This window comes from Xanthomonas arboricola pv. guizotiae (genome assembly GCF_002940205.1).
GTDB classification, from domain to species: domain Bacteria; phylum Pseudomonadota; class Gammaproteobacteria; order Xanthomonadales; family Xanthomonadaceae; genus Xanthomonas; species Xanthomonas arboricola_C.
Genome location: NZ_MDSK01000013.1, coordinates 1 through 113941 on the forward strand (window position 1 = coordinate 1; position 113941 = coordinate 113941).

The following is a 113941-nucleotide window of genomic DNA, read 5'->3' on the forward strand; positions in this document are numbered from 1 at the left end:
CCAAAGCGCACTAGGGATCTCGTTGCGACGTGTCATGCCGGCAATGTTGTCGCCGACTCAACAGAATTCAAGGGTTTTGTTAGCCGCTCTTAGGATCGGCAGCGGCGTAGCTGACAAAGGGCTGGACGCTACCGAATCTGTGCCCGACCAACGCATACCACGCTTCGGCATCGATTTCCCTGTTGACCTTGTCCGCGCGTCGGGTCACGTACTCACCCTGCACCAGCCAGTCATTGCGATTGACGATGGCGCCGACGCCGCTGAACGTAAACGTGTCGCCATAGATTCCGAGAGGTGCGATATCGAAGTCTCCGTTAAGGCGCCCGGCGCGCAGTGTGAGCCAGTCGTTTTCCCATACGGCATTGAAACCAAGAACGTTCCTCTGTTTGCCCTCGACTGGCCCGAAGCCGATATCGACCGTGAAGATGTTGCTGCCGGTGAGCCCGGTCAGCTTGATCGTTCCGTCCGCCAGATCGTGGGTAAAGGTCACATCGCCGCCACGCAGTTGATCCACCACCGCAGACGCGTAGACCTCGTTGGGTGCATGTACCCATGGATTGGCATAGCCCACATTGCGCGTGTCGGAGATGGCGAAGGTCGGTGTGGCAATGCGCCCGGCGCGGATCGCCAGCCTGGGCAGTGGTTCGACCTTGACGAACAGCCACTCCACCTGGGTGGCGCCGTAAAGTGAACTGCGCCGTTTGGTCAGTGTTTGCACCGTCGCCGAGAGCCAGCTGTTGGCGCGCCCGATCAGTTGCACGCCAAGATTCGAATCAGTACCGAGGTCGAACGAGTCTGTCGCCCCGTTGAACTGCGATTCGCGAATGTAGCTGGCATCGTCGGTGTCGGTGCGCAGCGCCGCGAGCGTGCCGAAACCACTGAGCGTGAAATGTTCGCCGATTTCGGTTGCAGCCAGCGCTTGCGTCGAAGATAACGAAATGGCGGCGAACAGCAGCGAGCGGACGAGGCGGTGACGAATCATCATTGTTCTCTCCTAGGCGGCGGAACGAGATGCACCGCCAGACATAGGAAGTAACGACGCAAATTTAGAAAAATTTAATCATTGTTGATGCGAGCGCAGAATATTCACCTACGAACCCTGGGTAAAAACCCGACACCTAAGGAACCTCTGAACAACTCTTGGCGTTGCGAGCGAACTTGGGATTTCGCTTGATCACGACAATCTCCGTTGCTGAAAATCAATCACTTACGCGTGATGGCTCCAACCTCAGGCGTCGATCAGAAGTCTATCGAGGAGTTGTTCAGAGCTTTCCTAAACGGGCGCTGACGTCATTTGGGCGTGGATTGCATCGAGGATCATTACCGAATCGTCTGCTATTGCATTGCAGCATCAAGCGCAGCAAATCCGCCGCTTGCAGGGAACATCAGAACAAGCAGGCGCGACTGCTATGGATGCCTTGTAATGTTCCCGCCAACGCAGTTGATGCAATGCAATATGTGCTGGATCGCGACTAGGCCGATGCGCCGACGGCGGACTAAATCCAGCGCACGAGGTGTGGCTGTGCGCGCTTGCCTGTGGCTACTCGACCGCATACCAGAAATCCACCCAGCGCCAGTGATCGAACTCTGGCGTGTCGGTGTGGTCGAGCTTGAGATGGGATTCGTGGCCGGTGAACTGCAAGCAGTCAATGGCGCGCGTGCGGTGACAGCAAGTGAAAGCCTCTACACTGTGCTGCCATCGTTTACGGGAGTGTCCATGCACGCTGTGGACCAGCTGGCCCTGCGAGACCTCGATGCCGCCCATCACCTGCACCCGTTCACCGACCACGCGGCATTGGCGCAGAAGGGCACGCGCATCCTGACCCGCGGCGAGGGCGTGTACGTCTGGGACGCGCAGGGCAACAAGTTGCTGGATGCATTCGGCGGCTTGTGGTGCGTGAATGTCGGCTACGGGCGCAAGGAGCTGGCACAGGCGGCGGCGCGCCAGATGGAACAGCTGGCGTACTACAACAGCTTCTTCCACTGCACCACCGAGCCCACCATCCATCTGGCCGCCAAGCTGGCGGAGTTGACGCCGGGCGATCTGAACCATGCGTTCTTCGCCAACTCCGGGTCGGAGGCCAACGACACCATCCTGCGGCTGGTGCGGCATTTCTGGGCGGTGCAGGGGCAGCCGGAAAAACGCATCTTCATCGGCCGTCATGACGGCTATCACGGCACCACCATGGCCGGTGCCAGCCTGGGCGGCATGCGCGGCATGCACAGGCAGGGCGGCCTGCCGATTCCGGATATCCACCACATCGCGCCGCCGTATCATTTCGGCGACGGCGGGCAGATGGACCCGGAGGAGTACGGGCTGCTGGCGGCGCGTCGGCTCGAAGACAGGATCCTGCAGCTCGGGCCGCAGCAGGTGGCGGCGTTTATCGGTGAACCGATCATGGGCGCGATCGGGGTGTACATTCCGCCGCGCAGCTACTGGCCGGAAATCGAACGTATCTGCCGGCGCTACGACGTGCTGCTGGTGGCCGACGAGGTGATCTGCGGGTTCGGGCGTACCGGTGCCTGGTTCGGTGCGGAGTATTTCGGCTTCCAGCCCGACGTGATGACGCTGGCCAAGGGCATCACCTCCGGCTATATCCCGTTGGCGGCGGCGATGTTCAACGATCGCGTGGCCGGCGTACTCAAGGCGCAGGGTGGCGAGCTGGCGCACGGCGGCACCTATGCGGGGCATCCGGTCTGCGCGGCGGTGGCGCTGGAGAACCTGCGCCTGCTGCAGGACGAAGGCATCGTGGACACCGCGCGTACCCGGATCGCACCGTACCTGGCGCAACGCTGGGCCGAGCTGGGCGAGCACCGGCTGGTCGGCGAGGCGCGTATCGCTGGCCTGGTCGGGGCGCTGGAACTGGTGCCGGACAAACGCCGGCGTGGGGTCTATTTTCCCGAACGCGGCCGGGTCGGTGCGCTGTGCCGCGATTTCGCGCTGCGGCGCGGGCTGATCCTGCGTGCCACCTACGATGCAATGCTGCTGTCGCCGCCGTTGATCATCACCCGCGAGCAGGTCGATGAGCTGTTCGACAAGGCCTGGGCGGCGCTGGACGATACTGCGCAGGCGCTGGGCATCGGTGTGGTCTAGGCCTGCCGGCCGGCGCACATCAAGCGTTGCCGGCCGCACCGGCCTGCGGGTGCGCACGGTCGGGTTCCGCCACGCCGCGCTGTGCAAACACAACCACCCTGGGTAGGCTGGCCCTTCGACCGGCCGCCTCGCGGCCCGCCCTGATCGTGCTGCCCTGGAGACCCGCATGACGCCGCGACTGCTCGCCCTGATGCTGTCCACCACCTTGCTGGCCGCCTGCGGTGGCAGCAATGCACCCGGCGGTGCCGAGGCGCAGGCCAAGGTGCTCAATGTCTACAACTATTCGGACTACATCGCCGAAGACACCATTCCCGCGTTCGAGAAGAGCACCGGCATCAAGGTCACCTACGACGTGTTCGACAGCGACGAGATGGTGGAAACCAAGCTGCTCGCCGGCGGCAGCGATTACGACGTGGTGGTGCCCACGCTCAATTTCTTCGGCCGGCAGATCCAGGCCGGCGTGTTCCTGCCGCTGGACAAGGGCAAGATCCCCAATCTGGCCAATCTGGACCCGGACATCATGCGGCGCATTGCCGCGCAGGACCCGGGCAACGCCTATGGCGTGCCGTACATGATCGGCACCACCGGCATCGGCTACAACGTCGACAAGCTCAAGGCGATCTTCGGTAACACCGAGGTCGCCAACAGCTGGGATCTGGTGTTCAAGCCGGAGAATCTGTCCAAGCTCAAGGACTGCGGCGTGACCATCCTGGACACGCCCTCGGACCTGATTCCGATCGCGCTCAATTATCTCGGGCTGGATCCGCACAGCAACACGCCGGCCGAGATCGAACAGGCCGCCGCGCTGATCAAGACGATTCGCCCGTATGTGCAGAACTTCCACTCCAGCCAATATGTGACTTCGTTGGCCAATGGAAACACCTGCCTGGCGGTGGGCTGGTCGGGCGACATCATCCAGGCGCGCGACCGTGCGGTGGAAGCCGGCAACGGCATCAAGGTGGCCTATGCGATCCCCAAGGAAGGCGCGCCGCAGTGGTTCGACATGCTGGCCATTCCCAAGGATGCCAAGCACCCCGACAACGCCTACGCCTTCATCAATTATCTGTTGAAGCCGGAGGTGGCCGCGGCCAACAGCAACTTCATCCACTACGCCAATCCGGTGCGCACCGCCACGCCGCTGGTGGACGCGGCGATCCGTAACGACCCCACCATCTACCCGCCGCCGGAAGTGACCGCCAGGATGTTCACCTATGCGATCAACCCGCCGGACGTGGACCGGCTGTACACGCGGCTGTGGACCGAGATCAAGACCGGCCGTTGAGCACAGCGGGCCTGCGAAGAACATAGCGGGCCTGCGCGAGCGGCTGAGTCGCCGTGCCCGGTCTCGCAAGGCAGCGCCATCCGACAGCACGGACAGATTGCGCAGGGCAGTCCATCGCGTAGGGCTGCCCTAATGACGTGCCCATCAGTCCGGGCGGCGGCTGACCGGTTCATCACGCAATCTGTACCGGGCAGTTCAAACAATTGTATGGTCGCGCCGCTTCGCCGGAGCCGCTGATGCTGCCGCCGCACGGCACGCTTCGCCCATCACACAGGACGCATTCTTTGAGCAACCACGACCACCAGTCCAATGACAGCCAGGCGTCGGCCACGGATGCGCAGGGCGCCGGCGCGCGCGACGAGCAGGAGCCGCCCAAGCCCTCGCCGTTGAAGAATCCCAAGGTCAAGTGGACGCTGATCGTGGTCGGGGTGCTGGTGGTGCTGCTGCTGGTGATCTGGCTGGCCTATTACCTGATCAAGGGCCGCTACATGCAGGACACCAATAATGCCTACCTGCAGGCCGACTCGGTGGCCGTGGCGCCGCGGGTCAGTGGCTACGTGACCAAGGTGATGGTGGGCGACAACCAGATCGTGGACGCCGGCCAGCCGCTGCTGCAGATCGACGACCGCACCTACCAGGCGACCCTGCAGCAGGCCGAAGCCGCGATCGCCGCGCGCCAGGCCGATATCGCCGCGGCCACCGCCAATGTGTCCGGGCAGGAGTCGGCGCTGGTGCAGGCGCGCAGCCAGGTCACCTCGGCAGCGGCAAGCCTGGCTTTCGCACAGGCCGAAGTGAAGCGCTTCGCCCCGCTGGCCGCCTCCGGCGCCGACACCCACGAACACCAGGAAAGCCTGCAGCACGAACTGCAACGCGCGCGCGCGCAGTACCAGGCCGCGCAGGCGCAGGCCAAGGGGGCGCAGAGCCAGATCCTGGCCAGCAACGCGCAGCTGGAACAGGCCCAGGCCGGCCTCAAGCAGGCCAGCGCCGATGCCGACCAGGCCCGCGTGGCGGTGGAAGACACCTTGTTGACCAGCCGCATCCACGGCCGCGTCGGCGACAAGACCGTGCAGGTCGGCCAGTTCCTCGGGGCCGGCACCCGCACCATGACCATCGTGCCGCAGGAATCGCTGTACCTGATCGCCAATTTCAAGGAAACCCAGGTCGGCCTGATGCGCCCCGGCCAGCCGGCCGAGATCGAGGTCGATGCCTTGTCGGGCGTCAAGCTGCATGGCAAGGTCGAGAGCCTGTCGCCGGGTACCGGCTCGCAGTTCGCGCTGTTGCCGCCGGAAAATGCCACCGGCAACTTCACCAAGGTGGTGCAGCGCGTGCCGGTGCGCATCCGCGTGCTGGCCGGCGACGAGGCGCGCAAGGTGCTGGTGCCGGGCATGTCGGTCGAGGTCACCGTGGACACGCGCTCGGCCAAGGACGCCAAGCAACGGGCCGAGGAGGAATCCGATCGCGTGCAGGCGCAGGAGCGCGCGCGATGACTGCAACGGCGGCCACCGGCCCGCGTGCCGGCGGCAGCGCGCAACGCGAGAAGGCCGAGCCGGGCGCCTGGCTGGCGGTGCTGGCCGGCACCATCGGCTCGTTCATGGCGACGCTGGACATCTCCATCGTCAACGCGGCGCTGCCCACCATCCAGGGCGAGGTCGGCGCCAGCGGCACCGAAGGCACCTGGATCTCCACCGCGTATCTGGTTGCCGAGATCATCATGATCCCGCTGACCGGCTGGTTCGTGCGCACGCTGGGCCTGCGCAACTTCCTGCTGATCTGCGCACTGATGTTCACCGCGTTTTCGGTGGTGTGCGGGCTGTCGACCTCGTTGACGATGATGATCATCGGCCGCGTGGGGCAGGGCCTGGCCGGTGGCGCGCTGATTCCGACCGCGCTGACCATCGTCGCCACCCGGCTGCCGCCGAGTCAGCAAACCATGGGCACCGCCCTGTTCGGCATGACCGTGATCATGGGCCCGGTGATCGGCCCGCTGCTGGGCGGCTGGCTCACCGAGAACGTCAGCTGGCACTACGCCTTCTTCATCAACGTGCCGATCTGCGTCGGCCTGGTGGCCTTGCTGCTGCTTGGCCTCAAGCATGAGAAAGGCGACTGGGCCGGCCTGCTCAATGCCGACTGGCTGGGCATCTACGGCCTGACCGCCGGCCTGGGCGGGCTCACCGTGGTGCTGGAAGAAGGCCAGCGCGAGCGCTGGTTCGAATCCAGCGAGATCAACGCGCTGAGCGTGATCGCGCTGAGCGGATTCGCTGCACTGGTCGTGGGCCAGTTCCGCAAGCGGCCGCCGGTGATCCACCTGTCGCTGCTGCTGCACCGCAGTTTCGGCGCGGTATTCGTCATGATCATGGCGGTGGGCATGATCCTGTTCGGCGTCATGTACATGATCCCGCAATTCCTGGCGGTGATCTCCGGCTACAACACCGAGCAGGCCGGCTACGTGCTGCTGCTGTCGGGCCTGCCGACCGTGCTGCTGATGCCGATGATGCCCAAGCTGCTGGAGGTGGTGGACGTGCGCATCCTGGTGATCGCCGGGCTGATCTGCTTTGCCGCGGCCTGCTTCGCCAATCTGTCGCTGACCGCCGACACCGTGGGCATGCATTTTGTCGCCGGCCAGTTGTTGCAGGGTTGCGGCCTGGCGCTGGCGATGATGTCGTTGAACCAGGCGGCCATCTCCTCGGTGCCGCCCGAACTGGCCGGCGATGCGTCGGGCCTGTTCAACGCCGGCCGCAACCTGGGCGGCTCGGTCGGGCTTGCGCTGATCTCCACCTTCCAGGAGCGCCGCATGACCTTCCATACCGAAACCATCGGCAGCGCGATCACCGCCAATTCCTCGCGCGCGCAGGATTTTCTCTCCGGACTGACCGCGCAGATGCAGGGCAGCGCCGGCGGCGAGGCGGCCATCCGCTCGCTCGCGCAGCTGGCGCGCCTGGTGCAGCAGCAGGCCCTGGTGATGACCTATAGCGATCTGTTCTGGATCTTCGGCGTGATCGTGGTCTGCACGATTCCGCTGGCTTTTTTGCTCAAGCCGTTACCCAAGGGGGCGCACCTTGCAATGCACTGATTCCATGCGCCTGATCCGCATGCCCCTGGCTGCGCCGTTGAGCGTGGTTTTGCTCGGCGGCTGCATGCTCGGCCCCAACTACACCAAGCCCCCGGCAGTGGCCGATACGGCGGTGCAGGCGCCGGCCCTGCATCGCGCCGCTGGCGCCGAGGTGGTCGCTGCCGCGCCGTTGAATCATTGGTGGGAGCAGCTGCAGGACCCGACCCTCACCCAGCTGGTCACCCAGGCCCTGGCCGACAGTCCCAACCTGCGTGCGGCGCAGGCGCGGCTGCGCGCCAACCGCGCACTGGCCAGCCAGCGCCGTGCCGAGCGCCTGCCCAAGCTCAATGCCAGCGCGGTGTATGCGTATGCCGAGCCGCCGCAGACCATCGTCGATACGCTGGGCGGCTTGCAGAACGGCCAGAACGGCCAGCCACCGGCTCAGGGCAGCGAGGCGCTGGATCTGGAAAAGACCCAGATCTACAGCGCCGGTTTCGACGCCAGCTGGGAGCTGGATGTCTTCGGCCGCCGCCGTCGCGCCGCCGAAGGCGCGCTGGCACAGGCGCAGGCCTCAGAAGCCGAGCTGGCCGATGCGCAGGTGCAGCTGGCAGCCGAAGTGGGGCAGGTGTACCTCAACTACCGCGGCTTGCAGGCGCGGCTGGCGATCGCCGATGCGAACCTGGACAAGATCGGGCAGACCCTGCGCCTGACCCAGCAGCGCCGCGAGCGTGGCGCTGCTTCGGACCTGCAGGTCGAACAGATCGCCACGCAGGTGCAGCAGCAACAGGCGCAGCGCCTGCCGCTGGACATGCAATCGCAGGAAGCGCTGGACCAGCTGGCGCTGATGGTGGGGCGCGAGCCCGGCGCGCTGGATGCGCAGTTGAGCGCGCCGCAGCCGTTGCCGATGCTGCCCGCGCAGGTGCGCGTGGACGATGCCGGCGCCTTGATCCGTCGCCGCCCCGATGTGCGCAAGGCCGAGCGCGAACTGGCTGCCTCCAGCGCGCAGATCGGCGAGGCATTGAACGGATATTTTCCGCAGGTGAGCCTGCTGGGCGGCCTGAGCTGGGTGGCCGGCTCGCCCAGCGATTTCAATTCCGACGCCTTGACCACGCTGGCGGTGCCGATGCTGCGCTGGTCGATCTTCGACTTCGGCCGCACCAGGGCACAGGTGGAGCAGGCGCGTGCCGGCAATGCCGGCCGCGCGGCGGCGTACCAGGGCGCGGTGCTGGCTGCGTTGCAGGATGCCAATTCGGCATTGGCGCGCTTCGGCTCGGCGCGCAAGCAGCTGGTAGTGGCACGGCAGGCCGAAGCCTCGGCCACGCGTTCGGCCGGGCTGATGCAGCAACGTCGCGATGCCGGTGCCACCTCGTCGATCGATCTGCTCGACGTGCAGCGCCAGCAGCTGTCCGCGCAGGATGCCGCCGCACAGGCACAGGTGCAGTTGCTGGTGAACTACGTCGCGCTGCAGAAGAGCCTGGGTCTGGGCTGGAGCGCGCCGGTGCCGGAGCCACGCTGATCGATACCTGTCGCGGCGGGTGTCGGCGCTCCGGTCGCGCTAGGGTGGCGCTCTGGCGCACACGCTGCGCTGCTGCGTCACCCGCGCCGGCAGGTGGTCACCAGATGTAGCAGTTAGTCTTCAGCCCGCTGCAGACGAGACGCAAAGCGACGAGCGCTGATGTCGCACCAAGCACTGGCGGCGCCGGCGCCCTGAGGCGCACAGTCGTTGCCGGGTCACGTTTCGCAATCGAGAGGATTCATGGCAGTCACCGAGGCCGCAGCGGCGCCGCTTTCCCCTGGCGACAATGCCTATCTGAGCATCAACGGGGTCCGCAAGGAATTCGATGGCGTCGTCGCAGTCGACGAGGTCAGCCTGCAGATCCGCAAGGGCGAGATCTTCGCGCTGCTGGGCGGCTCGGGCAGCGGCAAGTCCACCCTGCTGCGCTGCCTGGCCGGTTTCGAGCGGCCGACCAAAGGCTGCATCGTGCTGGATGGCCAGCCGATCGACGGGTTGCCGCCGTACCAGCGCCCGATCAACATGATGTTCCAGTCGTATGCGTTGTTCCCGCATATGAGCGTGGAGCAGAACATCGCCTTTGGGCTGAAGCAGGAAGCCCTGTCCAAGCCGGCGATCGCGGCGCGCGTGGGCGAGATGCTGGAGCTGGTGCAGCTTGGCAGCCTGGCCAGGCGCAAGCCGCATCAACTGTCCGGCGGGCAGCAGCAACGCGTGGCGTTGGCGCGCTCGCTGGCCAAGCGGCCCAAGCTGTTGCTGCTGGACGAACCGATGGGCGCGCTGGACAAGAAGCTGCGCGCGCAGATGCAGCTGGAGCTGGTCAACATCATCGAGACCTCCGGCGTCACCTGCGTCATGGTCACCCATGATCAGGAAGAGGCCATGAGCATGGCCACCCGCATCGCGTTGATGGACCAGGGCTGGATCCAGCAGGTCGGCACCCCGGACGAAATCTACGAACAACCGGCCAACCGGTTCGCCGCCGACTTCATCGGCTCGGTCAATCTGATCGACGCGGTGATCGTCGAGGACAAACCCGACTACGTCGGCCTGAAGGCGTCGGCCTTCGACGCCAATATCCGGATCGGCCACGGCATCACCGGTTTCGAAGGGCAGGCGGTGGCGTTCGCGCTGCGCCCGGAAAAACTCCTCATCGGCAAGGACGAACCGGCCCAGGCCTGCAACAAGGCGCAGGGCGTGATCGAGGACATCGCCTATTTCGGCAGCCATTCGGTCTATCACGTGCGCCTGCCCGGCGGTTCCAAGCTGATGGCCAACTTCGCCAACCGTCAGCGCTGGGCCAGCGAAGCGCTGACCTGGGGCGACACCGTCTGGCTGAGCTGGGGCGAGGACGACGGCGTGGTACTCACCGCATGAGGCGCCTGATCCGCGCATTGCCGGGCGCGCGCTGGGGCGTGATCGCCGCACCGTATCTGTGGCTGCTGGTGTTCTTCGCGGTCCCGTTCCTGATCGTGCTGAAGATCTCCTTCGCCGAGCGCGCCACCGCGATGCCGCCGTACACGCCGCTGTTCGCCGTTGCGGCCGATGGGGCGGTGAGTCTCAAGCTGCAGTTGGGCAATTACCTGCTCATGCTGCGCGACAGCCAATACGTCGCGGCATATGCGAGTTCGATCAGGATCGCCGCGCTGTCGACCGTGTTTGCGCTGTTGATCGGCTACCCGATGGCCTATGTGATCGCGCGTCTGCCGCTGGCCACGCGCAATGTGGCGATGATGCTGGTGGTGCTGCCGTCGTGGACCTCGTTCCTGATCCGCGTGTACGCCTGGATCGGCATCCTCGACGGCAACGGCCTGCTCAATCAGGCGCTGCTGGGGCTGGGGGTGATCCGCCAGCCCTTGCAGTTGCTGTACACGCCGCTCGCCGCCTACATCGGCATCGTGTACTGCTATCTGCCGTTCATGGTGCTGCCGGTGTACGCCAATCTGGTCAAGCACGACCAGCGATTGCTCGAAGCCGCCTACGATCTCGGCGCGCGGCCGTGGCAGGCGTTCGTGCGCATCACCTTGCCGCTGTCGCGCAACGGGATCGTGGCCGGCTGCATGCTGGTGATGATTCCGGCGGTGGGCGAATTCGTGATTCCGGAAATGCTGGGCGGGCCGGACACCTTGATGATCGGCCGCGTGCTGTGGGGCGAGTTCTTCAATAATCGCGACTGGCCGGTGGCCGCTGCAGTGGCCACGGTGATGTTGCTGCTGTTGCTGGTGCCGATCGTGCTGTTCCACCGTTATCAGCAGCGAGAGCTGGAAGGGCGGCTGACATGATGCGCGCCTCGCGCGGTGGTCGCGTGCTGGGTGGCAGTGTCCTCGCGCTGGGCTTCGGCTTTCTGTATCTGCCGATCCTGTTGCTGATGGTCTACTCGTTCAACGCCTCGCGCCTGGCGATGGTGTGGGGCGGCTTTTCCACGCGCTGGTATGGCGAATTGCTGCGCGATCGCCAGTTGCTGGAGGCCGCCTGGGTCAGTCTGCAAGTCGCGTTCTGGACCGCCTGTGCATCGACGGTGCTGGGGACGATGGCGGCGCTGGCGATGGTGCGCATGCGGCGTTTTCCCGGCAAGACCCTGTTCGGTGCATTGATCACCGCACCGCTGGTGATGCCGGAAGTGATCATCGGTCTGTCGATCCTGCTGTTGCTGGTCTCGATGGGCGGTGTACTCGGGATCGCACCGCGCGGCGCGGTGGCGATCTGGGCGGCGCATGTCACCTTCACCGTCTCGTTCGTGACGGTGGTGATTTCCTCGCGCCTGCAGGAACTGGATCGCTCGCTGGAAGAGGCGGCGATGGATCTGGGCGCGACACCGCTGAAGGTGTTCTTGCTGATCACCTTGCCGATCATCGCTCCGGCATTGGTATCGGGCTGGCTGCTCGCATTCACGCTGTCGCTGGACGACGTGGTGATCGCCAGCTTCCTGGCCGGGCCCAGTTCGACCACCTTGCCGATCAAGGTGTTTGCGTCGGTGCGGCTGGGCATCAGCCCCAAGATCAACGCACTGGCCACGCTGATGGTGCTGGCGGTGTCGATCGCCGCGGTGATCGGCTGGTGGCTGCTGGCGCGCAGCGAAAAACGCCGCCAGCGCGATGCGCAACTGGCGCTGCAAGCTGCTTCCTGAGCAGGCACCAACGCGGGTGTGGCGAATGCACCGCAACAAGCGGCGGCCAGACGGCTGCGAACCACGAAGCCACCGACGCCTACGACGGTGCGCGCGCGATCAGCACGCGGCGGGTTCCTGCGGCGGCTACCCGACGCCGGGCACGACAGCTGGTTCGGTTGCTGTTACCCGGCAGGAGGCGTGTACCCGCTGTCCCAGGACTGCGGCTTGCGCAGGTCGCACCGATACTCGGCACCGGTCTCATCGCCCTGTCGCTCGGCCTTGTCTGGGAGCGTTATTCCGTCTGCCAGCGGGCCGCTAGCCGTGCGATGGAGCTGCGGCATTGCGTCGCGGCTCGGGTAAACACAGCGTTGCAGCGATTTGCTGCGGTTGTGACACGGTTGCAACTTGCCGGCGACTAGCATGGCGGGCCTGTAACCGGAGACCGTCATGTCCTACGACACCGTCAACCCGGCCAATGGCCAGGTCGAACATACCCAGCACACCCTGGACGCCGCCGCCATCGAGGCGCGTCTGGCTGCTTCCGCCAAGGCATTTCCGCAGTGGGCGGCGCTGCCGCTGGCCGAGCGCGGCGCACTGCTGCGCCGCGTCGGCGAAGAGCTGACCCGGCGGCGCGACGACCTGCAGCGCATCATGACCGCCGAGATGGGCAAGCTGCGCCACGAGGCGCTGGCCGAGGTGGACAAGTGCGCGCAGGGCTGCGCCTATTACGCCGAACATGCGGCCGACTACCTGGCACCGCGCGATATCCCGACCGAGGCGCGGTCCAGCTATGTGCGCTACGAGCCGCTGGGCTGCGTGTTTGCGGTGATGCCGTGGAATTTTCCGTTGTGGCAGGTGTTCCGGTTCCTCGCCCCGGGTCTGATGGCCGGCAATGTCGCGCTGCTCAAGCACGCCAGCAATGTGCCGCGCTGCGCCGATGCGATGAAGGAGGTGCTGGATGCCGCCGGTATTCCGCCCGGCGTGTTCGACGTGCTGCATATCGACAACGACCAGGCCGCAGAGGTGTTGCGTGACCAGCGCATTGCCGCGGTGACGCTGACCGGCAGCGAACGCGCGGGACGTTCGCTGGCGGCAAATGCGGGCGATCAGCTGAAGAAGTGCGTGATGGAGCTCGGCGGCAGCGACGCGTTCGTGGTGCTGGAAGACGCCGACCTGGAGCACACCGTCGCCTCCGCCGTGCAGTCGCGGTTCGACAACAGCGGGCAGACCTGCATCGCCGCCAAACGCTTCATCGTGGTGGACGCCATCGCTGATCGCTTCATCGAACGCTTCGTTGCCGCCGCCTCCCGGCGCGTGCTCGGCGATCCGCAGCGGGAGGGCACCACGCTGGCGCCGATGGCCCGCGCGGATCTACGCGACGAGCTGCACAAGCAGGTGCAACGCAGCGTGGAAAAGGGCGCCAAGCTGCTGCTGGGCGGCGAACCGGTGCCCGGTTCGCATGCAGGCTATCCGGCCACCATCCTCGATCATGTCGCCCCGGGCATGCCGGCCTACGAGGAGGAGTTTTTCGGCCCGGTCGCATCGGTGATTCGGGTGCGGGATGAAGCCGAGGCGGTACGCGTGGCCAACGACACCAGCTTTGGCCTGGGCGGCAGCGTGTGGACCTCCGATGCCAAGCGCGGCGAGCGCGTCGCGCAGCAATTGCAGTGCGGCGCGGCGTTCGTCAATGCGGTCGTCAAGAGCGACCTGCGGCTACCGTTCGGCGGCATCAAGCGCTCGGGCTTCGGCCGCGAGCTGGCCGAGCACGGCATCCACGAGTTCATGAACATCAAGACGATCTATGTGGCTTGAGTGCGGGGATTGGGGATTGGGGATTCGCAAAAGCAGTCCGCTTCCTTCTCCCCCCGGGAGAAGGTGCCCGAAGGGCGGATGAGGGTAGGTGCAGCACGCGAGCAGAAGTCACTCGTCCAGCTCCAACCAATCCCCAATCCCGGGCCGCAGAGCGGCCTAAAGCCACCGCGCGCGCTTGAACAGGCGATACAGCACCAGGCACGAGGCGACCACGCCGGCTACCAGCAGCGGGTAGGCATAAGGTTTGTCCAGTTCGGGCATGTGGGTGAAGTTCATGCCGTACCAGCTGGTGATCAGGGTCGGCGCGGCCAGCAGCGCGGCCCAGGCGCCCAGGCGTTTGACGGTTTCGCCCTGGGCCAGGGTCACCATCGACAGGTTGACGCTCAACGCGGTGCCCAGCATTTCGCGCAAGGTGTCGATGGCGTCGTTGATGCGTACGGCATGGTCGAGCACGTCGCGCAGGTAGATGCCGACCTCGTCGTGGATCAGCGAGCCGGGGTTGCGCTTGAGGTGCGAGAGCACGTCCTGCAATGGCGCCACGACCAAGCGCATCTTGTTGAGTTCGCGCTTGAGCTCGTACAGGCGCACCACGGTTTCGCGCTTGTAGTTGTCGGCGAAGATGTCCTTTTCCAGGCCTTCCAGCGTGTCGCGGAACTCGTCCATGATCGGCAGGTAGTTGTCGACCACGAAATCCAGCACGCCATACAGGCAGTACGAGGCGCCCATGCGCAGCATCGCCGGTTCGCGTTCGACCCGGTGGCGTACCGGCGCGTAGGACAGCGATGCGCCATGGCGCACCGTCAACAGAAAGCGCGCGCCCAGAAACGCGTGCGTCTCGCCATAGCGAATGCGTTCGTTGACCAGTTGTGCGGTGTTGACCACCACGAACAAGGAGTTGCCGTAGCTCTCGGCCTTGGGACGTTGGTGCGCCTTGAGCGCATCCTCGATGGCCAGATCGTGCAGGCCGAACTCATCCTGCAGTTTGTGCAGCACCGATTCCTGCGGCTCGTACAGGCCGACCCAGACGAAGCCATCCGGCCGCTGCAGCACGTCGCTGATCTGCTCCAGGCTGACGTCGTGGCGCTCGCCCTGGCCGTCGTAGTAGGCGCAGGTGATGACGCAGGAGGGGTTGTCCGGGTGGCGGCCGTGGTGGTTCATGGGCGCATCCTGGATCAGCGCGTGCGGACGGACAAGTCACGCCGCCGCAACGCGATGGCGAGCGCGGCATGGATCGGCAACAGCAGCAGCACCCACTGCAGGTTGTCCTGCGCCTGGAACGACAGCCAGTGGATCAGCAGCGCCAGCAGTGCCGCGGCGGCGACCACCCAGCGCAGCACATCGAACCAGCGCCCGGGCCGGCGCCCGCGCAGCACGGCGATGCCGCCGATCAACAGCAGCACGCACAGCGGGTTGACCAGCAACAGGTTGCGATTGGCCCAGGCCGACTGATGCGCGGTGAAGCCCCACAGATATACCAGCAAGCCGCCGCCGATCGCGCACAGCAGCCAGTACGGCAGGGCCAGGGCGGCCAGCACGCGTTGCCGGCGACCGAGTGCCAGCACGCCGGCAGCGACGATCAGCCCGGTCAGCAGCCATGGCCACCAGTGGCGCTGCTGTTCGGCCGGCTCCGGTGCGATGCGATGCGGCAGCAGGACCTGGGTGGACTGCACCAACGGGCGGCCGGCGCCGTTGTGCACCTGGGTCAGGCTGTCGGCCAGGCGCATCGGCACGAAGGCTTCTTCCCAGCGCGACAGCGGGCGGTCCGCATACGGCCCCAGGCCCAGGTCGAAGCCCAGCCACATCCACGGGGCAGGCGAGGCCAGACGCACCGCTTCGCTGCGGAAGGTGTTGCCGCGCGAGCGCCCGGCCAGTTGCGATTTCAACGCGCCACCCATCGCCCGGTCCAGTGTGTCGCGGACCATGGTGGCGCAGTTGGCCACGAAGTAATCGTAGTGGTAGCGCGCGTTCTCGGGCTGGCTGCGGATTGCCAGCCCGTCAGCCAGCGCGCGCGCCTGGTCCGGCGGCAGGTCCAACCACTGGATGCTGACGCCGCGGCCGACCGCACGGTACTGCTGCAGGTCTTCTTCCAGCGGCAACGCGACCAGGTAATACATCATCTCGCCGCGCGCAAAGCGCGGGACGAAATCCGGCTCGCCGGGGTCGAAGAAACCAAAGTTGTACGAGGTGGCCTGCCCGCTGACGGGATCGACCACCACGATGGCATCGTGGCCGAAGCGCTCGAAGAACACCTCGCCCGGCTGCATGGTGACCACGCCGACCCGCGGTGCCGGCACATTGGGCTGGGCAGGCGCCTGCCCGGTGGCCTGGGCCACGGCGGCAGGTGCCACCAACAACGCCAGCAACAGCAGCAGGCACGCCGCCGCCCAGCGCCGGATGCTGCCGCGGGCTGGCGCTGCAGCAGTCACGCGGTACCAACGGTTCAAGCGTCGTCCTGCGGGTCTGGCGGCAGAATGGTCACGTGGAAGGCGTGCACGCGCCGCGCATCGGCCTTGGCCACGCGGAAGGCAAAGCGCCCGAGTGTCAGCTCTTCGCCGGTTTCCGGCAGGTGGCCGATCGCATCGGTGACCAGGCCGCCGACGGTGTCGTACTCGTCGTCGGGGAAGTCGGCACCAAAGCGTTCGTTGAAGTCTTCGATCGGCGTCAGCGCATCGACCACATAGCGGCCGTCGGCCTGGATCGCGATCAACGAATTCTCTTCCTCGGCATCGTCGTGCTCGTCGTCGATCTGGCCGACGATCTGCTCCAGCACGTCTTCGATGGTGACCAGCCCGGCGACGCCGCCATACTCGTCCACCACGATCGCCATGTGGTTGCGCGACAGCCGGAATTCCTTGAGCAGCACGTTGAGCTTCTTGGACTCGGGGATCAGCACCGCCGGGCGCAGCAGTTCGCGCACGTTGCCGGGGCCGTTGTCGGCGACCACGCCGCGCAACAAGTCCTTGGCCAGCAGGATGCCGAGCACTTCGTCCTTGTTCTCGCCGTGCACCGGGAAGCGCGAATGGCCCGATTCCACCACCTGCTTCATCAGGTCGATGAAGCGCGCCTCCACCGGCAGCGAGACCATCTGCGAGCGCGAGATCATCACGTCGCCCACGGTGAGCTCGGACACGGAGATTGCGCCTTCCATCATGCGCAACGTGTCTGCAGCGATGAGACCGTCCTGTTCGGCGGTCCGCAGCAGCGCGACCAGTTCGTCGCGGGTATGGGGTTCGCCAGAGAAGGCAGCGCTCAGGCGCTCGAGCCAGCTACGGCGTTTTTCGGGTGTTTCTTGGGATTGGCTACTGTCGTCTTCGGACATCGTGACGTGGGACGGCACCCGGCACACCAGGCGATAGCCGCCAGTCTAACAGGAAGCGGCTAAGGCGCTGTGGACGGGGCGGGCGCCGGCGCTGCGCCTCAGGGCAGGTCCAGGCTGTAGCCGCAGCCGACCACGGTCTTGCCCGGATGCGACGTCACGTTGGAGACGCTGAGCACGATCGATTCGATCATCGCCTCGCCGGTCTTGGGGTTGGTGGTGTCTTCGCTGACCAGCTCGCGGCCGTACATGACCTTGTCGGCGTTATCCACGCCCAGTTCCAGGTTCAGCTGCCTGGCCAGCGGGCGCGGGTCGGGCAGGTCCAGCAGCGCCATGACGCTGGCCCCGGAGAACGCGATGTGGGTGGTGCTGTGGCCGAACACGCTGATCGGCGTGTTGAGCGTGTACTCGGTCATGAACAGGTTGGCCTGGTCCAGCGGCGTCCAGCCCAGCGCCACCGCCTTGAGCGGGTCGGCCAGCACCGGCGCCAGCGCGTTGAAGTCGCCGATGCGCTGGCGGCATTCGATCAGGGCCGGCAGGTCGGGGCGTGCCGGCGCGGTCTGCGCCCAGGCATTGGCGCAGGCCAGCAACAGCAGCACGCCCGCGATGCAGGCCCGCATCAGCGCTCTCCCGCGTAGGGGTCGTCGATGCCGAGATCGGCCAGGATCTCGCGTTCGAGTTGCTCCATCGCATCGGCTTCCTTGTCGTCTTCGTGGTCCCAGCCGAGCAGGTGCAGCGTGCCGTGCACGGTCAGATGGGCGTAATGCGCGGCCAGCGACTTGCCTTGTTCGGCCGCCTCGCGCGCCACCACCGGCGCGCAGATCACCAGATCGCCGAGCAGCGGCATCTTGACGCCCTTGGGCAGGCCGTCGGGCAGCTCGGCCGGGAAGCTCAGCACATTGGTGGCGTAATCCTTGCCGCGGTAATGATGGTTGAGCGAGCAGCCTTCCTTCTCGTCGACAATCCGCACCGCCAGGTCGGCCTCGCGGATGCGTCCATTCAACGCAGCGGCCACCCACTTGCGAAAGCTCACCGCCGACGGCAGGCCGGCGCGCGGCAGCGCGTAACTGACAGCGACGTCGAGGCGGACAGGTCCACGGGTCATGGCGAGAGTTTCCTGGGCAGAGGGTCAGCGCGTGCAGGTGATCGGCAGCACCGGCGCAGGCCAGTTGGCCATGCGGGAGCGCGAACTGCCGATCGGGCCGCGCCCGCAGCCGCGATTGTAGTCCTGCGCCTTCAAGCTTGAAACGACGCCGGGCTATTCACGCAGCCAGGCCGCCCAGGATCGGGATGGCCGGCGGCGGCGTGGCAGCGAGCGACGCCATGGCGACGAAGACGCCTGCCGGCATCAGGCTGACCGGGCGCCGACTCACTCAGGCTGTTGCTTGGCGGCAGCGTCCTGCTGATCGCGCTTTTCATATGCAGTGACGATGCGCTGCACCAGCGGGTGGCGCACCACGTCGCGTGCTTCGAAGAAGGTGAAGCTGGCGCCGTCCACCTCGCGCAGCACCTCGATCGCGTCGCGCAGGCCGGACTTGACGTGCTTGGGCAGGTCGATCTGGGTCAGGTCGCCGGTGACCACCGCGGTGGAGCCGAAGCCCAGCCGGGTCAGGAACATCTTCATCTGCTCGATGGTGGTGTTCTGCGCTTCGTCCAGGATCACGTAGGCATCGTTGAGCGTGCGGCCGCGCATATAGGCCAGCGGCGCGATCTCGATGACGTTCTTTTCCAGCAGCTTGACCACTTTTTCCACGCCCAGCATTTCGTAGAGCGCGTCGTAGAGCGGGCGCAGGTACGGGTCCACCTTCTGGCTGAGATCGCCAGGCAAAAAGCCCAGCTTCTCGCCGGCTTCCACCGCCGGGCGCACCAGGATCAGGCGCTGTACGCGCGATTCGTTCAAGGCTTCCACCGCGCTGGCCACCGCCAGGAAGGTCTTGCCGGTACCGGCCGGGCCGATGCCGAAATTGATGTCGTGCGTGGCGATCGCGTGCAGGTACTTGGCCTGGTTGGCGCCGCGGCCACGCACGGTGCCGCGTTTGACCTTGATCGCCACGTCCTGGGCCACGTAGGAACGATCGACCACCTGCTCGACGTTGGCATCGTTCAGGCGCAGGTGGATGGCGTGGTTGTCGAAGGTGGTGGAGGCGGCTTCCGCGTACAGGGCGGTCAGCAGCGTCTGCGCGGCGGTGATCGCCGGCTCCGGGCCGGTGACGCGGAAGACGTTGCCGCGGTTGGCGATCTCCACGCCCAGCTTGAGTTCGATCTGGCGCAGGTGCGCGTCGAACGGGCCGGCCAGGTTGGCCAGGCGCTCGGTGTCGTCGGGTTCCAGGGTGAAGTCGCGGTGTGCAGGTGAGTTCATGGTCGGATCGGACCGCGCACGCATGCGCTGGTCGGTTGGGCGGCAGACGAGGGTAGCGCGCAGCGTGTGATCCCACCAACACGCCCGGCTGCCGCACGCGCGTGGTGCTGACCGGTTCCCGTCGGTGTGCGCGGGTTTTCCACAACCGCTGTGGAGTCACGCATCACTAACCTGTGGATAAAAATGGTGACGCTTACTCGCACAAGGTCCGGCAGGGACGTGGTGAAAAAATCACCACTGCGACGGCGGTTGTCCACAAGCGGTGTGGATCGAATCCGGCAAAGCCTGTGGGTAAGTGCTCGCATGCCTTATGCCGCAAGGTGTTGCAGAAAAGTGGTGAAATTTTGATCACTCGCCTTGCGCGCTGTGTGTGGAGCGGAGTTGATGTCGTTGCTGTGCGCGATCACGACCATGCCCGCTCTGTGCGAGCGATCGACGCCGCTGTTGTCGGCCTGCAGACCGGGCACGGCTTAGTCGCGCGCAGACGCTCGAGCGCCACCCGGCGAATGCGGGGCAACGAGAAAGCAAGTCGCGTGTCTACAAAAGATCGAGGTGCGACGCATGACGCGCATAACCTCAACGGCAGTGCCAGCGTGTTCCATGCACGCAGGCAGCTACACAAAGCAACGCAACAACAATCGCAGGCAGACGCAGCATCGCGTGCCTGGCCGCAGCACTACGGAAGTAGTGACCAACCAACGCCGACCTTCTACTCAGCACGACGCGATGCATGCCGTGGCGCCACGCGCCCCGGCACCTATGCGGCATCAGCTTGCGCTGTCGTCCACCTGGACAAGACCACGCAGCGAATTGCTCATCGCCTCGGTGATCAACACGTCGACGAACTGCCCGATCAGGCGCGGATTGCCGGGGAAATTCACCGGGCGCATGTTCTCGCTCTTGCCGGTCAATTCGTTCGGATCGCGCCGCGACGGGCCTTCCACCAGCACCCGTTGCACGCTGCCGACCATGGACTGCGAAATGCGCGTGGCGTGCGCGTTGATCTGCGCCTGCAAACGCGCGAGCCGTGCCTGTTTGACGGCTTCCGGGGTGTCGTCCTGCAGGTCCGATGCCGGCGTGCCGGGACGACGCGAATACACGAACGAAAAGCTCTGATCGAAGCCCACGTCCTCGATCAGTTTCATGGTCTTCTCGAAGTCGGCCTCGGTCTCGCCGGGAAAACCGACGATGAAGTCCGAGCTGATCGAGATATCCGGACGCACCGCGCGCAGCTTGCGGATCTTGGACTTGAATTCCAGCGCGGTGTAGCCACGCTTCATCGCCGACAGGATGCGGTCGCTGCCGGCCTGCACCGGCAGATGCAGATAATTGGCCAGCTGCGGCACGTCGCGGTACGCATCCACCAGCGAATCGGAAAACTCCAACGGATGCGAGGTGGTAAAGCGGATCCGGCCGATGCCCTCGATCTGCGCAATGGTGCGGATCAACAGGCCCAGATCGGCGTAGTGCGCCGCGTCGCCGGCATCGGCGCCGTACGCACCGCGATACGCATTGACGTTCTGGCCGAGCAGGTTGATCTCGCGCACGCCTTGCGCTGCCAATTGCGCCACTTCCACCAGCACGTCTTCGAACGGCCGGCTGACTTCTTCGCCGCGGGTGTAGGGCACCACGCAGAACGAGCAGTATTTGGAGCAGCCTTCCATGATCGACACGAACGCCGACGGGCCCTCGGCACGCGGCTCGGGCAGGCGGTCGAACTTCTCGATCTCCGGAAAGCTGATGTCCACCTGCGACTTGCCCGATTCACGCCGCGCGCGGATCAGCTCCGGCAGGCGATGCAGGGTCTGCGGGCCGAACACCAGATCCACATAGGGCGCGCGCTTGACGATGGCGTCGCCTTCCTGCGACGCCACGCAGCCGCCGACGCCGATGATCACCGGCTTGCCGCCGGCCTTCAGCGCCTTCCAGCGCCCCAACTGGCTGAACACCTTTTCCTGTGCCTTTTCGCGGATGGAGCAGGTGTTGACCAGCACCACATCGGCTTCTTCCGGGTTGTCGGTCAGCTCCAGGCCTTCGGAGGCGGCGAGCACGTCGGCCATCTTGGCCGAGTCGTACTCGTTCATCTGGCACCCGTGGGTCTTGATGTAGAGCTTGCCGCGCACCACGGCAGACGCCGACGGGCGGGCCAGCGGCAGCGGCAACAGGGCGGGTGCGTCCACGGCGGTGGCCACAGACAGGTCGGAAACGGATGTCCCGGGCATGGCGCTTATTCCAGGCGGGTAGAAGATAGCCGCGCAGTTTACCCGCTTGCGCCAGCCGCGTCCGCCCTGGCGGGGTTGTCGACCGCATCGGCACGCGCTACCGCTTGGCGCGCGGCCATCCGGGCCATATAGGCGCGGGTTGGGGCGGGCGGGTCGAGCAGGCCGAATCCCACCATCCACGCCAGCGCGCTGCCCCAGAGCACATCGGCTGCGCTGCAGCGCCCGCCCAGCAAGTAATCGCCCTGTGCCAGCTGCGCATAGAGCACCGCCAGCACGGTGTCGGCATTGGCGTAAGGCGAGAGCGCGCGTGACGGGGCCTCGCGCTTGAGCGCAAGATCCATGATCGCCGGCTCGAAGGCCGAGCCGTAGAACGCCAGCCAGCGCAGGTAGGCGCCACGGTCGGCATCGCCCGGCGCCGGCGATAGCCCGGCTTCCGGATACAGTTCGGCCAGATACTGGTAGATGGCGCTCTGTTCGGTGACCACGCTGGTGCCATGAACAATGGTCGGGACCTTGCCCATCGGGTTGATCGCAAGGAATTCAGGGCTGCGCTGCTGCCCCTGTCTCAGATTGATGTGGTGAAGGGTGTAGCTGGCGCCCAGTTCTTCCAGCAGCACCAACACCCCACGCGAACGTGAGCGGGGATTGTGGAAAAGGGTGATGTGGCGGTCGTCGGACATTGCGGTCTCCAGGGTGTCTGCAGCGCGGCGGTAGCGAGGCGGTGGGTCATTCCTGTGACGATCTTACGCAGTGCTTGCGGACAGTTTATGTCCGCAATACGGTGGTGGGATGGCCTCCACCGCTGCCCGTCTGTTGCGTCTGCTCTCCCTGCTCCAAGGCGGCCGGAGCTGGTCCGGTGTGGCGCTGGCCGGGCAGCTGGACATCCATCCGCGCAGTCTGCGGCGCGATATCGAGCGCCTGCGCGAACTGGGTTACCCGGTACACGCGGCGCCTGGCAGCGGTGGCGGTTACCGATTAGGGCAGGGCGCGACTGCCTTGCCGTTGCTGTTCGAAGAAGATGAAGCGCTGACTGTGGCGATCGCCTTGCGTGCCGCCGCGCCCGACCGTGCGCGGCATGGACGACGCGGCCGCACGTGTGCTGGCCAAGTTGGACCCGCTGCTGCCGCGACGCAGCGGACAGCGCGCCAGTGCCGCGCATGCCGCCATGGTCAGCATGCCTGCTGCCGAGGCGGAACCGCTGGTCGATGCGGCCTTGCTCGCACAGTTGACCAGCGCCTGCCGCGACCGGGTCACGCTGCGGCTGGACTATCGCCGCCACTCCGGTGCACCGATCACGCGCTGCGTCGAGCCGGCCCTGCTGGTGAATTACGGGCGGCGCTGGTATCTGCTGGCCTGGGATTGCGAGCGCCAGGACTGGCGCACCTTGCGCGCCGACCGCATCGACCGCATCGACCGGGCCGAGACGACCGGCGCGCAATTCGCCGCCCGCGCATTGCCGGAGGAGCCGCTGCAACTGCTGCGCAAGGCGATCGGCGAGTCGCCGTTCCCGTGCCGGGCCCGGGTACGCCTGCACGGCACGCTGGAGTCACTCGCCGCGCGCATCCCGCCCTGGCTGGGTGCGCTGGAAGCCGACGGGCCGGCGCATTGCTGGCTGGGCCTGGGTGCGCCGAGCATGCCGGCGCTGGCGGCCAACCTGCTGCTGCTCGATCTGCCGTTCGATGCGATCTCCCCGGATGCCGTGCGCTTGCCCCTGGCCCAGGCGCTGAACGCGTTGCGGACGCGGCTGGAGCCGCTGCCCGGATAACCGCGGCGGCCACTTGGCAAGCCCCGGCCAAGCTGGGACACTCCGCCGCATGAAGGGGATGTCAAGATTGCTGGGGCTGTTACTCGTCACGTTGCCGGCAGCGCCGGCCAGCGCCGGCACCTTGTACAAGTGTGTCGGCGGCGACGGGATCACCAGCTACCTGAGCAAGCGCCAGAGTGGCGCCACCTGCAGCGTCATCAGCAGCTATACCCCGGAGCGATCCGCGCGCCGCACGCCACCGGCCATGGCTCGCCCGGCGCAAGGCATGGTCGCCGGCCCGGCGCGCGCCAGTACCTCGATCGACAGTGGCGCGCCGGCCACGATCATCAGTCAGCCGGTTGGCCAGGCGCCACCTCGCGCTGCCGAGGTCGCCTCGGCGGTGACGCCGCGCGCGCTGCCGATGTCGGAAACCTCGCTCGTGCAGGCGCCCGCCGCCGCGGTGCTCAATCCGCGCCGGGTGGTCAGCGGGCAGGTCTATTCGTATATGAAGGACGGCGTGCGTCACTACACCAGTGCGCGCCCGCGTCAGGTCGCCAGCATCGAAGGCCTGCGCACCATCCATTACAGCTTCATCGAGACCTGTTATGCCTGTGCGGCCAAGCCGGGCGTCAATTTCGGCGCGATCCGGCTCAACACCAATGCCTACCAGCAGGAAATCACCGCGGCCGCGCGCGAGTTCGGGGTCGAGGAAGCGATCGTGCGCGCGATCATCCACGCCGAGTCGGCCTACAACCCGCTGGCACTGAGTCGGGCCGGCGCGCAGGGGCTGATGCAGTTGATGCCCGGCACCGCGCGCCGCTTCGGCGTCAGCGATGCCTATGATGCAACGCAAAATATTCGCGGTGGCGTGCACTATCTTTCGTGGTTGCTGAAGCGCTTCAATGGCGATCTCACGCTCGCCGCTGCCGGCTACAACGCGGGCGAGGGCGCGGTGGATCGCTACGGTGGCGTGCCGCCTTACAGCGAGACCCAGCGCTACGTCCAACGCGTCGGGGTGCTGGCCGGGCGCTATCGCGGGCAGACCACGGCGGCCCACTGAGCCGGGTGCTTTGCACGCATTTGCGTGCACTGCGGCCTGCTTTGACAGTCGCCAGCCGAGACGGGCGTCATGCGGCCACCAGGCCGCGCAGGCCGCCATCGCACCGGCGCGATAGTGCAGCCAACGCGCAGCATGTCTGCAACTGGCGCGGTGTTTTTTGTCAGCACTGGGTCACAGCTGTCGGCCTTGTGCAGGGCTGGCGCGTGATGCGGTCGACGCGTGCCCGCATCCAGTGTTTGCACTGCGCCAGTCCGACTGCGTACATTGCGTTGTCTGTGCATTAAGCGTTCCGCTACACTGCGGGCGATTCATCGCGGCTGGACCCCCCGCCAGCCGTTGGCAGCCTCACGCTACCTAATCAAGATCGGAGAGCCGGATGGCCAACGATGGGGTTAACGCACCTGCTGATGTCGGGCGTCGTCGGTTTTTGACCGCGACAACGGCCGTGGTCGGTGCGGTCGGAGCAGGATTCGTCGCAGTTCCGTTCGTGAAGTCGTGGAATCCCAGCGCACGCGCCAAGTTGGCCGGTGCCCCGGTGACCGCCGACATCAGCGCCTTGCAGGAAGGGCAACGGCTGGTTCTGGAATGGCGCGGTCAGCCGATCTGGATCGTCAAGCGCTCCAAGGCAATGCTCGACGCACTGCCATCGCTGGATGACCGGCTCAAGGATCCCAAGTCCGAGAACAAGGACCAGCAGCCGGACTACGTACTGAAGAACCCCGAGTACCGCTCGATCAAGTCCGATATTTCGGTGCTGGTCGGGCTGTGCACGCATCTGGGTTGCTCGCCGGAGATGGTCGCCGAGATTCGCCCCGAGCCCTACGACCCGCAGTGGAAGGGCGGCTACTTCTGCCCCTGCCACAAGTCGCGCTTCGACATGTCCGGCCGCGTCTTCGACGGCGTGCCGGCACCGATCAATCTGCTGGTGCCCCCACACCACTATGTGGACGACAACACCCTGGTGATCGGCGTCGATCCCGACGCTGCCGGGACGTCGGCCAACAGCACAGGGGCTGCCTGATGAGCAATATCCTGGTCCGTACCGCCAACGGTGTGTTCGATTGGGTCAACGAACGCGCGCCCGGGCTGATGCCCATGTACCGCAAGCACGTCAGCGAGTACTACGCGCCGAAGAACTTCAACCTGTGGTACTACTTCGGCTCGCTGGCCATCGTGGTGCTGGTCAACCAGATCGTCACCGGCATCTTCCTGACGATGCACTACAAGACCAGCGCGGCCGATGCGTTCGCCTCGATTGAATACATCATGCGCGACGTGGAGTGGGGCTGGCTGATCCGCTACATGCACAGCACCGGCGCCTCGCTGTTCTTCATCGTGGTGTATCTGCACATGTTCCGCGGGCTGATGTACGGCAGCTACCAGAAGCCGCGCGAGCTGGTGTGGATTCTCGGCATGCTGATCTACCTGGTGCTGATGGCCGAAGCCTTCATGGGCTACGTGCTGCCGTGGGGACAGATGTCGTTCTGGGGCGCGAAGGTGATCATCTCGCTGTTCGGCGCCATCCCGGTGATCGGCAACGGGCTGACCGAATGGATCATGGGCGACTATCTGCCCGGCGATGCCACGCTCAACCGCTTCTTCGCGCTGCACGTGATCGCACTGCCATTGGTGCTGTTGCTGCTGATCGTGCTGCACATCGGCGCGCTGCACGAAGTGGGCTCCAACAATCCCGACGGCGTGGAGATCAAGAAGGGGCCGAAGGGCAACCGCTGGGACGCGCACAAGCCGGCCGACGGCATCCCGTTCCATCCGTATTACACGGTCAAGGATCTGGTCGGGGTCGGCTTTTTGCTGCTGATCGCGGCCTTCATCATCTTCTTCGCGCCGGCGTTCGGCGGTTTGTTCCTGGAGCACGACAACTTCACCGAGGCCAATCGCCTGGTGACCCCGGAGCACATCAAGCCGGTCTGGTACTACACGCCGTACTACGCGATGTTGCGGGTGGTCCCCAACAAGCTCGGCGGCGTGCTGGTGATGTTCTCGGCCATCGCGATCCTGTTCCTGGTGCCATGGCTGGATCGGGCCAAGGTGCGCTCGATCCGCTACCGCGGCTGGATCTCCAGGGGCGCGCTCGGCGTGCTGGTGGTGTGCTTCGTGTGGCTGGGCGTGATCGGCTCCGGTCCTGGCACCGACGCGCACGAAACCTATGTCGGGCGCGTGCTGACCTTCCTGTATTTCGCCTTCTTCATCACCATGCCGGTGTGGACGCGGCTGGACAAGACCAAGCCGGTGCCGGAGCGGGTGACCACCCATGACTAATTCCAACGTGAGGTCATGGAGGTCGCGCGTGGTCGCCCTGCTGTGCGGGCTGACCCTGGCCGCAGGGGCGCTGGCAGCCGAAGGCGGAAAGGTGCAGCAGGCCGGCAACGACCTGAGCGACCGCGCCTCGCTGCAGCGTGGCGCGCAGTTGTTCATGAACTACTGCTCCGGCTGCCACTCGCTGAAGTACCTGCGCTATTCGCGCATGGCCAGCGATCTGGGACTGAGCGAAGAAGAGGTCATGACCAACCTCAACTTCACCGGCGCCAAGATCGGCGAACACATCGAAGGCACCATGCCGCACGATGCGGCGACCAAATGGTTCGGCAAGGCGCCGCCGGATCTGACCTTGATCGCCCGCGTGCGTGGCACCGACTGGGTCTATACCTACCTCAAGTCGTTCTACCTGGATCAGACCCGCCCGCTGGGCTGGAACAACCAGCTGTTTCCGAACGCTTCCATGCCCAACCCGCTGTGGGAGCTGCAGGGCCTGCAGCAGGCGCAGTTCGGTCCGCCCGACAAGGCGACCGGCGACAAGCCGGTGCAGGCGCTCAAACTCGCTCAGCCAGGGCGACAGACGCCGGTCGAGTTCGATCAGACCGTGCGCGATATCGCCAACTTCCTCGAATACGCCGGCGAACCGGCGGCCTTGAAGCGGCAGAGCATGGGCGTGTGGGTGATCCTGTTCCTGGCCTTGCTCACCTTCATGGCCTACCTGTTGAAGAAGGAATACTGGAAGGACGTGCATTGACCGATCTGCAGGCCGGTCATCGGCTGCGGAGCGCATCGGCCATGCATGCGCAAACAATGCAATGGCTGCAGCACAACCACCGCTGAGCCCCTCTTCCCGCGGGAGAGGGATCGCGGTGAGCGTCGGCAAGCAATCAACGCGTCGGTTGACGACCACTCACCTCTGCCGCATCCGGTGTCGTGCACCGGCAGTCGCGCCGTCGCCATGCGCGCACGTGACCGGCAGCTGCATCTCGGCGCAACAAGCGGCCTGTCCGGGCATTAATCGGCCCTATCACTCTTGGCTTTTGCGTGACGTGATTGCACACTCGAAGGACCGTGGTGACGGTCGGCGTTGGGCCGGCCGCGCCGATGCGGCCGGCGGATTCCGGTCGTCGGAGAGCCTTGAATGGCGACGAGTGTGCGTATGCGGAATACCTTGACTTTGTTTTCGTCCAACGACGACGTGTTGTGCCACCGGGTCCGTCTGGTCCTGGCGGCGAAAGGGGTGACCTACGATCTGGTGCCGGTCGACCCGCAAAATCCCCCTGAAGATCTGATCGATCTCAATCCCTACCATTCGGTCCCGACCCTGGTCGAACGCGACCTGGTGCTATACGCGGCCTCGGTGGTCAGCGAATACCTGGACGAGCGCTACCCGCATCCGCCGTTGATGCCGGTCGATCCGCTCTCGCGCGCGCGTCTGCGTCTGGCGATGCTGCGGATCGAGCACGACTGGGTGCCGCAGGTGCAGGCCATCCAGCTCGGCAACAAGACCCAGGCCGAGGCCGGCCGCAAGCGCCTGAAGGAACTGCTCACCGCGTCGGTGCCGCTGTTCAAGGCCAGCAAGTTCTTCCTCAATCCGGAAATGAGTCTGGCCGATTGCGCGATGGCGCCGATCATCTGGCGACTGGACGCGTTGGAGATCGGCCTGCCCAAGGATGGCAAGGCGATCGAGGACTACGGCAACCGGATCTTCCGCAATCCCGGCTTCATCCGCAGCCTGACCGATCAGGAAAAGAAACTGCGCGACCTGCCGGGCTGATGCGACGGCTGTATGCCAACAGACCGACGCCCCAACGCGCAGCCGCCGCTGCGGGCCGTGTGCGGGTAAAATGACGTCATGAGCGAAGATTTCCCCCGCATGACCAGCCATCGCCCGTACCTGCTGCGGGCCTTGGTCGACTGGATCAACGACAACGGCATGACCCCGCACGTGCTGGTGGACGCAGGGCTGCCTGGCGTGCAGGTGCCTGCCAGTGCCGTCAAGGACGGCCGTGTGGTGCTGAACATCGCCGAGCGCGCGGTGGTCGGGCTGCAGGTCGACAACGAAAGCGTGCAGTTCACCGCGCGCTTTGGCGGCGTCAGTTATCCGGTGATGGTGCCGATGGCCGCGGTCCTGGCGGTGTATGCGCGCGAGACCGGGCAGGGCATGGCCTTGCCGGACGATATTCCCGGCACCAGTACCGAGCCGCCGGATCCGGGTGCACCGCCGCCAAGCGCGCCCACGCCGGACGAGCCGCCGAGCGCGGGCAAGCGTCCGCATCTGCGCGTGGTCAAGTAAGCACGAGCGGGCGCGCACCGCGCTTCCGTGCGTTGTTGCGGCATGGGCGTGCCGCGTGCATCGCCCGTGTATTTTCCACCCGTACACGCCGCTGCATGTGTGCATCGGCGTTGCGGATAGGCGGCAGCAACGCTGATCTTCGGTCGTACGGCGCTGCATGCAGGCCAGGTGCCTGCACACGCCTACATCGATGCAATTGCGCTCAGTTCAGGCGCTGATGGTCCGGGCTCAACGGCGTCGCCGTGGCCACCTGCGGTCCGGTGAAGGCAATCAACTGATCGCCACGCAGCACCAGGCGGCCGCTATGACGGTCGATGCCATCGTAGGAGTACTCGAACCGGAACGTCCGCTCGAAGCCCAGCCAGCCATTGGGCTTGCGGCAGATGCGGAGATTGGTGGAATGCACGCTCTGGTCCAGCCATTGCACATCGGCGGCGCGGCAGGCATTGCGGCCGAGGATATCGGCACGTTCGGCCGCCGCGCGCGAGGAGTTCCAGAACGCGTACAGCGCGGCGCCGGCAATCATGAAGAGAATAAGGCTGGGCATGGCGTCAATGTGCCATGGCCTGCGCCCGATCGACAATCGTCGCGCCGGGCCGCAGCGTTGCGCTGATGGCTGATGGCTGGTGACCCGATGCGCCGGCCGGCATCTGCCGCTCGTGCAGGCAGCCCTTCGCTGCACCAGCAACGGCTGTCGTCACGTCGCGCGAGTGCTCGGCATCGCGCCCGGTCGAACTGGAGTTGACGGGAAGGTTGCAGCAGGTCGAGTCGGCGCACCGGACGCGTCAGTCTGGTCGCTGTGCGGTCAGGCCGACAGCCGTTTTAACCATTCACCGCCATTCCTGCGCTCGGCTTGTATCGGGCGCAGCGCAACCCCATCCATTGGACTCCGCCCCGTTGAATCCACACGCCGCTGTCCCTGGCCTGGCCTGGCCTGGCGTCGCGGCCTGCGGCATCGCCTATGCATCCTGTCCTGCAGCAGTTCCATCCTGTCGTGGCTGCGTGGTTCGCGCAGACCTTCGCTGCGCCCACGCCGGCGCAGATTGCCGCGTGGCCGGCGATCCAGGCCGGGCGCCACACGCTGGTGGCCGCGCCGACCGGCTCGGGCAAGACGCTGACCGCGTTCTTCGCGGCCATCGATGCGTTGATCCGCGACGGCCTGGCCGACGGCGGTGCGCTGCCGGACGAAACCCGCGTGGTCTACGTGTCGCCGCTGAAGGCGCTGTCCAACGACATCCACCTCAATCTGGATGCGCCGTTGCAGGGCATCCGCACGGCGCTGGTCGCGAGCGGTCTGCCGGACGTGGCGGTGCGCACGGCGGTGCGTACCGGCGACACCCCGCAACGCGAGCGCGCACAGGCGCGCCGCACGCCGCCGCATATCCTGGTGACCACGCCGGAGTCGCTGTATGTGCTGCTGGGCTCGGCCTCCGGGCGCACTGCGCTGCGGCATGTGCGCACCGTCATCGTCGATGAGATCCATGCGGTGGCGGCGGACAAGCGCGGTAGTCACTTGGCGCTGACCCTGGAGCGATTGCAGCGGCTGGCCGAGCGCCCGGTCACGCGCGTCGGGCTGTCGGCCACGCAGAAGCCAATCGAGACCGTGGCGCAGTTCCTGGTCGGGGCGGGCGATGCCGGCCAGCCGCCGCAGTGCGAGATCGTCGATATCGGCTACACCCGCAGGCGTGATCTGGCCCTGGCCCTGCCGCCGACGCCGTTGAGCGTGGTGATGTCCAACGATCAGTGGCTGCAGGTGTATGCCGATGTCGCCACGCTCGCGCAGCAGCATCGCACCACGCTGGTGTTCGTCAACACGCGGCGCATGGCCGAGCGCGCTGCGCGCCATCTTGGCGACCTGCTCGGCAAGCAGCGCGTCGCCGCGCACCACGGCAGCCTGTCGCGCGAAACGCGGCTGCTGGCGGAGCAGCGACTCAAGGCCGGTGACCTCACCGTGCTGGTGGCCACCGCATCGCTGGAACTGGGCCTGGATATCGGCGATGTGGACCTGGTCTGCCAGCTCGGTTCGCCGCGCTCGATCGCCACCTTCCTGCAGCGTGCCGGACGCTCCGGGCATGCGGTCGGCGGCACGCCGAAGGCACGCCTGTTTCCGCAGACCCGCGACGAGCTGGTCGAATGCGCTGCGCTGCTGGACAGCGTGCGCCGCGGTGAGCTGGACGCCTTGCGCATTCCGCTGGCGCCCATCGATGTGCTTGCACAACAGATCGTGGCCGAGGCCGCCTGCGAGGACTGGGACGAAGATGCGCTGTTCGCCTTGGTGCGTCGCGCCTGGCCGTTCGCGCAGCTGAGTCGCGCGAGCTTCGATGACGTGGTGCGCATGTTGTGCGACGGCTTCAGCACACGGCTCGGGCCGCGTGCAGGCTACCTGCATCGCGATGCGGTGCATCGGCGCCTGCATGCGCGCCGCGGCGCCCGCATGACCGCGCTGACCTCCGGCGGCACCATCCCCGAAACCGGCGACTACAGCGTGGTGCTGGAGCCGCAGGCCGAAAAGATCGGCACGGTGAACGAGGATTTCGCGGTCGAGAGTCTTACCGGCGATGTGTTCCAGCTCGGCAATGCCAGCTATCGCATCCTGCGCGTGGATGCGGGGCGCGTACGGGTGGAAGACGCCAAGGGCGCGCCGCCGAATATCCCGTTCTGGCTGGGCGAGGCGCCCGGCCGCAGCGACGAATTGTCGGCGGCGGTATCGCGTTTGCGCGGCGAGATCGCGCTGCGGCTGCAGAGTCCGCCACATCAGGCGGCCTGCGACTGGCTGCACACCGCACTGGATCTTTCGGTGGAAGCGGCACGCCAGCTGGTCGACTATCTCGCCCATGCCTGCACCGCGCTGGGCGCGATGCCGACCCAGCAGTGCCTGGTGATGGAGCGCTTCTTCGATGCCAGCGGCGGCACCCAGCTGGTGATCCACTCGCCGTACGGCAGCCGCATCAATCGTGCCTGGGGGCTGGCGTTGCGCAAGCGCTTCTGCCGCACCTTCAACTTCGAACTGCAGGCCGCCGCGACCGAGGATGCGATCGTGTTGTCGCTGTCCACCAGCCATAGTTTTGCCCTGGAGGAGGTGGCGCGCTACCTGCATTCGTCATCGGCCGAGCATGTGTTGATCCAGGCCTTGCTGGATGCGCCGCTGTTCGGCGTGCGCTGGCGCTGGAATGCGACCAATGCGATGGCGCTGCCGCGCTTTGCCGGTGGCAACAAGGTCGCGCCGCAACTGCAACGGATGAAGTCGGAGGATCTGCTGGCGACCGTGTTCCCCGATCAGGTCGCCTGCGCGGAGAATCTGGTCGGCGAGCGCGAGGTGCCGGATCATCCGTTGGTGGCGCAGACACTGGAAGACTGCCTGCATCAGTCCATGGACAGCGAGGGCTGGTTGCAGGTGCTGCGCGCGCTGGAGTCTGGGGCGATCACGTTGGTGGCGCGCGATCTGGCGGCACCGTCGCCGCTGGCGGCCGAAGCCTTGACTGCGCGGCCGTACGCATTCCTGGACGATGCACCGCTGGAAGAACGCCGCACCCAGGCCGTGCAAAGCCGTCGCTACACCCCGCAGAGCAGCGACGACCTGGGGCAGCTCGATCCCGAGGCGATCGCCTCGGTGCGCGAACAGGCCTGGCCGCAACCGCGCGATGCCGAAGAAATGCACGAAGCATTGGTCGGGCTCGGCGTGCTTCCGCTCGATGAAGCGGGCGATGCGCACTGGCAGGCCTGGCTGGCTGCACTCGCGGGCGATGGGCGTGCCAGCTGTCTGGCGTTCGACGGTGCGCCCGCGCTATGGATCAGTGCAGAGCGCATCGACTGGTTTGCGCCGCTGTATCCGCACGCCGTTGCGCTACCGCCGCTACAGGCGCCGGCAGATTGCCGGGTTGCCGACTGGCAGCGCGACTGGGCCGTGCGCGAACTGCTGCGCGGCCGCCTGTCTGCGGTCGGCCCGGCGCAGGTGCCGGCCTTGGCCGGCGCCTTGCGTTTGCCCGAGTCCGAGATCGTGCTTGCCCTGGCCGCCCTGCAGCGCGAGGGCTATGTCATGGCCGGCCATTTCAACGCGCAGGCGCAGGCGGAAGAATGGTGCGAACGCCATCTGCTGGCGCGCATCCATCGCTATACCCTGGGACGGTTGCGCCGCGAGATCGAGCCGGTGGCGCAAAGCGATTACGCGCGGTTCCTGTTCGAGTGGCAGCACCTCGACGGTGCCAGCCGGGTGGCGGGGCCGGATGCACTGGCCGGCGTGGTCGGGCAGCTGGAAGGCTTCGAGGCGCCCGCAGTGCTGTGGGAGAGCGAGCTGCTGCCGGCACGCGTGCGCGACTATCAACCGGCCTGGCTGGACGAGCTGTGCACCGCCGGGCGCACCGTGTGGGCGCGGCTGCGGCCCGGTGGTGGCCGCAGCGGTGCCGCGTTGCGCAGCACGCCGATCCTGTTGCTGCCGCGTCGCGAGGCGCAGCGCTGGAGCGGCCTGGCACGCGATGCCGACGATGCGCCACTGGGCTCGCGCGCGCAACGGGTGGCGGAGGTGCTGCAGCAGCAGGGCGCCTTGTTCTTCGACGAGATTGCCGATGCGGCCCGCCTGATGAGCACCGAGCTGGAAGATGCCCTGAGCGAACTGGTGATGCGCGGGCGTGCGCATTGCGACAGCTATGCCGGGCTGCGCGCGCTGCTGGTGCCGGCCTCCAAGCGTCCCTCGGCGCTGTCGCGCCACCGGCGCCGCGCCAGCGCGCTGGGCATTCGCGATGCCGGCCGCTGGGCGCCGGTACGCGCGCTGCCGGAGCTGCCGCTGGCCGAAGCCGGCGAGCGCCACCAGGACATGCTCGAACATGTGGCGCATACCTTGTTGCGGCGCTACGGCGTGGTCTGCTGGCGGCTGCTGGAGCGCGAGGCGGCGTGGTTGCCGCCGTGGCGCGAGTTGCTGCGCATGTATCAGCGGCTGGAAGCGCGTGGCGAGATCCGTGGCGGGCGTTTCATCGCCGGGCTGTCCGGTGAGCAGTTCGCGTTGCCGGATGCGATCGCGGCACTGCGCCGCGTGCGTGCGCAGGCCTTGCCGCAACAGTGGGTGTGTGTCAGTGCGAGTGACCCGAGCAATCTGTTGGGCAGTGTCCTGCCGGGCGAGCGCGTGGCGCGCGTGCCGGGCAATCGCGTGGCGTATCTGGATGGCCTGCCGATGGCGGTGTGGGTGGCAGATCGCTTCCAGCCGCTGCAGGACTTGAGCGACGAACAGGCCGGACAGGCCCTGCGCCTGCTGCAGCGTGGGCCGGGCGCCGCCGCGCAGACGCCGATGGAGCAATGGCTGGCTCAGTCGCCCGGCAGCACCGCGCGTGCGCCGGTCGCGCGCGGCAGCGGACGCGACAGATAGGGAGTGTCCGGCACTACCCAGCGCCACCGCGCATCCACCGCCTTGCGGATGCCGATGCGCGGCGTCGCCGGCGCTGCGGAGGGTGGCGGCAGGCCGTCGTCCTCGATCCACAGGCGTGCGCCGGGGTCGGTCCGGTCCAGCCCGTTTGTCCGTCGCGCTCACCCCGAATGCCTGGGCCAGGCGGCCAGGGCCGGTGGTCAAGCTCTTGAGTGCAGCGGCGTTGCGCGCGGCCTGCATGGCGGCGATCCCGGCCAGCGGTTCGAGCGCGCGGATCAGCACCGCGTGCCCGGGCGCACCACCGCACACCGCGTTGATCGCCCAGTGCATGCCGTAGATGAGACACATACAGATGCCCCGGTGCGCCGAACATCACCTGCGTGCGCGGGGTCATGCCGCGAAACGAATGCGCGGCCGGATCTTCGCTGCCGCAATACGCCTCGACCTCGGTGATGCGGCCGCGGCGTCCGTCCGCGCTGACCACTACCTTGTTGAGCAAGCGCGGCGCGACCTGGCGGGCATCGTGCGCATAGAAGCTGCGTGGAAGTGCGTGTGACGACATGCGCCAAGCCTAACCGCGCAGTCGAGATGTCCCTGCGGACTGTCCCGGACATGGCAGGGACCAGGGGTAGGGATTTTCCGAATGCGGGGCCGTGCTAGCGCATGACCGGTCACAAAAGCGCATATCCGATGGTGTGAATACGCGGTTAAGCGCCGTTTGCGTCTCAAGCGCGTTTTGGCCTCGCCGATAGCCATTAGCGATTGGTTAGACAAGCCGCAGGTCAGCGAGCGGCACCCGCACCAGGCCACCGGGCGACCCTGCCACGCAGGTCGCGCATGCACCATCTTCGAGAGAACTCCCCAATGTTAGGCAACTTCAGAATCGGAACCAGGCTGATCGTGGCGTTCCTGATCGTCTCGGCGATCGGCGCATGCATCGGGTGGGTGGGTTATTCCAACTCCGGTCGGATCAGCGACCTGTCGACCTCGCTTTACGAGCGCGAGTTGCTCGGCTTGTCGAACGTCAAGGAAGCCAACATCAACCTGATCTACGCCGGCCGCGCACGTGCCAACCTGTTGCTGGCCAGCAGCGTCGAAGAGCGCCAGTCGCATGTGCAGAACATCGACAAGTACACCGCCAAGGTGGTCGATTACATGACGCGTGCGCGTTCCAGTTTCCAGACCGAAGAAGGCAGGAACAAGCTGGCGCAGTTCGACCGCGCCTGGCAGAAATACCTGGAAGAGCGCGGCCGTTTCATCGACGCCGCCAACCGCGAAGCCTTGCGCGACGCCAACCCGGAACTGGCCGAGCTGTCGCGTGCGGTGCGTGCCAGCTCGGATGAAGTCGATACCTTGATGACGGATCTGAGCGGCCTGCGCGAGCGCAGCGCCGCCTCGGCCAATGCCGAAGCCGGCAGCATCCACGCGCGCAGCTCCAAGTTGCTGATGGCCATCATCTGCGGTGGCGTGCTGCTCGGCGCGATTCTCGGGGTGGTGATCAGCCGCAGCGTCACCGGCCCGATCCGCCGCGCGGTGACGGTGGCCAACGGCCTGTCCGAAGGCGATCTGAGTATGCGCATCGACGTGCATGGCCGCGACGAAACCGCGCAGCTGCTCGAAGCGATGCGCACGATGGTGCAGAAGCTCTCGCAGGTGGTCGGCGAGGTCAACACCAGTGCCGAAACCCTGGCCAGCGCGTCGGAGGAAGTCAGCGCCACCGCACAATCATTGTCGCAGGCTGCCAGCGAACAGGCCGCCGGTGTGGAGGAAACCAGCGCCTCGCTGGAGCAGATGACCGCATCGATCAGCCAGAACACCGAAAACGCCCGCATCACCGATGGCATGGCCACTCAGGCCGCGAAGGAGACCATCGAAGGCGGCGAAGCGGTAGTCGCCACCACCCAGGCGATGAAGCAGATCGCGCAGAAGATCGGCATCATCGACGACATCGCGTATCAGACCAATCTGCTCGCGCTCAATGCCGCGATCGAAGCGGCGCGCGCCGGCGAACATGGCAAGGGCTTTGCCGTGGTGGCCGCCGAGGTGCGCAAGCTGGCCGAACGCAGCCAGGTGGCCGCGCAGGAGATCGGCGAGGTGGCCAGTTCCAGCGTCGAACTGGCCGATCGCGCCGGCCGTCTGCTCGACACCATCGTGCCCAGCATCAAGCGCACCTCGGACCTGGTGCAGGAGATTTCCGCGGCCTCCGAAGAGCAATCCTCCGGCGTCAGCCAGATCAATTCGGCGGTGGTGCAGCTGAGCCAGACCACCCAGCAGAACGCCAGTGCGTCGGAAGAACTGGCCGCTACTGCCGAGGAAATGAGCGCGCAGGCCGAGCAGCTGCAGCAGAGCATGGCGTTCTTCCGCCTGGGCGGGCAGGGACCGGCGACCACGCCGCCCAAGCGCGGCAAGGTGGCGGCCGCACGCCCGGCACGTGCACCCGGCGCGCGCGGCTGGCGCAGCACCGCAGCGCCGGCCTATGCGATGTCCGAGGGCCCGGACGAAGGCCAGTTCGCCCGCTTCTGAGAGACCGATCGATGACTGCACAGACTCCCGATGTGATGCCTGGCGACGCCGATGCGGCGGCCCAGTACCTGACCTTCCAGCTGGATGGCGAAACCTTCGCCATCAGCATTCTTGGCATTCGCGAAATCATCCAGTACCGCGCACCCACGCCGGTGCCGTCGATGCCGGCCTGCGTGCGCGGGGTGATCAACCTGCGCGGCGCGGTGGTGCCGGTGGTGGATCTGCAGTCGCGGCTGGGACGTGCCGACAGCGCGATCGGCAAGCGCAGCTGCATCGTGATCCTGGCCACCGAACAGGCGCAGGGACCGCAGGTGATCGGGGTGCTGGTCGATGCGGTCAACGCGGTGATCGAACTGGCCGATCAGGACATCGAAGCGGCGCCATCGTTCGGCACGCATATCCGCCGCGACCTGCTGCGCGGCATGGGCAAGGTGGGCGAGCGCTTCGTGGTGCTGCTGGAGATGGAGCAGGTGCTGCAAGTGGACGAAATCGCCGGCAATACCGATGCGCTGGCAGCCTGAGGCTGGCCAAGCGCAGCTGACGATACGACTGCCGCCTGGCAGCTGATCGCTACACGCGTTAGCCACGCAAGACAGGCACGCTGGCGGGTGTGTGTGCACTGCGGTCGTAAGTGGAAAGACTGCAGCCGTACACAGGCATCGATCTAGCGATTCAAGGTTGCGCAGTCGTGTCAATCAGCGCCCTGCTGGCCTACCTCGCCGAGCCCACGCGCGGTCTGCCGCTCAGTCCTGCCGATGCCAGCCATTGAAGCGCTGCACGCGGTTGCGTCCATTGCCGATCGCGCCCTGCAGGGCGTGCCGCGCGCGCGCCAGCAAGGCATTGCTGTCGAGCGAGGCACCGGCTGCCACCTCGACCAGCCCTGCGCTGATCGTCAGTGCGCCGGCTGGCCAGCTGGCCGCTTCGATCGCCTTGCGCACAGCCTCGATCAGCTCCATTGCCTTGGTTGCCGCGGTTTCCGGCAAGGCGACACAGAGATGATCACGGTTCAGGCGCGCCACCGTGGCGGCATCCGGCAACTGCGCTTCGATCACCCTGGCAGCCTGGATCAGCGTTGCATCCGCTGCCGCGGCGCCCGCCTGCAATCTCAGCCGTTTGAAGCCATCCAGCTCGATCAGCGCCAGCGCGAACGATGGCGTCGCAGCGACGGGCGAGCCCTGTTCGACTGTCTGCAGCGCATGCTCCAGACCGGCGCGGTTCCACACGCCGGTGAGCTCGTCGCGCAGCACGTCCAGCTCGACCAGCTTGGCCGCACGCCGCAGTTCGATGGTGTCGACGACCTGCCGTGCCAGCGCCTGCAGCGCGTCGCGCTCGGCGGCCGACAGGCGCCTGGGGGTGCGATCCAGCACGCACAGCGTGCCCAGCGCGATCCCGTCGGAGGTCAGCAGCGGGGCGCCGGCGTAGAAGCGGATCTGCGGCTCGCCGGTCACCAGCGCATTGCCCACGAAGCGCGCATCCTGGTGGGTGTCGCCAACCTCCATCACCTGATCGGGTTCGAGGATCGCGTGCGCACAGAACGACAGTTCGCGCGGGGTTTCGCGTGGCGCCATGCCCAGTTTCGATTTGAACCACTGGCGCTGCGTGTCGATCAGCGAAATCAGGGCCATCGGCGTCCCGCAGACCTCGGCCGCGCTCGAGGTGAAGGCGTCGTAGACCGGCTCCGGTGCAGTGTCCAGCAGCTGGTAGTCCTGCAATGCGGCCAGACGTTCGTCTTCGTTCGCCGGCAGCTGCGCTGCAACGGCGGCGTTGCGCGGCAGCAGCGTCGCGTGGAAGAGGTGCAACGCGGACGCGTCAGGAATCTGCATGGATAGACCACCGGAACAAGGCGCCGTCAGGCAATGGATGTACGTGCGGCGAAGCCGTGTCTCAGCCCATCGCACGCGTTGGTTGGCGCGGACCTCATCCACCCCAGCGGATGACGCCCTTCGCCGATCTTGCCACATCGGGCAGGGCAGGGCAGCGACAGCTAACGCGCTGCAGAGCCGCCCTGCCTGGCGCCTCATTCGCCCTGGCCGTCGTTGCCCTGGGGGCGGCGGGTCTGTTCGTCATGGATCTGCATGTCCTTCTGCCCAGAGCGCTGCTTGGCGACCTCGTCCTGTTTACGACCCTGCTGGCTCTCCGAGACACCGTGCGGATCGTCGGCGGCCTGGTCGGGCTGGCTCTGCTTGTTGCTCATGGCGTGCGTCCGGCGTGATGATGAAACGGACGTTAGCGCGCGCGATGTGATCCTGGCGACATGGCCGCGCCGGGGCCTGGCATTGCACCAAGCCGACGCGCTGCCGGTGCAGGAGCTCAAAACGCAAAAGCCCCGGAAACATGACGTTTCCGAGGCCTTTACGATTGAAGCAATGGTGGAGCGGAAGGGGATCGAACCCTCGACCTTCGCGATGCGAACGCGACGCTCTCCCAGCTGAGCTACCGCCCCACGTGCCTGGATTCTAACCACATGTCGCGTAATTCGCCAAGCAGTCCGGGGGCCTGGATCGCCGCCCGCAGGCGCGATCCTGCGGCAATCACTCGCGCACCAGCGGGAACTTGAGGTCCGGGTTCTTGGCCTTCCATTCCTTGTACGACACCGAGCCTTCCCAGGCGGCGAAGGCCTTGGGCGTGCGGCCGCGGCCGGACCAGGTCTCGCCGGTGTGCGGCAGTTCGTACTTCGGCTTGACTTCGCTGCGGCCGCTCTTGACCACTTCCTTGCGTGCAGGGGCGGTGCCCAGGTAAGCGGCAATATCGTTGCGCTGCTTGGTGTTGAAGTGGCCGGCAAACTGCTCAAGCAGCGAGACGATGGTGGCATGCGCAGAGGACGCTTCGCTCGCGCGCTCGGTCTTTTCCTGTTCTTCCAGCTTCTGCAGTTCGTCCAGCAGCTTGGCTTTGGCTTGCGCGATGGAATCCAGTTTGGAGGTGGTATTGCTCACAGAGGTATGGCCTCGGAATAAGGGGTGGAGACGTTGCCCAATGGGCGCGCGTCATTATGGCATGTGGCCCGGGGGCGGCCGTTGTGCGTGCGGGTGCCTGCACATGGCGTGGCCAGGCCTTTCACAGGACTGATCACGCGTTTGCAGTGTCCTGGCGAGGCCGGCGAGCCTGCCTGCGCAGGCGGCGACCCCGACCATAACGATACAGCAGCAGGCCAGGCGGGATGACACCCGCATGCAGTCTTGGCCAGTTGCTGACTGCATCAGGGCCAAGCATGTCCCGATGGACTGCGCCAGTTTCGACGGCGCGCTGTGCAGGGGCGGATGCGGCGACCGACGAGGATGCTGCCCGAATGGCTGGTCAGCCGCATCGCCGGCGATGTGCGGATGCAGCCGGCGAGCGGCCCTCTGCGGCTTGCCCGCGTCGCCACGACCGCGTGCGGGCGTGGCCTGGCGACCACTGCATCACGTCACTGCGCCGTGGCGTCTTCCAGCAACGGCGTCAGCTGCGCCTCCAGCGCGTCGCGGCGCCATTGCCCCAGCGGTGTGGGCCAGCTGCGTTGCTCGATCAGGGTTTCCAGATGCCGGCGCGAGGCCAGGATGCCGTCGGGCAATCCCAGCTCGCGGCTGCGCTGGGCCACCGCATCCTGCAGGCGCTTGAGCACGGCCTTGTTGCCGTCGGTGGCGGCCTGCGCCAGCGGCGCTTGGTCCTCGTCGGGCAGCGGCGTGTTGAGCGCTTCCCACACTGCGGCGGCAAGCTTGCGCGGCGCCTTGGGAAACTTGTCGAACTGGCGCAGCAAGGCGTCCGGATCGGCGGGCGGAAAGCGTGCCAGCTGGCTGGCCAGTTCGTTATCCAGGATCCAGCTGCGCGGGCGATCGCTCTGGCGCGCCTGCAGGTCGCGCCAGCGCAACAGGCGCAACAGGCGGCGCTGCGCCGCAGGCTCCAGGAACTGCGCAGTGCGCAGGCTCACATGCGGCCAGCGCTCGCCATCGTCGTGTTCCACCGTGGCGAGCAGGCGCTCGGCATCTTCGGACAGCCAGTCCAGGCGGTTCTGTTCGGTGAGACGGCGGGTGAGTTTGTCGTGGATCGCGAACAGGTAGCGCACGTCGTCGGCGGCGTATTCCAGCTGCGACGGCGATAGCGGGCGACGCATCCAGTCCGAACGCGTCTCGCCCTTGCTCAGCAAGGTGCCGGTCATTTCCTGCACCAGTTTCTGGTAGCCCATGCCGCCGCCAACACCTGCAAGTGCCGCGGCAATCTGGGTGTCGAACAGCGGCCGCGGCAACACACCGCAGGCGCATTTGAAGGTGACCAGATCTTCGCTGGCGCTATGCATCACCTTGACGATGTCGGTGGCGGTCAACCATTCCCTGAGCGCCTCGTTCATGCCCGGGATCAGCGGGTCGATCAGCAGGATCTCCTCGCCGATGGCCATCTGCACCAGCGCCAGTTGCGGCCAGTAGGTGCGTTCGCGAATGAATTCGGTATCCAGGCCAATGCGGGACGGACGCGATGCCTGCAGGCGTTCGCTCAGCTCGGAGGGGTGGGTGATCCAATGGGGCACGTGATTTCCGTCGACAGCAAGGGTTTGCGCAGAACGCGCAGAATAGCCTAACGTCGCGATCGCCTGTCGTGCGGCAGAGCACTGGAAGGAGCAGGTGGTGGGTGAGTGCGGTAACCGGATCGCAGCGTGGGCATTGGTTGCGCTGAGCGTGTGCGCCTGTTCGCGGACACCGACGCCAGCGCCTGCCGCTGCGCCGCAACCCGCTGCCGCCGCCGCGGTGCCGAGCAAGCCGAATGTGTCCATCGGTGGCGAAGAATCCGCCGAAACCGTGGCGCAATGGCAGCCGCCGCCAGTGGACCTGGGCGATGAGCCGCTGGCGCAGGTGCGCAAGCGCGCCGACCAGGCATTGAAGGACGACCGGCTCTATCGTGACGCCGACGATGCGATTCCGCTGTATCTGGCCATCCAGCAACGCGCCGACGGCAAGGACGCGGCCAGCCGGCGCGGGCTGGAGCAGGCGCGGCGCCGGTTGATCGAGCGCGGCCAGGCGCTGATCGCGCAGACCGACCGTCAGGACAGCGCGCTGGAACAGGCGCGTGAACTGGCCATCGTGGCGCTGGCGCTCGCTCCGCAGGACCCGACGGTGCGCGCACTGCAACGCGCAGTGGAAACCGCGCAGCGGGTGTTGGGCTTCAACCGTGCCGGCGAGGAGGATCTGCGTAGCGGCCGCCTGGGCGAGGACGGCAATGGGGCGCTGGTGAACTTTCGTGATGCGGCGCAGCTGGATCCGGACAATCCGCGCACGCGTCAGGGGCTGGCTGCGGTGGAAAGCGGCCTGCTGGCACGCGCCGAGCAGGCGGCCGAGGCGAGCGACTTCATCGGCGCACGCTACTGGTTGCAGATGGCCGGGCAGGTGCGTGAGCGCGCACCGACCATTGCCGATGCACGTGCGCGCATCGAGCGCATGCGTCGTGCCCAGATCGCCGCCCTGCACGACGCCGGCCTGCACGATCTCACCTCGCCCCGCGGCCTCAAGGCGGCTGGCGAAACACTGGCCGAGGTGCTGCGCATCGCCGACCCGGGCGATGCGGTGGCCGGCGACCTGCGCCGCCGCTTGGAGCTGGCCACCCATTACGGCAGCTTTCGCCCCGGGCAGGTGTTCACCGACGGGCTCAAGGTCGGCGGGCGCGGTCCGCAGATGATCGTGGTGCCGCATGGCGCGTTCCAGATGGGCGCCGGCGATGCCGAGCCCGGCGCCTCCGACAACGAGCGCCCGGCGCATTACGTGCGTTTCGCGCGTGGGTTTGCGTTGTCGATCACCGAAGTGACGGTGGCCGAATTCCGCCAGTTCGTCGAGGCGACCGGCGCGCGCCCGCGTGCCACCCGGCGCGGGCATTCGGTGGTGTACGACGAGCGCAGCGGCAACTTCATCCGTCGCAGCGGGGTGGATTGGCAATCCGACTACAACGGCGCGCAGGCCGCGCCCAACAGCCCGGTGATGCACGTCAGCATCCGCGACGCCGAAGCCTATGCGAGCTGGCTGTCGGAACAGACCGGCCGCCATTACCACGTGCCCAGCGAGGCCGAGTTCGAATACGCGGTGCGCGCCGGCACCACCGGGCGCTATCCCTGGGGCAATGCCGGATCGCCGCCGCTGGATGCCGGCAACTTCACCGGTGGCAACGATGTCTCGCGCAGTGGCAGGCACTGGAACAACGGCTTTGTCGGCTACGGCGACGGTTTCTGGGGACCGGCGCCGGTCGGCAGCTTTCGCGCCAATGCCTGGGGGCTGCACGACATGGGCGGCAACCTGAGCGAATGGGTGGCCGACTGCTGGCATGCCAGCTACCGACGCGCGCCGGCCGACGGTGCCGCCTGGTTCAACCCCGGCTGTCGGCAGCGCATGATCCGCGGCGGCAGCTGGGCCAACTCGCCGCAGCAGACGCGTGCGGCCTGGCGGCAGTCGCAGGATTCGGACAGCACCAGCGCGCGGATCGGCTTCCGCCTGGCGCGCGGCATCTAGGGGCGGCTGCACGTCCGTGCGCATGCGCGATGTGCACCCGCACGCAGAACGATCGCCGATCGGCATGCTGTCCGGGTGGCAGGCCCACTTTAGAAGTGCCCCTCGTTGCGATGACCCGGATAGCTTCAGGCCCGGTGTCGCCGCAAGCCCGGGCCGTGCAGGCTTAACCGCAGCGAACGCTGCCGTGATCGCGGTGGAACCGGTCGCCGTGGTCATGGTCCAAGCGCCAGCGCTTGCGAGGATTGTGGTGATGGGCTGGGGAATCAAGGTGTTTCGTTGGGTCATCGCGGCACTGCTGATCGGTGGCAGTGGCTACGCCGTGGCGCGTCATCTGCAGGACGGCAATACCGCCGGGCATTACCGCTCGGTGGAGGTGCTGCGTCCGGAAGGCACGCCGAAGGCCATGGTGGTGCTGTTGCCCGACAGCGGCCATGCGCAGGACGGCCAGCGGCTCGCCGAGATGTTGAGCAACGACGGCGCGCTGGTCGCGGTGGTCGATACCGCCAGCTATCGCGAACGGGTGCGCGCGCATCACACAGCCTGCAGCTCCCTGGCCGACGATGCCGAACGATTGGGCAAGAAGTTGCTGCGCGCCGAGCATGTCGACGCGTTCCTGCCGCCGGTGCTGGTGGGGCAGGGCGATGGCGCGGTGCTGGCGCGGCAGGCACTGGCTTCGGCCGCGCCCGACGTGCTGGGCGGTGCGGTCGTCGCCGATGGCGGCGCCAGCGATGGCGGCCTGGCCTGCTCGCGCGGCGTGCCCGATGCCAATCAAGGTTTCCTCGACGACCTGGTCGACGCGGCCAGCCCCCTGCAGATCGCGGCCGCCACCCGGGGCCATTTCCTGACGGCGCAGGCGCAGGGCGTGGGCGATCTGCCGCTGGTCGAACTGCACGCGCCCGGTAGCGACCGCATGGTGGTCATGCTGTCCGGCGACGGCGGCTGGCGCGAACTGGACAAGGGCATTGCCGCGCAATTGCAGCAGCGAGGCGTGTCGGTGGTGGGCTGGAACAGCCTGCGCTACTTCTGGGCCAGCCGCACGCCGCAGCAGGTCGGGGCAGACCTGGATCGGGTGATCGCGACCTATCAGCAGCGTTGGCATATCCACCACGTCGCGCTGGTGGGCTACTCGTTCGGCGCCGATGTGCTGCCGTTTGCCTATCCCGAGCTGTCGCCCCGGCAGCGCGCATCGGTGCAGTTTGTCAGCCTGCTCGGGCTTGCCCATCAGGCCGATTTCAAGGTGCGCGTCGGTGGCTGGCTGGGCTGGCACAACGATGCCGAGCGCGATGTGGAACCGGCGATCCAGTCGCTGGATGCGCATCGCCTGCAATGCATCTACGGCGATCAGGAAAAGGACACGCTGTGTCCGGAATTGCGCGCGCGTGGCGTGCAGGTGGTGGCGCGTCCGGGCGGGCATCACTTCGACCACGATCCGGTGGTGCTGGCCGGGCTGCTGCTGCAGGGCTGGCGGCAGGCGGCGCAGACACCCACTCATGGTCAGAGAGCCGTTGATGCCCTCTGATCTGCACGCGGAACGGTCTGCGGCGGGTTGAAGGGTTGATCCAGGCTTGATTCGCCTGGGTGACGCGGGTGGCGCCGCATCGGCGCGCCCTTTGTGCCAATCCACGGCGCTGCTCGGGCGACCGCCCTGCAGCTCGTCGTTATCGCGACAAAGCGATGCGTGCGCGCTTGCTGGTCGCCCGCGGCAACCACGCAGCACGCGCGGTTACCGTCGTCAGTCGTCGTTGCCCGGCTCCACCCGCACCTGGATGCTGCCATCGGCCAGCTGCGCACGCAGGCGCTCGCCGGCGCCGACCTCGGCGGCGCTGCGCACCACGCTGCCATCGGCGGGGCGGGTCACGATGGCATAGCCACGCGCGACGGTGGCGAGCGGGCTGACCGCTTCCAGCGAGCGTGCCAGGCTGCGCAACCGCAGTTGATCGTGCTGCAGGCGCCGCTGCATCGCTGCCTGCGGATGCAGTGCACGCAGGCGTTGCTGCAGCGTGGCCAGATCGCGTTGCGGGTTGTGCGCGTGCAGGCGCGCCTGCGTCCGTTGCAGGCCTGCCTGCAGACGCTCCAGCACCTGGGTCATGCGCGTGCGCAGCTGGCGGCCGGCGTCCTGCTGCCGGCGTTGCAGCAATTGCAGTCGCGCCTGCGGGCTGTGCGCACGCAGGCGCAGGGCGAGCCGGTCGGCGCGCTGCATCGCGTTGCCCAGCGCGTGCTGCTGCACCTGGGCCATGCGGGCATGCGCACGCCGTACGCGCGCGACCAGCTCGCGCTGATCGGGCACCAGCAGTTCGGCCGCCACCGAGGGTGTGGGCGCGCGCACGTCGGCCACGAAATCGCTGAGGCTGAAGTCGGTCTCGTGCCCGACCGCCGACACCACCGGCGTCTGCGCGGCGGCAATCGCGCGGGCCAGGCGTTCGTCGTTGAAGGCCCACAGGTCTTCCAGCGAGCCACCGCCGCGGGTGATCAGAATGACGTCGTAGCGCCCGGAGGCATCGGCGCGCTGCAGCAACGCGGTGATCTGCGCCGCAGCGCTGTCGCCCTGCACCAGCGAGGGCAGCAGGTCCACTTCCAGCAACGGAAAGCGGCGCGCCAGGACGCTGAGTACGTCGCGCACCGCCGCACCGCTGGGCGAGGTGATCACTGCCAGCCGCCGCACATGCGCCGGCAACGGCTGCTTGCGCTCGGCATCGAACAGGCCCTCGGCGGCCAGGCGCGCACGCAGTTCGTCGAAGGCCCGGCGCAGGGCGCCTTCGCCGGCCTCTTCCATATGGTCGAGTACCAGCTGGTAGTCGCCGCGCGCTTCGTACAGGGTGAGACGTCCGCGCGCGAGCACGCGCAGCCCTTCGCGTGGCTGGAACTTCAGCCAGCTGCTCTTGGGCTTGAACATCGCGCAGCGGATCTGCGCGCGCGCGTCCTTGAGCGTGAAGTACAGATGGCCCGAGGACGGGCGCGTGACGCTGCTCAGCTCTGCCTCCACCCAGACCAGCGGGAAACTGCCTTCCAGCAGGTCGCGTGCCAGCGTGTTGAGCTGGCTGGGGGTGAGGATCTGTTCGTTGCGGTCGGCCATCGCCGCATTATCCCGCAGCGGCGATGCGCATGCGTGAGCGCATCGGGCGGGAACTCACAAACCGTGTTGCGCCAGCGCCCAGCCCACGTGTTCGCGTACCAGCTCCGAGGCGTCGTGGCGGCGCGCTTGCAGTGCCGCCAATACCTCCGGCGTGCCGGGCGCATTGCCCAGGCCGACCGCGATGTTGCGCAGCCACCGTTGATGGCCGCTGCGACGGATCGGGCTGCCTTCGGTGCGGCGCAGGAACTCGTCTTCGTCCCAGGCGAACAGCTGCGGCAGCGTCGCCACATCCAGCTCGTTGCGGGCGCGGAAATCGGCTTCGTCGCTGCGCTGGGCGAACTTGTTCCAGGGGCAGACCAGCTGGCAGTCGTCGCAACCGAAGATGCGGTTGCCGATCGGCTTGCGCATCTGCTCGGGAATCGCGCCCTCGTGTTCGATGGTGAGATAGGCGATGCAGCGGCGCGCATCCAGCCGGTACGGGGCGATGATGGCCTGGGTCGGGCAGACGTCGATGCAGCGTGTGCAGGTGCCGCAATGCGCGGTGGCCGGGGTGTCGATGGGCAAGGGCAGGTCGAGGTAGATCTCGCCCAGGAAGAACCACGAGCCGCCATTGCGGTCGATCAGGCAGGTGTGTTTGCCGATCCAGCCCAGCCCGGCATTGCGCGCCAGTGCGCGCTCCAGCACCGGTGCCGAATCCACGAACACCCGATAGCCGAACGCGCCGACTTCGCCCTGGATACGCTCGGCCAGTTTCTGCAGCCGGTTGCGCATCAGCTTGTGGTAGTCGCGCCCCAGCGCGTAGCGTGCCACGTAGGCGCGTGTGCCGTCGTGCAAGGTGTTCCAGGCCTCAGTGTCGTCCTTGCGGCCGTAGTCCATGCCGACCGACAGCACGCGCAAGGTGCCCGGCACCAGCTCCTGCGGGCGCGAACGCTTGTCGCCGTGCTGGGCCATCCAGTGCATGGTTCCGTACAGGCCTTCTTCCAGCCAGCTGCGCAGATGCACCTCGTCTTCGCCAAGCTCGATGCCGGTGATGCCGCAGCGTTGGAAGCCGGCCTCGCGCGCGAGCGCGCGGATGCGCGCGGCGGCATCGGTGGGGTCGGGGCGGGCGAGGACGGCAGACATGGCGACAAGTATAGAATTCCCGGCATGTACGCACCGCTCGATCTTTACGACACCGCCGCCGCGCGCAGGCTGGACACGCAGGCCACCACGCTGCTCGGCGGCGACGGCTACATCTTGATGCAGCGCGCCGGACAGGCCGCCTGGCAGCATCTGCTGGAACGCTGGCCGCAGGCGCGCCGCATCGTGGTGGTCTGCGGCACCGGCAACAACGGCGGCGATGGCTATGTGCTGGCACGCCTGGCGCAGCGGGCCGGGCGCCGGGTGCAGGTGGTGCATCTTGCCGGGCACGGCCCGGCATCGCCGCTGGCGCAACGCGCCTGTACCGACTATCTGGGCGTGGGCGGTGCGATCGAGCTGTTTCCCTCGCCGCTGGCGCAGTCCGATGTGATCGTCGATGCGCTGTTCGGCATCGGCCTCAACCGCGCGCCCGACGCCGAGACCACCGCCTTGATCGACGCCATCAACGCCGCCGGTGTGCCGGTGCTTGCGCTGGATGTGTCCAGCGGCATCGATGCCGATCATGGCGTGGCCTTTGGTGCCGCGGTGCGCGCGCAGGCCACCTTGCAGTTCATCGTGCCGCACCTGGGGCTCTATACCGGTGATGCGCTGGAGCATGCCGGCACGCGCGCAACCGCGTCGCTGGACGTGCCGGAGGCTGCATTTGACGGCCTGGCGCCGGCCGCGCACAGCTGGGACATCGACGCCCTGGCCGCGCAGTTGCGCCCGCGGCGACGCAATACGCACAAGGGCGAGTCCGGCCGCGTGCTGTGCGTCGGCGGCAACCTCGGCAGCGGCGGCGCGATCATGCTCGCCGCCGAAGCGGCCCTACGCAGCGGGGCAGGGCTGGTGCAGGTCGCCACCCGCGCCGAGCACGTCGCGCCGCTGCTGGCGCGCTGCCCGGAAGCGATGGTGCGCGCGGTGCAGGTCGACGACGACATCGCCGCGTTGGCTGACGCCGCCGACGTGGTCGCGCTGGGTCCGGGCCTGGGGCAGGACGCCTGGGCGCAGCAGTTGTGGCGCGCGGTGCTGGCCTCGGACAGCGCGGTCGTCATCGATGCCGACGGCCTGAATCTGCTGGCCGCCAACCCGGTGCCGGCGCGCGGCCCGCGCGTGTTGACCCCGCATCCCGGCGAAGCCGGACGTCTGCTGGGGATGTCGACCAGGCGGGTTCAGCAGGATCGGCTGACTGCCGCAGATGCATTGGCCAAACGTTTCGATGCAGTGGTGGTGCTCAAGGGCGCCGGCAGCGTGATCGCCGCGCCGCACGCGGTGCCGCGCATCATCGATGCCGGCAATCCGGGCATGGCGGTCGGCGGCATGGGCGACCTGCTGACCGGCGTGATCGCAGCCTTGCTGGCCCAGGGCTGGTCGCCCTTCGATGCCGCCAGCCTGGGCGCCTTGTTGCATGCCTGTGCCGGCGATGCGGCTGCGCGCGCGGGCGAGCGCGGCCTGCTGCCGACCGATCTACTGCCCGAACTGCGCCGCCTCGCCAATGCCGGATCCGTTGCATGAGCCAGCTCAACGCACACCTGGTCGATGCGCAGGCCACCGACACCCTGGGGCAGGCCCTGGCCGCGGTGCGGCCCGCCCGCGCGATGGTGCAACTGCACGGCGATCTCGGCGCAGGCAAGTCCACGCTGGCGCGCGCCTTGCTGCGCGCGCTCGGCGTCACCGGGCCGATTCGCAGCCCCACCTACACGCTGGTCGAGCGCTATCCGCTCGGCACTGGCGACGAGGCCTGGCACCTGGATCTGTACCGCATCGGGCAGGCCGGGGAACTGGATTTTCTCGGGCTCGACGAAGGCAGCGCCAGCCTGTGGCTGGTCGAATGGCCGGAACGCGGTGCAGGTGCATTGCCGCCGGTGGATCTGGATGTGGAGCTGGCGGTAGAGGGCGAGGGACGCAGCGTGACGCTGCTGGGCCGCAGCGAAAGCGGGCGCGACTGGCTGGCGCGGCTGTCGGACGTGCCTCAGTTGCGGCCCCTTTATGCCAGCTCACAGGAAGAATGAACGCCAGGTTGTGGATTATTAAGGGAAATCACCTTGCAATTCACGCGTTTGGGTGATTGAATCCAGCGCCATGACACCGGGGTTCCGCCAGTTCTGTGTTTCCGCCCTGACCGCCAGCCTCAGTCTGGCGGTTTTTGCTGCGTGGGCCGGCGAAATCAAGGGCGTCGGCGTCAGCACCGGTGCCACCGGCACGCGTGCGGAGATCCAGCTCGCCGGCAGCGGCGGATTCAGGACGCTGTCGCTGGCCAACCCCAATCGGCTGGTGGTGGACTTCCCCGATTCCTCGGGCGTGCGTGGCCTCAGGCTGCCGCCGGCTGCGGGCCTGGTGACGTCGGTGCGTACCGGTCAACCGGTGCCGGGCACCTTCCGGGTGGTGTTCGAGCTGGCAACGCCGGTGACGCCGTTGAAGCCGCAGATGCAGACACTGGGCAGCGCATCGACCCTGGTGATCGAGTGGCCGGGCGATCCGCCGGCCGCAGGCACCGCAGTCACCACCGCAGCACCTGCCGCGCTGCCGCCGCCGCGCCCGGCCAATGCACAGTCCGAAGCCGCCCGCGCGACCGCTGCGTTGGCGGCGTCCGCGCAGCGTGCAGCGGTGGTGCCGCCTGCTCCGGCGCCCGCACCGTACGTGCCTGCCTCGGCCATGCCCAGCGTGACTCCGGCACCGGTACCGACCACGGTCGCCACCGGCGTGCCGGCACCGCGTCCAGGCACCGCCACGACCGCGGTGACGACCAGCACGGCCGCGTCAGTAAGCACTGCCGGCACCCCGAACCGCGTCACCGTCTCCACCGGCGGTGCCTTGCCAGCCTCGTCGCTGTCAGGCAACGCCGCATCGCCGGCGGCCATCTTGAATGGCGGCAACGCGCCGCTGGGTGCTGCATCCGCCAATGCCATCGCCGCCACGCCGAATGCGGCTGCCGGCAGCGTCGACTCGGCGGACAGCGACGACCTGCCGCCGCGTCCGGTGCTGCCCAGCGAGGCCTCGCGGATCAAGATGGCACCGGGCATGCGGCCGCTGATCGTGGCCATCGATCCGGGACACGGCGGCCAGGATCCCGGCGCCATGGGCCCCACCGGCAAGCGCGAAAAAGACGTCACCCTGGCGGTCGGCCGCGAGCTGGCGCGCCAGATCAATGCCACTCCCGGCATGAAGGCCTACCTGACGCGCGATACCGACGTGTTCATTCCGCTGCCGATGCGCGCGCAGAAGGCCCGCGCCGCCAAGGCCGACATCTTCATCTCCATCCACGCCGACGCTGCCGAGAACCGCAGTGCAACCGGCTCCTCGGTCTATGTGCTGTCGACCAAGGGCGCCTCCTCGCAGCGTGCGCGCTGGCTGGCCGACAAGGAAAATGCCGCCGACCTGGTCGGCGGCGTGCGTCTGCAGCAGACTGAAAGCACGCTGGCCAATGTGTTGCTGGATCTGGCGCAGAGCGGCCACATGAAGGCCTCCGAAGATGCGGCAGGGCATGTGCTCGGCGGCCTCAAGCGGATCGGCAACAACCACAAGCCGCAGCTGGAGCGGGCCAACTTCGCGGTGCTGCGCACCTCCGACATGCCGGCGATGCTGGTGGAAACCGCCTTCATTTCCAATCCGGACGAAGAGCGCCGGCTGATCGATCCGGCCTACCAGCGCAAGATCGCCTCGGCCGTGCTGGATGGCATCGATACCTTCTTCACCCGCCAGCCGCCGCCGGGCACGCTGTTTGCCGCACGCGCGCAGGCCGAAGCCGATGCCGGTGTCGGCACCGTGGCCGGCGGCAGCCGCTGAGCCGCTCGGCTATCATTCCGCACTGATTCCTTGATGACGGCGCCTGTGCGCCGCCGGATTGCCGTGCCGACGTCTGCCTTGCCTGTTACACCCTCGATACGCTCCGCAGTCTGCGTCCAGCGCGAGCGCCTGTGCTGATGGCGATCCGTCAGCTCCCCGAGATCCTGATCAACCAGATCGCCGCCGGCGAAGTCGTCGAGCGGCCTGCGTCGGTGGTCAAGGAACTGGTCGAAAATGCGCTCGATGCCGGTGCCACCCGCGTGGATATCGAGCTGGAAGAGGGCGGCGTGCGGCTGATCCGCATCCGCGACAACGGCGGCGGCATCACCCCCGACGAACTGCCGCTGGCGGTGTCGCGGCATGCCACCAGCAAGATCGCATCGCTGGACGATCTGGAGACCGTGGCCACGCTCGGATTCCGCGGCGAAGCCCTGCCGTCGATCGCCTCGGTCAGCCGTTTCACCCTGATCTCGCGCCGCCACGATGCCGAACATGGCTCCGCACTGGAGATCGATGGCGGGCGCCTGGGCGAAGTGGTGCCACGTGCGCATGCGCCCGGCACCACGGTCGAGGTGCGCGAGCTGTTCTTCAACGTGCCGGCGCGGCGCAAGTTCCTGCGTGCCGAGCGCACCGAGCTGGGGCATATCGAAGAATGGCTGCGCTCGTTGGCGCTGGCGCGGCCGGATGTGGAATTGCGGGTTTCGCACAACGGCAAACCGTCGCGTCGCTACAGGCCGGGCGATCTGTATTCGGATGCGCGGCTGGGCGAAACCCTGGGCGAGGATTTCGCACGACAGGCCTTGCGCGTCGATCACAGTGGCGCCGGCCTGCGGCTGCATGGCTGGGTCGCGCAGCCGCATTACTCGCGCGCCAGTACCGACCAGCAGTATCTCTACGTCAATGGCCGCTCGGTGCGCGATCGCAGCGTCGCGCACGCGGTCAAGATGGCGTATGGCGATGTGCTGTTCCATGGTCGCCAGCCGGCCTACGTGCTGTTCCTGGAACTGGATCCGGCGCGCGTGGACGTCAACGTGCATCCGGCCAAGCACGAGGTGCGTTTCCGTGAGGCGCGGCTGATCCACGACTTCGTCTACCGCACCTTGCAGGACGCGCTGGCGCAGACGCGCGCCGGCGCCATGCCCAACCGCCTCGGCACGGACGGCGCCAGCGACACGGTTGCGGCGCCGGGCGGCATGCTCGATCGTCCAAACTACGGTGCCGGAAACGGCAGTGGCGGCGGTGCCGGCTACGGTCAGTGGACACCATCGCAGACCCCCCTGGGCCTGCGCGTGGACGAGGCGCGTGCGGCCTACAGCGCGCTGTATGCGCCGCCGCCCAGTGGCGCGCAGCAGCCGTCCGCAGGCTTGCCGGAGGGCGCGGGGATGGGCTTGCCGGCGACGGCCGCGGACAGCGGCGTGCCGCCGCTGGGGTATGCGGTCGCGCAGTTGCACGGCATCTACATCCTGGCCGAGAACGCCGAAGGCCTGATCGTGGTGGACATGCACGCCGCGCACGAACGCATCGGCTACGAGCGGCTCAAGAACGCGCACGACAGCATCGGCCTGCATGCACAACCGCTGCTGGTGCCGATGACGCTGGCGGTGGGCGAGCGCGAGGCCGACACCGCCGAGCGCGAAGCCGACACGCTGGCCAGCCTGGGCTTCGAGATCACCCGCGCCGGCCCGCAGTCGCTGCATGTGCGCAGCATTCCCGCGCTGCTTGCCAATGCCGAACCGGAGGCGCTGTTGCGCGATGTGCTCGGCGATCTGCGCGAGCATGGCCAGAGCCGGCGCATCGCCAGTGCACGCGACGAACTGCTCTCCACGATGGCGTGCCATGGCGCGGTGCGCGCGAACCGGCGCCTGACCGTGCCGGAAATGAACGCACTGCTGCGCGATATGGAAATCACCGAGCGCTCGGGCCAATGCAACCATGGCCGACCGACCTGGGCACGGTTTACCCTGGGCGAAATCGATCGCTGGTTCCTGAGGGGGCGCTGATGGCTGTATTGCACAAGGGGAACCGCTGGCTGCTCGGCATGCTGGTGTGTGCGGCGCTGGCCGGCTGCGGCAAGGATGCAGCGCCACCGGCAGCGCCGGCCGCACTCGACAAGGCCTTTCTGGCCGACAACGCGGCCTGGCGCGAGGCGCGCCTGACCGAGTTGCGCGCGCCCGATGGCTGGACCAGCCTGGTCGGCCTGCACTGGCTGTCGCTGAAGGCGCATTACATCGGCAGCAGCGCCGACAGCGGCATCAGGCTGGCGGTCGGGCCACCCAAGATGGGCATGGTCGCGACCGAGGCCGATACGGTCTGGTTCGTCCCCGAGCGCGGCGCAGCATTGACCGTCGACGGCAAGCCGCTGACCGGCAGGATCCGCTTCCAGTCCGATCGCGACCCGCAGCCGACCTTCATCCATTTCGATGGCGGCAAGGGCGTGTTGAGCCTGATCCATCGCGGCGACCGCAATGCGCTGCGGGTCAAGCATGCCGACGCGCCATCGCGCAGCCACTTCGCCGGGCTGGACTACTGGCCGGTCGATCCGTCCTGGCGCATCAGCGCGCGCTATGTGCCCAACGATGTCGGCAAGACCATCCCGATCGTGGACATCGTCGGCATCAGCAGCGAACAGCCCAACGCCGGGGCAATCACCTTCGAGCGCGATGGCAAGGCGTATCGGCTGGAGACCATCGGCGAACCCGGGCGGCCGATGTTCGTGGTGTTCGCCGACCGCACCAGCGGGCACGGCAGCTATCCGGCCGGACGCTTTCTGGACCTGGACGTGCCCGACGCCTCCGGGCATGTGGTCGTCGATTTCAATCGTGCCTACAACCCGCCGTGCGCGTTCACTCCGTTTGCGACCTGTCCGCTGCCGCCGCCGGAAAACCGCATCGACCTGGCGGTGTCGGCCGGCGAGAAGACCTACAAGGTGCCGCACTGACGTGGAGACCAACGTGGTGAAGGCCAGCATGCGCGCCCGGCTGGCGGCCTGGAGCAGCAGTGCGGTGATCGCTCTGGCGCTATGGAGCGGGGCGGTCGCACCGGCCTGGGCGCGCGCCGGCAGCGAGGCGCCGGCCGGTCCGCCGGTGCCGCTGTTGTGGAAGGTCGATGGCAAGGGCGGCACGCTGTATCTGCTGGGTTCGTTCCATGTGCTCAAGCCCAGCGATTACCCGTTGTCGCCGGATGTGATGCAGGCCTTCGCCAAGGCCGACCGGCTGGTGTTCGAACTGCCGCCCTCCGATGCGCAGTCGCCCGAACTGGCCGGCCGCATGCTGCAGGCGGCGCGGCGCAGCGACGGGCGTCGCCTGCAGGACGCACTGGATCCGAAGACCTGGCAGGCGCTGACCACCTACGCCCGCAAACACGGGATGGCGGTGGACAGCCTGCAGTCCCTGGAGCCCTGGTTCGTGGCGCTGACGATCAGCCTGGCGGAGATGAGCCGGCAAGGCATGGACCCGAATGCCGGTCTGGACCATTACCTGATGGCGCAGGCACAGGCCGGCGGCAAACCGGCCGATGGGCTGGAGCGTGCCGAAGAACAGATTGCCTTGCTCGATGGCATGTCGCCTACCGAACAGCATCAGTTGCTGGAGGAATCGCTGGACGATGCCGGCGCCAACGATCAGCTGCGTCAGCTGCACGCGGCCTGGCGCAGTGGCGATGTGCGTACCCTGTCCACGCAGATGGCCGAAGAAATGCGGCAGCACTACCCGGCGCTGTACCAGCACATCAATGTCGAGCGCAATGCGCGCTGGGTGCCGCGGCTGGAGCAGCGGCTCGGCAAGGGCGGCGGGACCACGCTGGTGGTGGTCGGTGCGCTGCACCTGCTGGGAAGCGATGGCGTGGTGGAGCGTCTGCGCGCGCGTGGCTATCGCGTGCAGCGGATCTGCTCGGCCTGCGCGGGGCAGGCCGGCCGCTGATCGGCGGCGCCGTGGAGCGTGGCACGGCTCCCGGCGCCGCGCCTGCCTTACCCGCGGTTGCGGGCCTTGCCGGCGCTACCGGCAGTGCCATGCGTGCCGGTGCCCATCGGGCCGCTGCCCATGCCGCTGGCGCCCGGCGGGGTTGGCGGCGTACCTGGGCCGCCCGGACGGCCGAAGCCGGCGCCGAAGTTGCGCTGGAACTCCTGCCACAACTCCAGGTTGCGCTCGGTCAGCTGGTTCATCATCGCCCACGGGGTCTGCCCGAGCAGGTTGCCCATCTGCTGGCGGAACTGCTGCTGCTGGTCCAGGAACACCTGCATGCTGCGCTCCAGGTAGTTGCCCATGAAGCCCTGCAGCGAGTCGCCGTAGAAACGGATGATCTGACTCAGCAACTGGGTGGAGAGCATCGGCTCGCCGTCCTGCTCGCGGTCGGCAATGATCTGCAGCAAGACTGCGCGGCTGAGGTCTTCGCCGCTCTTGGCGTCGCGTACCTCGAATTCTTCGCCATCGATGATGAGCTGGCGCACGTCCTCGATGGTGATGTAGCTAGAAATTTCCGTGTCGTAGAGACGGCGGTTGGGATACTTCTTGATGATGCGAAGTCCGGCCATGGAACGTTCACTCACACTGATAGTGCGCGCAGGATGGCGCACCGCAACAGCCCTTGCAACCGCCACAAGGCCTTATTTTCTTAAGTAGACACCTAAAAAATGCTGCGCAGCATGATTTTCAAGGGTTTTTATGCTGCATCGCAAAGTTGCAGCAAACCTTACCAGCCCATGTGGTGGCCGCCGTTGATGTCCAGATTGGAGCCGGTGATCCAGGCGGCCTCTTCCGCGACCAGGAATGCCACCGCATAGGCAATTTCCTCCGGCCGGCCGAGGCGGCCGGTGGGGATGTCGGCCACGATCTTGGCGCGTACCTCTTCCGGGACTGCCATCACCATGTCGGTGGCCACATACCCCGGCGACACGGTATTGACGGTGACCCCGAACGCAGCATTTTCCCGCGCCAGCGAGATGGTGAAGCCGTGCATGCCGGCCTTGGCGGCCGCGTAATTGGCCTGCCCGTACTGGCCCTTCAGGCCATTGATCGAGCTGATCTGGATCACCCGTCCCCAGCCGCGCTGGCGCATGCCTTCGATCACCGGGCGGGTGACGTTGAACACCGAGTTGAGATTGGTGTTGATGACGTCATGCCATTGTTCGGCGGTCATGCGATGGAAGGTGGTATCGCGGGTGATGCCGGCGTTGTTGACCAGTATTTCGATCGGCCCCAGCGCAGCCTGCACATCCTCGACCAGGCTGCGCGCATGTTCGGAGGACGCCACATCGCCGCGGAACAGGGCGATGTCGTAGCCCTGGGTCTGCATGCGCTGCTGCCACGCCTGGGCCTTTTCGGCGTTGCGGAAGTTGCTGGCCACCCGGTGGCCCTGGTCGGCCAGGCGCTTGCAGATGGCGGTGCCGATACCGCCGGTGCCGCCGGTGACCAATACGACGCGAGATGTCATGACGACTCCAATGGACAGATTAAGACCGCGCGTGGGCAGGGCATGGGCGCGCTGCCTGGCCCGACGCCGGTGCCGGGGCGCAATTCTAGTCACGCCGGGGCTGCGATGCGCGTCCGTTGGCGTCCAGATGCAGGTGCCGGGGCAACCGCTGTGGCGAAAAATGCTGCACCGCATGCTGCAGCAAGGTGTCCAGCGCCGCCCGGCGCGGCAAGGCCGCCGGCTGCTGTCCCAGCACGGCCCAGGCGGCGCGCAGGGCCGGTTGCGGATCGGCATCGTCCAGCGCGGGCGCAGCATGCGACTTGGACAGCTTGCGGCCGGCGTGGTCGAGGATCAGCGGCAGGTGCAGATAGCGCGGTTGCGGCAGGCCCAGCGCGCGCTGCAGCAGCAACTGGCGCGGGGTGGAGTCCAGCAGGTCGGCACCGCGCACGACATCGGTGATGGCCTGCGCGGCATCGTCGACCACCACCGCCAGCTGGTAGGCCCAGTAGCCATCGGCGCGGCGCAGCACCACGTCGCCGACCTCGGCATGCACGTCCTGCACCACGTGGCCCTGCAGCGCGTCGTCGAAGCCGACCGGCGGCTGTGGCGGCACCCGCAGGCGCACCGCGCGGCGGGCGCCCAGCGGCGCCACGCAGGCGTGGTGGATGCCGCCCATGCCGGCAAGCTCGGCCCGGCTGCAGCTGCATTCGAACGCCAGCCCGGTCTCCAGCAAGGTGGCGACGGCAGCGTCGTAGTGCGCGTGGCGCCCGGATTGGTATAGCACCGGCAGGTCCGAGCGCAGGCCGAAGGCGGCCAGCGTGCGCAGCTGGCGCGCGGCGGCGCCGGGTTCGGCACGTGGCGGATCGATGTCCTCGATGCGCACGCACCACTGCCCGCCGGCGTGCCGTGCCAGCAGCCAGCTGCCGAACGCCGCCAGCAGGGAGCCGAAGTGCAACGGGCCGGTCGGGGAGGGTGCGAAGCGGCCGCGGTAGGGGAAATCTGGCATGATCGGCTGAATCGTCGGTCAGGTGATCGCTTGATTTCAAGCGCCGACGGCCGCAGATCCGCTGCAGTTCATCCTGCTCGCGTGGAGTCGTCGCATCATGTTCAACCGCATTTTCCTGTTCCTGCTGACCAACCTTGCGGTATTGATGCTGGCCGGCGTCGTGATGTCGGTGCTTGGCGTCAATCCTGCGCAGATGAGCGGCCTGCTGGTGATGGCGGCCGTGTTCGGGTTCGGCGGCGCGTTCATCTCGTTGCTGCTGTCCAAGTTCATGGCCAAGCGCAGTACCGGTGCGCAGGTGATCAGCGAGCCGCGCACGCCGACCGAACGCTGGCTGCTGGCGACGGTGCGGCGCCAGGCCGAGGCGGCCGGCATCGGCATGCCGGAAGTGGCGGTCTACGACGGCCCGGAAATCAATGCCTTCGCCACCGGCGCCAACCGCAACAACGCGCTGGTGGCGGTGTCCACCGGGCTGCTGCAGCACATGAGCCAGGACGAGGCCGAGGCGGTGCTGGGCCATGAAATCGCGCATGTCGCCAATGGCGACATGGTCACCATGGCCTTGCTGCAGGGCGTGCTCAATACCTTCGTGATCGTGCTGGCGCGCGTGGTCGGCGGCGTCATCGACAGCGCCATGTCGGGCAATCGCGACGGTGGCCGCGGCTTTGCCTACTACATCATCGTGTTCGTGCTGGAGATGGTGTTCGGCCTGTTCGCGACGATGATCGCGATGTGGTTCTCGCGTCGCCGCGAATTCCGCGCCGATGCCGGTGGTGCGCAACTGGCGGGCCGCGGCAAGATGATCGCGGCATTGGAGCGCCTGTCGCTCAACCATGGCCAGAACAGCTTGCCTTCGCAGATACAGGCCTTCGGCATTTCCGGCGGCGGCGGCGATGGGTTGCGCCGGTTGTTCCTGAGCCATCCGCCACTGGCCGAGCGTATCGCTGCGCTGCGCGCCGCCAACGGTACGGCGATGTAAGGCGGTAGTGCCAACCGATGCGTGACCCAACAGAAAACCCGCGTCCTGCGGGTTTTTTATTGGGCGGAGCGTGGCGGCAGTGACGCCGTATGACGGCAGGTCTCAGCCGAACTCGTAGTTCATCAATGGCCCGGTCGGGGCGACGAAATCGCCTTGCACATAGTCCACCCCGGCGCTGAAGAAGGTGCTCATGGACTGCGCATCGGCCACGAACTCGGCCACGGTGAGGATGCCGGCCGGCTGCGCGCGCGAGGTGATCTCGCGGATCTTTTCCTGGCTTTCGCGCGCCGAGGCCACCTCGCCGGTGATGCCGCGATCGAGCTTGAGGAAGGCCGGCTGGAAATGCGCCAGCAGCTGGAACGAATCCAGGCCCGAGCCGAACTGTTCCAGCCCGACCTTGCAACCCATCGTCGACACCGCCGCCAGGAACTGCTGGGCATTGCGCAGATGCGTGAATACCTTCGATTCCGGCGTCTGCAGCCACAGCCGTTCGCCCGGCACGCCGTACACGGCCAGCTGCTCGCGGATGATGTCGATCATCTGCGGATCGGAGAACGAGTTGGGTCCGATGCGGACCAGCAGGTGCGTCCTGTGTCCTGCACGTTGCCGCTCGCCGAGCTGGCGGATCGCGCGTGCCACCACCCAGCGGTCGATCTCGGTGATCAGGTCGTGTTCTTCGGCGATCGCCATGAAGGCGTTCGGCGACATCATCTCGCCGTTGCGCTCCAGCCGCAGGAAGGCCTGGTACAGCTCCAGCGGCTCGCCCTGCAGGTTGAGCACCGGCTGGTAATGCAGCACGAAACCGTCGCCGACCAGCGCCTCGCGCAGTTGCTGCACCCAGCGCTCGATGCGTTCCTCTTCAGCCCGGTCGGCTGCTGCCGGGTCGTAGATGCTGACCGCGTTGCCGCCGAGCTCGGCGGTGGTGCGCACCGCCTCGGTGCTGCGGCTGAGCACCTGACCGATGCTGGCGATCTTCTCGCCGATCTGCACCCCGCCGATGCTCACCGTCACCGTGGCCGAGCGCGCGCCGACGCTGAAGACATGCTGCGCAAAGGCATCGCGTATCAGCTCCGCCAGTGCATGCGTGCGCGCGTAATTGCCGTCCATCAGCAACGCGAAACTGTGCTCGCCGAAACGCGCGGCGACCACGCTGTCATCGCTCACGCTGGCCACATGCGCGGCCAGTGCGGCGATCAGCGCGTCGGCCGAATCCAGGCCGATCTCGGGCAGCAGGCGCGCGTAGTGGTCGGGCTCGATCAACAGGAAGCCGGACTGGCCTTCGCTGCGGCCGGCGCGCGCCACCGCCTGTTCCAGCGCCACCATGAAGGTGGGGCGGTTGAGCAGGCCGGTGACCTGGTCGCGCTGGCGCAGGTCCTCGACCTCGCGCGCCAGCTCCGGGTCGAACTCCTCGCGACGGCGGAACACCACCTGGATGCACGGCTCGCCTTCGTAGGTCGCGGTGGCAAATTCCATCGTTGCCGGGAAGGTGTCGCCTTCCAGCCGGCGCGCGTCGAGCTTGTACTGCGCCGGCGGCGGCTCGCCCTTGGACATGGCCTTGAGCAGCTGCTTGAAATCGTCGACGTACTGGGCTGCGATCATGTCCAGCAGCGACACGCCCTCGACATCGTCGAACGACTCGAAGCCGAACATGTCCAGATACGCCTCGTTGGCGCGGATGTGCATGCCCTCGTGCACGTAGGCGATCGGGTCGCGCGAGGAGGCGATCAGGGCGTCGCAGCGCCGCTCGGTTTCGCGCATCTGCGCCTCGATGCGGCGCAGGCCGCGGCGTGCCTGCAGGTCGGCCCATTCCGAGCGCACCAGCGCCAGCAGGTGTTCGGGGCGATGACGCAGCACGATGGCGCGAATGCCATGCGCCGCGGCCTCGACCAGCGCGTTTTCCTCGATCCGCTCGGCCAGCAGGATGATCGGAATATCCTTGCCGCTGCCGGCGATCTGCTGCTGCAACGCGCTCATCGGGATCTGCAGCGCCTGCCCGTGCAGGGCCAGGTCGATCTGCCCCGACAGCATGCTGGCGAGCTCTTCCGGTGTCTGCGGCCGCGACGGACGCACCGCGATGCCGCCGTTGCGCAGCGCGCTCACGATCGCCTCCGCGCTTTCGACACTGTCGTCGACGATCATCAGGCGGAGGGTGAGATCTTTGCCTTTTTGCATGCGCGTTTCCCTAGCGACGGGCTTTAATACACGAAGGAACTCGGCTGCGTCCATGTCTGTGGACAAGGCCGCATCCGGGGTGAGACTCAGGCCACGTTTCCATGTGTCGAAGCCGCGCTCAGGCGGCGCTTCCGGCGGCATGGCCGGATGCCCATGCCCACTGAAAGTTGTAGCCGCCCAACCAGCCGGTCACATCCAGCACCTCGCCGACGAAGTACAGGCCGGCGACCAGGCGCGACTCCATGCTCGCACTGGAGACCTGGTTGGTATCGACACCTCCCAGGGTTACTTCAGCGGTGCGATAGCCTTCGGTTCCACTGGCGATCAGCGGGAAGGCGGCCAGCAGGTCCGCTGCGGCCTGCAGCTGCGGTGGGTCGTGCTGGCGGACCGGCTTGTCCGGCAGCCACACTTCGCACAGGCGCTGGGCGAACCGCCGCGGCAGCACGTCGGCCAGCACGTTGCGCAGCTCGGTGGCGCCATGCCGATGTTTTTGGTCGCGCAGCCAGGCCGCGGCATCCTGGCCGGGCAGCAGGTCCAGGCGCAGGTCGTCGCCGGGCTGCCAATACGAGGAAATCTGCAGGATGGCCGGGCCGCTGACGCCGCGGTGGGTGAGCAGCATGAAATTGCGGAAGCTGGCCCCGTTGCACTGCGCCTGGACCGGTAGCGCCAGCCCGGACAGGTCCTGCAGCCGTTCCTGGTGCTTGCCGCTCAGGGTCAGCGGCACCAACCCGGCGCGCGTCGGCACCAGCGTGTGGCCGAACTGCTGGGCCAGCGTGTAGCCGAAGCCGCTGGCGCCCATGCTCGGAATCGACAGCCCGCCGGTCGCCACGATCAGCGACTGCGCCTGCACGCGTCCCTGGCTGGTCTCCACGCTGAAGCCGTCGCTGCCGCGCTGCACCGATTGCACCTTGCAGTCGGTGCGCACCTGCACGCCCGCCGCGTCGCACTCGTCCAGCAGCATGCGCACGATCTGCTTGGACGAGATGTCGCAGAACAACTGGCCCAGCTCTTTCTCGTGATAGGCGATGCCGTGGCGCTCGACCATCTCCACGAAATCCAGCGGGCTGTAGCGGGCGAGGGCGGACTTGCAGAAGTGGCGGTTGGCCGAAATGAAATTGCCAGGCGTGGTGCCGGTATTGGTGAAGTTGCAGCGGCCGCCACCGGACATCAGGATCTTCTTGCCGACCTTGTTGGCATGGTCGATCACCAGCACCTGGCGGCCGCGCCGGCCCGCAGTGAAGGCGCTCATCAGCCCGGCCGCGCCGGCACCGATGACCAGGACGTCGCAACGCATGCTCATTCGGCAGGAGCTTGCCGCACCGTCGGGGTCAGGGTGACGCTGCCGTGGTCGGCCAGCATCTGCACTTCGCCATCCTGGATGATCACGTCAAAGCGCATGCCGCGCTGGATCAGTGCGCCCAGTGCCTCGGTGGCCTGCGAGTCGAGTTCGATCACGCGCAGATTACGGTGGCGGCCCATGGCGTTGGCGTGTTTCTTCCACCAGGTTTCGGTGGCCTGGCCGCCGTAGCCGATCACCACCACCTCGCGCGAGCGGTTGCAGGCCTTGCGCACCCGGCTTTCGTCCGGCCGGCCGAGGTCGATCCACAGGTCCGGGTCGCCGGTGTAGTCGCGCCGCCACAGGTCCGGTTCGTCCTCGTTGCTGAGGCCGCGGCCGAATTCCAGGCGGTCGTCGGCGAACAGCGCGAATGCCAGCAGCCGCACCATCAGGCGCTCGTCGGTTTCGGAGGGGTGCTGGGCCAGGGTCAACGAATGGTTGGCGTAGTAGCCACGGTCCATGTCGCTGATCTGGAGTTCCGCCCTGCGGACGGTGGCGGTGAGGGCCATCAGGATGCCGGTTGCAAAGGGCGCTTATGATACGCCCCCGTTGCAATCCCGGCGTATTGCGGCCAGCGCCGCGCCATCTCGGCCAGCCAGCGGCCCAACTGGGCGGCACCTGCAGCGCACGCACGTGGGCCAGGCGAGGGGGGGCAGGAAATGGTTGGCCACCAGCGTCAGCGCGGTGCCGGTACGCGCGGCGGCGCGGAACAGGATGTCGCCGATGACTGCGGGGGGCAAGGCATCGGCATCGAGGCGGATCTGCGGGCGGGACGGCAGGGGATGCGTATTCATGTGCTGAAATCGAGAGGGAAAGGGCCTGACAGGCGGTCGGACCCGGCCTGACAGTAAAAATTTTGACGCAGGGTGTCGCTTTTTGCTGGGAACACGAGTACTGTGCACGCACTGTGTTTGCAAGGGTCACCGTGAATCGTGGCCTGATGCAGCCGGATCGTTACAGATCTCGCTTCATCGTTCCGCTTTACCAACGCCTGCAACTCAGTCTCAGCTCCGGCTTTTCGGACGCTGCGATTTATCCATCTATAGTTCAGGAGTTTGTAAATGTCAGATCAACGTCAGACCGGTACCGTGAAGTGGTTCAACGATGCCAAGGGCTTCGGCTTCATCACCCCGGAAAGCGGCCCGGACCTGTTCGTGCACTTCCGTGCCATCCAGGGCACCGGCTTCAAGTCGCTGCAGGAAGGCCAGAAGGTGACCTTCGTCGCCGTGCAGGGCCAGAAGGGCATGCAGGCTGACCAGGTGCAGGCGGTCTAATCCGTCTGCAACCGTAAGGTTGCCAAAAACGCCGGTCGCGCAAGCGACCGGCGTTTTTCATTGGGCGTGATTGGATCAGTGCAGCAGGCAGCGTTGGGCGGCTCGACCCGCTCAGGTGAGCGCAGCGACGACATGCCAATCGGTAGCATGTGCGCTTTCCGCGTGCAGCCACTTCCATGATCACTGTCCACCACCTCAACAATTCCCGTTCCCAGCGCGTGCTGTGGCTGCTGGAGGAACTGGCGCTGCCGTACCGGATCGTGCGGCATGAGCGCGATCCCAAGACCATGCTGGCGCCGGCGGCGTTGCGTGCCATCCATCCGCTCGGCAAGTCGCCGGTGGTTGTCGACGGCGAGCTGACCGTGGCCGAGTCCGGCGCGATCCTGGAGTTTCTGACCGAACGCTACGACACCGAATGCGCGCTGTCGCCGCCGCCGCGTCCGCTGGAGTCGCCGGAGCGCCTGAAGTTCCGTTACTGGATGCATTACGCCGAAGGCTCGGCAATGCCGCCGTTGCTGATGACGCTGATCTTCGGGCGGATTCGCAGTGCGCCGATGCCGTTCTTCGCCAAGCCGATCGCACGCGCAATCGTGGACAAGGCCATGTCCGGCTTCGTCGGTCCGCAGCTCAAACTGCACCTGGACTGGATGGAGCAGTCGCTGCAGGCCAGCGAATGGTTTGCCGGTGAGCGTTTCACCGCGGCCGACATCCAGATGAGCTTCCCGGTGCAGGCCGCCGCGGCCCGTGGTGGCGGGTTTGAAAATTACCCGCGTTTGCGTGCGTTCCTGGAGCGGATCGAAGCGCGCCCGGCATATCAGGCGGCGCTGAAAAAAGGTGGCCCGTTCGAGCTGATGGGGCGCAAGTCTTCAGAGTGATGCTGGCGGTCGTGGCTTGGCGAGTCGTAATGCTGCGGCAGGCAGAGATCACTTTGCTTGCCGCCATTCGTCTGGGTTTGCGACTTCCCGATTCCCACGTCCCAATCCCGCGCGCAACCACCTGCGCGGCGACGTCCAGACATCAGGGCGCGCGACACTGCCGCAGGAACTGCAAGGTGTCGTGCATCACCTGCGAGTCCTTGCGGAGTGACAGCACCAAGCGCATATGGCCCATTCCTGGATAAAAAATGCTGTGCGCCTGGCCCCCCACCTGTTGTTCGGCGGCCGCTAGAACGGTGCTGTTACGCGGTTCCACCACGTGGTCGGCATCGCCGTGCAGCAGCAACATCGGCGGCTCGTCCCCATCCACATGACGAATGGGTTGCGAGGCTTCCTGTTCGGCAGATGAGGTCCCGAAGACCTGGATCAACTCAGGGTCGGTCATCGGCGAGAAGTCGTAAGGGCCTGCGAGGCCGACGAAACCGCAGAGTTGGCGTGGCTGCATGCCCTGTGCCTGCAGCCATCGGCGATCGGTGGCGAGCAGTCCGGCGATGTGCGCACCGGCGGAGTGGCCCATCACCGCCAGGCGGGCAGGGTCTCCGCCGTAGATGCGTGCATGCTGATGGCTCCAGGCGGTGGCCTGTGCGGCATCGGTCATGAAGCCGTCCAGCCGGACCTGCGGGTACTTTCGATAGTCGGCCACCATCACAACCATGCCCTCGCGGGCCAGCGAGCGGCCGAGCCAGCGATAGTTGGCGCGGGCGCCACGCTTCCAGGTGCCGCCGTAGAAGAACACCACCACCGGCGCATCGACGGCGCCGCGCGGTTGGTAGACGTCCAGCGCCAGGCCGTGTTCCGGGTCGAAGACCTCGTTGCGGTGTTCGATGACGCCAGTGCGGCTGGATGCGGCGTTGATGCCGCCGAAGAACACGCTGCTGCAGGCGCTCAGGCTTAACGAGCCAAGTAGCAGAAGGGCAGGGCGAAACCAACGAGAAGTGTGCAAACGCATGGGTAAGGTCGCTGTAAGAACGGAGAGGAATAAATCTGGGACTGTGATGTGCGGGTGCGGCTGAATCCTGCAGTTGAGCGTGTCGCGAATACGGATACGAGGCAGGTAGCAAATAGGATGCGCGGTTCACCCATGCGAAGTTCACCCGCTCTGGCCTAGGCTTGTCGCCATGACAGATATTCAGTTCGACAACCGCCTGCGTCAGCAGTTGCCTGGTGATCCGGAAGAAGGGCCGCGTCGCCGGGATGTGGTCGCTGCCTGGTCGTCGGTGTCGCCAACGCCGGTCGCAGCGCCAAGGCTGCTGGCCTATTCCGCCGAGATGGCGCAACGACTCGGGCTGGACGAGGCCGAGATGACCAGTGCGCGCTTTGCCGAGGTGTTCGCCGGCAATGCGCTGTACCCGGGCATGCAGCCGTGGGCGGTCAATTATGGCGGGCACCAGTTCGGGCACTGGGCCGGCCAGTTGGGCGACGGCCGCGCAATCTCGCTGGGCGAGGCGATCGGAGTCGATGGCGGTCGTTACGAGCTGCAGCTCAAGGGCGCCGGCCCGACGCCTTATTCGTGCGGTGCCGATGGTCGTGCGGTGTTGCGCTCGTCGATCCGCGAATTCCTGTGCAGCGAAGCGATGCACCACCTGGGCGTGCCGACCACGCGCGCGCTGAGCCTGGTCACCACCGGCGATGCGGTGGTGCGCGACATGTTCTACGACGGCCGGCCGCAGCGCGAGCCGGGCGCGATCGTGTGCCGGGTGGCGCCGTCGTTCATCCGCTTCGGCAACTTCGAGTTGCCCAGTGCGCGCGGCGATCTGGCGCTGCTGCGGCACTGGGTGGACTTCACCATCGCACGCGATTTCCCGCAGCTGGAAGGTGCGGGCGAGCCGTTGTACGCGGCCTGGTTCGCGCAGGTCTGCGAGCGCACCGCGGTGATGGTGGCGCACTGGATGCGGGTGGGCTTCGTGCATGGGGTGATGAATACTGACAACATGTCGATCCTGGGCCTGACCATCGATTACGGCCCCTACGGCTGGGTCGACGACTACGACCCGGACTGGACGCCGAACACCACCGATGCGCAGGGTCGGCGCTATCGCTTCGGCACCCAACCCCAGGTCGCCTATTGGAACCTGGGGCGCCTGGCACAGGCGCTGGCGCCGCTGTTCGCCGACCAGGCGCAGTTGCAGCAGGGGCTGGACCGCTTCCGCAATACCTACCTGGCCTGCGACCGCCGCGACACTGCCGCCAAGTTGGGTCTGGCCGACTGTCGCGACGAGGATCTGCAGCTGATCGATGCGCTGCGCGCGCTGATGCACAACGCGGAAATGGACATGACGCTGACCTTCCGCGGCCTGATCGCATTCGCGCCGGAGCATCCCGATCCTGATCTGCTGCGTGAGGCGTTCTACGACCCGGACAAGCGCCTTGCGCATGCCGCGCAGCTGCAGGAGTGGCTGCAGCGCTACGCCGAGCGGCTGCAGCAGGACACGCTGTCGCCGGAGGCGCGGCGCGAACGCATGCGCCTGGCCAACCCGCGCTACGTGCTGCGCAACTATCTGGCGCAGCAGGCGATCGATCTGGCCGAGCAGGGCGATCCGTCCGGCGTGCAGGAGTTGCTGGAGGTCATGCGTCGCCCGTACGACGACCAGCCGGGCCGCGAGGCGTTCGCTGCGCGGCGGCCGGACTGGGCGCGTGACCGCGCCGGCTGCTCGATGCTGTCCTGCAGTTCCTGACGCGCTCAGATGCAGGTATGTCGTAAACGCGGCGCCACACGCCCGCGCAGCCTAGAATAGGGTGGTCCCCACCGGCCTAGACGCCACCACCACCATGACTGACTGCACCCGCTGCGCCGGCACCCATTCTTCCGGACCCAACCAATGGTCCGAACGGATCCGCGACATCGCCGATTTTCCCAAGCCGGGCATCGTCTTCAAGGACATCACGCCGCTGCTGTCCGATGGCCCGGACTTCGCCTCGGCGCTGGACGAGATGGCGCAGCCCTGGCGCACCACGCCGCTGGATGCGGTGCTTGGCATCGAGGCGCGCGGTTTCATCCTGGGGTCGGCGCTGGCGCGCGAACTGCGCACCGGGTTCGTGCCGGTGCGCAAGCCCGGCAAACTGCCCGGGCGTACGCTGGTCCAGGAATATGCGCTGGAATACGGCAGCGATCGCATCGAAATGCACGAGGACGCGTTGCCACGCGGCGCGCGCGTGTTGATCGTCGACGACGTGCTTGCCACTGGCGGTACGCTGCGCGCGGCCCTGGGTCTGGCCGCACAGCTGGAGCTGGAAGTGGTCGGCGCGGCGGTGCTGGTCGAACTGCTGGCGCTGCAGGGCCGTGAGAAGTGGGCCAACGACGTGCCCTTGCTGGCCACGTTGAGCTACTGATCCAGGCGTGTTGCCGATCGAGCAGCTCGCCGATCAGCCTTTCTAGAAACAGGGATGCGCCTAGAAACAGGGATGCGCAAGCGCGCGCATCCTTTGGAGCGTGCGGCAGGCGCTATCGCCGCCGCCCGATCGGTTGCTCGGCAGGGTCGCTGCCGCGTGTCGCTTACAGCTTGCTGACCCGGAACCGGCGTCCCTTGATCTTGCCCGCATGCAGATGCGCCAGCGCCTTGGCGACCTGCGCGCGGGCGATGGCGACATAGGAGCGGGTGGGGTAGATCGCGATCTTGCCGATCGCCGCGCCCGACAGTCCGGCTTCGCCGGTCAGTGCGCCGAGAATGTCGCCGGCACGCAGCTTGTCGGTCTTGCCGCCGTCGATGCGCAGCGTGGTCATGGCCGCCTGCGGCAGCTGCGCCGGGCGGGCAGTGGCCAGGGGCGCGCGCGACCACTTCAGCGGCTGGCCCTGTTCGGCTTCCAGCGCCTGCGCGCGGCCGCTCTCGCGCGCGGCCACCAGGCTGAGCGCCAATCCACGCTTGCCGGCGCGCGCGGTGCGGCCGATGCGGTGGCGGTAGGTTTCGGTATCGGTGGGCAGCTCGTAGTTGACCACGGCCGAGAGGTCTTCCACGTCCAGCCCGCGTGCGGCCACATCGCTGGCCACCAGCACGTTGCAGCTGCGGTTGACGAAACGCACCAATACTTCGTCGCGGTCGCGCTGTTCCATGTCGCCGTGCAGCGCGAGCGCGGAGAAGCCGAACTCCTGCAGCGAGCCGGCCACCTCGTCCACTTCCTTGCGGGTATTGCAGAACACCACGCTGGATTCGGGATTGAAGCGCAGCAGCAGGCCGGCGACCGCCTTCTGCCGGTAGCTCGGATCGACCTCGAAGAATTGCTGGTCGATTTCCGGCGCGTTGTCGGCGCCCTCGACGGTGATTTCGACCGGGTCCTTGAGGATCTCGCGCGCCAGCGTGCGGATGGTGTCGGGGAAGGTGGCCGAGAACAGCAGGCTCTGGCGGTGCTTGTCGCAGCGGCTGGCGATCTCGCGGATGGGTTCCTCGAAGCCCATGTCGAGCATGCGGTCGGCCTCGTCCAGCACCAGCGTGCGCACCCCGCCCAGATGCAGGGCGCGCTTGCGGGCCAGTTCCTGGATGCGGCCGGGCGTGCCGACCACCACTTGCGGGTCGTGCGCTTCCAGCGAGGCCAGCTGCGGGCCGAGCGGCATGCCGCCGGTCAGCACCACCAGCTTCATGTTGGGGATGCCGGTGGCCAGTTTGCGCAGCTGCTTGCCGACCTGGTCGGCCAGTTCGCGGGTGGGGCACAGCACCAGCGCCTGCGCGCGGGTCAGCGCCGGGTCGAGCTTCTGCAGCAGGCCCAGCCCGAAGGCGGCGGTCTTGCCGCTGCCGGTCGGCGCCTGGGCGATGACGTCCAGCCCCTGCAGGATCGGCGGCAGGCTCTGTGCCTGGATGGGAGTGAGGACGGTGTAGCCAAGGGCGTCGATACCGGGGGCCAGGGCCGGCGACAGCGGCAGCGCGGAGAATTCGTTCATGGCGCATTTTAGCGGGAATCGGGAGTGGGGAATCGGGAATCGGGAATCGCAACGGCGAGGGCGTTTCCCATTCCCGATTCACCATTCCCGATTCCCGTACAATTGGCCCATGCCTTTAATCACTCTGCAAAGCGTCGACTACAGTGTCGGCGGCCCCTTGTTGCTGGAAAAAACCGACCTCACGATCGAGCCGGGCGAGCGTATCGCCCTGATCGGCCGCAACGGCGCCGGCAAATCGACCTTGATGAAACTGATTGCCGGCGAGCTCAAGCCCGACGACGGTGAAGTGCGCGTGCAACAGGGCGTGCGCATCGCGCGGCTGGAGCAGGAAGTGCCGCAGGGCACCGGCGGCAGCGTGTTCGATGTGGTGGCCGACGGCCTGGGCGAGCTGGGTCATTGGCTGGCCGAGTTCCATCAGCTCAGCCATGCCGAGGTGTTCGATGCCGACGCGTTCGGCAAGGTGCAGGCCAAGATCGATGCGGCCGACGGCTGGGCGCTGGATCAGCGCGTCAGCGAGACGCTGACCAAGCTGGAACTGGACGGCGATGCGGAGTTTGCGCGGTTGTCCGGCGGCATGAAGCGGCGCGTGCTGCTGGCGCGCTCGCTGGTGTCCTCGCCGGATGTGCTGCTGCTGGACGAGCCGACCAACCACCTGGACATCGAAGCCATCGACTGGCTGGAAACCTTTCTGAAAGGCTGGAACGGCAGCGTGCTGTTCGTCACCCATGACCGGCGCTTCCTGCGTGCGTTGGCCACTCGCATCGTCGAGATCGATCGTGGTCAGGTCACCAGCTGGCCGGGCGACTGGGCCAATTACGAGCGGCGCCGCGAAGAGCGGCTCAATGCGCAGGCGCAGGAAAACGCGCGCTTCGACAAGCTGCTGGCGCAGGAAGAAATCTGGATTCGTCAGGGTATCAAGGCGCGGCGTACCCGCGACGAAGGCCGCGTACGGCGTCTGGAATCGATGCGCAACGAGCGCGTGCAGCGCCGCGACCTGACCGGCAACGTGCGCATGGAAGTCTCGCAGGGCGAGTCCTCCGGCAAGAAGGTGATCGAGGCCAAGGAAGTCGGTTTCGCATTCGGCGCGCGCACGATGGTCAAGGATTTTTCGACCATCATCCAGCGCGGCGACCGCATCGGGCTGATCGGCCCCAACGGCAGCGGCAAGACCACCTTGCTGAAGTTGCTGCTGGGCGATCTGCAGGCGCAGCAGGGCGAGATCCGCATCGGCACCAATCTGCAGATCGCCTACTTCGACCAGTACCGTTCCACGCTGCGCGAGGACTGGAGCGCGATCGAGAACGTGGCCGAAGGCCGCGACTTCATCGAGATCAACGGCAAGCGCAAGCATGTGCATGCGTATCTGCAGGACTTTTTGTTCACCCCCGAGCGCGCACGTGCGCCGATCACCCGGCTGTCCGGCGGCGAGCGCAATCGGCTGCTGCTGGCCCGCCTGTTCGCGCAGCCGTCCAACCTGCTGGTGATGGACGAACCGACCAACGATCTGGACGTGGAAACGCTGGAGCTGCTGGAAGAGCTGCTGGGCGAGTACACCGGCACCTTGTTGCTGGTCAGCCATGACCGCGACTTCCTCGACAACGTGGTGACCTCCACCCTGGTGATGGAGGGCGAGGGCCTGATCGGCGATTACGTCGGCGGGTACAGCGATTCGCTGCGTCAGCGTCGCACCCCGGCGCCTAACGCGATGGCGGTCGCCAAGGCATCGGCGACGGCGGCGGCAACCACGCCGGTGGCGGCTGCGCTGCCGGCCGATGCCGCGCCCAAGCGCAAGCTCAGCTACAAGGACGCGCGTGAGCTGGAGCAATTGCCGGCCTTGATCGAAACCCTGGAGCAGCAGGTCGCGGCATTGACCGAGGCGATGAACGACCCGGCCTTCTACCAGCGCGACAGTGCGGCGATGGCCGCGCATACGGCCGCATTGGGCGATGCGCAGGCTCGGCTGGATGCGGCGTTCGCGCGCTGGAGCGAACTGGATAGTTGATGGTCGGGCCGGCGCGCGACTGCGGGCCGGCCTTGTGGATGTTTGGCGCACACAGCTTGCAAGCTCGCACCACATGTTCACTGCGCGGTGGCAGCCGTGGGGGCAGCGCGTCGCGTAAAACGCGCGATGGATACGCACCGGGGTAATCACCGATCATCCGCGCGCTGTGTCTGATGACCGTGCTGTGTACTAGCGGTCGTGCAGTGCGTCTCGCAGGCAGCGCCTAGTCGCAGGCGCTCGCAGGCGCCACGAATGCCGCAAACGTGAGCCCGCGCGCGGCCCAGGCGGTAGCCGCTTCGTCGAGGATGTCCAGCAAGGTGTCGCGGTCGTTCGGCGCAGTGCGGGCCAGCGCATCGGCGCCGTCGATCAGCAGCGCATAGCCATGCGCCGCCGGCAGCCATGCCAGATCGCGCAAGGCATCGGAGAGCGCGTCCCAGTTGCGGCCGAAGCCAGCCGGGAAGTCCAGCTGGGTGGCCAGGCGCATCAGCAGCCTGTGCTTGTCGTCGCAGCTGGCCAGGTCCACGCGCAGGATGTGCAGGCCGGCATCGCGTGCGAGCGCGGCCATGGTGTCCAGATCGTCGGTCTCGGCTTGGTAGATGCCCGATTGCTGTGGATCCGACAGATCCAGTGCGAAGTCGCCTGCGCTCATGGCGCCTGCTCCGGGGCCGGACCCTGGAACGATCTGAAACTCTGGTAATGATCGTCGCTGTAATACCACGCCTGCGGCGGCGTACCGCCGGTGACGATGCGGCGCGCGCCGCGATCGGGGCTGCCCGGGGTTTCCACGGTGTATTCGTGGTAGTAGCCGCGCGGACGCTCGGGCAGTCGCTGCTCACGATTGCCGAACACGCTGCCGTCCTGCGGATGCGGGAATGGCCCGCCGCGCTGGATCAGCACGATCGTGGCCATTGCCTCGGTCGGCAGAAACCCCGGCAACGCTGGCTGCTGCGGTGAGCGTTCTACCGGTGCTGCGGCGGCGATCGGCGCGCTGAGCTGCGGCGCGAAGTGCGGCTTGGGTGTCTGCATCGCGCGCATGCCCCATAACCCGGCGACGAGCAGCACGATGGCGACGATCAGCAGAGCGGGCTTGCGCATGACGGTTCCGGAAACAGGGTGTGGAGATGGCAGAGCAAGTATGCCGCTGCGCGACTGTGTCGACTTTGAACGCGCCGGACGGCGGGGCGGTTCACGCCCAAGTAACCGGGGCATGGTGCAAGGTGTGCAGCGAACACGACGCGGCATGCGATGGGATGAAGTTTCCCTGCCAATACCCTTGGTAAGCGCCGCCGCCGTCCTTACCATCTACCCCGCAACGCCCGGTCTTCGCCGGGCGGCAAGTCCAGGAGACACGCATGGCCTACACCCTCCCGCAGTTGCCCTACGCCTACGACGCGCTGGAACCGAACATCGATGCGCAGACGATGGAAATCCATCACACCAAGCATCACCAGACCTATATCAACAACGTCAACGCGGCGCTGGAAGGGACCGAGTACGCCGACCTGCCGGTGGAAGAGCTGGTGTCCAAGCTGAAGAGCCTGCCGGAAAACCTGCAGGGCCCGGTGCGCAACAACGGTGGTGGCCACGCCAACCATTCGCTGTTCTGGACCGTGCTGTCGCCCAATGGCGGCGGTGAGCCCAAGGGCGAGTTCGCCAAGGCGATCGACAAGGACATCGGTGGTTTCGAGAAGTTCAAGGAAGCCTTCACCAAGGCCGCCGTCAGCCGTTTCGGCTCGGGCTGGGCCTGGTTGAGCGTGACCCCGGACAAGAAGCTGGTGGTGGAAAGCACCGCCAACCAGGACAGCCCGCTGTTCGAAGGCAACACCCCGATCCTGGGTCTGGACGTGTGGGAGCACGCGTACTACTTGAAGTACCAGAACCGTCGCCCGGAATACATCGGCGCGTTCTACAACGCGGTGAACTGGGAAGAGGTCGAGCGCCGCTACCGCGCCGCGATCGCCTGACGTCCTGCATCAGCGCTAGGTTCCGCGTAGCGCTGTTGTAGGAGCGACCCTGGTCGCGAGAGGCCTTGCCGGGAAAGCCCGTCGCGCTCGGGCGCGCTCCTACGGTGTGCGGCGCGGATTGGTTTTGCATCGAACTGGAACGCACAAGGCCGGGGGCGATCCCGGCCTTATGCATTGGCCGCGCGCCGTTGTAGGAGCGACCCTGGTCGCGAGAGGCTTTACCGGGAAAGCCCCGTCGCGCTCGGGCGCGCTCCTACGGTGTGCGGTGCCGATTGGTTTGGCGTCGAGCTGGAACACACAAGGCCGGGAGCAACCCCGGCCTTGTGTGTTTGCTGCGCGCCGTTGTAGGAGCGACCCTGGTCGCGAGAGGCTTTACCGGGAAAGCCCCTCGCGCTCGGGCGCGCTCCTACGGTGTGCGGGCGTCGAGCAGAACTTGGGGGCCGGCAGCGATCAGAATTTGGCGTCGAATTCGCGGGCGTAGCCGGTGTTGACGATGACCTTCTGCAGCGCGTCGCTGATCTTGATGTTGCCGGCCACGATCTGCTGTGTTTCCGGGCCCATGTTGTCCATGCGCGGCGGGGTGGCACCCTTGTAGTCGCAGACGCGGCCACCGGCTTCGCGCACCAGCAGCACGCCGGCCGCGATATCCCAGGCTTTGACGCCGGCCTCGAAATACGCATCGGCGCGGCCGCAGGCCACATAGGCCAGGTCCAGCGCGGCAGAACCGGTACGACGCACATCCTCTGCCTGCACCAGCAACGCATCGACGCACTTCAGCTGCGCACTGGTGCGTGCGCGCTCGCGCGGCGGGAAGCCGGTGTGGACCATCGCGCCTTCCAGGTCCTTGCGCTCGGCGATGCGGATGCGGCGGTCGTTGAGCACCGCGCCGGCGCCGCGGCTGGCAGTGAACAGCTCGTTGCGCAGCGGGTCGAAGATCACCGCGTCGGTGGGCTCGCCGTTTTCCACCAGCGCGATCGACACGCAGTAATGCGGGAAGCCGCGCAGATAGTTGCTGGTGCCGTCCAGCGGGTCGATGACCCAGGTATAGCGGCCACTCTTGCCACCTTGCACGCCGCCTTCTTCGCCGAACACGGCGTACTCGGGGTAGCCGCGCTTGAGTTCCTTGATGATGACCTTCTCGGCATCGGCATCGACTTCGCTGGCGTAGTCCATGCGGCCTTTCTGCACCACGTTGAGCGCGTCGAGCTTGTTGATACCGCGCAACAGCACGTTGCCGGCGAGGCGGGCGGCTTTGACCATGACGGTGACGGCGGGTTTCTGCATGGTTAAAGCTCCCGTGAAGGCAGAATCGAAAATGGCGAAGGTAAAAGAGCGGTCCGGCACCAAAGCCGGCCGCGCAGTTTACCATCTACTGCCGAATCGCTCCCCAATCTCCGTTCATGTCCGTCAGCCAGCGCATCCGTTTCGTTCTTGTCGGCACCCAGCACACAGGCAACATCGGCGCCGCCGCGCGCGCGATGAAGACGATGGGCGTGTCGCGCCTGGTGCTGGTGGCGCCGGAGCGTGCGCTGGACGAAGATGCCTATCGGCGTTCGGCCGGTGCCGAGGACGTGCTCGGCGAGGCGCCGATCTTCGCCACCCTGGCCGAGGCGGTGGCCGATTGCACCCTGGTGATCGGCTGCACCGCGCGTGCGCGCCGGGTCGCGCTGGAAGAGCTGCCGCCGGACGCGGGCGCGCGCCGTGCCTGGGCCAAGGCCGGCGAACCGGCCGAGGTGGCGATCGTGTTCGGCCGCGAGCGCACCGGCCTGACCAACGACGAGCTGCAGCTCTGCCATGCGGCGCTGCATATCCCGTCCGACCCGGCGTTCAGCTCGCTCAACCTGGCGGCGGCGGTACAAGTCGTGGCGTACGAGGTGCGGCTGGCGCAGCTGGCGGCCGGCGAAGCGGAGGCTGCGCCCGCCGCGGCGGCCGGCGCGCTGCGCGAGGGCCCGGCCAGCCATGCCCAACTGGAAGGCCTGTTCGGCCAGTTGGGCCAGACCCTGGACGAGATCGACTTCCACAAGGGGCGCGCGCCGGAATCGGCGATGCGCAAGCTGCGGCGGCTGCTGTTGCGCGCGGACATGAGCGAGCAGGAAGTGCGTCTGCTGCGCGGCATTCTGTCCGACGCGCAGCGCATGGCCATGCTGGCAAAGCGCGACGGAAACTGACGTCTGTCACATCTCGAAAGATTCGGCTAGGCTGTCGGCGGCTCTAGGGGAGTGTCCGTTTTGCGCGGTCTACGATGGTGTCTGATTGCCTGCGGGCTGTTGGCCGGGGCAGGCTTGGCCGCGACGGCGACAGCGGCGCCTTCCCCGGTATTGGTGCTTGGACGGATCAGCGACGATCCCGCCACCCATTACGCGCAACTCAAGCCCCTGCTGGACTACGTGGTGCCGCGCATGCGCGGGGTCGGTATCCGCCGTGGCGAAATCCTGATGGCGCCGGATGCGCGGCAGATGGCCAGTTACCTGCGGCGCGGCCGCGTCGACTGGGTCAGCGAAACCACCGGTGCGGCAATGCTGCTGGAACAGCGCGGCAGTGCGCACCCGCTGGTGATGACCGAGCGCGCCGGCTTGCGCGAGTTCCATACGGTGTTCTTCGTCCGCCGCGACAGCCCGATCCAGTCGCTCAAGCAGTTGCGCGGGCACACCCTGGCGTTGCAGAACGCCTCCTCCACCAGCGGCTATCTGCTGCCGATGCTGGAACTGGTGCGCAACGGCATCGCCTGCGATGTGCTGCTGTCGCCGGACGACAGCCAGATACCGGGCTCGGTGGGTTACCTGATGGTCGGATCGAAGCTGAATATCTCCGCCTTCGTGCATCAGCACCTGATCGATGCGGGTGCCTTCAGCAATGCCGACTGGGACGACGAACGCCACCTGCCGCAGGTGTTCAAGCGCGACTTCCGTATCGTCCATCGCAGTGCGCCGGTGCCGCGCGCGGTGGAGATGGTGCGCACCGGCATGGATCCGGCGGTGGAACGGCGGCTGCGCGTGGTGCTGCTGCAGGCGGCCTCCGATCCCAAGGCCGGGCAGGCCCTGAAGCGCTTCTTCGGCACCACCGCCTTCCACCCGCTGGATGCTGCCAGCCGCCGCCGCCTGGATGCGCTCAGCGCCGGCTTGCAACGCGTCAGGGATCAAGTGGAATGACTCAGGTGCGCTTCGGGTTGCAGGCACGCTTTCTGTTGGTGATGGCGCTGACGCTGCTGCTGGTCGGTGCGATCCTGGCGTCGCTGCTGCAGCGCCAGAGCGCGATGCAGCGCGAGGTGCGCGGGCTCAGCGCGCAGATCCTGCACGAGCTGTTCGATCACAGCCTGCGCACGCGTGGCGAGACCCTGGCCACCGAACTGGCGAACGGCCTGGCCAATCCGCTGTACTACTCCGACCTGGGCACGGTGGGTGCGCTGGTGCGCAACGCCTCGCGGCAGCAGGTGGTGAGCTACGTGCTGGTGTTCGATCGACGCGGCCGGCTGGTGCACGACGGCTCGCCGGATCTGCAGCATTACGGCCAGGCCATGACCGACCCGCTCGCGGCCAGGGCGGTGGCCGCGCGCGCCATGCTGTTGCAGTCCTCGCCGGAAGTATTGGACGTGACGATGCCGATCAAGATCGGCGACCAGCGCATCGGCGGGGTGCGGGTGGGCATGTCGCGCGAGCGGGTGCGCAAGGTCGAATCCGGTGCCAACCTGACCCTGGTGCAGAACCTCAACGCGATCGGCAAGCGCGATCTGGGCTGGCTGCTGGTGCTGTTGGCCGCGCTGGTGGCGCTGGGGGTGCTGTTGGCCATCTACGTGCAGCGCACGCTGGTGGCGCCGGTGCGGTTGCTGGCGGCGGCCGCGCGCCAGATCGAGCGTGGCGACTATGCGGTGCAGCTGCCGCCGCATCCGCGCAACGACGAGATCGGCGAGTTGATTTCCGCCTTCGGCCGCATGAGCGAGAGCATCGCCCGGCACGATCGCGAGGTGCGCCACATGGCCTACACCGACGCGCTGACCGGGCTGACCAACCGGCTGGGGTTCCGCGAGGGCCTGGACCATCTGCTCAACACCGCCCGCAGCACCGACAGCAAGCTGGCGCTGCTGTTCGCCGATATCGACGACTTCAAGCGCGTCAACGACACGCTGGGCCACGAGGCCGGCGACGAGGCGCTACTGCAGTTCGCCAGCCGCATCAGCCGCGCGGTCGGTGCGTTGGGCGGCGACGATGCGATCCTGGCGCGCTTTGGCGGCGACGAGTTCGTGATCCTGCTGCAGAGCGGCGATGTCGGCCTGCTTGCCGCCCAGTTGGCGGACCGGCTGGTGCACGAATTGAGCCGGCCCTTGAACGTGCAGGGCCGGGAAGTGTTCCTGGGCACCTCGATCGGCATCACGCTGTTCCCGGACGATGCCAGCAACGCCACCGCGTTGCTGAAGAACGGCGACATCGCGATGTACCAGGCCAAGGTCGCCGGCAAGAACTGCCATCGCTTCTACAGCCGCGCCGCCGATCATGCGGTGGAGCGGCGCGTGCACATGGAGCACGAGCTGCGCGGGGCCTGGGATCGCGATGAACTGCGGCTGGTCTATCAGCCGATCTACCGCACCAGCGACCGGGTGCTGGTGGGGGTGGAAGTGCTGCTGCGCTGGCAGCACCCGGCGCTGGGCACGATTGCGCCGTCCACCTTTATCGACATCGCCGAGCAGAGCGGCCTGATCGAAGTGATCGGCCCCAAGGTGCTGCGCGCGGCCTGCCTGGAGGCGGCGCAATGGCCGGTGGTGGGCGAAGGCTTGTTCATCTCGGTCAACGTCTCGCCGCGTCAGCTGCGCAGTGGCGACCTGATCGACACCGTGGCAGAGTGCCTGGCCGAGTCCGGCCTGCCGGCTGCGCGGCTGCACCTGGAGCTGACCGAAACGGCGGTGATCGGCGACGAAATGATGGCCGCCAGCCTGCTCGATCAATTGCATCGCACCGGCGTGAAGGTGTGGCTGGACGACTTCGGCACCGGATTCTCCGGTTTGAGCCATCTGCGCCAGGTGCCGGTGGACGGGGTCAAGATCGACAAGAGTTTCATCGCCGACCTGCAGCGCGACCCGGACGATCTGGCGCTGACCACGGCCATCATCGGCATGGCGCATTCGCTGGGCATCACGGTGGTGGCCGAGGGCATCGAGCAGGAAGCCCAGTTCAACCTGCTGCGCGAGCGCGGCTGCGACCTGGGCCAGGGCTACTGGTTCAGCCGCCCGCTGAGCCCGGCCGACATGGTCAAGCTGATCGCCGCGGGCTGATCAGCGTAGGAGCGCACCCGGGCGCGACGAAGCATGACCGGTAACGCCCGTCGCGCCCGGGTGCGCTGCTACGATCCGATGTGTTCGAGCTGGTGGTTACAGCGGCCGTTTGCCGGTGTCGCCGGGAATTTCGCGCACCAGGCGCGGCACCAGGTAGCCGGACAGGCGCGTGGCCAGCTCGGTGTGCAGCGCGCGCGCGCGCGCATCGTCGACTTCGAAATGCGCCACGCCGGCGACCCGGTCGAGCTGGTGCAGATAATACGGCAGCACGCCGGCGGCGAAGCTGCGTTCGCTCAGGGCCGCCAGCGCGTCCACGCTGTCGTTGACGCCGCGCAGCAGCACGGCCTGGTTGAGCAACTGCGCGCCGGCCTCGCGCAGGGCGCGCATGGTGGTGTCCACCGCGGTATCGAATTCGTTGGCGTGGTTGGCATGCACCACCAAGGCCACCTGCCACGGCAGGCTGCGCAGCCAGGCCAGCAGTGGCGCATCCACGCGCTCGGGCAGCACGATCGGCAGGCGGCTGTGGATGCGCAGGCGTTTGAGATGCGGGATGGCCGCCAGCGCGTCGGTGAGTTCGGCCAGCTTGGGCGTGACCAGCGAGAGCGGGTCGCCGCCGGAGAGCAGCACTTCGTCGATGCCGGGGTCGGCTGCGATCGTGGCGACCGCGTCGCGCCATCCGTCGCGCGCGGCGGTTTCCTCGGCATACGGGAAGTGGCGGCGGAAGCAGTAGCGGCAGTGCACCGCGCAGCTGCCGGTGGCGATCAGCAGCGCGCGGCCGCGGTATTTCTGGATCACCCCGGCGGCGGTCCTGGCGGCGCCATCGCCGACCGCATCCAGGCCGAAGCCGGGCACCGGCCGCATTTCATCGTCCAGCGGCAGCACCTGGCGCAGCAGCGGGTCGTGCAGGTCGCCACGGCGCATGCGCGCCACGAATGCCTGCGGCACCCGCAGCGGGAACTGCGCGGCGGCGGCATCGCTGATGCCGGCCGCCTGCGCGTCCAGGCCCAGCAGCGCCAGCAGCGCGCGCGGGTCGCGCACGGCGTCGCGCCACTGCTGCTGCCAGCGCGGCGGTTGCAGGGTGGGAGGCGGAGATGGCTGCAAGGCGAGGGGGGCTGCGGGTATCATGTGCGGTCACAAAACCAATGCCCGCCAGTTGCGGCGGGCGCCCCATTCTAATCCGACCTGCCACGGCCTGTGGCGGGTCGTGGTCTTATCGAGGAGCTGCACCATGGCCACTGTTGGCATGAACGACGTCAAGAACGGCATGAAGATCCTGGTCAACAACGAGCCGGCGGTCATCACCGAGACCGAATACGTCAAGCCGGGCAAGGGCCAGGCCTTCACCCGCATGAAGTACCGCTTCATCAAGTCCGGCCGCGTGGTCGAAATGACCATGAAGGCGACCGACGATGTGGAAGTGGCCGACGTGGTCGATACCGACATGCGCTACCTGTACAGCGATGGCGAGTACTGGCACTTCATGGACCCGGAAACCTTCGAGCAGGTGCAGACCGACAAGGCCGGCATGGGCGGCGCCGACAAGTGGCTGAAGGGTGAGGAAGACTGCATCGTGACGCTGTGGAACGGTACGCCGATCTGGGTGCAGCCGCCGAACTTCGTCGAGCTGAAGATCACCGAGACCGATCCGGGCGTGCGCGGCGATACCTCCGGCGGCGGCGGCAAGCCGGCGACGCTGGAAACCGGCGCGGTGGTGCGCGTGCCGCTGTTCGTCAACCAGGACGAAATCATCAAGGTCGACACCCGCTCGGGCGAATACTCGGCGCGCGTCAAGTAAGACGATGCGTCCGGGACACTGGCCTGATCGAGCGGGACGCGGTGCCAGTGTCGTGTTGGGGCTGTGGGGTGCGCTCGTGGCGTGCCCGGCCTTTGCGCAATCGGCTGCCGCAACCTGCGACGCCGATGACGTGGCCGCCGTTGCGGCCATTGCAACGTCCGGCGTCGTGGGCGGCGCTGCCGCCACGGTGCCGGTCGACCGCTTGGTGGCCCAGAGCTGCAAGCCGTGGCCGAACGATGCGGCGATCCGGCTGGCGGCAATCGCATTTGCTGGGGACGCGGAAACCGTGCCTGGCGAGCGCGACCTCGAGTTGCGCGTGGCCATGCTCGATGCCGCCAGCGGCGAGCTGCTGGCGTTCTACACGCAGGCAATGGGCGAGGACGCCGCCTTCGAACTGGCTGCCGACAGCCTGCGCCTGGACACCGCGCGCTACGACCTGGTCAAGGGCGTGCGTGCGATCGGCGTGGTGGTGCGCAGCGCTGCGCGCGGGCCCAGCTGCCCGGATTTTTACAGCAACCAGGCATTGACCCTGCTGGTGCGCGAGGGGCGCAGCCTGCGCCCGGTGCTGCAACGCGATCTCTATGCGTGGCAACGTGTGAAAGGCGAGCCGTGCAGTCCGGGCAGGGGCGATGTGATCACCGAAGTGGCCAATCTGAGCGTGAGCATGGCGCCGCAGGTACATGCCGGCTATGCGGACATCGTGCTGACAGCCAACGTGTCTACCGTGGAGCGCGCCGCCGGCAGCGACACCGATACCGAACGCAGCCGTCGCGCGCGCCAGGTGCTGCGCTACGACGGCCAGCGCTATGTGCCTGTGGCCGGTGGCGATCCCCGCTGGCCGTTCGACAACTAACCTCTTATGGATCCGCTCATGACCAATGCCCCTCCCGAAGTCTGCGACCTGTTGATCGAAGCCGGTTACGTCGTGCCGATCGAGCCGCATGCGCTGGTGCTCGACGATCACGCGGTGGCGGTGCACAACGGCGTCATCGTGGCGATCCTGCCGACCGCCGAGGCGCGCCTGCGGTTTGCGCCGACGCAGACCGTGTCGCGGCCGGAGGCGGCCCTGATCCCGGGCCTGGTCAATGCGCATACGCATAACCCGATGACGCTGCTGCGCGGCGTTGCCGACGATCTGCCGCTGATGGTATGGCTGCAGCAGCACATCTGGCCGGTGGAAGCGGCGGTGATCGGGCCGGAATTCGTCGCCGATGGCACCACGCTGGCGATCGCCGAAATGCTGCGTGGCGGTACCACCTGCGTCAACGAGAACTACTTCTTCGCCGATGTGCAGGCGGCCGTGTACAAGCAGCACGGGTTCCGTGCGCTGGTCGGCGCGGTGATCATCGATTTCCCCACCGCCTGGGCATCGTCGGACGACGAGTACTTCGCACGGGCCGGCGAGCTGCACGACCAGTGGCGCGACGATCCGCTGATCAGCACCGCCTTCGCGCCGCATGCGCCGTACACGGTCAACGACGCCAACTTCGAACGCGTGCGCATGCTGGCCGACCAGCTGGATCTGCCGGTGCATCTGCACACCCACGAAACCGCGCAGGAAGTGGCCGATTCGGTCGCCCAGTACGGGCAGCGCCCGCTGGCGCGGCTGGACCGCCTTGGGCTGGTCAACGACCGCCTGATCGCCGTGCACATGACCCAGCTCACCGAGGCGGAAATCCACCTGTGCGCCGAGCGCGGCGTCAGCGTGGTGCATTGCCCGGAGTCCAACCTCAAGCTCGCTTCGGGCTTTTGCCCGGCCTGCGCGCTGCAACGTGCAGGCGTGAACCTGGCGATCGGCACCGACGGCTGCGCTAGCAACAACGACCTGGACATGTTCAGCGAGAACCGCACGGCGGCGATCCTGGCCAAGGCCGTCGCCAACGATGCCACCGCGCTGGACGCGGCCACCACGCTGCGCGCGGCCACGCTGGGCGGCGCGCGTGCGTTGGGCTTCGGCGACAGGATCGGCTCGATCGAAATCGGCAAGCAGGCCGATCTGGTCTGTGTGGATCTGTCCGCACTGGAGACCCAGCCGCTGCATCATGTGCTGTCGCAACTGATCTACGCCGCCGGCCGTCACCAGGTCACCGATGTGTGGATCGCCGGCAAGCCCAAGCTGGTGCAGCGCGAGCTCATCGACATGGATACCGCTGCCCTGGTCGCCAATGCGCGGCAGTGGCGCGAGCGCATCCGCACCGTCCGCGCCTGAGCGCGCGCCACCCCATCACGGAGCCCCGCATGAATCCGAATCCCCAACCCAATTCCAGCAATTTCCATCAGAGCGAGCTGGACAAGTTCGCGGCGCTGGCCAACCGCTGGTGGGATGCCGACGGCCCGCAGAAGCCGCTGCATGCGCTCAATCCGGTGCGTCTGGACTATGTCTCCGCACGGCTGGGCCTGGCCGGCGCGCGTGTACTCGATGTCGGCTGCGGCGGCGGTCTGCTCAGCGAGTCGATGGCGCGTCTGGGTGCGCAGGTCACGGCGATCGACCTGGCGCCGGAGCTGGTCAAGGTGGCGCGCCTGCACAGCCTGGAATCGGGCGTGCAGGTGGAGTACCGCGTGCAGTCGGTGGAAGACCTGGCCGCCGAACAGCCGGGCAGCTTCGATGCGGTGACCTGCATGGAAATGCTTGAGCACGTGCCGGACCCGACCGCGATCATCCGCGCCTGCGCCAGCCTGCTCAAGCCGGGCGGCAAGCTGTTTTTGTCCACGCTCAACCGCACCCCGGCCGCGTTCGCACTGGCGGTGGTCGGCGCCGAGTACATCGCGCGTCTGCTTCCCATGGGCACGCATCACTACAAGGATTTCATCAAGCCGGCAGAGCTTGCGGCGTGGTTGCGCAGTGCCGGACTGCAGCTGGAAGACGTCAGCGGCATGGTGTACGAGCCGTGGCGCAATCGTGCGCGCCTGTCGTCGCGGACCGAGGTCAATTACCTGGCGTATGCGGTGAAGCCGTGACGAGTGGGGATTGGGCAGTGGAGATTCGGGATTCGCAACAGCAAGTGCGTGTTTGATGTCGGCCGAATCGCAATTTACCGATGACCGCAGGCAAGCGCAGAGCAGCGGGGCGGCGATGAAGTTTCCGCGTGCGGTGTTGTTCGATCTGGATGGCACCTTGCTCGATAGCGCGCCGGACATGCTGGCGACCGTCAACGCGATGCTGGATGCGCGTGGGCGTGCGCCGATGGCGTTGGCGCAGTTGCGTCCGGTGGTGTCCAAGGGCGCGCGCGCGATGCTGGCGGTGGCGTTTGCCGAACGCGATGCGCTCGAGCGCGATGCCTTGGTGCCGGAATTCCTGCGTCGTTACGAAGCCTTGATCGGCACGCAGTCGCAGCTGTTCGATGGTGTCGAAGAACTGCTGCTGCGACTGGAGCGTGCCGGTTGCATCTGGGGCGTGGTCACCAACAAGCCCGACTATCTGGCCCGGCTGATCCTGCCGCAACTGTGCTGGGAGCAACGCTGCGCGGTGCTGATCGGCGGCGATACGCTGGCCGAGCGCAAGCCGCATCCGCTGCCCTTGCTGACCGCGGCCGAGCGCATCGGGGTTGCGCCGGCGCAGTGCGTCTACGTCGGCGACGACGAGCGCGACATCCTGGCCGCGCGCGCGGCGGCGATGCCGTCGGTGGCGGTGTTGTGGGGCTATCGCCTGCACGACGACGAGCCGTCGCGTTGGCATGCCGATGTCCTCGTCGCGCAGCCGCAGGCATTGTGGGATGCCGCGGCGTGGCCGCAGACCTGATCTTCTTTCGTTTTTTTCTGGACCCGCCATGAGCCAATCCAGCGCTCTCGACAGTTTTCTCGACAAGTGGCGCACGCGCTGGCCGGAATGGTCGGTTGCCGAGCCCTTCATTCCCGGGCCGCAGCGACGCCTCACAGCGGCCTGGTTTGCGCTGCTGCAGGAATGGGAAGACATCATGAACATCGCCGGCGACCCGTTGCCGGCCGACGCCAAGCTGGCATGGTGGCAGCAGGAGCTGCGCGACTGGTCGCAGCAACGCTCGCGCCATCCGCTGGGGCGCGTGCTGGAGCCGGTGCCTGCGCCATGGGCGCAGTTGGCCGACACCTTGCCGGCCATGCAGGACGCCCGTGCGCAGCCGCAATCCTTGCAACAGGCGTTGGCGAGATTGCGTGCCTTCGCCGAGGCCGTGGTCGGCGTGGAAGCCACGCTATTTGCGCGCACCCAGCCTGGCGATGCCACCGCGGTGGCGCTGCAATGGCTGGACGCACGCCAGCGTGTGGCCGGCGACAGCGCCGCACCCGGCGACATGACGCTCGCCGCATGGCGCACGCAATTGCTGCGCGCCTGGCCGCGCAAACCGGCATTGGCCCGCCCGCACCGGGTATGGTCGCGGCTGGCACGCCTGCGCCTGCAGCGCGAGCTTGCCGGCAAGGCCGCCTATCCACCGCCCGTGCAGCAGTTGTGGCATAGCTGGCGTGCTGCCAGCGGCGCGGACTAGGAGCGGCTAACAAAACGTCGCGAGCGGTCGTCAGTGAGTGCAGGCGGCGCGCAGAAACCGGCGTGTAAGTCTGATACGTGCAGATTCCGAGCATCGGCCGCGCCCGCCTGAAGGTCGCGCAGCAGTTTTGTTGGCGGTTCCAAGTCTCGATTGCTCGATGCGTTGTGTACTAGGGCTTGTAAGGTGCGATAGATCAGCGGTGGAGCGGTCGATCTGCGGCTTGGCTGCGATGCCCTTGCCCGCCCACCATCGCAGGACACGCCGCAAGTACGTCCGTGTAGGATCTTACGCGGCATCCATGCCGCGTAAGGTCCCGCGACGGTGGGCGGGCAAGGACCAGTCCAGATGGTCGGTGTGCATGGTTTTCAACAAAGCAACCTGCACATTGTCGAATCGATGGCCTTCCTATCCGAGCAACGTCACGCTCAGATCGGCGAATCCGGCAATACCGAGTGGTAGGCAATGAACGCGTCATTGCACTGCAGTGGCGTACCCGGTCCGGGCTTGCCTTGCAGTCGCACATCGTTGGGCACCGATTCGGATAGCTGATCGAAAAAGCTCACCGGGCCGCCCTTGAAGCTGAAGTGCGTCGCGCCCGGATTGCTGGCCGGCCCACCGAAGTGCGGTTGCGCGAACGAGATCGGCCCGCCCTCCAGTACCACGTTGTCCAGCGACAGGGTGATCGGCAAGGTCGTGGTCGCATCGCGATACCCATAGAAGCTCAGCTCGCCACCGCCAAACGCCTTGGAACCCAGCGAGTGCACGTTGGTCAGCGCAATGCCGCTGAAACTCGGCAGTTTGCTGCTCACCGCCGCGTTGGCGTAGTTGGCGTCGAACACCAGCGGCCGGGCAACCCCGCGCATGCAGACGTTTTCGAAGCTGATGTCGTAGACTTGGCCGCCACGGCTGCCATCGGATTTGATGCGCAAGCCATTGGCCGAATACGGGTCTCTCGCGACATCATTCGCGTCGAAGCCGTCGATGCTCAAGCCGCGCACGGCGATGTGGCGCATGCCCGCATCGGTTTCGCTGCCCAGCGAAAAACCATGCGTGTAGTAGAACTGGTTGTATGCGAACAGCATGTTTTCCGAGGCGATGCTGCGCGTGTTGCTGGCATGCGCCTTGATCGCCACGCCATCGTCGCCGGTGCCGATATACGAGTAGGCCAGCAATACCTTCTTCGACTGGCCAGGGTCGAAGCCATCGGTGTTCTTGGCTGTTTCCGGAGTGAAGCAGGTCGCATGCGGATTGACATCAGGCGTGCTGCCGGCCGGGCAGCGATAGCCGGGACGTGAGTAGACCAGGCTGGGCGCGAGAATCTTGATGCCCCATGCCGTCAAGCCGACCACGTTATCGGTGGTGACGTGGAAGTTGGCCGAGTTTTCCAGCGTGATGTCGTACAGGGTGAAGTCGGTGCTGTCGTCGATCTGCAGCAGGCGCGGCACGTGCTGGCTCAGTCCCTTGGTGACGTTGAGATAGGCAAGATCCCACCAGCTGGCGGTGCCGGCACTTGGACCGGCAGTGAGCGTGCTGCCGCCGCGGCCGTCGATCTTGCCGGCGCCCACAATGGCGCTGTTGGCGGTATCGGCCACATGGATCAGCGGGTTGCAGGATTTGGCCTTGTCGCTGGTGGCGGTGCCGCAGGTGCCCAGGCCATTGTCGTAGTCGCGCGGATTGCGCGAGCCGAACAAGGTGACGCCGCGATCGATCCACAGCGTGACTCCGCTCTTGATCGTCAAGGGGCCGGTCAATACGCCAGATTCGCCGGCATCGCCGGTGACCAGACGCACCGCGCTGCCGGCGGGGCAATCGTCGATGGCCGCTTGCAAACGCGCGGTATCGCGCTTGGATTGCGCCGGATCGCTGTCGAGCGTATCCAGCGAACCGGCAACCGGCACCAGCGCGGCCTTGAGCGTGGCGCAGACCTGCGTCGGTAGCGTGGGCTGCTGGATCACGCCCCAACTGGTGGAGATGCTGTGCGCGGTATCGGGCAGGTCCTGTTCATGCGGACGCGCCGCACCGGCCTGGAAGGTGGATAGGCCGAGCAGTGCGAGCGTCAAGGGCGCGACAGCCGGAAAAGCGGACGGGTATTGCATGGTGGACGACTCCAGTGGCGTAAAGCGCGGGGGTGGTGGATGAACCATCTCTGCAGTAGATAGCCAAGCTGCTGTGTTGCGTTTGCGTGACTGCAGTCGCGATCAACAGTTGCCGATGCGCATGTCGTCTCGGCGCCGCTGATGTTGGTCGGTGGCAATCCATGCTCAAGGGTGGCGCGTTACGCCAAGGAGCGTGTTCGGATGGGCGAATCCAGCGCCGCATCGCCGAAGCGGACAGGTCGCTTCGGCCTAAGAACCTGTTCGCGATCTCTTTCAAACCATGCAAACTGCACGAATGCGCGAGAAGACCTATCCAAGTGACATGAGCCGTGAGCGGTTCGAGCAGATCCGCCCGATTTTGGAGCGAGCCCGCAAACGCACCAAGCCTGCGACGGTGGATGTGTATGAGGTGTGGTGCGCAGTGCTGTATTTACTGCGGGCAGGTTGCCAGTGGCGTGCGTTGCCCAGTGACTTTCCGAAGTGGCGCACGGTGCATTCCTACTTTGCCAAGTGGAGCGAAGTGGACGATGAAGGTAGAAGCCTGCTGGAGCGGGCGCTCAAAAAATCAGGTTGGCGCGGCCCGCGAAACACAGGGGCGCAACGCCAGCAGCACGTTCTTGATCGTGGACGCGCAGAGCGTGAAGCACAGCGATACGGCAGGTCAGAAGGGCTATGACGCAGGCAAGAAGGTGTCGGGGATCAAGCGCCACATTGCGGTGGATACGCAAGGATTTCCGCATGCCATTGCGGTGACCCCGGCGGAGGTCACCGATCGTAAAGGGGCGCTGGAAGCATTGGAGCGCTGCCAATCGGGTTTGGGCCGTGTGAAAAGCCTGCTGTGCGACAGCGGCTATACCGGAGACCCCTTCGCCGAGGGCGTACAGGACATCATTGGCAAGCACGTCGCCGTCCAGATTGCCAAACGCAGCGAGCTGCATACCTTCAAAGTCATGCCCAAGCGCTGGATTGTCGAGCGCAGCTTTGCCTGGCTGGAGAAGAACCGAAGGCTATGGAAGAACTGCGAGCGAAAGCTCAATACCAGCTTGCAGTTCATCCACCTGGCCTTCCTGGCACTGCTGCTCAGGAGATCGTGAACAGATTCTTAGGTATCCCCACGTTTTACAGCACCAATGTCATCTGCTCGCGCACGGCGTCAGGCAGTGTGCGCAAGCGATCTAGCCAGCGTGAGACCGGTTCCATCGGCCAGCGCCTGACCAGCGCCTCGCGGCCGACACGCAGTGTCGAGTAGAGCTTGCGTGTGCTGCTGCGGGGCGATAGCCACCGGGCGATACCGGTGGCTTCGCATCCGAGTCCCGCCAGCCAACTGGCGAAGGTGGCCAGCGTATTGAGCAACAACAGGATCTGCAGTCGCTCACCGCGACGGGTCAGACTGTCTTCCATCGCCTGGCCGTCGCGATGCGACTTCAGATCCCGAAATGCCAGCTCGATCTGCATCCGTCGTGCGTACACGTTGACCAACTGCTTTCGTGGCCCGTATGGAACTGCGCCAGCGGCGCACACAGCCGCGCGAGACCCGCCACGTGTATTGACACGCCAGACCGCGTGCTTGCAATCTAGGCCCAAGGAGCGTCGAAACTCCTCACGTAGCGGTACCCACCTCCGTCAAACCGGTGGGTTTTTTGTGCCTGCATCCTGCGGGGACAAGCCGACGCAATGCCTGTGTCGGGAGGGCGGCTAATACAACACCCGCAAGGGGAATATGCCCGCCGGCTACGTGCGGTTTCGAACCTCCCGACATCCCGTCGCCGTTGGCGGCGGTTCTTGGGCTGTTCCAGGAGGGCGTTGCCATGTCTACCGCACCATCCGTGCCGGCATCGGTGCCGGGTTATCTGTTGCCAGCTTCCGCCTACAGCTTGCTGAGCGAGGCAGGCGAAGTGTTGCGCCGGCTAGCCGCACGCGCGGCCGTTGAGCAGGCCAGCGACGATCTTGCGCAGCAGTTGCTCAACCAGCCCGGCGTGTTGTCGCAGGCCTTGCATAGCCTTTCTGCACGCATCGACGTGGCGCTGCAGCAGTGCGTCGCTGCGCCTAGTAGCGCTACCCGCAGCCAATCGGAGGCGCCATGACACGCCACCGGCCACCCGCCACATCTGCCAGCGCACGGCCCACCCGCACGCGTACGTGCCCCACGCCGCCCAAGCGGGTGCAGTGGGTCGTTGTGGAACCCGACCGCACCAAGCTGCCACCGATGCTGCCACCCGACCCGGACGCCTCCCCGCAAGGCCCCGGCACGCTACGCGCACCACGCCGCGCCCGCCGCCCGCGCCAATGCACCGTCAGCTACACGCATTACCCCGGCGCCCACGACCATGGTGGCGATCAGCACGTGCCCCACGTCCGCCTCAGCGGCCTATGGCTGGAACAACTGGGCTTTGCCATCGGCACCAAGCTGCGCATCACCGCCAGCGCGGGGCAGCTGTTGATGGAGGTGTTGCCGCCGGTGCAGGTGCCGGCCAAGGCGCGCAGCGTGCGGCGATGATGGTGCGGCTGCCAGACCCCCTGCGATTGACCTCGGTGCTCGATGCCACTAGCGTCGCAGCCACACCAGCGCACAACGGACGCTTCATGATCGCGCGCCCCCTCTACGCCTTGTTCGCCACCCTCGCTCTGGGCGCATGCGCCCACACTGCGGCCACCCCAGCCCCGGCAACCGTCACGGAGACATCTGCCATGAATTCATCCAGTCCTACCACTGTGCCGCCTAACAAGCCCACTGCGGAAGGCTTGCTTGGTCAGCTGCTTGTGTTGATCAAGGGCAGCCAGAACATCTCCGACTTCACTCCCGAGCGTCTGAAGTCGGCAATGGGGCAGGTCGTTCAATTCGTAAAAGACGATGAACGCCTATACCGTGCTTTTGGCCGGCTCACCAAAGAGTGGAGCTACGGCTTTGGTGTTGATGAAACCAAACTCGATGGACGCTGGTTTGAATTCCGTTTTGATCGCAATGTGGCCGATGCATCGCCTTCAATGACCGAGATCTGTCGTCTGGACTTCGACCGCTTCACCCAGCAGCTTGAGCTAATGGGATTTGCGCGAGCGCAACATCGTCGAGGACGGCCGCTGGATGAGTGATCTCTACACGCGCCCAGGGATGGGTGTAGAGGTTTTCCCGAGAGGCGAAGCTGCGGAACCGCAAGAGTTGGTAGCGCACAATTGCGTTGAATGGGTCTACATCCGATAAGCTGAGGTAGCGGACATGTCACTCAGCCCTGGAGTTGTCAGGCCTCATAAAGCAATGCGTGCATAGGGCATTGGGGGCGCTTGAGAGGCGTGCATGACACGATGACATTGAAAAATTGTCAAAATTCCCCCTGCAGCACCAACACTTATTGGAGAAAGGCCGTGCCCCTTGCAAACGATCCAATGCGCTTTGCACTCACGGCATTGATTACCTGCCTGATCGCTGGCTGCAGCCTGCAACCGCCGCCTGCAAACGTGCCTATCGCAAAGGAGCAGATAGAGATGAGAACGGTCGTCCCGTTGGTACGGAGTTTGACCCCACATGATCGTGGGCCTACAGAGCTGGAATTCGATGTGCCCGCACTGCCCGACGACGCGACTCCTCCCGTTTTCATCGGTGTGCGGATCACCGGTGTCGATCCAACTGCCGTCTCCCAAAGTGCTGACAGGCTGATTAGCGCTGGTGTTTCGGCCGAGCTTCACTTGGAGCGTATTGAACCATCCGGTCCGGTCTCCGTGGAATTGAAGCGTAGTCAGCGTGTGGGAGTAGGTCAGCAGGCGTCCATTCCCTTGTCAGCTGATGGTATGGCTCCTGGTCTGTTCGCTTTTGATGCGGACGGTACGACGCTGCAAGACGCCGGTTTGTCTACTGAACAGGCCGCGTCCAGGGAGTTGGCGTTCGGCTATAGCAATGCTGTCCAGCCAGGCCGTTATCGGCTCAAACTGCGCTTTGATCAGAGCGCCCAGGCGCTGGTTGCGGCTAATGCTCAACTTCTTGTCGCTTACACCTACAAAGGAAAGTGAGGGGAATGAGCATGGATGATCCTGAAAAGCGCTATGCAGTCACTGTCTACGTCGCTGCCGCAGGTACGCCGTTGATGGCCGGAGGCACATCCTTCGGTGGCCATATGTACTACTCGATTGACGACGGAACGACTGTCAAAAGTTATGGGTTCTCGCCCATCAAGCATGGCGAGGCTAGCGGGCCAGGAAAAGTTTCGTTCAATGACGTCGATACCTACCAAAAACCATATTATTCACGCACGATGGAGATCGATAAGGCACAGTATGAAAAGCTGGATGCCTTCGGCGCGGCCCCTGCTAAGCACGGGTTCAATATGGAATATCACGGTGCTAAAAACAGTTGTATCGACTTCACATGGGATGCGCTCAATCACGCTGGACTGCACCGGAAGACAAAAGATGGAGTTGATAAAGGCTTTGAGGGGGATATCAGACCCGTAGAAAACGTAGATGATATCAAGAGCATTCCTGCTCCTGTGCCTAAAAGTGAGTTGAATAAGGAGCACAACAATCCGAAGCCTAAGCAGGAACTTTGGCAGAAGGTGATTGGTGAGGCGCAGCCGCCCGGTGAGCAGGTATCTCCACTACAGGAAGTAACACAGCTCGCGAGAGTGCTGCCAACAGATCCGCTGCATCACCAAGCAGAAGACGCCGTTCGCCGCCTTGAGCAAGGTCTCGGCCGCGAGTACGACGACAACAGCGCACGGCTGGCAGCAAGCAGCGCGTATTTAGCCAAAGAGAACGGGCTGTCGCGAATCGATCATGTCGTGCTGAGCGAGAACACCAAGTCCGTGCGGCAGGGCGAGAACGTCTTCGTTGTGGAAGCTGCGTTGAACAATCCCGCTCACAAGATGGCGCATATGAAGACGAGTGATGCGATTGCGCAGCCCGTCGAGCAATCCTTGGCGCAATTACAGGCCTTGGGCGAAACTCAGCGCCAACAGCAATCCCAGCAGCAGGAGCAACAGCGAGAGCAGTCGATTGCGCCTCAACACCGGATGGTGTGAGGGCTAGTGAAATAACGGTTGCAGTTTCAGTTTCACGGCAGCCCGACCGTCGCCAAACCATCGCGTCCATGCCTGCGCGCGTAGCGGCATAGATCGGCAGCGATGCTGGTGGTGAAACGACAACGGCCGCAGTACGCGGCCGTTGTCGTCAAATCAGGCAGACCAGATCGCCTTGCCGATTCCCGATTCCCGATTCCCGATTCTCAATGATCGCTGGAGCGCAATCCGTCCACATCCAGGATCAGCGCCATGCGACCGTCGCCGATCAGGGTGGCGCCGGCGTAGCCGGGTAGGCCGCGCAGGGCGCGGGGCAGGGGCTTGATCACCACTTCCTCGCGGCCGCGGACCTGGTCCACCACCAGGCCGAAGCGGGTTTCGCCGGCCTGCAGCAGCACCACGGTGAGCAGTGGCGGTTGTTCGGCCGGTACGCCGAGCCAGCGGCGCAGGTCGATCAGCGGCAGGGTATGCGAGCGGCGGTCTAGCACGGCGCGGCCGTCGAACCAGCCCAGTGAGGTCTGCGGTGCGTGCAGCACTTCGACCACGCGGGCCAGCGGCAGTGCGTAGACCGCTTCGCCCGCCTGTACCAGCAGGGTCGGCAAGATCGCCAGGGTCAACGGCACGCGGATCATGAAGCGGCTGCCGCGGCCCAGTTCGGACTGGATCTGGATCTGCCCGCTGAGTTCGCGGATACGCGATTGCACCACGTCCATGCCGACGCCGCGGCCGGAGATGTCGGTGACTTCCACCTTGGTCGAGAAGCCCGGCATGAAGATCAGGTGCAGGCACTCGTCGGTGCTCAGGCGGGCGGCGGCTTCGGCGTCGATCAGGCCCTTGTTGCGGGCGATTTCGCGCAGGCGCTCCGGGTCGATGCCGGCGCCGTCGTCCTGGATTTCGATACTGACGTAGTCGCCTTCCTGCTGCGCCGACAGACGCACATGGCCGCTACGCGGTTTGCCGGTGGCTTCGCGCAGGGCAGGCGATTCGATGCCGTGGTCGATGGCGTTGCGCACCAGATGCACCAACGGGTCGGCCAGCGCTTCGACCAGGTTGCGGTCCAGCTCCGTCTCGGCGCCGATCAGTTCCAGCTCCACTTCCTTGGCCAAGGTGCGCGCCACATCGCGGGCGACCTTGGGGAAGCGCGCGAACACCTTGCTCACCGGTTGCATGCGGGTGCGCATGACCGCGGTCTGCAGGCGTGCGGTGGCGATGTCGAGGGTGCTGACCGCGCGGTCGAGTTCTTCGTCGCGCAGGCGGGTACGCAGGGTCTTGAGGCGATTGCGCGACAGCACCAGTTCGCCGATCAGGTTGACGATGGCGTCCAGGCGCTTGGTGTCCACGCGCACGGTCTGTTCGGCGTCGGCGCCGCTCTTGGCTGCGGCCTTGCCGGCCGCCTTGGGAGCGGGGGCATGCGCATCGTCGCCGTGTGCGGCAGCCGCCGGTTTGGCCGCTGCTGCCTGCGGCACGGCCTTGACTGCCGGCGGGCCGCTCTTGGCATCGAACTGCGCAATCAGCGAGGCCGGTGCATGCGGCACGGTTTCGCCCGAGCCCATCGCATCCAGCATGGCCTGCAGATAATCCAGCGACTGCTGCGCGGCATCGAAGTGATGCGCCTGCAACACCGCCTGGCCGGAGCGCGCCATGCCCAGGGTTTCCTCGGCGGCGTGGCAGAGCTCGACCATCGGCTTGATCGCCAGGAAGCCGGCGCCGCCCTTGAGCGTGTGGAAGCCACGGAACACCGCATTGAGCTGGTCGGCCTCGTCTGGCGCCTGTTCCAGCGACACCAGCTGTTCGCCGAGGCGATCCAGGATTTCCTGGGCCTCGACGATGAAATCGGCAGCAATATCGTCTGGAACAGCACTCATGGTTACAACCCCAATCCGGACAGCAGGTCATCGGCGTCGTCCTGCGACACCGCGTGACGGTCCAGGCCCTTGACTGCAGGACCCGCAAGACCGCCATCGTCTTTCTTCGGCTCGGGATTCTTCGGCGGCAGGCCGAGTGCACCGAAGCCCTCGTGCACGCGCCGCACGATGCCGGCCACGCGACGGATGATCTGGCCACTCAGATCCTGGTAGCTCTGCGCCAACGACAGCTCGGTCAGGTTATGGCGCATCTTTTCCAGCAATGCGCCCTGGTCCTGATTGAGCCCGCCGTCGCGCAGCTGGTTGGCCAGTTCGCGGCATTCCTCGACCAGATCCAGGGTGCGGTGGCTGGCCTTTTCGGTCATTTCCACCACGTGGTCCAGACGCGAACAGGCATCGTCCAGCTCGCCGGCCTCTTCGGGCACGATGGGCAGTTCGCCCAGTGCCTGGCCGAGTTCGCGGGCGAGCCGGCTCAGGCTCTGCATCATCGGGCGCGTGCGCAGGGCGGCGAGGTGATCCACCTCGCGCTTCCACGCCGCTTCGTCACCGCTTTCCAGTGCGTCGAGCGCGCCTTGCAGGCGGTCGATCAGGGCGGCGCGTTCGGCATCGGTTTCCACGGTGGCGTTCATCAGGCGGTGGCCGCCAGACGTTCGAACACCTTGCCCAGCTTCTCTTCCAGCGTCTGCGCGGTGAACGGCTTGATGATGTAGCCGTTCACGCCGCACTGCGCGGCTTCGATGATCTGCTCGCGCTTGGCTTCGGCGGTCACCATCATCACCGGCAGGTGCTTGAGCTTGGCGTCGGCGCGGATGTTGCGCAGCAGGTCGATGCCGGTCATGCCGGGCATGTTCCAGTCGGTGACCACGAAATCGAACGGGCCGGCCCGCAATGCCGCCAGGGCGCTGTTGCCGTCTTCGGCCTCTGCGGTATTGGTGAAGCCGAGATCGCCCAACAGATTCTTGACGATGCGTCGCATCGTCGAGAAGTCGTCCACGATCAGGATCCGCATGTTCTTGTTCACATCAAGCTCCTAACACGAAAAATACGCGAAAAATCATTCGTCAATTTCGACACCGGCATCGGCCAGTTCGAAGACTTTGAGGCGGCCCCGCAGACGCACCACCGCCTGGCCGTGGATCTGGCAGACGCGCGATTCGCTGACACCGAGCACGGCGCCGATTTCCTTCAGGTTCAATTCCTGTTCGTAGTACAGCGACAGCACCAGCTGCTCGCGCTCGGGCAATTGGCCGATGGCCTTGCCCAGCTCGCGGCCGAATTCGCCACGCTCCATCATCTGCTGCGGGTTGGGGCCACCCTTGGCGGTGGTGTCCAGCTCGCCGTGATCCTCGATGCGCGATTCCAGGCTCAGCACCTGGCCACGTGCGGCATCTTCCATCAGACGCAGGTACTCGGGCAGCGGCATTTCCATCGCGGCGGCCACTTCGGTGGCGGCGGCGGCGCGGCCGGTGTTCTGTTCGATCTTGCGCACGGCGGCAGCGGCGTCGCGGGCGCGGCGGTGCACCGAACGCGGTACCCAGTCGCCCCGTCGAATCTCGTCGATCATCGAGCCGCGGATGCGGATCGAGGCGTAGGTTTCGAACGAGGCGCCCTGTTCGGAGTCGTAACTGCGCGAGGCTTCGATCAGGCCGATCATGCCGGCCTGGATCAGGTCGTCCACTTCCACGCTGGCCGGCAGGCGCGCGGCCAGATGGTGGGCGATGCGGCGGACCAGGTCGGCGTGCTGGGTCACCACGTCGTTGGCGTTGTTGCGCTGCACGGCGCGGTACTGCGCGCTGGCCGTGGTTGCGGTAGCGGTGCTCATGCGGCCACTCCCCGTTGGATGATGCGTTCGACGAAGAACTCGACATTGCCGCGCGGCACGGTGGGAGCCTGCCAGCGCGAGGTACGGCGTGCGATTTCTGCAATGGCCTGCGCCGACGGACTGGCGGGATACGCCTTGATGACGGGTTGCTGACGCTGCACCGACAGGCGCAACCAGTCGTCCTGCGGCACGTGGCCGAGATAGTTCAGCGAGACATCGCCCAGGAACTTTTCGCATACGCGCGAGAGCTTGTCGTACAGCAGGCGACCTTCGTTGGGGTCGCGCACCATGTTGGCGATGATCTGCAGGCGGTCCACGCCGCGTTCGCGCGAGAGCACCTTGATCAGCGCGTAGGCGTCGGTGATCGAGGCCGGTTCGTCGCAGACCACCACCACGGTGTCCTGGGCGGCCTGGCAGAAGGTCAGCACGCTGTCGGTGATGCCGGCGGCGGTGTCGATGACCATCACGTCCAGGTCGCGTTCCAGTTCGGAAAACACATTGACCAGGCCGATGTGCTGGGCCGGGGCCAGTTCGGCCATGTGGCGGCGACCGGAGGCGGCCGGCACCACCAGCACGCCGCCGGGGCCTTCGATGATCACTTCATCGAGCGTGCAGCGGCCGGCGATCAGGTCGGCCAGGGTGTACTTGGGCGAGAGTCCCAAGACCACGTCCAGGTTGGCCAGGCCAAGGTCGGCGTCCAGCAGCAGCGTGCGTTTGCCCATGTCGGCAAGCGCCACGGCCAGGTTGGCGGAGATGTTGGTTTTGCCCACGCCGCCCTTGCCACCGGTCACGGCAATGGTGCGCACCGGGCCCAGGGGCTCGGGACGGGTCGCCGACAGGGGGAAGGCGTTGGTCAGCTTGGCGTATTCACGCGACTGCATGGTTGTGCTCCGGAGTACAGGGCTTATCGGCAGCGCGCCGCAAATCTTCAAGACGAAGAACGAGACTGGCGGCATTGGCGCGGTGCAGGTCGTCGGGGACCCGCTGTCCGTCAGTCACCCAGGTGATGGGCATTTGGTGGTCGACCACCACCGACAAGGCGCTGCCGAAACGGCCGGTCTCGTCGAGTTTGGTCAGCACCACGCCTTGGGGTTTGGCGTGGGCGAAGCGGCGTACGACCTCGTCGAGGTCGGAAAAATGGGCATTGGCAGGCAGCACCAGCAGCGAGGTGACCTGCTGGGCGGCGCGCAGCCAGTTCAGCTGGGCGGCCAGGGCGCGGTCGCGCTGGCCCATGCCGGCGGTGTCGATCAGCACCAGCTTGTAGTCGCGCAGGCGCTCGAGCAGGTCCAGCAGGCTTTCGGCGCTGTCGGCCTCGTGCACCGCGATGCCGAGCTGACGGCCGTAGCTGTGCAGCTGCTCGCGGCCGCCCACACGCTGGGTGTCGGTGGTGACCAGGGCCACGTCGCGCGGGGCGTGCTGGGCCGCGAAGCGCTGGGCCAGCTTGGCGATGGTGGTGGTCTTGCCGGCGCCGGTCGGGCCGACCAGGGCGATCACGCCGCCACGTTCCAGCGGGTCGACCGGGGCCACGGGCAGACGCTTGGACAGCAGGCCCAGCATCAGGCCGCGGCCACGGTGCAATTCGGTATCGGCCGGGATCTGCAGGGCCACGTCGCGGATCAGACCGGCGTCGAAGCCGTAGTCGTCCATCAGCTCCAGGGCCTGCGCACGTACCGGCGAGCCACGCAGGCGCTCGTCGGTGAGGCGGTTCATTTCGCGCTCGATCATCTGCCGCATCAGCGCCAGCTCGCCACGCAACTGCTTGAGTTCTTCATCGTTCTGCGGCGCCGGGGCGGCGGCGACCGGCACTGCGGCCAGTGCGGCCGGAGCGACCACCAGCGGCGGCAGCGCGGCCGGCGGCAGGATCTGCGGCAGGGCGTCCAGGTCGAAGTCGGCGTCGTCGTCCAGCGCGTCCTCGTCCTGGTCGTAGCCGGCCTGCGCAGGCGCAGCGACGTCGGCCATGACCGGGGTCGGCGCCTGCACCGGGGCAGCCTGCACGGCGGCGCGCTGCACCGGCGCGGTGGTCAGGAAATCGGCGAACAGCTGTTCCGGCACGGCCGACAGCGCGTGTTCCTGGCGCGGCGCGGCGGTCACCGCGACGGCGTGGGCCAGGGCCTGGGCGGCGGGCGAGGCGGCGGCGGCGCTACGCACCGGCGCGGGCACCTGCGTCTGGCGCGGCAGGTTGACCGGCTGGCGCAGCGCCATCGCGGCGATCATGTCTTCGGCGGCGCTGGCAACGCGCTGGCGCTGGCTGGTGCCGGCATCGGCGGCTGGCTTCAGCGGTGCGTGGACCGGTGCGGCGGCCGCTTGCGGGACCGCGGCCTGCTGGGCAGGCGCCGACGGGATCGGCGCGGCGGCAACGGCCGGCGTTTCGGAGCGCGCGGTTTCCAGGGCGCGCTGCACGAGTTCTTCGTCGTAGTTGCTGGCAGCGACGATCTCGATGCCTTCGGCGGTGCGGCGATTGGACAGGATCACTGCGTCCGGACCGTGTTCTTCACGCACCATGCGGAATGCGGTGCGCATGTCCGGGGCGACGAAGCGTTTGATTTTCATGCGAAGTGCCTCCAGGAACGGGACCCGCCGGACGCCGGACGGGTGCGCGATGAATGTGGGTGTGTTGCCAGCGTCATGAGTTGCCTGTCCCGTTCGGTTGTTCCAAGTGCTGCTCTCGCCCCGCAGCGGTGGCGCTGGCTGCGGTCTCGTCAGAGCTAATGCACGCGGCGTGCCAAAACGGGGTGCCGGGGTTCCGGCGCGGGACGCTGGAGGATCGGGACGGGGCGGGGGCTGTGTGTACGGCCGGGTCCGAGGGCTTCACGTCAATGCAGTGCTTGACTTTTTCCAGGGCGGCGATGCGGTGGCGTCGCCGTGCGAGCGGATGCGCTGGTGGGCGGTAGGCCGAGCTTGGAGCGCCAGAAACGCCTGGAAACGGCCAGCGCCGTGCAATCGATTGGGGATACTGACCAGTGGCGGCTTTCCGACGCCGGGTGTGCTGGTCGGTCACCGGCCTGCAGCCGTCGCTGGCCAGCGTAATGGCCAGCCGCGCAGATAGGTTCGTAGGAGCGCACCCGGGCGCGACGGGGTGTGCCGGTAAAGCCTGTCGCGCCCAGGTGCGCTCCTACGGTGGGGTCGGTGTTTGCGCGGATTGCTGGCTTGTCGTAGGAGCGCACCCGGGCGCGAGGGGGTGTGCCGGTAAAGCCTGTCGCGCCCAGGTGCGCTCCTACGGTGGGGTCGGTGTTTGCGCGGATTGCTGGCCTGTCGTAGGAGCGCACCCGGGCGCGAGGGGGTATGCCGGTAAAGCCTGTCGCGCCCAGGTGCGCTCCTACGGTGGGGTCGGTGTTTGCGCGGATTGCTGGCCTGTCGTAGGAGCGCACCCGGGCGCGAGGGGGTGTGCCGGTAAAGCCTGTCGCGCCCAGGTGCGCTCCTACGTCGGCGGGCGGTTTCAGCTGATCGTGCCGACCAGCTTCAGGCGCTTGTCTTCGGGCACTTCGCTATAGGCCAGTACCGACAGGGACGGGACGCTGTGGCGGACCAGGCGGGCCAGGGCGGCGCGGACCTGGCCGGGCACCAGCACCACTGCCGGTTCGTTGCGCGCTTCCTGCTTGCCGACGCAGTCGGCCAGGCTCTGGTGTAGGCGCTCGGCCAGGCCGGGCTCCAGCGCCACGCCGTTGCCGTGGGTGGATTCCTGCAGCACGCGCTCCAGCTGCGGGGCAAGGGTGTAGACCGGCAGCTCGGCCGACATGCCGGCGATTTCCTGCACGATGAAGCGGCCCAGCGAGGTGCGTACCGCGGCGGTGAGGGTGGTCGGGTCCTGGCTGTGCGGGGCGTGTTCGACCAGCGCTTCGACGATCTTGCGCAGCTGGCGCACCGGGATGCGCTCGATCAGCAGGTTCTGCAGCACGCGCACCACCACCGACAGCGGCAGCGCCTTCGGGGTGAGGTCTTCGACCATCTTCGGCGCGGTCTTGGCCAGGGTCGCCAGCAGCTGCTGCACTTCCTCGTGGCCGAGCAGTTCCGGGGCGTGTTCGCGGATCAGGTGCGACAGATGGGTGGCGACCACGGTGGCCGGGTCGACCACGGTGTAGCCCATCGATTCGGCATAGGCGCGTTGGTGCGGCTGGATCCAGGTGGCGTCCAGGCCGAATGCGGGGTCCTTGCCGGGAATGCCGTCGAGCTGGCCGAGCGCACCGCCCGGGTCCAGCGCCAGTTCGCGATCGGGATGGATTTCCGCGGTGGCCACCGGCACCCCGTGCACCAGCAACCGGTAGGCGTTGGCCGACAGCTCCAGGTTGTCGCGGATATGCACCGGCGGCACCAGGAAGCCGATGTCCTGGGTGAGCTTGCGGCGCACGCCCTTGATGCGCGCCATCAGTTCGCCGCCCTGATGCTTGTCCACCAGCGGAATCAGCCGGTAGCCCACTTCCAGGCCCAGCGGGTCGATCGGGCGCAGCTCGTCCCAGCTCAGCTCCGAACTGGCCTGGGCGGCAGTGGCCGCGGCGGCGGCCTTGGGATCGGTGGCGGGGTCGCCGGTCGGCGGGATGACCAGGCTGCGTTTGTACATTTTCCAGGCGATCACGCCCAGGATCAGGCCCAGCGTCAAAAACGCGACGTTGGGCATGCCCGGCACCAGGCCGACCAGGCCCAGGATGGCCGCAGCCACCGCGAGGGCGCGGTGCTGGCCGAACACCTGGCTGATCATGGCGCCGCGCATGTCCTGCGCGCGCGAGGCGCGGGTCACCAGCAAGGCGACCGAGGACGACACCAGCAGGGCCGGCAGCTGCGCCACCAAACCGTCGCCGATGGACAGCAGGGTGTAGGTGGAGGCGGCATCCACAAAGCTCATGCCGTGCTGGAACATGCCCACCGCCATGCCGCCGATGAGATTGATGAACAGGATCAGGATGGCGGCGATGGCGTCGCCGCGGATGAACTTGTTGGCACCGTCCATCGCACCGTAGAAGTCGGCTTCCTCGCGCACTTCCTCGCGGCGGGCCTTGGCTTCCTCGCGCGTCAGCAAGCCGGCGTTGAGGTCGGCGTCGATGGCCATCTGCTTGCCGGGCATGGCGTCCAGGATGAAGCGCGCGGTCACTTCCGACACGCGTCCGGCACCCTTGGTGATGACCACGAAGTTGATGATGGTCAGGATCGCGAACACCACGATACCCACGGCGTAGTTGCCGCCGATCACGAACTGGCCGAACGCCTCGATCACCTTGCCGGCCGCGGCGTGGCCGTCCTGGCCGTTGATCAGGATCACGCGGCTGGAGGCGACGTTGAGCGCCAGGCGCAGCATCGTGGTCATCAACAGCACGATCGGGAAAATGGTGAATTCCAGCGGGCGCTGCACATACACCACCGCCAGCAGCACCATCAGCGAAATGGCGATGTTGAAGGTGAACAACGCATCCAGCACCGGCGCGGCCAGCGGCACCATCAGCATGGCCAGCATGGCCATCAGGGCCAGCGGCGCGCCCAGGCCGTTGCGCAGCAGCTCCATCACGCGGCGGGCGTTCATCGGGGCGGGTTGGGCGCTCATGCGCTGGCTCCCTTGCCGAACTCATCCACGTCCAGCGACGGCAATTCCGGCATCGGGCCGCCGTTCCAGCCACGCAGCTGGTAGACGTAGGACAGCACCTGGGCCACGACCGAATAGAGTCTCACGGGAATTTCCTTGCCGATTTGCGCTTCCCTATACAAGGCGCGTGCCAAAGGCGGTGCGGTGACGATCGCCACCCGGTGCTGTTCGCAGGCTTCGCGGATGCGGAAGGCCATTTCGTCCACGCCCTTGGCCACCACGATCGGCGCGCGCATCTTGCCGCCTTCGTACTTGAGCGCCACCGCGTAGTGGGTCGGGTTCATCAGCACCACGTCGGCCTTGGGCACCGCTTCCATCATCTGGCGCTGCGACATCTGCATCTGCATCTGGCGGATGCGGCCCTTGACCTCCGGGCTGCCCTCGCTTTCCTTCATCTCGCGCTTGATCTCTTCGCGGGTCATCTTCAGCTTCCGCAACCAGTTCCACTTCTGGTAGGGCGCGTCGATGGCGGCCAGCAGCACCAGCGCGCCGGCGGTGTAGAACAGCAGGCTCCTGGTGAAGTCCAGGCCGTTGCCCACCGCCTGTTCCAGCGGCTGGTTGACCAGCGAGCGCAGGCCGTGCAGGCCGTTGGAGATGCACAGGCCGGCGGCCAGGCCGACGAACAGCAGCCGCAGCACCGACTTGACCAACTCGGCCAGGCTGTTGCTGCCCCACATGCGCTTGATCCCGTTCATCGGGTTGAGCTTGGTGAGGTCGGGCATGATCGCCTTGCCGGAAAAATGCAGCCCGCTCATCAGCAGCGGACCGGCCAGGCCGGCGGCCAGGCAGATGCCGATCAGCGGCAGCATCACCCACAGCAGCTGCAGCAGCAGGTCGCCGAAATGGCCGAACAGCGCCATCGGGTTTTCGCGCATCTTCGGGTCCGGGCTGAGCGCGGTCTTCATCCAGACGCTGGCGCCATTGCCGATGCCGCGCGCCAGGGCCATCAGCGCGAACACGCCGGCACCGAACACCGCGGCGGTGGACAACTCGCGCGATTGCGGGATGTTGCCCTGCTCGCGCGCCTCGCGCAGGCGTTTTTCGGTGGGAAGCTCTGTGCGTTCGCCGCCGTCTTCGGACTCGGACATGGAGGTGCCGGTGACTGGTCAGCCCTGTGTCATGCAAGTGGCGTTCCAGTTGTTGGAATCGGGAATCGGGAATCGGGAATCGGGAATGGGGATTCGGGAGGCCGGGCTGCGAGGTCTATCTGGGGTCGTGCGCGGGCGGTTGGACGCAGGTCGATCGCTGCCGGGGGGCGCAGTGGGGCTGGCGATTCGGGTGCGCGCCGGACTGCGCCCGGGCGGTTGCCGTGCTCAGGCCACCGACGATTCGGGCTCTTCCGGTTCGATGCGATTGCGGCCCTGCCGCTTGGCGCGGTACAGCGCCTCGTCGGCACGCGCCAGCAGCGTGGCGGCGCTGTCGCCGCTGCGGAACCAGGCCACCCCGACCGAACAGGTCACCTGCAGCGGCTGGTCGGTACCCACCTCGTACGGTGCCAGGCTGAGTTTTTCGTGGATGGCGCGCAGCCGGTGCTGGCTGTGCCGCGACATGCCCGGCAGCAGCAACAGCAGTTCTTCGCCGCCGTAACGGCCCACCTTGTCCGAGTCGCGCAGGCAGGCGGTCAGGCGTGCGCCGACCTTGGCCAGCACCGCATCGCCGACCAGATGCCCGTGTTGGTCGTTGACCAGCTTGAAATGGTCCAGGTCGATCAGTACCACCGCCAGCGGATGCCCGCCGTGCGCGCAGGCCTGCAGTTCTTCGGCCATCGCCTCGAGCACGCCGGAGCGGTTGAGCAAACCGGTCAGGGCATCGTGGCTGGCCTTCAGGGCCAGCGCTGCGCGGGCGCTTTCCAGATCGCGTTTCTCGTGTTCCAGCTGATAGGTGCGCTCGGCCACCAGTTCGGCCAGCATGCGCTCGCGCGCGACCAGATGGCGGTGCCGCCAGCGCCACAGGCCGGCCAGCAGCGCGCTGCCGATCAGCACATACAACGCGATCGCCGGCGGGCTGCGCCACCACAGCGGGGCCACCGCAAACGGCAGGTCGGCGATCGGCGAGGCGGTGCGGCGGTAGCGGTCCAGCACCTGCACCTGCAGCCGGAAATGCCCGGAGGGCAGCGGTGGCTGGTCGATCGACAGGTTGTCGCTCTGGATCCATTCGTTGTGCAGGCCGAGCAGGCGGTAACGCACGGTCAGGCGACTGGGGTCGTCGTACACCTCCATCGTCGACAGCTCGATATGCAGCGGCTGGTCGCTCCAGCCCAGCAATTGGCCGCGCTGCACCGGCACCCCGCCACGGCTGACGCTGTCGATGCGCACGCTGGGCTGGCGCGCATCGAACAGCCGTGCCGGATCCAGCAGATGGCTCACCCCGCGCGAGGTGCCGATCCAGACCGATCCATCCGGATCCTCGGCGAAGGCCGCTTCGGAGATGTCGTCCCACAGCAGGCCCTGCGACTGCGACAGATGCGCCCAACGCTCGCCGTCGTAGATTTCCACGCCACGCGCATGGCCCACCCAGACCCGGCCGAGGCTGTCGCCACGCATCAGGTAGACGCCGACATCGCGCAACGCCTCGTCGCTGATCGCCTGCAGATCCAGCCGCTCGCCCAGCAGCATGCCGTGCCAGAGGCCCGGCCGGTAGAACGCCAGCCACACCTCGCCGCTGTCGCTGATGTGGAACTTGCTGATCCACGGGTCGGAGGTGCCGCCATTGACCAGCACCTCGACCCTGGACCAGCGCGCGTCCTGCAGCCGGAACAAGCCGTTGGCGGTGGACACCCACAGCGTGCCGTCGGCGGTCTGCTGGACATCGGTGTAGGCGATCGTGGGCATCTCGGCGACCGCTTCCAGCGTGCCGCCCTCCAGCGGATGCCGGATCACGAACAGCCCGCCCGCGCTGAGCATCCACATCCGCCCCTGCCGATCGATCAGCAGGCGGCGCGCGGTGCGCGGCAGTTTGGCGATCTGCGCGCTGCGGCCATCCGGCCAGAAGCGGCGCAGGACGCCGGCCGAATTGAGCGTCCACAGACTGCCGTCGGCACTGCGCTGCATGCCCACGATCTGGATCCCGGCGGCCTGCAGGGCCGGAACGAACCGCCCGCCCGGATCGACCTGGCGGCCGCTGCCGTGTTCGTTGCCGACCAGCAATGCGCCCTGCGCGTCGCGCGCGATCGACCAAGTGGGCGCGGCCGGCATGCCCTGCGAGGCGTCCCAGTTCTCGATCCATTCGTAGCCAGCCCAGCGCACCAGGCCTTCGCCATCGACGGTCATCCAGACATCGCCCTCGCGGTCCACCAGGATCGCATCGCTGCTGCCGGGCGGCAGCCCGTTGTCGGCGCCGAAACTGCGCCAGCGGCCGTTTTCCCAGCGTGCCAGCCCGTCGTTGCGACGCACCAGCACGCGCCCTTCGCGGTCCAGCACCAACGGTGCCTGCCGCCCGATGGTGCTGCCATCGAGCAAGGGCAGCGGCCGCACGCTGAAGTTGCTGGCGCCTGGCGCGCGATAGAGCAGGTTGCCGCTGCCGCGCACCCACAGCGCGCCGTCGTGATCGCGCAACACGCTGTACCAGCGATCGTCCGGCACGCCTTGGTCCGGCCCGTACACCTGCACCTTGCGCTGCGCATCGATGGCGCACAGCCGCTTGGCGCAGCCGGCCCACAAGGTGTCGCCTTCCACCGACAGGCTCAGCACCTTGGACAGCTCGGGCACGCGCACCCGGGTGGCCGTGTCCAGCAGCGGCTCGCTATGCCAGTGGCCGTTGCCGCGTGCGCTCAGCCGCTCCAGCGTGCCGCCATTGGCCAGCACCGTGCCCCAGGAGGGACTGGCCAGCAGCATGTCTTCCCGCAGGTGTTCGGCCTCGTCGGGGGCCAGCTTGCGAAAGCCGTGCTCGTCGCCGACGAACAGGGCCTGGAAGCCGGCCACCCACAGCCGCCCGTCGGCGGCCTCGGTCATCGAGGTGATCGGTTCGTTGCGCAGGCCATCCAGCATGACCTGCTGGAAGCTGCGCCCGTTGTAGCGATACAGGCCGCTTTCGGTACACACCCACAGCAGCGTGGCGCGGGTCTGCAGCAGGCAGGTGCCGGCCAGCCCTAGCAAGCCCTGGTCGTGGGCGTAACGACGAATGCTCGCGCTCTGCGCGCCGGCCAGATCGGCCAGCGACAGCAAGGCCAGCAGCAGCACCGCCAAGAGCGGTGCACGCCGGCCTGACGACCTGCATTGGCGGTACTCAACCCCCACGAGCGTTGCACTCTCCCACACATCGGCGCGTGTGGTCCGCGCCCCTCGCGCGGGTGTCTCACGCTTGCCATGGGCGGCCCCCATAGTAAGGCCGCAGTAAACCGACTAGCGGCTGTTCACGCGTGTTTCTTTAATGCTTAAGCAGGTATGGCGGCGTGATTGCGCAGCGGGCACGGCCATTGTCAGACGCGTGGTATTCCCAAGCCACACACCGTCGCTGCGGGCGCGATCACGCAAATGGCCTGAGGCCGGTCACGCGACGATTGCATGTTCGCCCGCACGCAGGCATCTGCGTGGCAGCGGACATGGCTTCCCCGGCCATGCGTCCGGCGCAGAGCTGCGCGCCCGCTCGGTTGGCAGAGCGCAGCATCGGCGCCGTCGTTCGGCCTGCGTCAAGACGCGGGTTCAATCGCTGGGGTGGCGTCGCAGCGCACATGATCGTAATCGATGCGGTTGCGTCCATCGCGCTTGGCGCGATAGAGCGCGGCGTCGGCGCGCGCCAGCAGCTGTTCCAGGGTCTCGCCCGGCTGGAACCAGGCCACTCCGACCGAGCAGGTCACCGGCAACACGCCGCCATCGATCGGGTAGTCGCCGCAGATCCCGCGATGCAATGCCTGCAGGCGATGGGTGGCTTCGACACTGAGCCCCGGCAGCAGCGCCAGCAATTCCTCGCCGCCGTAGCGACCGATGCGGTCGTCGCCGCGCACCAGCGTATCCAGGCGCCGGCCGACCTCGGCCAGCACCGCGTCCCCGGCCAGGTGGCCGTGCTGATCGTTGACCAGCTTGAAATGATCCAGGTCGATGAGCACCACCGCCAGCGGCCGGGCATTTGCATCGGCGCGCTCCAGCATGTCGCGCAGGGCAGCAAGGATGCCCGCGCGGTTGAGCAGGCCGGTGAGTTCGTCATGGGTGGCCTTGAGTGCCAGCGCGGCGCGGGCCGATTCCAGATCGCGCTTGTCCTGCTCCAACTCTGCGGTGCGTTGGGCCACCAACTGCTCCAGTTCGCGCTTGCGACGCAGCAGCTTGGCGGTACGCCAGCGCAGCAGCACGATCACCGCGGCGATGGCCAGCACCACGTAGCCGATCAGCGCGGGGATGCTGCGCCACCAGGGTGGGCGCAGCACGAACTGGAAGCGCGCCACCGCGCTTGCGCTGCGTTGGTAAGCATCCAGCACCTGCACTTCGAGCGTGTAATGACCCGGTGGCAACAGCGGGTAGGTGAGATGGCTGAGCGAGGTCGTGCTCCAGCGCGCCTGGTGGCCTTCCACGCGATAACGGAAGCTGATCCGGTCAGCGCCGCCTTCGACGCCGGGCGTATCAAGCTCGATATCCAGTGGCGTTTCCGACCAGTCCAGCGCGCTGCCGGCCCGGACGATCTGGGTGCCGCGACGGACCTGGCTGACCTCGACCTTGAGCGTCTGTGGCTCGAACAACCGCTGCGGGTCGCGTAAATGGCTGAGCCCCCTGCTGCTGCCGATCCAGATGCTGCCGTCGTCGTCCTCCAGAAATGCATTGGACGACAGGTCGTCCCAGAGCAAGCCTTCTGCACGCGTTATCCGCGACCAGCGGCCATGCTGGTACAGATCCAGCCCCTGGCTGCTGCCCACCCACAAGCGGCCCTTGCGATCGTGACGCAGGATGAAAGGCATCACCCTGGACAGCAACGGGTCGTCCACTGCCTGTACCGGCAGGCTGCCATCTGCCTGCAGGCGGCCGTGCCATAGCCCGGTTTCGCGCAGCGAGAGCCAGATTTCGCCATCGGGTGCGAAATCGATCTGGTACATGTCCTGCGTGGGCAGCGTCCCGGTGACCGGCACCTGCACCCAGGTTGTGCCGTCACGGCGATACAGGCCGTCGCCGGTGGCGGCCCACAGGCGACCTTGAGCATCGAACTCGATATCGCCGACGAACTTGGTCGCCATTGCCGGATCGGAGACCAGCGTATAAGGCGGGCTGGCCTGGCCGTGTCCGAGCCCGCGCGAGGTTGCAATCCAGACCGAACCGGTGGTGTCGAACAGGATCTTGTAGCCCGGCCGTGGCAGGTCCATCACCCGCCGGGTCAGCCCGGTGGCGGGATCGCGCCGCGCGATCGCGCCGGAGTAATACGACACCCAGGCCGCCCCGTCAGGTGCCAGCGCGATGTTCAGCGTCTGCGACAACGGCTTGCCATCCTCCAGCTGCCAAGGCTGAGCACGCGCAGCGTGTCGGGCGAGCAGGTTGGCACCGCCATCGGCGCCTATTGCGAGCGTGCCGTCGGGCAAGCGCTGCATCGACCAGATGGGCGCCGCAGCCATGCCCTGCGCTTCGGTGAGATGCTCGATGTTGCCGTAGCCGAGCAAGCGCTGCAGCCCGGTCCCACGCGTGCCGATCCACAAGGTGCCGGTGCTCTGGAACAGCAACGGGCCAACCATCGCATCCAACTGCACGCCCTGATCGGCGCCGATGTCGGACCAATGCGAGCCCTCCCAACGCACCAGGCCGTGATCCGAGCGCGTCAACATGCGGCCCTGCGCGTCTTCCACCATCGTGGTCGCACCGGACATGGTTTCGAAGCTGTTGTGCGGATTGGCCGGTCGCTCCTGAAAACGGGAGGCGCCTGGTTCGCGCGATACCATGACGCCGCCACCGCGCAGCCATAGCCGGCCGCCACGCTCGCGAAAGATCACACGCCAACGCTTGGCCGGGACCCCATCGGCTTCAGACAAGGTTTCGATCAGAGCACCGTTGGCGTCCAGACGACAGACACCGGCATTGCAGGACACCCACAGGGACTGGCCATCGGCTAACAGGGTCGGCCCGGTCTTCAGCAAGCGGCCCCCGGGCGTACGCAGTTCCAGCATCTGTACCTGCCAACGGCCATCGGCAGTCGGCGTCAACGCCAGCAGCGCGCCATCGCTGACGACCGCCACACCGTTACGGTAGGCCGCGATCACGTTGCCGGCATCTGCACGGATGCGTTTGCCATCGTTCAACACCTGCACGAACCGCTCGCCGGTGCGCACGAAGACGCCATTGGTGGTGGCAACCCAAAGCCGCCCTGAGGTATCCAGGGTGAGGGCGCGCGTGTAGCGGGCATCCAGCCCGCTTTCCCGCTCGACAGGAATGAAACGGTCGCGTTCGAAGCGGTGCAGCGCCAGCTCGGTCGCCACCCACACCACACCGCGCCGGTCTTCGACCAACCCGTTGATGGTCATGCCCTGCAAGCCGTCGACCTGCGCATAGTCGCGGAAGCTGTAGGTCTGTGCGCGCGCAGACGGCGGCAGCAGCAGGCCGATCAGGCATAGCGCCGCCAACCGCCACAGGACGCTGTCGCGCAAGCTGGATGGAGCGAACGACGCAAACAGGGAGGGCATCGGTTTCCGCGGAAAAGAAGTGGACGACGATCGGAGGGCTCAATCGGCTACAGCGTTGACGGCAAGCCACCCTGAAACTTGAGATTGCAGAGCGTCAGCCGGTCAACTCTCTTGCAGCATCGAAGGCGGTATCGAACATGCGTTGCACCGGCGGGGCGAACTCGCTGGCGAAGCTGGACAGCAGGAACAGCCCCAGCAACACCGTCAGCGGCAGGCCCAGCTGCATCGGATTCAGCGCCGGCGCGGCCTTGGCCAGCGCGCCGAAGGCCAGGTTCACCGCCAGCATCGCCACCATCATCGGCAATGCCAGCGTGAGCCCGCCGCGCAGGATCTGCAGGAACAGGGTCGGCGCCACCTCGGCGAAGGCGGCGGCGTCGGGAAGCGCGGTGCCGATCGGCAGGGCCTTGTAGCTGTCCACCAGCAGCGCGATCACCGCCAGGTGTCCGTTGGCCGCGAAGAACAGCAAGCCGAAGCCGAGATAGAACCACTGCGCGATCACCCCGGAGGTCACCCCGCGCAACGGGTCGGACATCTGCGCGAACGACAGCCCGGTGGACTGCGACACCAGTTCGCCGGCCATCGCGCCGGCCTCGAAGATCAGCTTGAGCATGAAGCCCATGCTGGCGCCCACCGCCAGCTCGCGGGCGACGCTGAGCACTGCCTGCGCGGTGAAACCGTCCCAGTCCGGCACCGGCGGCAGCAGCGGCGCCAGCACCATCGACAAGGTCCCGGCCAGCATCACCCGCACCCGTCCCGGCACCGCGCGGGTGCCGATCAACGGCATCGCGGTCAGCAACGCACCGGTGCGCAGCATGGTCCACATGATCGCCCCGACCATCGCAAACGCACGCTGGCCGTCGATCACCATCTGGGTGGCAGCATCCATCCGGCCGGGTCCGCTAGCCGATCAGGTGCGGTATGCGCTGGAACAGCGCAATGGTGAACTCCACCAGATGCCCCAGCAGCATGCTGCCGGTGGCGAACAGGGTGGCCGTCAACGCGACCGCCTTGGCCACGAAGGCGATGGTCGGTTCGTTCAACTGGGTGGCGGCCTGCACCACACCGATCACGACACCGACGACCAGCACCGCCAGCAACATCGGTCCGGCAATCCACAGGACGGTGACCAGGCCACCACGCAATTCGGTCAGGGCGATTTCAGGGCTCATGGGTGTGGTGATGCAAGTGGGGTGCCAAAGGACGGGATTGGGGAATCGGGAATCGGGAATCGGGAATCGGGATTCGGGATTCGGGATTCGGGAGGCGGGAGGCGGGAGGCGGGATTCGGGAGGCGGGAGGCGGGATTCGGGAGGCGGGAGGCGGGAGGCGGGAGGCGGGAGGCGGGAGGCGGGAGGCGGGAGGCGGGGCGGGAGGCGGGGCGGGAGGCGGGAGGCTGAATAGGGGGATGAGGTCTGAAGGTGGTGCGACGGTGTGGGCTGACCGAGGTGCGGTCTGCAGAGGCTCGCCCCTCTCCAGCGGGAGAGGGGTTGGGGTGAGGGTGCGAGGCGAAGCCATGCGTGTTGGGTGGTTCCGCTGGGACATCGCTCAGCGGTGCGCTTCTGCCGCTATCGGCTGCACTGGCTGGCGCGCTTGCTGTGTGCTCTGCGTCTGTTGCTCGACTTCGGGACCCCGCCGAAGCGGCAGGCCGGCTCGACATGCCGGCAGGGCGGCGCGCATGCAGACCTTGCGGCTAGGACGCGTTGAAGCTGGCCGCCAACGTGCCCACCACCAGCACCCAGCCATCCACCAGGATGAACAGCAGGATCTTGAACGGTGCCGAGATCAACATCGGCGAGAGCATCATCATGCCCATCGACATCAGCACACTGGCGACCACCAGATCGATGATCACGAACGGGATGAAAATCAGAAAGCCGATCTCGAACGCGGTCTTCAGCTCGCTGGTCACGAACGAGGCCACCAGCACCGGGAACGGCACCGCGTCCGGGCCGGCGTACTTGCCGTCGCCGGCCATGCCGGCGAAGGTCATCAGATCGGTTTCGCGGATCTGCGCCAGCATGAAGGCGCGCAGCGGCTGGGTGGTCAGCGTCCAGGCGGTCTGGAAATCGATCTGGTTGTTGAGGTACGGCGACAGGCCCGCGCCCCACATCTTCTGCCATACCGGCATCATCACCAGCGCGGTCAGGAACATCGACAGCCCCAGCAGCACCTGATTGGACGGCGTCTGGCCGGTGCCCAGCGCCTGGCGCAGCAGGCCCAGCACGATGGTGATGCGGGTGAAGGCGGTCAGCACCAGCAGCATCGACGGCAGCAGGGTGATCGCCGTCATCAGCAGCAAGGTCTGCAGCGGCAGGCTCACCGGCTGGTCGCCGATGCGGCCGACGCTGACATTGGGCAGCGTCGGCAGCTGGTTGGAACCGGCCGGTACTGCGGCGGGCGTTGCCGCAGGCGCAGCGGCCTGCGCCATGGCCGGCAGCGCGGCCGGCGTGGCTGCGGCCAGCATCGGGGAACTCATCACCAGCAGGATCAGCACCAGGCGCACGCTGCGCCCCCAACGATTCCAACGGCTCAACATGTCACGGGTCCTTGCGCAGCTTCTGTGCGAGCAGCTGGGCGAAATTGGGGAGTTGCTTGAAAGTGGGCAGGGTGGGTGCGGGCGTGGTCGGCAGCGGTTCGGGCAGGCTGTGCAACGTGCTGATGCCGCCGGCGGTGACGCCGAGCAACAACTGTTGGCCGTTCACCTCCACCACCACCACACGTTCCTTGGCACCCACCGCCAGGCTGGTCACCACACGCAGGCCCTCGGTGCTGCGGAATCCGCTGCCGGGCATGCGCTTGAGCAACCAGCCCAGGCCGACGATCAGCGCCAGCACCAGCAGCAATGCAAACACCGCGCCAAACAGGCTGGGCGAGGCCGGGGCCTGCGCGCCGACCTGGGTGGCCTTGGCCGCGACCGGCGCGGCAGCGGCCAGCAGGCCGATCACCGCAGCCTCCGGATCCGTTCGCTGGGGCTGACCACGTCGGTCAGGCGGATGCCGAAGCGGTCGTTGATGACGACCACTTCGCCATGCGCGATCAGGGTGCCGTTGACGTACACGTCCAACGGTTCGCCGGCGCCGCGCTCCAGTTCCACCACCGAGCCCTGGTTGAGCTGCAGCAGGTTGCGGATCGGGATGCGCGCGCGGCCCACTTCCAGCGACAGCGTCACCGGCACGTCCAGGATGACGTCCAGGTTGAGGTCGGTGGCATTCTGGTCGTGCTCGGCCTGCAGGCTGTCGAAGGTGGCAGGCGCGGCGTCGAGGATGTCGGAGTTGATCATTTGCTGGGGTCCTGGGAGGGAACGGCGCGTGGGGCTTGCACGCCGGGCGGGCGTACGGCGGTGATCTTGACGGCGTTGTTGCCATTGGAAACGCCGAATTCGCCGGTGAACAACGGGATGTCTTCCACGCACAGCGGCACCTGGGCGGGCAGGTCGATCGGCAGGATGTCGCCGATCTTCAGGCCGGTGAGCTGGCGCAGGCTCATGCGCTTGCTGGCCAGTACGCTGGACAGGGTCACCTCGGCGGTATCCAGCTGCTCGCGCAGCATCACGTTCCAGGAGTCGTCGCGGTCGTTGCGGTCGCTCTGGATGCCGGCATCGAGCAGTTCGCGGATCGGCTCCAGCATCGAGTACGGCAGGGTGATGTGGATCTCGCCGCCGCCGCCTTCCAGCTCCACATGGAAGCGGCACACCACCACGTACTCGCGCGGGGTGACGATGTTGGCGAAGTGCGGGTTGATCTCCGAGTTGATGTACTCGAAGTCCACTTCCATCACCGGCGCCCAGGCTTCCTTGAGGTCGGCGAAGGTCTGCTTGAGCATCAGCTGCACCACGCGCATCTCGGTGGCGGTGAATTCGCGACCTTCGATACGGGTGTGGTAACGGCCGTCGCCACCGAAGAAGTTGTCCACCACGGTGAACACCAGGGTGGGTTCGAACACGATCAGGCCGGTGCCGCGCAGCGGCTTGAAGCGGATCAGGTTGAGGTTGGTCGGCACATACAGCGAGTGCATGTACTCGTTGAACTTGACCAGGTCGATGCCGCGCACCGACAGGTCGGCCGAGCGCCGGATCAGGTTGAACAGGCCGATGCGCCACAGCCGCGCGAAGCGCTCGTTGACCATCTCCAGGGTCGGCATGCGGCCACGGATGATGCGGTCCTGGCTGGACAGATCGTATTGACGGGCCTCGCCGGGCAGCGGCTCCGGCTCGGTATTGACCGCGCCCGAATCCACGCCATGCAGCAGGGCATCGATTTCGTCCTGGGAAAGCAGATCGCTGACGCTCATGGGGCAGGCCTTACTGGGTAACGAAACTGGTGAACAGCAGTTCTTCCACGCACTTCTTGCCGGTCTCGCTGGTCATGACCTTCTGCGCTTCGGCCAAAGCGGCCTTCTGCAGCTTCTGCTTGCCGACCAGGTCGGCCACATCGGCGGCCTTGACCTGCGACAGCAGCATCAGCAGATGCGCGCGGATGGCCGGGGCGTTTTCGGTGATCAGCTTGAGCTCTTCCGGGTCGCGGGTGACCAGTTGCACTTCGACCTGCAGGTACTGCGGGCCGTCGCCGGGGTCGGCCAGGTTGACCACGATCGCCGGGTCCATCGGGAAGTACTGCGCCGGCTTGGGCACTTCGGCCACCTTGGGCTCGGCGTGCTTGCCGCCTTTCTCATCGCCTTTGTGGCCCAGGAAGAACCACGCGCCGCCACCGGCGGCGGCCAGCACGACGACGCCGATGGCGATCAGCAGAATGGGTTTCTTGCCGCCCTTCTTCTTGTCGCCCTTGTCGTCTTTGTCTTCGGTCTTCTTGCTTTTTTCGGCCGCTGCCACGATGTGCTCCAGGGGAATGCTCACCCTGTCGATGCAATCGGCATGCCAAAACCGCGTCGGTTTCCTGGCGCAGGCGCTGCGCAAACCGAAAAACCCCCGCAAGCCTTGTGCTGCAAGGGGTGGAGGGCGTCATCGGCACTCGGCCGAAACGCGATGTTCAACGGCGCCGCGGTGTGCCCGGCGCATCACCTCAGGCGTAGGCGTCCAGCAATCCACGCTGACGTAACACCACCGACGGAATTCCGACGGGCGGGACGTCGTCCAGG

The 113941-nt window shown here is 66.7% G+C and carries 94 protein-coding genes, 1 tRNA gene, 1 other RNA gene and 6 pseudogenes (1 of these 102 cut by a window edge); 49 read left to right on the forward strand and 53 right to left on the reverse strand.

Annotated elements, in window-relative coordinates:
- Positions 1–79: 79 nt before the first annotated feature.
- Positions 80–985 carry a hypothetical protein gene (locus XarbCFBP7408_RS09745; RefSeq protein WP_104562785.1) on the reverse strand — a complete coding sequence of 302 codons (906 nt, stop codon included), beginning with the start codon at positions 983–985 and terminating at the stop codon, positions 80–82.
- Positions 986–1543: 558 nt separating this feature from the next.
- A pseudogene (locus tag XarbCFBP7408_RS09750) lies at positions 1544–1645 on the reverse strand (RNA pyrophosphohydrolase); the annotation flags it as partial.
- 72 nt (positions 1646–1717) lie between these two features.
- Here XarbCFBP7408_RS09750 and XarbCFBP7408_RS09755 point away from each other — a divergent pair.
- The 9 genes from XarbCFBP7408_RS09755 to XarbCFBP7408_RS09795 all read left to right on the forward strand — a co-directional run bounded on the left by XarbCFBP7408_RS09755 (position 1718) and on the right by XarbCFBP7408_RS09795 (position 13856).
- Positions 1718–3094, forward strand: a complete 1377-nt coding sequence (locus XarbCFBP7408_RS09755) for an aspartate aminotransferase family protein (RefSeq protein ID WP_104562786.1) — start codon at positions 1718–1720, stop codon at positions 3092–3094.
- A 166-nt stretch (positions 3095–3260) separates the two neighbouring features.
- Positions 3261–4376 (forward strand): polyamine ABC transporter substrate-binding protein, encoded by a 1116-nt coding sequence (locus XarbCFBP7408_RS09760; RefSeq protein WP_104562787.1) that lies wholly within the window; start codon positions 3261–3263, stop codon positions 4374–4376.
- Positions 4377–4660: 284 nt separating this feature from the next.
- Positions 4661–5863: an HlyD family secretion protein gene (locus XarbCFBP7408_RS09765; RefSeq protein WP_104562788.1), complete on the forward strand. Its 1203-nt coding sequence runs from the start codon at positions 4661–4663 to the stop codon at positions 5861–5863.
- Positions 5860–7446 carry an MDR family MFS transporter gene (locus XarbCFBP7408_RS09770; protein WP_104562789.1) on the forward strand — a complete coding sequence of 529 codons (1587 nt, stop codon included), beginning with the start codon at positions 5860–5862 and terminating at the stop codon, positions 7444–7446. Before XarbCFBP7408_RS09765 ends, XarbCFBP7408_RS09770 begins: the two co-directional genes overlap by 4 nt.
- Before the next feature lie 4 nt (positions 7447–7450).
- Entirely contained in the window at positions 7451–8941 is a 1491-nt protein-coding gene (locus tag XarbCFBP7408_RS09775; protein ID WP_181106561.1) for an efflux transporter outer membrane subunit, read from the forward strand.
- Between the two features lie 240 nt (positions 8942–9181).
- On the forward strand, positions 9182–10312 hold the full coding sequence (locus XarbCFBP7408_RS09780) for an ABC transporter ATP-binding protein (RefSeq protein WP_104562791.1): 1131 nt from the start codon (positions 9182–9184) through the stop codon (positions 10310–10312).
- Positions 10309–11217 carry an ABC transporter permease subunit gene (locus tag XarbCFBP7408_RS09785; protein WP_104562792.1) on the forward strand — a complete coding sequence of 303 codons (909 nt, stop codon included), beginning with the start codon at positions 10309–10311 and terminating at the stop codon, positions 11215–11217. Before XarbCFBP7408_RS09780 ends, XarbCFBP7408_RS09785 begins: the two co-directional genes overlap by 4 nt.
- Entirely contained in the window at positions 11214–12062 is an 849-nt protein-coding gene (locus XarbCFBP7408_RS09790) for an ABC transporter permease subunit (RefSeq protein WP_104562793.1), read from the forward strand. Before XarbCFBP7408_RS09785 ends, XarbCFBP7408_RS09790 begins: the two co-directional genes overlap by 4 nt.
- A 429-nt stretch (positions 12063–12491) precedes the next feature.
- Positions 12492–13856, forward strand: coding sequence for an NAD-dependent succinate-semialdehyde dehydrogenase (locus XarbCFBP7408_RS09795; protein WP_104562794.1), 1365 nt, complete (start codon positions 12492–12494; stop codon positions 13854–13856).
- A 156-nt stretch (positions 13857–14012) separates the two neighbouring features.
- Here the strand turns inward: XarbCFBP7408_RS09795 and XarbCFBP7408_RS09800 are convergent, their stop codons facing one another.
- The 8 genes from XarbCFBP7408_RS09800 to XarbCFBP7408_RS09835 form a co-directional block, all read right to left on the reverse strand.
- Positions 14013–15014, reverse strand: coding sequence for a magnesium and cobalt transport protein CorA (locus tag XarbCFBP7408_RS09800; protein WP_104562795.1), 1002 nt, complete (start codon positions 15012–15014; stop codon positions 14013–14015).
- A 14-nt stretch (positions 15015–15028) separates the two neighbouring features.
- Positions 15029–16300 carry a DUF4105 domain-containing protein gene (locus XarbCFBP7408_RS09805; protein WP_104562796.1) on the reverse strand — a complete coding sequence of 424 codons (1272 nt, stop codon included), beginning with the start codon at positions 16298–16300 and terminating at the stop codon, positions 15029–15031.
- A complete protein-coding gene (locus XarbCFBP7408_RS09810) occupies positions 16297–17175 on the reverse strand; it encodes an HlyC/CorC family transporter (protein ID WP_016901625.1) in 879 nt (292 codons plus the stop codon). The genes XarbCFBP7408_RS09805 and XarbCFBP7408_RS09810 overlap by 4 nt, the downstream gene beginning before the upstream one ends.
- 98 nt (positions 17176–17273) lie before the next feature.
- The gene (locus tag XarbCFBP7408_RS09815; protein WP_104562797.1) at positions 17274–17792 is read right to left on the reverse strand and encodes a hypothetical protein; all 519 of its coding nucleotides are present in this window, start codon (positions 17790–17792) and stop codon (positions 17274–17276) included.
- Complete coding sequence (gene ybeY, locus XarbCFBP7408_RS09820) at positions 17792–18277, reverse strand: rRNA maturation RNase YbeY (protein WP_104562798.1); 486 nt, start codon at positions 18275–18277, stop codon at positions 17792–17794. Before ybeY ends, XarbCFBP7408_RS09815 begins: the two co-directional genes overlap by 1 nt.
- A gap of 264 nt (positions 18278–18541) precedes the next feature.
- Positions 18542–19531: a PhoH family protein gene (locus XarbCFBP7408_RS09825; RefSeq protein ID WP_104562863.1), complete on the reverse strand. Its 990-nt coding sequence runs from the start codon at positions 19529–19531 to the stop codon at positions 18542–18544.
- 767 nt (positions 19532–20298) lie between these two features.
- On the reverse strand, positions 20299–21753 hold the full coding sequence (gene miaB, locus XarbCFBP7408_RS09830) for a tRNA (N6-isopentenyl adenosine(37)-C2)-methylthiotransferase MiaB (protein WP_104562799.1): 1455 nt from the start codon (positions 21751–21753) through the stop codon (positions 20299–20301).
- Between the two features lie 38 nt (positions 21754–21791).
- Positions 21792–22433, reverse strand: a complete 642-nt coding sequence (locus XarbCFBP7408_RS09835) for a glutathione S-transferase family protein (RefSeq protein ID WP_104562800.1) — start codon at positions 22431–22433, stop codon at positions 21792–21794.
- A gap of 109 nt (positions 22434–22542) precedes the next feature.
- Here XarbCFBP7408_RS09835 and XarbCFBP7408_RS09840 point away from each other — a divergent pair.
- The 7 genes and pseudogenes from XarbCFBP7408_RS09840 (at position 22543) to XarbCFBP7408_RS09870 (ending at position 29130) form a co-directional block, all read left to right on the forward strand.
- Positions 22543–23518: pseudogene (locus tag XarbCFBP7408_RS09840) on the forward strand (helix-turn-helix transcriptional regulator).
- Between the two features lie 49 nt (positions 23519–23567).
- Positions 23568–24557 (forward strand): lytic transglycosylase domain-containing protein, encoded by a 990-nt coding sequence (locus XarbCFBP7408_RS09845; protein WP_104562801.1) that lies wholly within the window; start codon positions 23568–23570, stop codon positions 24555–24557.
- A 376-nt stretch (positions 24558–24933) separates the two neighbouring features.
- Positions 24934–25578 carry a ubiquinol-cytochrome c reductase iron-sulfur subunit gene (gene petA / locus XarbCFBP7408_RS09850; RefSeq protein WP_104562802.1) on the forward strand — a complete coding sequence of 215 codons (645 nt, stop codon included), beginning with the start codon at positions 24934–24936 and terminating at the stop codon, positions 25576–25578.
- Positions 25578–26837, forward strand: a complete 1260-nt coding sequence (locus XarbCFBP7408_RS09855) for a cytochrome b (RefSeq protein WP_104562803.1) — start codon at positions 25578–25580, stop codon at positions 26835–26837. Before petA ends, XarbCFBP7408_RS09855 begins: the two co-directional genes overlap by 1 nt.
- Positions 26830–27588 carry a cytochrome c1 gene (locus XarbCFBP7408_RS09860; RefSeq protein WP_181106559.1) on the forward strand — a complete coding sequence of 253 codons (759 nt, stop codon included), beginning with the start codon at positions 26830–26832 and terminating at the stop codon, positions 27586–27588. The genes XarbCFBP7408_RS09855 and XarbCFBP7408_RS09860 overlap by 8 nt, the downstream gene beginning before the upstream one ends.
- Before the next feature lie 387 nt (positions 27589–27975).
- Complete coding sequence (locus XarbCFBP7408_RS09865; RefSeq protein ID WP_024939278.1) at positions 27976–28611, forward strand: glutathione S-transferase N-terminal domain-containing protein; 636 nt, start codon at positions 27976–27978, stop codon at positions 28609–28611.
- 78 nt (positions 28612–28689) lie between these two features.
- Positions 28690–29130 (forward strand): ClpXP protease specificity-enhancing factor, encoded by a 441-nt coding sequence (locus XarbCFBP7408_RS09870; RefSeq protein ID WP_104562805.1) that lies wholly within the window; start codon positions 28690–28692, stop codon positions 29128–29130.
- 202 nt (positions 29131–29332) lie between these two features.
- Here XarbCFBP7408_RS09870 and XarbCFBP7408_RS09875 read toward each other — a convergent pair whose 3' ends face one another.
- The gene (locus XarbCFBP7408_RS09875) at positions 29333–29713 is read right to left on the reverse strand and encodes a DUF3301 domain-containing protein (protein ID WP_181106567.1); all 381 of its coding nucleotides are present in this window, start codon (positions 29711–29713) and stop codon (positions 29333–29335) included.
- Between the two features lie 378 nt (positions 29714–30091).
- Between XarbCFBP7408_RS09875 and XarbCFBP7408_RS09880 the strand changes: the two genes are divergently transcribed.
- Complete coding sequence (locus tag XarbCFBP7408_RS09880; RefSeq protein WP_104562807.1) at positions 30092–34486, forward strand: DEAD/DEAH box helicase; 4395 nt, start codon at positions 30092–30094, stop codon at positions 34484–34486.
- Here the strand turns inward: XarbCFBP7408_RS09880 and XarbCFBP7408_RS09885 are convergent.
- Positions 34426–35045, reverse strand: a pseudogene (locus XarbCFBP7408_RS09885) (DNA-3-methyladenine glycosylase). The gene XarbCFBP7408_RS09880 and the pseudogene XarbCFBP7408_RS09885 overlap by 61 nt on opposite strands.
- Before the next feature lie 302 nt (positions 35046–35347).
- Between XarbCFBP7408_RS09885 and XarbCFBP7408_RS09890 the strand changes: the two are divergent.
- Together XarbCFBP7408_RS09890 and XarbCFBP7408_RS09895 are read left to right on the forward strand one after the other, a co-directional pair.
- Positions 35348–37006 (forward strand): methyl-accepting chemotaxis protein, encoded by a 1659-nt coding sequence (locus XarbCFBP7408_RS09890; RefSeq protein WP_104562808.1) that lies wholly within the window; start codon positions 35348–35350, stop codon positions 37004–37006.
- Between the two features lie 11 nt (positions 37007–37017).
- Positions 37018–37527 (forward strand): chemotaxis protein CheW, encoded by a 510-nt coding sequence (locus tag XarbCFBP7408_RS09895; RefSeq protein ID WP_016901606.1) that lies wholly within the window; start codon positions 37018–37020, stop codon positions 37525–37527.
- 222 nt (positions 37528–37749) lie between these two features.
- Here XarbCFBP7408_RS09895 and XarbCFBP7408_RS09900 read toward each other — a convergent pair whose 3' ends face one another.
- The 5 genes from XarbCFBP7408_RS09900 to rnd all read right to left on the reverse strand — a co-directional run bounded on the left by XarbCFBP7408_RS09900 (position 37750) and on the right by rnd (position 41504).
- Positions 37750–38829: a sensor domain-containing diguanylate cyclase gene (locus tag XarbCFBP7408_RS09900; protein WP_104562809.1), complete on the reverse strand. Its 1080-nt coding sequence runs from the start codon at positions 38827–38829 to the stop codon at positions 37750–37752.
- A 194-nt stretch (positions 38830–39023) separates the two neighbouring features.
- Positions 39024–39200 (reverse strand): hypothetical protein, encoded by a 177-nt coding sequence (locus tag XarbCFBP7408_RS22735; RefSeq protein WP_181106557.1) that lies wholly within the window; start codon positions 39198–39200, stop codon positions 39024–39026.
- Positions 39201–39373: 173 nt separating this feature from the next.
- Positions 39374–39449: transfer RNA gene (locus XarbCFBP7408_RS09910), tRNA-Ala, on the reverse strand.
- 88 nt (positions 39450–39537) lie between these two features.
- Positions 39538–39939 carry an H-NS family nucleoid-associated regulatory protein gene (locus XarbCFBP7408_RS09915; protein ID WP_104562811.1) on the reverse strand — a complete coding sequence of 134 codons (402 nt, stop codon included), beginning with the start codon at positions 39937–39939 and terminating at the stop codon, positions 39538–39540.
- Positions 39940–40409: 470 nt separating this feature from the next.
- On the reverse strand, positions 40410–41504 hold the full coding sequence (gene rnd / locus XarbCFBP7408_RS09920; protein WP_104562812.1) for a ribonuclease D: 1095 nt from the start codon (positions 41502–41504) through the stop codon (positions 40410–40412).
- A 97-nt stretch (positions 41505–41601) separates the two neighbouring features.
- On the opposite strand from rnd, the gene XarbCFBP7408_RS09930 reads away from it, so the two are divergent.
- Both XarbCFBP7408_RS09930 and XarbCFBP7408_RS09935 read left to right on the forward strand, forming a co-directional pair.
- Positions 41602–43467 carry a formylglycine-generating enzyme family protein gene (locus tag XarbCFBP7408_RS09930; RefSeq protein ID WP_258072096.1) on the forward strand — a complete coding sequence of 622 codons (1866 nt, stop codon included), beginning with the start codon at positions 41602–41604 and terminating at the stop codon, positions 43465–43467.
- Between the two features lie 250 nt (positions 43468–43717).
- Positions 43718–44986 carry a virulence factor gene (locus tag XarbCFBP7408_RS09935; RefSeq protein ID WP_104562865.1) on the forward strand — a complete coding sequence of 423 codons (1269 nt, stop codon included), beginning with the start codon at positions 43718–43720 and terminating at the stop codon, positions 44984–44986.
- A 213-nt stretch (positions 44987–45199) separates the two neighbouring features.
- Here XarbCFBP7408_RS09935 and xseA read toward each other — a convergent pair whose 3' ends face one another.
- Together xseA and queG are read right to left on the reverse strand one after the other, a co-directional pair.
- The gene (gene xseA / locus XarbCFBP7408_RS09940; RefSeq protein WP_104562813.1) at positions 45200–46540 is read right to left on the reverse strand and encodes an exodeoxyribonuclease VII large subunit; all 1341 of its coding nucleotides are present in this window, start codon (positions 46538–46540) and stop codon (positions 45200–45202) included.
- 54 nt (positions 46541–46594) lie between these two features.
- Positions 46595–47662 carry a tRNA epoxyqueuosine(34) reductase QueG gene (gene queG / locus XarbCFBP7408_RS09945; protein WP_104562814.1) on the reverse strand — a complete coding sequence of 356 codons (1068 nt, stop codon included), beginning with the start codon at positions 47660–47662 and terminating at the stop codon, positions 46595–46597.
- Positions 47663–47686: 24 nt separating this feature from the next.
- On the opposite strand from queG, the gene XarbCFBP7408_RS09950 reads away from it, so the two are divergent.
- From XarbCFBP7408_RS09950 to XarbCFBP7408_RS09975, 6 genes are all read left to right on the forward strand, one after another.
- Positions 47687–49174: an NAD(P)H-hydrate dehydratase gene (locus tag XarbCFBP7408_RS09950; protein WP_104562815.1), complete on the forward strand. Its 1488-nt coding sequence runs from the start codon at positions 47687–47689 to the stop codon at positions 49172–49174.
- A complete protein-coding gene (gene tsaE / locus XarbCFBP7408_RS09955) occupies positions 49171–49671 on the forward strand; it encodes a tRNA (adenosine(37)-N6)-threonylcarbamoyltransferase complex ATPase subunit type 1 TsaE (RefSeq protein ID WP_104562816.1) in 501 nt (166 codons plus the stop codon). The genes XarbCFBP7408_RS09950 and tsaE overlap by 4 nt, the downstream gene beginning before the upstream one ends.
- 70 nt (positions 49672–49741) lie before the next feature.
- Positions 49742–51445, forward strand: coding sequence for an N-acetylmuramoyl-L-alanine amidase (locus XarbCFBP7408_RS09960; protein ID WP_104562817.1), 1704 nt, complete (start codon positions 49742–49744; stop codon positions 51443–51445).
- Positions 51446–51582: 137 nt separating this feature from the next.
- Positions 51583–53445: a DNA mismatch repair endonuclease MutL gene (gene mutL, locus XarbCFBP7408_RS09965; RefSeq protein ID WP_104562818.1), complete on the forward strand. Its 1863-nt coding sequence runs from the start codon at positions 51583–51585 to the stop codon at positions 53443–53445.
- Complete coding sequence (locus XarbCFBP7408_RS09970) at positions 53445–54383, forward strand: DUF1684 domain-containing protein (RefSeq protein WP_181106555.1); 939 nt, start codon at positions 53445–53447, stop codon at positions 54381–54383. The genes mutL and XarbCFBP7408_RS09970 overlap by 1 nt, the downstream gene beginning before the upstream one ends.
- Before the next feature lie 28 nt (positions 54384–54411).
- Positions 54412–55362, forward strand: a complete 951-nt coding sequence (locus XarbCFBP7408_RS09975) for a TraB/GumN family protein (RefSeq protein WP_104562867.1) — start codon at positions 54412–54414, stop codon at positions 55360–55362.
- A gap of 47 nt (positions 55363–55409) precedes the next feature.
- Here the strand turns inward: XarbCFBP7408_RS09975 and phaR are convergent, their stop codons facing one another.
- The 3 genes from phaR to gluQRS form a co-directional block, all read right to left on the reverse strand.
- Positions 55410–55973 carry a polyhydroxyalkanoate synthesis repressor PhaR gene (gene phaR, locus XarbCFBP7408_RS09980; protein WP_024939296.1) on the reverse strand — a complete coding sequence of 188 codons (564 nt, stop codon included), beginning with the start codon at positions 55971–55973 and terminating at the stop codon, positions 55410–55412.
- Between the two features lie 158 nt (positions 55974–56131).
- Positions 56132–56872, reverse strand: coding sequence for a beta-ketoacyl-ACP reductase (locus tag XarbCFBP7408_RS09985; protein WP_024939297.1), 741 nt, complete (start codon positions 56870–56872; stop codon positions 56132–56134).
- Between the two features lie 85 nt (positions 56873–56957).
- Positions 56958–57857, reverse strand: coding sequence for a tRNA glutamyl-Q(34) synthetase GluQRS (gene gluQRS / locus XarbCFBP7408_RS09990; RefSeq protein WP_104562819.1), 900 nt, complete (start codon positions 57855–57857; stop codon positions 56958–56960).
- A 97-nt stretch (positions 57858–57954) separates the two neighbouring features.
- Here gluQRS and htpX point away from each other — a divergent pair, with 97 nt between their 5' ends.
- Positions 57955–58833 (forward strand): protease HtpX, encoded by an 879-nt coding sequence (gene htpX, locus XarbCFBP7408_RS09995; protein ID WP_104562820.1) that lies wholly within the window; start codon positions 57955–57957, stop codon positions 58831–58833.
- 102 nt (positions 58834–58935) lie between these two features.
- Here htpX and XarbCFBP7408_RS10000 read toward each other — a convergent pair whose 3' ends face one another.
- From XarbCFBP7408_RS10000 to XarbCFBP7408_RS23480, 4 genes and pseudogenes are all read right to left on the reverse strand, one after another.
- Positions 58936–61005 carry a GGDEF/EAL domain-containing response regulator gene (locus tag XarbCFBP7408_RS10000; protein WP_104562821.1) on the reverse strand — a complete coding sequence of 690 codons (2070 nt, stop codon included), beginning with the start codon at positions 61003–61005 and terminating at the stop codon, positions 58936–58938.
- Between the two features lie 118 nt (positions 61006–61123).
- Complete coding sequence (locus XarbCFBP7408_RS10005; RefSeq protein WP_104562822.1) at positions 61124–62305, reverse strand: NAD(P)/FAD-dependent oxidoreductase; 1182 nt, start codon at positions 62303–62305, stop codon at positions 61124–61126.
- On the reverse strand, positions 62302–62850 hold the full coding sequence (locus tag XarbCFBP7408_RS10010) for a YaeQ family protein (protein ID WP_104562823.1): 549 nt from the start codon (positions 62848–62850) through the stop codon (positions 62302–62304). Before XarbCFBP7408_RS10010 ends, XarbCFBP7408_RS10005 begins: the two co-directional genes overlap by 4 nt.
- A gap of 103 nt (positions 62851–62953) precedes the next feature.
- Positions 62954–63189 (reverse strand): annotated as a pseudogene (locus XarbCFBP7408_RS23480) (YaiI/YqxD family protein); the annotation flags it as partial.
- Positions 63190–63402: 213 nt separating this feature from the next.
- On the opposite strand from XarbCFBP7408_RS23480, the gene XarbCFBP7408_RS10020 reads away from it, so the two are divergent.
- Both XarbCFBP7408_RS10020 and XarbCFBP7408_RS10025 read left to right on the forward strand, forming a co-directional pair.
- A complete protein-coding gene (locus XarbCFBP7408_RS10020) occupies positions 63403–63615 on the forward strand; it encodes a cold-shock protein (protein ID WP_039521922.1) in 213 nt (70 codons plus the stop codon).
- Positions 63616–63791: 176 nt separating this feature from the next.
- A complete protein-coding gene (locus tag XarbCFBP7408_RS10025) occupies positions 63792–64490 on the forward strand; it encodes a glutathione S-transferase (RefSeq protein ID WP_104562824.1) in 699 nt (232 codons plus the stop codon).
- 142 nt (positions 64491–64632) lie between these two features.
- Here the strand turns inward: XarbCFBP7408_RS10025 and XarbCFBP7408_RS10030 are convergent, their stop codons facing one another.
- Positions 64633–65499, reverse strand: a complete 867-nt coding sequence (locus XarbCFBP7408_RS10030; RefSeq protein WP_104562825.1) for an alpha/beta hydrolase — start codon at positions 65497–65499, stop codon at positions 64633–64635.
- A 169-nt stretch (positions 65500–65668) separates the two neighbouring features.
- On the opposite strand from XarbCFBP7408_RS10030, the gene XarbCFBP7408_RS10035 reads away from it, so the two are divergent.
- Together XarbCFBP7408_RS10035 and XarbCFBP7408_RS10040 are read left to right on the forward strand one after the other, a co-directional pair.
- On the forward strand, positions 65669–67225 hold the full coding sequence (locus tag XarbCFBP7408_RS10035; protein ID WP_104562826.1) for a protein adenylyltransferase SelO: 1557 nt from the start codon (positions 65669–65671) through the stop codon (positions 67223–67225).
- 94 nt (positions 67226–67319) lie between these two features.
- The gene (locus XarbCFBP7408_RS10040; RefSeq protein ID WP_104562868.1) at positions 67320–67880 is read left to right on the forward strand and encodes an adenine phosphoribosyltransferase; all 561 of its coding nucleotides are present in this window, start codon (positions 67320–67322) and stop codon (positions 67878–67880) included.
- A 163-nt stretch (positions 67881–68043) separates the two neighbouring features.
- Here XarbCFBP7408_RS10040 and dbpA read toward each other — a convergent pair whose 3' ends face one another.
- Positions 68044–69420 (reverse strand): ATP-dependent RNA helicase DbpA, encoded by a 1377-nt coding sequence (gene dbpA, locus XarbCFBP7408_RS10045; RefSeq protein WP_104562827.1) that lies wholly within the window; start codon positions 69418–69420, stop codon positions 68044–68046.
- A 109-nt stretch (positions 69421–69529) separates the two neighbouring features.
- Here dbpA and XarbCFBP7408_RS10050 point away from each other — a divergent pair, with 109 nt between their 5' ends.
- A complete protein-coding gene (locus XarbCFBP7408_RS10050; RefSeq protein WP_104562828.1) occupies positions 69530–71422 on the forward strand; it encodes an ATP-binding cassette domain-containing protein in 1893 nt (630 codons plus the stop codon).
- A 223-nt stretch (positions 71423–71645) separates the two neighbouring features.
- On the opposite strand, the gene XarbCFBP7408_RS10055 is transcribed toward XarbCFBP7408_RS10050, so the two are convergent.
- Together XarbCFBP7408_RS10055 and XarbCFBP7408_RS10060 are read right to left on the reverse strand one after the other, a co-directional pair.
- The gene (locus tag XarbCFBP7408_RS10055; RefSeq protein ID WP_104562829.1) at positions 71646–72071 is read right to left on the reverse strand and encodes a barstar family protein; all 426 of its coding nucleotides are present in this window, start codon (positions 72069–72071) and stop codon (positions 71646–71648) included.
- Positions 72068–72517, reverse strand: coding sequence for a ribonuclease domain-containing protein (locus XarbCFBP7408_RS10060; protein ID WP_104562830.1), 450 nt, complete (start codon positions 72515–72517; stop codon positions 72068–72070). Before XarbCFBP7408_RS10060 ends, XarbCFBP7408_RS10055 begins: the two co-directional genes overlap by 4 nt.
- A 257-nt stretch (positions 72518–72774) precedes the next feature.
- Here XarbCFBP7408_RS10060 and XarbCFBP7408_RS10065 point away from each other — a divergent pair, with 257 nt between their 5' ends.
- Positions 72775–73386 (forward strand): superoxide dismutase, encoded by a 612-nt coding sequence (locus tag XarbCFBP7408_RS10065; protein WP_104562831.1) that lies wholly within the window; start codon positions 72775–72777, stop codon positions 73384–73386.
- Between the two features lie 450 nt (positions 73387–73836).
- Here XarbCFBP7408_RS10065 and XarbCFBP7408_RS10070 read toward each other — a convergent pair whose 3' ends face one another.
- Positions 73837–74670, reverse strand: coding sequence for an inositol monophosphatase family protein (locus XarbCFBP7408_RS10070; protein WP_039521909.1), 834 nt, complete (start codon positions 74668–74670; stop codon positions 73837–73839).
- A 116-nt stretch (positions 74671–74786) separates the two neighbouring features.
- On the opposite strand from XarbCFBP7408_RS10070, the gene XarbCFBP7408_RS10075 reads away from it, so the two are divergent.
- From XarbCFBP7408_RS10075 to XarbCFBP7408_RS10085, 3 genes are read left to right on the forward strand one after another with little or no spacing between them, the layout of a single operon-like run.
- Positions 74787–75554, forward strand: coding sequence for an RNA methyltransferase (locus XarbCFBP7408_RS10075; RefSeq protein WP_104562832.1), 768 nt, complete (start codon positions 74787–74789; stop codon positions 75552–75554).
- A 51-nt stretch (positions 75555–75605) separates the two neighbouring features.
- A complete protein-coding gene (locus XarbCFBP7408_RS10080) occupies positions 75606–76535 on the forward strand; it encodes a phosphate/phosphite/phosphonate ABC transporter substrate-binding protein (protein WP_181106553.1) in 930 nt (309 codons plus the stop codon).
- Positions 76532–78649, forward strand: coding sequence for a putative bifunctional diguanylate cyclase/phosphodiesterase (locus tag XarbCFBP7408_RS10085; protein WP_104562834.1), 2118 nt, complete (start codon positions 76532–76534; stop codon positions 78647–78649). The genes XarbCFBP7408_RS10080 and XarbCFBP7408_RS10085 overlap by 4 nt, the downstream gene beginning before the upstream one ends.
- Positions 78650–78745: 96 nt before the next feature.
- On the opposite strand, the gene epmB is transcribed toward XarbCFBP7408_RS10085, so the two are convergent.
- Positions 78746–79774, reverse strand: a complete 1029-nt coding sequence (gene epmB / locus XarbCFBP7408_RS10090; RefSeq protein WP_104562835.1) for an EF-P beta-lysylation protein EpmB — start codon at positions 79772–79774, stop codon at positions 78746–78748.
- A gap of 103 nt (positions 79775–79877) precedes the next feature.
- Here epmB and efp point away from each other — a divergent pair, with 103 nt between their 5' ends.
- The 6 genes from efp to XarbCFBP7408_RS10120 all read left to right on the forward strand — a co-directional run bounded on the left by efp (position 79878) and on the right by XarbCFBP7408_RS10120 (position 84901).
- Positions 79878–80444: an elongation factor P gene (gene efp, locus XarbCFBP7408_RS10095; protein ID WP_007962665.1), complete on the forward strand. Its 567-nt coding sequence runs from the start codon at positions 79878–79880 to the stop codon at positions 80442–80444.
- Positions 80445–80448: 4 nt separating this feature from the next.
- Positions 80449–81297, forward strand: a complete 849-nt coding sequence (locus XarbCFBP7408_RS10100) for a hypothetical protein (RefSeq protein WP_181106551.1) — start codon at positions 80449–80451, stop codon at positions 81295–81297.
- Between the two features lie 18 nt (positions 81298–81315).
- Entirely contained in the window at positions 81316–82653 is a 1338-nt protein-coding gene (locus XarbCFBP7408_RS10105) for a TRZ/ATZ family hydrolase (RefSeq protein WP_181106548.1), read from the forward strand.
- Positions 82654–82682: 29 nt separating this feature from the next.
- Entirely contained in the window at positions 82683–83402 is a 720-nt protein-coding gene (gene ubiG / locus XarbCFBP7408_RS10110; protein WP_104562869.1) for a bifunctional 2-polyprenyl-6-hydroxyphenol methylase/3-demethylubiquinol 3-O-methyltransferase UbiG, read from the forward strand.
- 115 nt (positions 83403–83517) lie between these two features.
- Positions 83518–84183, forward strand: coding sequence for a phosphoglycolate phosphatase (locus XarbCFBP7408_RS10115; RefSeq protein ID WP_104562870.1), 666 nt, complete (start codon positions 83518–83520; stop codon positions 84181–84183).
- A gap of 28 nt (positions 84184–84211) precedes the next feature.
- Entirely contained in the window at positions 84212–84901 is a 690-nt protein-coding gene (locus tag XarbCFBP7408_RS10120; RefSeq protein ID WP_104562838.1) for a squalene/phytoene synthase family protein, read from the forward strand.
- 4 nt (positions 84902–84905) lie between these two features.
- On the opposite strand, the gene XarbCFBP7408_RS10125 is transcribed toward XarbCFBP7408_RS10120, so the two are convergent.
- Together XarbCFBP7408_RS10125 and XarbCFBP7408_RS10130 are read right to left on the reverse strand one after the other, a co-directional pair.
- A non-coding RNA gene (locus tag XarbCFBP7408_RS10125) (sX9 sRNA) lies at positions 84906–84980 on the reverse strand.
- Between the two features lie 346 nt (positions 84981–85326).
- The gene (locus tag XarbCFBP7408_RS10130) at positions 85327–86997 is read right to left on the reverse strand and encodes a diffusible signal factor-reguated family 28 glycoside hydrolase (protein ID WP_104562839.1); all 1671 of its coding nucleotides are present in this window, start codon (positions 86995–86997) and stop codon (positions 85327–85329) included.
- Positions 86998–87292: 295 nt separating this feature from the next.
- Between XarbCFBP7408_RS10130 and XarbCFBP7408_RS10135 the strand changes: the two genes are divergently transcribed.
- A protein-coding gene (locus XarbCFBP7408_RS10135) for an IS5 family transposase (protein ID WP_104562840.1) occupies positions 87293–88091 on the forward strand; the annotation gives its coding sequence in 2 pieces (ribosomal slippage) (positions 87293–87564 and positions 87563–88091; 801 coding nt in all).
- A gap of 25 nt (positions 88092–88116) precedes the next feature.
- Here the strand turns inward: XarbCFBP7408_RS10135 and XarbCFBP7408_RS10140 are convergent.
- Positions 88117–88482, reverse strand: a pseudogene (locus tag XarbCFBP7408_RS10140) (IS4 family transposase); the annotation flags it as partial.
- A 323-nt stretch (positions 88483–88805) separates the two neighbouring features.
- Between XarbCFBP7408_RS10140 and XarbCFBP7408_RS10150 the strand changes: the two are divergent.
- The 5 genes and pseudogenes from XarbCFBP7408_RS10150 (at position 88806) to XarbCFBP7408_RS10170 (ending at position 92006) form a co-directional block, all read left to right on the forward strand.
- On the forward strand, positions 88806–89081 hold the full coding sequence (locus XarbCFBP7408_RS10150; RefSeq protein WP_181106546.1) for a hypothetical protein: 276 nt from the start codon (positions 88806–88808) through the stop codon (positions 89079–89081).
- Positions 89078–89494, forward strand: a complete 417-nt coding sequence (locus XarbCFBP7408_RS10155) for a SymE family type I addiction module toxin (protein ID WP_104562841.1) — start codon at positions 89078–89080, stop codon at positions 89492–89494. Before XarbCFBP7408_RS10150 ends, XarbCFBP7408_RS10155 begins: the two co-directional genes overlap by 4 nt.
- 86 nt (positions 89495–89580) lie before the next feature.
- Positions 89581–90196, forward strand: a pseudogene (locus XarbCFBP7408_RS10160) (hypothetical protein).
- Between the two features lie 101 nt (positions 90197–90297).
- The gene (locus XarbCFBP7408_RS10165) at positions 90298–90999 is read left to right on the forward strand and encodes a hypothetical protein (protein ID WP_258072097.1); all 702 of its coding nucleotides are present in this window, start codon (positions 90298–90300) and stop codon (positions 90997–90999) included.
- A gap of 104 nt (positions 91000–91103) precedes the next feature.
- A complete protein-coding gene (locus XarbCFBP7408_RS10170) occupies positions 91104–92006 on the forward strand; it encodes an XVIPCD domain-containing protein (protein ID WP_181123297.1) in 903 nt (300 codons plus the stop codon).
- Between the two features lie 203 nt (positions 92007–92209).
- Here XarbCFBP7408_RS10170 and XarbCFBP7408_RS10180 read toward each other — a convergent pair whose 3' ends face one another.
- The 18 genes from XarbCFBP7408_RS10180 to XarbCFBP7408_RS10280 all read right to left on the reverse strand — a co-directional run.
- Positions 92210–93868 (reverse strand): chemotaxis protein CheA, encoded by a 1659-nt coding sequence (locus XarbCFBP7408_RS10180; RefSeq protein WP_104562844.1) that lies wholly within the window; start codon positions 93866–93868, stop codon positions 92210–92212.
- A gap of 2 nt (positions 93869–93870) precedes the next feature.
- Entirely contained in the window at positions 93871–94497 is a 627-nt protein-coding gene (locus tag XarbCFBP7408_RS10185; protein ID WP_104562845.1) for a protein phosphatase CheZ, read from the reverse strand.
- Positions 94497–94889, reverse strand: a complete 393-nt coding sequence (gene cheY, locus XarbCFBP7408_RS10190) for a chemotaxis response regulator CheY (RefSeq protein ID WP_002813536.1) — start codon at positions 94887–94889, stop codon at positions 94497–94499. Before cheY ends, XarbCFBP7408_RS10185 begins: the two co-directional genes overlap by 1 nt.
- 33 nt (positions 94890–94922) lie before the next feature.
- The gene (locus tag XarbCFBP7408_RS10195) at positions 94923–95690 is read right to left on the reverse strand and encodes an RNA polymerase sigma factor FliA (RefSeq protein WP_104562846.1); all 768 of its coding nucleotides are present in this window, start codon (positions 95688–95690) and stop codon (positions 94923–94925) included.
- Positions 95687–96571, reverse strand: coding sequence for a MinD/ParA family protein (locus XarbCFBP7408_RS10200; protein ID WP_010374294.1), 885 nt, complete (start codon positions 96569–96571; stop codon positions 95687–95689). The genes XarbCFBP7408_RS10195 and XarbCFBP7408_RS10200 overlap by 4 nt, the downstream gene beginning before the upstream one ends.
- Positions 96558–98240 (reverse strand): flagellar biosynthesis protein FlhF, encoded by a 1683-nt coding sequence (gene flhF, locus XarbCFBP7408_RS10205; protein ID WP_104562847.1) that lies wholly within the window; start codon positions 98238–98240, stop codon positions 96558–96560. The genes XarbCFBP7408_RS10200 and flhF overlap by 14 nt, the downstream gene beginning before the upstream one ends.
- Positions 98241–99126: 886 nt before the next feature.
- A complete protein-coding gene (gene flhA / locus XarbCFBP7408_RS10220; protein WP_181106980.1) occupies positions 99127–101199 on the reverse strand; it encodes a flagellar biosynthesis protein FlhA in 2073 nt (690 codons plus the stop codon).
- Between the two features lie 17 nt (positions 101200–101216).
- A complete protein-coding gene (gene flhB, locus XarbCFBP7408_RS10225; protein ID WP_104562850.1) occupies positions 101217–102347 on the reverse strand; it encodes a flagellar biosynthesis protein FlhB in 1131 nt (376 codons plus the stop codon).
- A 225-nt stretch (positions 102348–102572) separates the two neighbouring features.
- The gene (locus tag XarbCFBP7408_RS10230) at positions 102573–105494 is read right to left on the reverse strand and encodes a ligand-binding sensor domain-containing diguanylate cyclase (protein ID WP_104562851.1); all 2922 of its coding nucleotides are present in this window, start codon (positions 105492–105494) and stop codon (positions 102573–102575) included.
- Between the two features lie 392 nt (positions 105495–105886).
- A complete protein-coding gene (locus tag XarbCFBP7408_RS10235; protein WP_104562852.1) occupies positions 105887–108847 on the reverse strand; it encodes a ligand-binding sensor domain-containing diguanylate cyclase in 2961 nt (986 codons plus the stop codon).
- 94 nt (positions 108848–108941) lie between these two features.
- Positions 108942–109733: a flagellar biosynthetic protein FliR gene (gene fliR / locus XarbCFBP7408_RS10240; protein ID WP_104562853.1), complete on the reverse strand. Its 792-nt coding sequence runs from the start codon at positions 109731–109733 to the stop codon at positions 108942–108944.
- 13 nt (positions 109734–109746) lie between these two features.
- Complete coding sequence (locus XarbCFBP7408_RS10245; RefSeq protein WP_005917968.1) at positions 109747–110016, reverse strand: flagellar biosynthetic protein FliQ; 270 nt, start codon at positions 110014–110016, stop codon at positions 109747–109749.
- Between the two features lie 521 nt (positions 110017–110537).
- A complete protein-coding gene (gene fliP, locus XarbCFBP7408_RS10255) occupies positions 110538–111383 on the reverse strand; it encodes a flagellar type III secretion system pore protein FliP (protein ID WP_104562854.1) in 846 nt (281 codons plus the stop codon).
- A 1-nt stretch (position 111384) separates the two neighbouring features.
- Positions 111385–111792: a flagellar biosynthetic protein FliO gene (gene fliO, locus XarbCFBP7408_RS10260; RefSeq protein ID WP_104562855.1), complete on the reverse strand. Its 408-nt coding sequence runs from the start codon at positions 111790–111792 to the stop codon at positions 111385–111387.
- Positions 111789–112127, reverse strand: coding sequence for a flagellar motor switch protein FliN (fliN, locus tag XarbCFBP7408_RS10265; RefSeq protein WP_016904992.1), 339 nt, complete (start codon positions 112125–112127; stop codon positions 111789–111791). The genes fliO and fliN overlap by 4 nt, the downstream gene beginning before the upstream one ends.
- Positions 112124–113137 (reverse strand): flagellar motor switch protein FliM, encoded by a 1014-nt coding sequence (fliM, locus tag XarbCFBP7408_RS10270; protein WP_104562856.1) that lies wholly within the window; start codon positions 113135–113137, stop codon positions 112124–112126. Before fliM ends, fliN begins: the two co-directional genes overlap by 4 nt.
- Before the next feature lie 10 nt (positions 113138–113147).
- Positions 113148–113699, reverse strand: a complete 552-nt coding sequence (locus XarbCFBP7408_RS10275) for a flagellar basal body-associated FliL family protein (RefSeq protein ID WP_181106976.1) — start codon at positions 113697–113699, stop codon at positions 113148–113150.
- Positions 113700–113865: 166 nt separating this feature from the next.
- Positions 113866–113941 carry the 3' end of a flagellar hook-length control protein FliK gene (locus XarbCFBP7408_RS10280; RefSeq protein WP_104562857.1) on the reverse strand. The gene runs 1217 nt beyond the window's last position, so 76 of the gene's 1293 nt are visible here — the last part of the coding sequence; the start codon falls outside the window, past its right edge — the gene reads right to left on this strand; it ends in the stop codon at positions 113866–113868.

Excerpts from the sequence above, each read along its gene's own strand:
- XarbCFBP7408_RS09745 (WP_104562785.1), bottom strand. The coding sequence starts at position 985 with ATGATGATTCGTCACCGCCTCGTCCGCTCGCTGCTGTTCGCCGCCATT.
- XarbCFBP7408_RS09755 (WP_104562786.1), top strand. The coding sequence starts at position 1,718 with ATGCACGCTGTGGACCAGCTGGCCCTGCGAGACCTCGATGCCGCCCAT.
- XarbCFBP7408_RS09760 (WP_104562787.1), top strand. The coding sequence starts at position 3,261 with ATGACGCCGCGACTGCTCGCCCTGATGCTGTCCACCACCTTGCTGGCC.
- XarbCFBP7408_RS09770 (WP_104562789.1), top strand. The coding sequence starts at position 5,860 with ATGACTGCAACGGCGGCCACCGGCCCGCGTGCCGGCGGCAGCGCGCAA.
- XarbCFBP7408_RS09775 (WP_181106561.1), top strand. The coding sequence starts at position 7,451 with ATGCGCCTGATCCGCATGCCCCTGGCTGCGCCGTTGAGCGTGGTTTTG.
- XarbCFBP7408_RS09780 (WP_104562791.1), top strand. The coding sequence starts at position 9,182 with ATGGCAGTCACCGAGGCCGCAGCGGCGCCGCTTTCCCCTGGCGACAAT.
- XarbCFBP7408_RS09785 (WP_104562792.1), top strand. The coding sequence starts at position 10,309 with ATGAGGCGCCTGATCCGCGCATTGCCGGGCGCGCGCTGGGGCGTGATC.
- XarbCFBP7408_RS09790 (WP_104562793.1), top strand. The coding sequence starts at position 11,214 with ATGATGCGCGCCTCGCGCGGTGGTCGCGTGCTGGGTGGCAGTGTCCTC.
- XarbCFBP7408_RS09795 (WP_104562794.1), top strand. The coding sequence starts at position 12,492 with ATGTCCTACGACACCGTCAACCCGGCCAATGGCCAGGTCGAACATACC.
- XarbCFBP7408_RS09800 (WP_104562795.1), bottom strand. The coding sequence starts at position 15,014 with ATGAACCACCACGGCCGCCACCCGGACAACCCCTCCTGCGTCATCACC.
- XarbCFBP7408_RS09810 (WP_016901625.1), bottom strand. The coding sequence starts at position 17,175 with ATGTCCGAAGACGACAGTAGCCAATCCCAAGAAACACCCGAAAAACGC.
- XarbCFBP7408_RS09815 (WP_104562797.1), bottom strand. The coding sequence starts at position 17,792 with ATGCGGGCCTGCATCGCGGGCGTGCTGCTGTTGCTGGCCTGCGCCAAT.
- ybeY (WP_104562798.1), bottom strand. The coding sequence starts at position 18,277 with ATGACCCGTGGACCTGTCCGCCTCGACGTCGCTGTCAGTTACGCGCTG.
- XarbCFBP7408_RS09825 (WP_104562863.1), bottom strand. The coding sequence starts at position 19,531 with ATGAACTCACCTGCACACCGCGACTTCACCCTGGAACCCGACGACACC.
- miaB (WP_104562799.1), bottom strand. The coding sequence starts at position 21,753 with ATGCCCGGGACATCCGTTTCCGACCTGTCTGTGGCCACCGCCGTGGAC.
- XarbCFBP7408_RS09835 (WP_104562800.1), bottom strand. The coding sequence starts at position 22,433 with ATGTCCGACGACCGCCACATCACCCTTTTCCACAATCCCCGCTCACGT.
- XarbCFBP7408_RS09845 (WP_104562801.1), top strand. The coding sequence starts at position 23,568 with ATGAAGGGGATGTCAAGATTGCTGGGGCTGTTACTCGTCACGTTGCCG.
- petA (WP_104562802.1), top strand. The coding sequence starts at position 24,934 with ATGGCCAACGATGGGGTTAACGCACCTGCTGATGTCGGGCGTCGTCGG.
- XarbCFBP7408_RS09855 (WP_104562803.1), top strand. The coding sequence starts at position 25,578 with ATGAGCAATATCCTGGTCCGTACCGCCAACGGTGTGTTCGATTGGGTC.
- XarbCFBP7408_RS09860 (WP_181106559.1), top strand. The coding sequence starts at position 26,830 with ATGACTAATTCCAACGTGAGGTCATGGAGGTCGCGCGTGGTCGCCCTG.
- XarbCFBP7408_RS09865 (WP_024939278.1), top strand. The coding sequence starts at position 27,976 with ATGGCGACGAGTGTGCGTATGCGGAATACCTTGACTTTGTTTTCGTCC.
- XarbCFBP7408_RS09870 (WP_104562805.1), top strand. The coding sequence starts at position 28,690 with ATGAGCGAAGATTTCCCCCGCATGACCAGCCATCGCCCGTACCTGCTG.
- XarbCFBP7408_RS09880 (WP_104562807.1), top strand. The coding sequence starts at position 30,092 with ATGCATCCTGTCCTGCAGCAGTTCCATCCTGTCGTGGCTGCGTGGTTC.
- XarbCFBP7408_RS09890 (WP_104562808.1), top strand. The coding sequence starts at position 35,348 with ATGTTAGGCAACTTCAGAATCGGAACCAGGCTGATCGTGGCGTTCCTG.
- XarbCFBP7408_RS09895 (WP_016901606.1), top strand. The coding sequence starts at position 37,018 with ATGACTGCACAGACTCCCGATGTGATGCCTGGCGACGCCGATGCGGCG.
- XarbCFBP7408_RS09900 (WP_104562809.1), bottom strand. The coding sequence starts at position 38,829 with ATGCAGATTCCTGACGCGTCCGCGTTGCACCTCTTCCACGCGACGCTG.
- XarbCFBP7408_RS22735 (WP_181106557.1), bottom strand. The coding sequence starts at position 39,200 with ATGAGCAACAAGCAGAGCCAGCCCGACCAGGCCGCCGACGATCCGCAC.
- XarbCFBP7408_RS09935 (WP_104562865.1), top strand. The coding sequence starts at position 43,718 with ATGGGCTGGGGAATCAAGGTGTTTCGTTGGGTCATCGCGGCACTGCTG.
- xseA (WP_104562813.1), bottom strand. The coding sequence starts at position 46,540 with ATGGCCGACCGCAACGAACAGATCCTCACCCCCAGCCAGCTCAACACG.
- queG (WP_104562814.1), bottom strand. The coding sequence starts at position 47,662 with ATGTCTGCCGTCCTCGCCCGCCCCGACCCCACCGATGCCGCCGCGCGC.
- XarbCFBP7408_RS09950 (WP_104562815.1), top strand. The coding sequence starts at position 47,687 with ATGTACGCACCGCTCGATCTTTACGACACCGCCGCCGCGCGCAGGCTG.
- tsaE (WP_104562816.1), top strand. The coding sequence starts at position 49,171 with ATGAGCCAGCTCAACGCACACCTGGTCGATGCGCAGGCCACCGACACC.
- XarbCFBP7408_RS09960 (WP_104562817.1), top strand. The coding sequence starts at position 49,742 with ATGACACCGGGGTTCCGCCAGTTCTGTGTTTCCGCCCTGACCGCCAGC.
- mutL (WP_104562818.1), top strand. The coding sequence starts at position 51,583 with ATGGCGATCCGTCAGCTCCCCGAGATCCTGATCAACCAGATCGCCGCC.
- XarbCFBP7408_RS09970 (WP_181106555.1), top strand. The coding sequence starts at position 53,445 with ATGGCTGTATTGCACAAGGGGAACCGCTGGCTGCTCGGCATGCTGGTG.
- XarbCFBP7408_RS09975 (WP_104562867.1), top strand. The coding sequence starts at position 54,412 with ATGCGCGCCCGGCTGGCGGCCTGGAGCAGCAGTGCGGTGATCGCTCTG.
- phaR (WP_024939296.1), bottom strand. The coding sequence starts at position 55,973 with ATGGCCGGACTTCGCATCATCAAGAAGTATCCCAACCGCCGTCTCTAC.
- XarbCFBP7408_RS09985 (WP_024939297.1), bottom strand. The coding sequence starts at position 56,872 with ATGACATCTCGCGTCGTATTGGTCACCGGCGGCACCGGCGGTATCGGC.
- gluQRS (WP_104562819.1), bottom strand. The coding sequence starts at position 57,857 with ATGCCAGATTTCCCCTACCGCGGCCGCTTCGCACCCTCCCCGACCGGC.
- htpX (WP_104562820.1), top strand. The coding sequence starts at position 57,955 with ATGTTCAACCGCATTTTCCTGTTCCTGCTGACCAACCTTGCGGTATTG.
- XarbCFBP7408_RS10000 (WP_104562821.1), bottom strand. The coding sequence starts at position 61,005 with ATGCAAAAAGGCAAAGATCTCACCCTCCGCCTGATGATCGTCGACGAC.
- XarbCFBP7408_RS10005 (WP_104562822.1), bottom strand. The coding sequence starts at position 62,305 with ATGAGCATGCGTTGCGACGTCCTGGTCATCGGTGCCGGCGCGGCCGGG.
- XarbCFBP7408_RS10010 (WP_104562823.1), bottom strand. The coding sequence starts at position 62,850 with ATGGCCCTCACCGCCACCGTCCGCAGGGCGGAACTCCAGATCAGCGAC.
- XarbCFBP7408_RS10020 (WP_039521922.1), top strand. The coding sequence starts at position 63,403 with ATGTCAGATCAACGTCAGACCGGTACCGTGAAGTGGTTCAACGATGCC.
- XarbCFBP7408_RS10025 (WP_104562824.1), top strand. The coding sequence starts at position 63,792 with ATGATCACTGTCCACCACCTCAACAATTCCCGTTCCCAGCGCGTGCTG.
- XarbCFBP7408_RS10030 (WP_104562825.1), bottom strand. The coding sequence starts at position 65,499 with ATGCGTTTGCACACTTCTCGTTGGTTTCGCCCTGCCCTTCTGCTACTT.
- XarbCFBP7408_RS10035 (WP_104562826.1), top strand. The coding sequence starts at position 65,669 with ATGACAGATATTCAGTTCGACAACCGCCTGCGTCAGCAGTTGCCTGGT.
- XarbCFBP7408_RS10040 (WP_104562868.1), top strand. The coding sequence starts at position 67,320 with ATGACTGACTGCACCCGCTGCGCCGGCACCCATTCTTCCGGACCCAAC.
- dbpA (WP_104562827.1), bottom strand. The coding sequence starts at position 69,420 with ATGAACGAATTCTCCGCGCTGCCGCTGTCGCCGGCCCTGGCCCCCGGT.
- XarbCFBP7408_RS10050 (WP_104562828.1), top strand. The coding sequence starts at position 69,530 with ATGCCTTTAATCACTCTGCAAAGCGTCGACTACAGTGTCGGCGGCCCC.
- XarbCFBP7408_RS10055 (WP_104562829.1), bottom strand. The coding sequence starts at position 72,071 with ATGAGCGCAGGCGACTTCGCACTGGATCTGTCGGATCCACAGCAATCG.
- XarbCFBP7408_RS10060 (WP_104562830.1), bottom strand. The coding sequence starts at position 72,517 with ATGCGCAAGCCCGCTCTGCTGATCGTCGCCATCGTGCTGCTCGTCGCC.
- XarbCFBP7408_RS10065 (WP_104562831.1), top strand. The coding sequence starts at position 72,775 with ATGGCCTACACCCTCCCGCAGTTGCCCTACGCCTACGACGCGCTGGAA.
- XarbCFBP7408_RS10070 (WP_039521909.1), bottom strand. The coding sequence starts at position 74,670 with ATGCAGAAACCCGCCGTCACCGTCATGGTCAAAGCCGCCCGCCTCGCC.
- XarbCFBP7408_RS10075 (WP_104562832.1), top strand. The coding sequence starts at position 74,787 with ATGTCCGTCAGCCAGCGCATCCGTTTCGTTCTTGTCGGCACCCAGCAC.
- XarbCFBP7408_RS10085 (WP_104562834.1), top strand. The coding sequence starts at position 76,532 with ATGACTCAGGTGCGCTTCGGGTTGCAGGCACGCTTTCTGTTGGTGATG.
- epmB (WP_104562835.1), bottom strand. The coding sequence starts at position 79,774 with ATGATACCCGCAGCCCCCCTCGCCTTGCAGCCATCTCCGCCTCCCACC.
- efp (WP_007962665.1), top strand. The coding sequence starts at position 79,878 with ATGGCCACTGTTGGCATGAACGACGTCAAGAACGGCATGAAGATCCTG.
- XarbCFBP7408_RS10100 (WP_181106551.1), top strand. The coding sequence starts at position 80,449 with ATGCGTCCGGGACACTGGCCTGATCGAGCGGGACGCGGTGCCAGTGTC.
- XarbCFBP7408_RS10105 (WP_181106548.1), top strand. The coding sequence starts at position 81,316 with ATGACCAATGCCCCTCCCGAAGTCTGCGACCTGTTGATCGAAGCCGGT.
- ubiG (WP_104562869.1), top strand. The coding sequence starts at position 82,683 with ATGAATCCGAATCCCCAACCCAATTCCAGCAATTTCCATCAGAGCGAG.
- XarbCFBP7408_RS10115 (WP_104562870.1), top strand. The coding sequence starts at position 83,518 with ATGAAGTTTCCGCGTGCGGTGTTGTTCGATCTGGATGGCACCTTGCTC.
- XarbCFBP7408_RS10120 (WP_104562838.1), top strand. The coding sequence starts at position 84,212 with ATGAGCCAATCCAGCGCTCTCGACAGTTTTCTCGACAAGTGGCGCACG.
- XarbCFBP7408_RS10130 (WP_104562839.1), bottom strand. The coding sequence starts at position 86,997 with ATGCAATACCCGTCCGCTTTTCCGGCTGTCGCGCCCTTGACGCTCGCA.
- XarbCFBP7408_RS10150 (WP_181106546.1), top strand. The coding sequence starts at position 88,806 with ATGTCTACCGCACCATCCGTGCCGGCATCGGTGCCGGGTTATCTGTTG.
- XarbCFBP7408_RS10155 (WP_104562841.1), top strand. The coding sequence starts at position 89,078 with ATGACACGCCACCGGCCACCCGCCACATCTGCCAGCGCACGGCCCACC.
- XarbCFBP7408_RS10165 (WP_258072097.1), top strand. The coding sequence starts at position 90,298 with ATGACATTGAAAAATTGTCAAAATTCCCCCTGCAGCACCAACACTTAT.
- XarbCFBP7408_RS10170 (WP_181123297.1), top strand. The coding sequence starts at position 91,104 with ATGTACTACTCGATTGACGACGGAACGACTGTCAAAAGTTATGGGTTC.
- XarbCFBP7408_RS10180 (WP_104562844.1), bottom strand. The coding sequence starts at position 93,868 with ATGAGTGCTGTTCCAGACGATATTGCTGCCGATTTCATCGTCGAGGCC.
- XarbCFBP7408_RS10185 (WP_104562845.1), bottom strand. The coding sequence starts at position 94,497 with ATGAACGCCACCGTGGAAACCGATGCCGAACGCGCCGCCCTGATCGAC.
- XarbCFBP7408_RS10195 (WP_104562846.1), bottom strand. The coding sequence starts at position 95,690 with ATGAGCACCGCTACCGCAACCACGGCCAGCGCGCAGTACCGCGCCGTG.
- XarbCFBP7408_RS10200 (WP_010374294.1), bottom strand. The coding sequence starts at position 96,571 with ATGCAGTCGCGTGAATACGCCAAGCTGACCAACGCCTTCCCCCTGTCG.
- flhF (WP_104562847.1), bottom strand. The coding sequence starts at position 98,240 with ATGAAAATCAAACGCTTCGTCGCCCCGGACATGCGCACCGCATTCCGC.
- flhA (WP_181106980.1), bottom strand. The coding sequence starts at position 101,199 with ATGAACGCCCGCCGCGTGATGGAGCTGCTGCGCAACGGCCTGGGCGCG.
- flhB (WP_104562850.1), bottom strand. The coding sequence starts at position 102,347 with ATGTCCGAGTCCGAAGACGGCGGCGAACGCACAGAGCTTCCCACCGAA.
- XarbCFBP7408_RS10235 (WP_104562852.1), bottom strand. The coding sequence starts at position 108,847 with ATGCCCTCCCTGTTTGCGTCGTTCGCTCCATCCAGCTTGCGCGACAGC.
- fliR (WP_104562853.1), bottom strand. The coding sequence starts at position 109,733 with ATGGATGCTGCCACCCAGATGGTGATCGACGGCCAGCGTGCGTTTGCG.
- XarbCFBP7408_RS10245 (WP_005917968.1), bottom strand. The coding sequence starts at position 110,016 with ATGAGCCCTGAAATCGCCCTGACCGAATTGCGTGGTGGCCTGGTCACC.
- fliP (WP_104562854.1), bottom strand. The coding sequence starts at position 111,383 with ATGTTGAGCCGTTGGAATCGTTGGGGGCGCAGCGTGCGCCTGGTGCTG.
- fliN (WP_016904992.1), bottom strand. The coding sequence starts at position 112,127 with ATGATCAACTCCGACATCCTCGACGCCGCGCCTGCCACCTTCGACAGC.
- fliM (WP_104562856.1), bottom strand. The coding sequence starts at position 113,137 with ATGAGCGTCAGCGATCTGCTTTCCCAGGACGAAATCGATGCCCTGCTG.